Source organism: Moritella sp. (genome assembly GCF_013215705.1).
Classification (GTDB): domain Bacteria; phylum Pseudomonadota; class Gammaproteobacteria; order Enterobacterales; family Moritellaceae; genus Moritella.
The window spans coordinates 173,015-288,357 of record NZ_JABSQR010000004.1; the positions used below are offsets into that span (position 1 = coordinate 173,015).

Here is a 115,343-nt window from a genome sequence, read left to right on the forward strand (position 1 = left end):
CGGCATTACGTAGCGAACGCCTAGCTTATAAAGTGTTTTTACCTCATCTGCCAACACACTTTCTGGAATACGAGAAATACCGGGCATAGTAGTAATCGGTACTTCTTCTGTTAACGTTTCTTCAATGAAAATAGGATGAATAAGATCAGCTAATTTAAATTCGTGTTCACGAACAAGATCACGCATATTTGCAGTGCGACGCATACGACGCAAGCGTTTTAAAGGGGTAGAGATAGAGGTTGTCATATAGATTATTCTAATCTAGTTATAAATAGGTATTTACATCATAATACAAATATTAGTATTAAGATCAAATTGTTTGAGTTATACATCTTCATATTTTCGTAGTCAATTGTCTAACACAGTTCTGCCCAGTAATATGTTAGCGACATAATCTCTCAATAAATAATTTCTTAAAAACGCACAAATATTCTAGATTCAAATCTCATTTTATATTCAACTAAGTAGAGTATGTATTTGCGTTTACAAGGAAGTATTAAAATGGCAGAGCTAGCGACTAAGGATTGGCTTGAATTAAGTAAAGATGATGAGACTGGGATTGAAACAATCAGAGCCCATTTTAACGGTCATGCATACGATCCGCATTGGCATGACAGTTATTTAGTTGGTATCACTGAACAGGGTGTTCAACAGTTTAACTGCAGACGTAATACCCACACATCTTTATCTGGTGGTAGCTTTCTGCTTGAACCAGGGGAAATACACGATGGCAAAGCACCTGAATATGGTGGCTTTACTTATCGAATGCTCTACATCCCACAAGCATGGATAAAGGACAAGTTTTTAGCCCTGTTCGATAATATACCAAGTAGTTTTGAACTTAACTTTGATACCACACTATCGAATAACAAAGCACTGTCAGCCAGTATTTCATCTGCATTTTTATCGTTACACCATCAAGACCCGAAGATAGTGAAAGATGCATACTTAGATCAGATGTTAGAAAAACTAACCGCAAATTTAGATTGGAGTAAAAAACGGTCTAAATCAGTTGAGATTGATGCTATAGCGCTTAAAACACAAGATTTCTTACATGCCAACATTTATACCGATATTGGTTTAGAGGATTTGTCTCGCGCAGTTGATGCTGATAGATTTAGAATAAGCCGAGCCTTTAAAGCTGCCTTTGGCCTAGCGCCTCATGCTTATTTGATCCAATTACGTTTAGTGAAAGCACGTCAATTACTCTCTCAAGGTTATCAACCAGTAGATGTAGCCAGCGAGCTATGCTTTGCCGATCAAAGCCATCTAGGACGTTGGTTTCGTCGAGTCTATAAATTAACACCTGCAAATTATCAGCAACTCTGCACAAATCATCCAGACTATCGCTGACAATACCCAGATACTAATTACATCGTCACTTTAATGGTATCTTGTTATGACTACTTTATATTTAAACTTTTTGTTATTTGCTGTTGTTATCTCTATCACTCCAGGTCCAACAAACCTTATCGCGTTAACCCTTGGTCATCGATACGGCATTAATTCTGCTTTCGCTTTTATCATTAGTGCTGCAAGTGCTGCGTCGTTAATTCTATTATTAACAGCACAAGGTATTGCCACTGTATTTATTACCTACCCTCTACTACAACAAACAATGGCATGGATAGGCTGTACATGGTTAATCTGGTTATCTTGGAAATTGTATTGGACACCCGCTATAGCAACAGCAGATAAAAGCGATGCCTTTACAAGGCCGAGTTGGATTCAAGGTGCAGGCCTACAATTCATTAACCCTAAAACATGGTTTATGGCGATGACAGTAAGCAGCTTATTCAATTCTGCTGACTCTCATAGTTTCAATCACAATCTAACCTTAGCAATAATATTCTTCTTCGTTGCTTGCAATACGCTTGTTTGCTGGACATTACTCGGACAATTAACAAGAAAGATATTAAGCAGCCCAACACAAAGCAATATCATCAACAAAATTCTCGCGATCTTACTTTTGTTATCTGTGTTATCGGCTATGTTCACGCTGTGATAAATAACCTTTGCGCTTAAGCTTGAAAGCGTCGAGTAAACAGGGGCGCGATTCAAAATGGCTTAAAGATACACTTTCCAGAGCAGGACTACCCCACTGTTACGACCATGTATTTAGTACTTTTATAATACGTAACACCGTTGCTTTGTTGTTATAATTGGAGACTTTAAGACACTTACAAGCTGTATATCTTCAAAGGACAAAAAGGACATTTAGAAATGGAACATACTGTACTTCCTTACAACCTGCCGAAGTCCCCAAAAGAGCACTTCGGTATTTAGCTAAAATAATTAATATCCCTTATTCATTTGTAGCCAGTGGTGGACAGCAAGAAGTTGAAGCTATGACTGCAACTATTATGTACCGACATTTAAACCGAATTCAGCAAATGGAAGCGTGGAAATTAATACGAGGCCTTGATAGTCGCCCGCTAACTGGAAAGCTTGTTGATAAGGTTTTAGATACAAAAACCAACCCTCAATGGGGTATGTGGTCAATGACTAATGAAGAATGATTAGCTGATAAAAAAATTCACGAAATAATTAATACATATGCAAGTGGGTTAGGTGTAACAGCATCAGCAGCAGGTACTAAAAGTGTACTACAAGAAGTTTGGAAAAATAAAAAATTATCCAAGGGAGGTTGGGTTACTCTAATCATTTGGGGAGCAGTGATATTTAATAGCTCTGAACTTAGTAAGGTCAATACTGAGTTAGCAAACCGAACAACATTGAACACCTCTTCTTTATATTAATCATGAATAGACTCTTTGCAATCGTAATTTACCTAATAAATGTAATTGGTGGGATATGGCTATTTAATTCTGCTACTCCAGAACACAAAATATATCTTTTCTATGCTGTGTTTATATTTGCTAACGTTCAAGCTTTTTATTTAAATTTTAAAATAATCAAACTTCAGGATAAATTGGATGAAAAATCTTAAATATATTGCACTGATCTTATTAATCTTTTGTGAAAGCGCACTCGCGAATAGTAAATTAGAGTGTAAAGTAGATCAATTCCACGTACCGAACGTAGAAATTACGGTGGCTAATGCTCCGGGTATCAAGAAAACAAGCGCATCATTTATGGATGATGATAATAATTATTGGCATTTGGCTGCGTATGAATTACACAAAAAAGAAAATTTGTATCTCCTAAAGGGGATGAATAATTTAACTGACTCTAAAGCCATTATAGCAATAGCACTCAGTAATTATATAAATCGGCTTGAAGATAAAATGTTTTACACTACGCATCTTAGAGAGTCTTTTCCAGTATCTATTTCAACACTTTCTGGTAGTGGGTATATAATAGATGCCACTTTTGCTAATTCGACTGTGAATGAAACATTTGCTTTTTGGATGATCGTAAAAGACGACAAAATATTTTTTGGTGACCTTCATATTACTACCGATACGGTGGAACCTTCTATACAGGTAGCTAAAGAAAGATTAACTGATTTCATTAAAACCTGTGAGATTGTAGCGGATTATACGTGATATCAATTATGCACGTATATTTCAGTTTTTTACGATAGTGATATTTATCCGAAAGGTTAGACTAAATATGAACCTAACGCAGTCATCTCCATTTATGCGTTAGGTAAGTAACCCTCACCGTAAATGATTTTTAAAAACGCGATAAATCGAGTGTGATGGGCGCGCCTAGCCATTGCACATACTCGGTGTGATCGCGTAAATCATCGCCTGTTACTGCATGTAGCAATACCGAAATCCCTTGCCTGTGTTCAATACACCAAGCTACAAATACATCAAAATCGTCAGCGGTGAACGATGCCTGAAAACTCCACTGTGGATGCGGTCCTACTGGTTTGGTATTGAAGTTACCGACATATAAACCCAATTCTTCATTAATACTTGTTCGTAATGCTTTTGCGTGTACTAGTGATGATTCATCGAAATAAAAATGCGCATGATAGTCTGCATGAATGTTAACGGGCGTATCCATAAATACCTCATCAAATAGGGCTATAACTCTCTGTTATAAGAATGGCTTATGAAATTGTTGATAACACTGTTTATAAAACAACGGGCTCAACATAACACACAGGGCTATTGCTGAATACGACCTTTACTTTCTTCACATTCGACATGAAAAACGCAGCTAAAACCAACATCTAAAAACATTATATTACGTTAATTTACAGTGATTTACATTCAATGTCGATTTACATTCTTTACCTTTTATTTACTGGTCATCAGTGTTTACTTTAGTATATCATAACGTAATACGAACAATTATCATTTGGATTTATGTTAATATGAAACTATCAGTTGTAGCTACTTTATTTGGTTTATTATTCTCTGCTAATGCACTATCTGAAACGATCACAGTCTCTCATCAACTCGGTAAAACAACATTAGAAACGAAACCTGAGCGTGTGGTCGTGATTGGCACGGGTACATTAGACGCCCTAGACTATTTTGGTATTAAGCCCGTTGCAGTGAGTAAAGCGACAACGATGCCAGATTATTTATTGAAATATAAAGGTAAAGAGTTCGCGTCGTCAGGTAGCTTAAACGAACCTGATTTTGAAACCATTTACATGCAAAAACCTGACGTGATCATTATTGGTTCTCGCGCCGTTGAATCTTATAAAGAACTATCAAAAATTGCCCCAACAGTGATGTTCGCACCAAAATCGAATGGCTATTGGCAGAGCACCCAACAACAATGGCGTATGCTCGGTAACATCTTTGAAATACAACCAAAAGTGGAAGCGAAGATCGCCAGTGTTGATAGCGCAATCAACGATATTGCTCAGTACAATAAAGCTAACGATGTAAAAGCATTAACGGTAATGAGTGCTGGCGGCAATATAACCACGTTTGGTGCACAGTCTCGTTTCTCTGCTATTTACCGTGATTTTGGTTTCCAAGAAGCTGTGCCGAACATTAAAGAATCTCGTCATGGCGATCTGATCTCGTATGAATTTATTAGCAACGTCAATCCAGCTAATCTATTCATTATCGACAAAGACAAACTGATTAATAAAGATAAAAGTCGTACCCGTGAAGAGTTTGCCAATCCACTGGTTAAATCAACCGACGCCTATAAAGACGACAAACTAAATTACCTTGATATAAACGCGTGGTATATCGCACTTTCGGGTGTCACTGCAACCGACAAAATGATCCAAGATATGCAGCAATCACGCAAACTGTAATTGAGGCTTACCTTGAAAAAGTTATTTTTTTTACTGGTATTACTCAGCATCGCATCGGTATTTATTGGCGTGGCAGACCTGTCTTTCTCTGCCATTTTAGCGGGCGATACTGATGCTATTGAGCTGTTGTTGATCAGTCGCCTGCCCCGCTTATTAGCGATTTTACTCTCGGGTGCAGGGCTGAGTATTGCTGGGCTTATCATGCAGCAGATCAGTCAGAACCGATTTGCATCACCGTCGACATCTGGCACCATTGAATGTGCCATGCTCGGCTATGTATTAAGTTTAGTCTTTCTTGGTCATGGCGATAGTCTACTGCTTATCTTTGGCATGGCGATCGCCGGTACATTACTGTTTATTCAGTTTATCCATCGTATACAATTTAAGAACGCCATCTACGTACCTTTAATCGGTATCATTTTCGGTAATGTGGTGTCTTCTGCCGCTACCTTTATCGCTTATAAATATGATGCAGTGCAAAACCTGTCAGCATGGACGGTGGCTAACTTTGCCAGCATCCTGCAGGGTAACTATGAACTGCTTTATATCGCCCTGCCTATTTCCATTATTAGCTACTGGTATGCAACCCGTTTATCTGCGGTTGGCATGGGTAAAGACTTCGCCACTAATATTGGGCTGAATTACAAACAAGTGCTGTTCATCGGTATTTTGCTTGTGTCTGTGATGTCAGCGTCTGTGGTGATGATTGTCGGTCAACTACCTTTCTTAGGTCTGATCGTACCGAATTTAGTGGCCCAATTCTACGGTGATAATTTACGTAAAAATATTCCACTAACGGCTATTATCGGCGCTATTTTAATCTTACTTTGTGATGTCATTGGTCGCGTGATCATCTTCCCTTACGAGATCCCAATTTCGATGATCATCAGCATGCTGGGTGGCGCAGTATTTATCTTCTTTATTGTAAAGGGGAAGCAACATGTCTGATTCAATGAAGCTAGCCGGACTGGCTGTTATCACCGTCGTCTTTACTTTTTTATTCATTGGTATTGGCTTAGATGCTTCAAATTATGAATACTTTTTATCACGTCGCGTGCCGAAAGTATTCGCTATGATCATCGCCAGTATTGCCATCGCACAATCATCACTGGTGTTTCAAACCATTACTCATAATCGTATTTTAACCCCGAGTATTATGGGTTTTGATGCCTTGTATTTACTCACTCAAGTATTGGTAGTGGTTATTTTTGGTGGCTTTAGTGTATTGCTATTAAATCCTTTTGTTAACTTTGCTTTGTCTGTTGCCATTATGATCGGATTTTCGTTATTACTGTTTGGCTTTTATTTCCGCAGTAACAATGGCAAGGGTAACGTCATCACGTTATTACTGCTCGGGGTTATCTTCGGCCAGCTGTTTAGCAATGTGTCATCGTTTTTCATGATGTTAGTTGATCCCAATGATTTCTTAACCATTCAATCAAGCATGTTTGCCAGCTTTAACAATGTGAACCAAGAACTGGTTTATTTATGTATTGTGCCATTGTTTGTAGTCAGTGCTTTGCTATTCAAATTAGCCCCAGTGTTAGATGTATTTTGGCTAGATAATGACAATGCAATTAGCTTAGGGGTTGATACTCGTCGAGTCACCAAGCAAGTATTAATACTGGTCGCGATCATGATATCGCTATCCACCGCTTTAGTCGGCCCCGTAATGTTTTTTGGCTTACTAGTAGCAAATTTAACCAAAGAGTTCTTCCATACCTATCGCCATCACACGCTACTTATTGCCAGCAGTTTAATGGCAATGTCGATGTTGTTATCAGGGCAATGGATCATCGAAAACATCTTCAGTTTTTCAACCACGCTCAGTGTGGTGATCAACTTTGTTGGTGGTTTGTACTTCTTATCACTGCTTGTTCGACAAAAAATTCAATAGCGTCACTATTTAACAAATTCACTATTTTTTAAAGCCATTATTTAATAAAGTAAGTAGGATACATAAAACGTGATTTCATTAACCAATTTATCTAAATCGTTTGGCCAACACAAAGTTGTCGACCAAGTTTCAGCTTCTTTCATTAAAGGTGAAGTAACGGCGATCATAGGGCCTAATGGAGCCGGGAAAAGTACCGTATTATCCATGGCCAGTCGCTTATTAAATAAAGACAGTGGCAGCGTCATTATCGACAACCAAGACGTCGTAGATTGGGATACCAAAGCACTGGCGAAAAAATTGGCGGTATTACGCCAGTCTAATAATCTTAATATGCGTTTTACTGTACGAGAATTAGTGGCCTTTGGGCGCTATCCTTATAGTCAGGGTAAGCTAACCACCAACGACAATGACGTGATAGACAAAGCGATTGGCTATTTAGATTTAACACTAATTGAAAACAAGTATCTTGATGAGCTCAGTGGTGGTCAACGCCAATTAGCCTTTATTGCCATGGTCGTTGCGCAAGATACCGATTATGTATTTTTGGATGAACCACTAAACAATCTCGACATTAAACATTCATTACAGATCATGAAAAACATCAAAACCTTAGCGCATGAATTAGGTAAAGCCGTTGTTATTGTGATCCATGATATCAACTTCGCGTCTTGTTATTCAGACAATATCGTGGCGTTGAAACAAGGTAAGGTTGTCGCCAACGGGTCAGTGGCTGAGATCATCAACCGAGAAACATTGTCAGCAATTTACGACACTGATTTTGATATTCACGAGATCAACGGCAAGCGAATTTGCATGTACTACGGGCAGTAATAGCAACCATATTATTAAGGGGATACATATGAGTAAGAAACCAAGCAGCAGAGTATTAACCGTCATAGACAACCAGCAATTAACGCCTAATATGCAACGCATTCGCTTTCAGGCTGACGACTTGTCTGATTTTCCCGCTGATGCCGAAGGTGGCTACATTAAGCTACTGTTCACTGAGCAAGGTGATACCGATATTTCAACGCTTGGGGCAGATCAAAACCCAAAAAAGCGTACTTATACCATCCGTCATTTGCGCCAAGCGCTTAATCAATTAGACGTTGATTTTGTTCATCATGAACACTCAGCTATGGATAATTACAGTGGTGGCTTTGCCGCAGCGTGGTCAGAGTCTGCAAGTACCGGTGATACCATTTCAATTGTCGGGCCAGGGATGCTTAAACCCGTCAATATAGAGACCGATTGGTACTTCTTAGTCGCTGACATGGCGGCACTCCCTGCCTTGTCTGCGCAACTAACTAAGCTACCAACAACAGCCAGTGGTTATGCGGTTATCGAAATTAACCATGAAAATGACAAGCAAACCTTAATCAAACCCGAGGGTATTGAGCTTATTTGGGTTATCGCTGATGCAGCTAAAACAAACTTACCTCGCCAAGTGAAAGCATTAACGTGGCAGCAAGGCGAAGTATCGGTTTGGTGTGCCTGTGAGTTTTCAGCGATGCGTGCACTACGTGTTTACTTCAGAAATGATAGAAACGTCGACAAAGATAATATCTATATCAGCAGCTATTGGAAAACGGGTTGCACTGAAGATGGTCATAAAATTGCCAAACGTGATGACAATTTGGCCGAGGAAAGCGCTGCATCATAGCGTTATAACCACGATATAAGTAGTAACCACTGACGTTAATATCATTGTTAATCCCCCCTTTTCAGTCATTTTCCAGTAAACTGGCCCGGTTTTGTATCTTTCTAACACGGGCTAAATTATTTTGCATACTCTATCTCAGCTAAAATCTGGTGAATTAACAGGTATTAAGCGTTTAACATTATCAGACAACCTAACCGCTTTCCCACTGGAGATCTTATCACTGGCGAGCAGTTTAGAGATCCTCGACTTATCGAATAACCAGTTAACAACGCTACCAGCAGAGATTGCCCAGTTAACCAAGTTGAAGATCTTGTTTGCATCAAACAATCAATTTGTAACGCTACCTGAAGTACTTGGCCAATGCCCTAATTTAGAAATGGTTGGCTTTAAATCAAACCAAATTAACCAAGTACCTGAAAATTCGCTACCAGTAAAACTACGTTGGTTGATCTTAACGGATAACCGTCTTGAAGTTTTACCTGACTCATTAGGCGAACGTCCGCGCTTACAAAAATTAGCACTCGCAGGTAACTGTTTGACTGAATTACCTCAGACTATGTCTCAATGCCACAATCTTGAACTGGTACGTATTTCAGCTAACCGTTTAACAGTATACCCAGAGCAATTATTTGGCTTACCTAAACTGGCTTGGTGTGCATTCTCGGGCAACCCATTCAGCCAAACTAACGTATCAATTGATAGCGTGCCGCAATTAGCATCATCAAGCTATACATTGCAAAACGTACTGGGACAAGGCGCGTCAGGCGTGATCTCAAAAGCAGTGTGGAATGAGCAACAAACCCAATTCCCTGATGAGATTGCGGTAAAAGTATTTAAAGGTGAAGTGACCAGTGATGGTTATCCAGAAGATGAGTTACAAGCCTGCTTGAAAGTCGGTAACCACCCTAGCCTAGTGCAATCGCTTGCGCAGGTAAAAGAAGACGGTTACTTAGCGCTGATCATGAACTTGATCCCGGCACACTACGCAAACTTAGGCTTACCGCCATGCTTTAACAGCTGTACGCGTGATACCTTCCCAACAGGCTTTAGCTTGTCGATTACGCAAATTGACAAGATCGTGACACAGATGGAAGACGTATTTGCTCATTTACACGATAACCAAGTTTGCCACGGTGATCTGTACGCGCATAATACCCTGTTTGATGTGGATGCTAACATCATCTTTGGCGACTTTGGTGCGGCAACTATGTATCACATGTTAACTGACACACAGCAAGCGCAAGTGAAACAAATTGAACACCGTGCACTACTGCATTTTATTGATGATTTATTAAGTGTTTGTATTGAAGTAGATAAAGGCAGTGAAGCGTTTAAACGTCTTACACAGCTTGTCGCTACAGCTTAAATTTATCGTTCTTATAACGCGCCATTGCCGCAACGTCTTTATCAACAATCGTTTGTCCTATTGGGGCAAGCGAGATAACAGCTAACTTCAAGTGTTGCAACGCAAATGGAATACCAATAATAGTCACAAAACAGGCTATCGCAGACGCAACATGGCCTATCGCCAGCCAAACACCCGCAAAGACGAACCACAGCACATTACCGATAAAACCAAAACTGCCGGTACCGATGTCTTCTGCACGGGTTAATTCATCACGAAATATGGCTTCTTTACCAAACGGGAAGAATGAAAAACCGGCGATAACAAAACAAGAACGCCCCCAAGGAATACCAACGATACTAATAAACGCTAATAGACCGAATAGTACCCATGCAAGTCCCATGATTGCGCCACCAAACAGAAACCAGATTATATTACCAAGTGTTCTCATGTTATCGCCCTATATCGACTAAATATAAATTAACGCAGTACAATAGCTTTCGACTACAAAAACACACATAAATTCAAAATTTATCTACCCTATCAATTATCTAGTCTAGACAATTTTAGCTTTCATTATATGCTGAGGGCCTGCAGCACCACCTAGGTATAACTCGCCTGTATCTTGCAAACCTGCTTTTTGATAGCAACTTACCGCACCTGGATTCTGACAGTTTACCGTCAAATATAGTGACTGATAGTGAGGGTAGTTTTCTTTAAGGTATGGAAGCAGTGCCTTAATCGCATTACTACCTATGCCTTTGCCTTGCAGTTTCGCATCAATGACAAATGTTCTAAGCCCAACGCTCGGTTCTGAACAAAACGCGAATGTTGACGAATAAGCGATATCAATTTTAAAAAATCCAACCACGTCATCATGATACTTAATAACATGAAGGTGCGTGGTCTCAAGAAACGCTTCTGCAGAACTCGCAAATTTAAGCTGTTCTTTAGGCAAAGTAATATGATGAATCGCACTAATATGTGCCGTATTTAATTTTTCAATGGTAATCATAACTAGTCACCTGGTCTTAAATACAATAAGTAAAACAGTAAGAAAATACGGCTAACATAACGATATTTAATTACAAAATATTAATTAAATATCATTAGTTAGATTCGGATAGTGTCTTAGCTACCGATTTTTCACGCGTCAGCCACCAGCAAATTAACGAGGCGATAGTCACCATGACCACGCCCTCCCAGAACTTAGTCGTCAACTCGATATCTAATATCATTGCCGAAAAGAAAGTCGATAAAATTGGTGTAAAATACGATAACGTCGCCAAAAACACCATGTTGCCACCGATAATACCGATATTCCACAGCGCATAACCACTGCCCATCACTATACCCGCGAGTAACAAGTCAAATGTCGCTTCAGTCGTAAATACCATGGTAGGTTCATTGCTTATCAAGTATTTAATCCAAAGCACAATCGCAGTGCCAATAAAGAACCAAGTAATACCATTCATACCGTTGGCGAGTTTCTTGGTTACATTACAATATAGCGCCCAAATAAAGGCACCAATAAACGCCATTGAATAACTGGCAGGGTTGGTCGCAATATTGCTGCTTAATTGACTAATCGAAATACCATCATCACCACCCACGGTCCATGCGACACCGAAAAATGACAGGGCAATCGCAGGGTAAAGTAGCTTGTTAACAGGTTTACCACTGATAAATACCGCGAGCAAGACAGTTAACGAGGGCCACAAGTAGTTAATAACCCCCATCTCTACTGCTTGCGTACGGTCGTTTGCCATTCCTAATGCCAAGGATAAGCAAATCTCATAACTGATAAACAGTCCACCGCCAATGAGTAAATAGCGAGGCGAAAAGCTTTTAAGCTTAGGCGCGCCTAACACAATCAGCAAAAATACAGAGCTGACAGTGTAAATCATCGCAGCGCCGCCAATCGGACCTAACTGCTCAGCTACATTACGGATGAGCCCAACAATAGTGCTCCAAAGTAAAATAGCGAGACAACCTGCAAGGGTGAATTTATGGGAATTAATCAAGTGAATACCTTTAAAATAATTCAGTAGTGGATAGTACCGTCAAACAATGACGAGCATGCACTTTTTATTTGAATCTAAGCTACTTTTCTTAGTACGGGGGGTAATAAAATATCGGATGGAATTTAAGCTTAGTTTGAATAGCAGAAATATTCCTCGCATCACGAAAGATGCGAGAAATATAATTATTATTAGCTACGGCTAGTCACGTCTAATAAATGATAACCAAATTGTGTTTTCACTGGGCCTTGAACTGTATTTAAAGGCGCAGAAAATACCACTTTATCGAACTCAGGAACCATCATACCCGGGCCAAACTTGCCTAAATCACCGCCTTTAGCGCCTGAAGGACAGTTTTAATTTTTCTTCGCAACGTCAGCAAAATCAGCACCTGCTTCGATTTGTGCTTTTAATTCATTACACTTTGCTTCGTCGTCTACTAAAATGTGTCGTGCAGTTGCTTGAGCCATGTTTTTTTCCTTTGTTTTACTGGGGGTATAAATTAAAATCAGTGTAAGACAAAAAAATAAAAAAGGCGAGGAATGGTTAATATCCACCTCTACTGTTTAACTACATCAAGCTCATAATTTAACCTTGTTGCTGCATCTATCGCGTAGTGTCCTTTGTCCGTGTATTAGAATAAAAATATAAACGAAACTATCAACACGGCGTATAAATCACAATTGAATAGCGAAAAACCATGTTTTTTGAGCTGATTAAAGGCCTGACTAGCGAGCATATGACAATGACGTAATTTAGCAGAGGGAATGACAGCGTCTTTATCACTTTCTACAAACGGCCGTAATTTAAGTCGTTCAGTGAGTAACATCTAGATCATCCCTGTATTTGACGTCAAATTTAACACTCCGACCAAATGGTGTATTCATATCACCCGTTAGCCATTTTATTCCTTCACTATTTAAACCCTCTAGCATCAAATCAACACCACCTAACGTCAGAAATAGGAACGGTTCTTCTGGGCGTTGATACTTAATACTAAAGCCTAGAATATCGACATAAAAGTGCTTGCTTACATCAATATCGACACAATAACGTCCCGTTAGATATGTACTACTAATACCAGTAGAAAGATGCAACTAAAATTAACTAAGCAAACACAGGTCTAAAAAAGCTACGCTCATAACTTACGATACAATTTGTGTCTTCTGCGAATTCAAAAGCTTTTACACACTCTTGATCATCACGTGATTTAATTCGATATTCCTCGTAAGCAGCCAAACTTGGAAACGTAAATAACGCTAATGCAATATTGCTCGCACCTTCCGATGGTAAAAAGTAACCTTTGAAGCGTTAATCACATATCTCATATAACATATAACAAGTAATCATCTATACCAACGCCCTTTTAGTGATGTTTATGCTATCCGGTGTACTTAACACCATTTAAGTTTTAAAAATTAATTGTTATACACTGCCTTCCGATTCAACAACCAAAATTCGAGCTTCACCTTTTGGATGTGCAACATGTTCAGTTCCGACTGATGCATAAAATATATCGCCAGTTTCTAAAATAGATGATTGCTCAATACCATTTTCTTTAAACAGCATTTCAACCACACCATCTAGAACAACAAAAACTTCTTCTCCATCGTTTACATGCCATTTGTAAGGCTGGTCAGTCCAATGTAAACGCGTTGTAATACCATTCATATTAGCGATATCTTGTGCACCCCAAGCGCGCTCAGCTTTGAATTGTTTGCTTCTAATTATTTTCACTGCGTTTCCTATTATTAATACTTATTGCTAAGCGACTTCACGCCACTGATAAAATTTTGTTATTACCACCGCAATCACCGTGTACGTAATTACCGGTAAGTACTGCACCTTTTGATTCCAATTTACTACATATCAATTATATATTGTGTTGTAGACACCAGAAATAAAGATATGGGTTTAACGACGCAGACACCACAACAATTTTATCACCTAGGGTTTTGTGCCAATTAATCTGCTTCATTGCCGTTTGTCTTAATACCGAAGGTAAATACTCCAAAGCAAACTTTTCGCCCAGCTCGAACACCCGTTTTTCACTGCGATTCCAAAATGCGAATTTAGCTAAGAGTGGTCTAATTTTAGCAGCCGGAAACAAGCCTATTTTGTGTAAAAAATAACAGGTGATAGCAGTATCATGCCCGCAATTAAGCGATACTTGAGGGTCGCGTAGAAGATGAATTTGGTAAACGCGTCTTCGTTGGTAATCGTGCCATCAAAATCAAAAAGAGCTATGTTCACTTCGTTTCCTCTAAAGCTGAATATTTAGTTATATTTATGAACAACATTTACTTATATTGAAATATAATAGGTAAAACAACGACAACTATCACCGACCATACTGAATATACAGGCAGGTATTTTGTAATAGTAACCTCAAGCTCTAGCGGTTCAGCATTATACCAAACCTGTTTTATATATTGTTTAAGTAGCAGTGCAAGATGAATGAATATCAAAAGGTTAGCACCTGTTACCACAACTCGATTGAGGGTCACGCCGTACTCACTCCACCTGAATATGATGGCTGATAGTGCAACAATATTAACCATGAGAGTTGCACCGATTAAAGCCATATTAATAAAATCGGTAATGTTTGTTGTATTTTTTCGCTCTCTTCCTGATATTGAAAATATGGTTATCGCCAAAATGACAACTAATAGTCCATTAAAGATAATAAGAAACGCTCTGTTGCTATACGGGCTCTCGCCTTGATAAATAGCCGCTATTAAGTACACTAAAATAGTAACAAGAAACAAAGGAGAAAAGGCGTTTGACAAAATGATCGAGAATTTACTTTGTCGCTTTTGAATAGCATCAAATAAGTATGTTGCGACCAAAGGTGCACTGGCTAAACCCAGGACAACAATATAATCCATATACCACTGCTCAATCGATAAACCGATCAAACTGAACAGCCCAAGTGTAACTCCGGTTAACACCATACCGCCCAAGAGAATAAGCACAGAATATATGCCTACTTCTCCTATATATTGAATAAAAGACAGCCTAGACTGAACACCTTCCCATCGCTCAGACATAAAGCTAATAGCCAATAACGTCAATAAAAGCAGTGGTAAGTGAATAAGCGCCATTGTTATAGAGGCGGAACTAGTACTATTCGGTAAAAGTGCAGTATATACAGCGCAAACTAATAATCCACCAGCGACTATTTTTTGCATTTTTTGACTCGTCATAATACTAAGGAAATAGAAGATTACTGTTCCAATGACTGCGAATGGAATAAATCGAGGGTAATACCACTCACTATCAATATTAAAAAACGTCGGCACTTTAGCAATGAAACCAGCAATAAGACACAATATGATTAATATACTGATAGGCAATTTTGTTCTGGCATCTGTGACCGATTGACAATAATTCAGCCTTGCATGCCAAACTTTTAGGGTTTCTGACTCATTATGGCTCTCAAATTCCTGTTTAAAGTCCCCTATAAATTCACTCGGAGAACTCTGATATGACGCTTCCAACACCTCTGGATTATTTATATTGTCTAAAATAATATTTTTAGTCATCGCTTGCCTAACACCTCATATAATCGGTTAAATATAAACGGGCTATAATAATGAAGAACGGGTACAGCTATATTAGCCATATTTTATTAGCGTCGCGAACATATTGACACAATAAGTTATATCTAGCATCGATCCACATTAGGATCAGATAATTGAATTAAGAAATTAAGGTTGAGAGACTCCATTGCTGATCGAGAAACTCGGTATTTTGACGAAAACCAAGCAGTACTTGAGATTCTTTGATAAAAATAATTTGGACTACATCTTGAATCATTTTAATCCTTAAACATGGTTTTTATCTACGATTTAATACCCGTATGTATTGTGAATTTAACAAAAATATAACTAATCCAGCTCAATATTGACTTACAAAGACGATTTTTTATTTCATAACCATAGGCTAATTTGAGCGAATAACAAAGCAGAGACTTACCATTTCACGCCATCTGTTTGACAGCTAATGCCTGCAGCTCTAAAGTGTGTTCCAACCCTTCATATGGAGTAAAGATGCACTCACCTTATATCAATACTTGTTTCTTAAACGGATTTAGCACTCTCGTGCTTTCTAAAGGTGGAAACGTGTCTGCTCTTTACGAATCAGTTGGTTTAGATAAAGCTATATTTTCAGAAGATAGTTTGCTTATTCCTTATGACAAGTTTGTCTATCTTTTGGAGGCCGCAGCTGCGCAGTTAGACTTCCCCGACATCGCGATGCAATTAGCTCGACAGCAAGATATGATGATCTTGGCACCATTAGGTTCGATGCTCAGCGATTGTAATAATGTCTCGGAAGCATTAGAGGTGATCGTTAAATACCTAAAGATCTTAGTATCTGGTTATCAAGTGGATATTCAGGTACAACAAGACCACTTAACAGTAAGCTTTTACCTTGAACAGTCGCATATTCAGGAGTTAGTGCAATATCAAGATTATGCAATGGCTAGTGCGGTAAATATTCTCTATGGGTTACTCGGTAGATCTTTTCCAATTAGAGCCTGTTATTTTCTTCGCAGTGAACAAGATCAACAACGCATGTCTGAATATGCCCAATACTTTGGCTGTCCGGTCGCTTTTAATAATCGCACCCTTTCACTTACCTGTGACAATTCGGTTCTACAGCTCGACATCGGAAACCTTGTTAAACAGCTTAATACCAAAATCAATAATACCAAGCCATTACACAACGAATGCATAGTAAAACGGGTTTCAAATGTAATGAGTTTCTCGCTAACCAACGGCATATATAGATTAGAAGATATTGCTTCATCAATGCATTATAGTCAGCGTACTCTCCAACGTAAATTAGGTGAACAAAACACCTCATTCAGTGCGCTGCTTGATTCCGTCAGGTTCAATATGGCGAATCAATATTTGAAGAACTCTTACTACCGCCAAACAGATATCGCAGTGCTACTTGGTTATAATAGTTTAAGCGCATTCAGTCGCAGTTATCATCGCTGGAGTGGAATTTACCCTAATGAAGCTAGAAAACGAATGCTAAAAGAGTAATCAATAGCTCAACAACTTAAGCCTGCGAGGTAAATACTAGCCTAGATGAATTCACAACCAGCGACGAACTTTTGCTTGATAACTGATAAATTCAGGTCCAAATATTTCTTTAAGCGCTCGCTCCTCAGGTTCAATCTGAAATTGATTCATATAAAGCACAAAGCCGACAATGCCTGTACTTAACCAAGGTGATGATAAATACACTACCCAAGCGAGTAAAAACAAGGCAAAGCCAACATACATAGGGTTACGTGATATGCCATAAATACCCGAACTTACTAGCGCAGTCGCTGCTTCAGGTTTTAAAGGGTTAACTGTTGTTTTAGCGCGTCGAAAAGAAACAACACCCGCAATACAAAAAAAGATACCTAGAGCGACAGTCGCAGCTGATAAGGTAAAACGCGCCACAGTATTCATCTCAACCGTCGGTACAACAAATGAAATAGCCCACATAGCAAACGCAAATAGTCCCGCTACAAGCGGTGGTGGCACTCTATTTTTAAGTACCGTATTTTTAAGAGCTTGCATCCTAGTCTCCGAGGTTATACACGTTGTGATATATCACTATAGTCCTGCCTGAATCATCTTCTTAATGACAACAGCTTTAACGAAGTGATCCAATTTATGTATTTGGATCCACCAAGTCGCGGCTTCCATCAGCAACTCAGAGTTATCATTTTTGTTGGCGAAAAAGGCATAAAATGAAAGACCAACATTATCGCCTTTGCTGGCTATTTTCTTATTACAAACATCGATTATTTTGTTTCTTAATTCTTGTCTCATTATGTACTCATATTAAGCAGTGTTCTTCCATTTGGAGGGCGTATTACTCAGGAGTTAACTTCAAATGCATCTCGATAAGCGGATGCTCAGCAACCGACCCTGCGTCCTTAATATAACTAAAATCCAACGATTCATAGTAATGCTTAAGATTTTTGTGCGCATGAATTTCAATTCGATTTAAATTGAGTTCTTTCGCCTTGTTGACTAACGAGCTAATTAACGTTGTGGATAACCCCTGGCCTCTGAAATCAGACATAATAGACACCCTCGCTAAGGTCGCATGGGTAGGACTCACGAGTGTTAGCCTTGCGGTACCGACTAAATCGTCGCCTTGAGTAATTAAGGCATGATAAGCGCCATCATCTAAACCGTCTGAATCCAGCTGTGAAGGTATGCCTTGTTCCGTGACGAATACACAGTGTCTAATTTCCCTCGCTTTTCCAATAAGCTCAGGATCATTGCCAATAACTAACTTCATGATATTCCTTCATCAGATAATAATTTTTGTTTAATTCTAAGAGTTACGTCTCTAAGGTTTGCAATGGAAGTTTAATTTATTGCCATCTAAGGCTAATGCTTTTTGATGTAACTTATCGACCTCTTCAACCGAAGGCGAACAGTAACCCGCGTCAAAAGTGCGTTCCATTGTTTGTATTTTTCGCCAACACGAATAAGATGTCAACTACGCATCTTAAAAGAATCATACCAAGACTTACGACCAATTTTTTGAGCGGTTAAGTGCTCAGTGTTCGCTTTCCAATTTTTAATTGACTCGAGAACTGCCCAATAATACACGGTAATCCCAACATTTTCTCTTGCTGATTCAACGCCCAAAAATCCAGATTGCTGTTCTGCTAATTGTTATGCGTTTTATATTTATTAGTTTTCCACTGATGCCATCTTTACCCCGGCGAAAATTAACATACAGCCAGCTGATCGATTTATCAGTTTAGTTACAATGGGTTTTATCCCAACACTAATTGATTTGAACCCCAAATACCCGTATAGCGAATAACAAAAAAGATCGATAAAAATAGTGATTAAACACAATATGGCTAACTGAGGGATGATGGGATTAGATATATCAATAAACTGTGGCAGTAATGCTGAAAAATACAACAGTGCTTTTGGATTCGATATTTCTAAAATAAAACCTTTCAAAAATACTTTATACCCGCTGCCTTTTTCATTATTTGACTTGTTAATCCTTAAAGGGCCCGCATCACTAAAAATTGCACTGAATCCAAGATACAAAAGGTATGCAACACCTACCCATTTAATTATCGAGAATAGGCTGTGTGACGCGATGAGGAGTCCAGCGATACCTGTAGCAGACAAGACGAAGAAGACAACGTTTGCTGTCGCAATACCTAATATCACCCAAACAGAACTCTTAAATCCATTGGACGCAGACTCAGTCGTGACAGCAATTGCAGCCGGTCCCGGAGAAAGTACCACGACAAAAGTAGCGGCGAGAAAAAGCATCAATGTATCTAACGGGATCATGTGAACCTCCTGAATTAATGTATTCACAATACATTAACAACTTAAGGGGGCGAGGTAAACGACAGCGACTATTAAAGCTTGTTATCTGTAAAATATCGATTTAAAAACGATAAAATCAATCTGGCAGCTTTCGCCACCGGATTAATTTTATTTTTATAACTGAAAGCAATAAAACGTAAATCAACTCACTACAGTAAACGAACTCAGCCCTAATCCACTACCCTTGTTCACTCTAACCTGCACAGGAATACGTTCCTTCAGTGCTTCAACGTGGCTAATGACACCAATCATCTTGCCAGACGCATTCAAGTTATCGAGTGCATCCAAAGCGATATCTAATGTCTCGGCATCGAGCGTACCAAAACCTTCATCAAGAAATAACGAATCAATGCTGGTCTTATGGCTAACCAAGTCAGATAAGCCCAGCGCCAGCGCTAAACTCACTAAGAAGCTTTCACCGCCGGATAAAGTTTTGGTATCACGCACTGCATCGGCTAACCAAGTATCAACCACTTGCAAGGCCAAGGCTTCACTGCCTGATGCGAGTTTACGCTGCAACTGGTAACGGCTGTGTAAACGGTTTAATTGTTGGTTGGCTAAAGTCACCAAATGATCCAGCGTTAACCCTTGCGCAAAGCGGCGGAACTTGCTGCCATCTTTCGAACCAATCAAGCTGTGCAGGTAAGCTTTGTCATCATAATCTGCTTCACAGGTTTTAATCTGCTGATAGAAATCGGCTAAGTCGGCGCTACGGGCTGCATCATCAGCAAGACGCTGTTTCAATTCGCCTTGTCGTTGTAAGCCTTGGTTCAGCTGAGTCGTGATCTCGTCTAACTGAGCAGCGAGAGTGATGATATCCAATTCAGTTACTTTAGCTTGTTCCAATGTAAGCAAACGCTCACTGGCTTGTTCAAACAACGCCTGACAACGGGTTAAGTTTGCGGTTAGCTGTGATTTAAGCGCTAATAAACGCTGCTTTTCCTCTGTAGGCAGTAACGCCTGATTAAACTCAGTGTCAGTGGCAAAAGGACTTACCGCTAATGCGTGTTGCCATGTCGCTAAACAGTCACTTGATTCTAGCTGCTGCTGCGTCAAACCTTGCTGTAATGTCGTTAGTTCACCTTGTAATGCATGCAGCTGATTCGATAATGTATGATCTTGCGTTGAACATGCTTGATACGTTTGTTCTGCCGTCGTTAATTGCTGCTGCATCGTTTGTCGTGCATCTGCTACGCTACGCTGACCAAATAACTGCTGACGTTGTTGCTGTTTAGCAGTTAAGTTATCAGACAAATTAGACAAGGTTTCTAAAGTCTGTGCTATCGCTAATTCCAGTTTCGCCAGCTGTTCACGTAATGGCGTTAACTGACTTTCTGCCGCGACATACTGCTCATTAGCTGCCAGTAACAACTGCGATTGTTGATCCCACTTTTGCAGTGCTTGCTGACATGTCACTAACCAATTATCAAGCAGGCTCCATTCTGGTAATGTTAGACCTAATTCAGCCACGCTATTGGTTAACGTCTGTTGTAGCTCGGTTAATACCTGCCCTTGTTGCTGCGTCTCTTGTGTTAACTTCTGCTCAGCGTCTTGCGCTGCTTTTACATCACGATTTGCCAATTCAATTTGATGTTGCAGCTGTGCACTGTTCTTATCAAATTCAGTTAATGCCTGTTGCGCACTTTCTAATTGCATGTTCGCTGCTTTCAAGGCTTGAATACGTTGTGATAACTGCGCTAATTGCACACCTTGCTGCTGTACAAATGCCTGAGTATTGGCACTATCAGTGATCACAAGGTTGGCATTGAGTTGCTCATTATAGGTTTGCCATTGCGCAACAAACGAATCTAACTGCTGCTGCAATGTGCCATTACGATGATTAAAGTGCTCGAGCTTAGTATTCACTTCAACCAAGCGGTTTTTAAGCTCACCGCCATCGGTTTCAATCTGTTTTAGGTTCAGTTCTAATTGGGTTTTACGCTGCACTGTCAGTGAGTCGGCAATGTGCTGATATTCGGCTATCAACGGATGCTCGGTCGAACCACATAACTGACAGGCTTGCCCGACTTCTAACTGACTGCGTAATACTTCTAGGCTAGCAATCTTCTGTTCTTGTTCTAATAAACGCTGAACATCATTTAACTCGTTCTTTTTGGTTTTAAACAGCTCGCGCTTGGCGGTGATCTCAACATTAATACCAACAAGCTGTTGCTCTAATGTAAGCATGCTTGCTTGATTAGCCTCAAACTCTTGCGACTCTGTCAGATAACGCTGTTGTAAACCGGAGAGCTGCTCAACAATACCCTGTAAGCGTGATTGCTGGTTAAATGCCTGTTCAAGCTCGGCCAAATCATCACCAACGAGTAAATCAGAGACTTGCTGCTGCGCTTGATTTACCGCGTCTGTCATCGACTGCTCGCGTTCAGTATTAGCCGCAACGTTATTCGTTAACCGCTGTTGCGCAGTTAAACTCTGCTGTAATGACTGCTGATTCGTAACCACTTGCTGCTGTAGTGTCACGACATTAGCTTGCTGTTGATTACATTGCTGTATTTGGCTTTGCCATAGCGGTAATCGCATACTTAACTGCGCATCTTGTGCATGTTGCTGTTGATACGTTTGGCATGCGTTAACCGTCGTCTTGGCTGTTTCGGCTGTTTGCGTTAATGCGGCTAAGCTCTGCTCCGTGGTTTTCAGTTCGCTATTTTGCTGTTGCTGCTGTGACTGACATTGCAACTGCTCTTTAGTTAACTGCGCACACTCATTATCCAATGGCATGATCTGCTCATTGATTAATATCTCTTGTGCTTGGCTTTGTTGTTTACTGGCATCAAGTTGTGCTTGGCTAGATTGTAGCTTTAGTTGGTTATCCGCAACCGCAGTTTGCGCAGAAACTACAGACGTTTGCAATGCCTGTTGCTTTTGTTTTAATTCAGCCAACTTGGTATTAGCTTGGCTTAAATGGGTAAAAGGTAAACGTAATGCTTCTGCAGGTTCAGCCTGTTCTAATCTATTTAATTCGGACTGTTGAGTTGCGGTTTCTTGCTCTGCATTAGCTAAACTCGTTTGCGCTTCGGTCACGCCTACTTGTGCCTTTTCAAGCTGTTCACGCCATTGCTTTTGCTCTTGTAAGCTAGCTTGCTGCTGTGTTAAGTCGGTAACTAAGGTTTCTACCCCTGTTTGCTCACCGACTATCTCAGCACGTTGTTCGTCACTGAGTAAGTTAACCCCATCCGCTTTCGCACGGAGTTTATCTAATTCTGCTTTGGCTAGATTATGGCTTTCAAATACCGCTTGAGAGATCTGGCCATAAATTTCGGTACCAGTCAGTTCTTCAAGTAACTCGGCGCGATCATTCGCTGGCGCATTCAAAAACGCGGCAAACTCACCTTGCGATAACAGCATAGATTTACGGAAACGCGAGAAATCTAATCCGGTGATCTCAGCCACCAGCTGCTTTTTCAATTTCACTTGGCTTGCCAGAATATTACCCGATACAACTTCTGCCAGTTCTACCTTCATCTCTTGTAAATTGCCCAGCGGACTGTTTTTAGCACGGCGCTGACTCCAACTGGCGCGATAACTTTTACCCTGTACTTCAAATTCAACTTCTGCGGCACATTCTGCGGTATTACGCGTCATCACCTCATTCTGCGATTTCGATATCGCTAGACGTGGCGTCTCGTGATACAAGGCCAAACAGATCGCATCTAAGATCGTGGTTTTACCCGCACCCGTTGGTCCGGTGATGGCAAATAGACCATTACTTAAAAACGGTTCTTGATCGAAGTTAAGCTGCCACTCGCCTTTTAACGAGTTAATATTTTTAAAGGAAAGACGTTTGATCTTCATTATTTGTCCTCCTGCGTTGCATGCTCTACTTGCTCAACAATCTGTTTAAAGGCTAATTCGATACGAGATCTACGGGCAATTTCCGCATCAGTGGTAAACTCAACGCCTGCTAAACAACGCTGGAAAACATCATTCACCGACAATTCTGATAAGGTTTCTTTTACTTGGCTATGCAAATGTTGCTCTCTGTCTTTACGGGCGCGACGTACTTGTAATACTTCAACAGGCAGGTCCGTGGTCATCATTTCAATGCGGGTTTGTAAATCGGTTAAATAATCTTGCTCTTGCACTTCAATGCTTAACCAAACCGGTAGCTCACCCTCGTGACTTTTAAACTCGGCTAATTGTGCTTCAATACTTTCAAGGTTGCCTTTAAGTACCTGCATCGGCTGAAACTGGGGAATACTCAGTTCCGTCACGGCCTCTAATTTACCGTCAACAAAATTGACGAGATTAACGCTCTTTGGCTGTTTCACTTCATCAAAACTGAGTGGAATTGGCGATCCGCAATAACGGATATGTTCCGATTTAGCGACCTTCTGCGCGCGATGAATATGACCAAGGGCAATGTAATCGGCAGCCGGGAACTGATTAGCAGGGAATGCTTCTAGCGTACCAATATAGATATCGCGCACCGACTCTGTGACCGATACACCCAGCGCAGTTAAATGACCAGTGGCAATAATCGGCACTGCGAAACCAAGTTGTTCACGCTTTTGCTTCGCTAATTGATACAAATTAGCGTAATGCTCAGTAATTGCCGACCCTAAACGTTGCTGTTTCTCTGTACCTGATTGCCATGCTTCACTTTGCATCACATCACGGGGGCGAATAAACGGTACCGCGCAAAGTAATGCACCTACCTTACCTTTACGATCCTTTAACTCTAATACTTGCTGCTCTAAATCAAGAGACACACTCGAGATAACGCGGGTATTAAGCTGCGACAATAATTGCTTTGATTCATTTAACGTTGCCACAGAATCATGATTACCCGCTAGAATAATTAACTGACACTGGATTTTACTCATGGCTACAACAAAACTATTGTAAAGCTCGCGCGCATAACTTGGCGGGGTGCCAGTATCAAAAATGTCACCTGCGACAATAACCGCATCCACTTGATGTTGTTCTATCTGCTTGAGTAACCAAGCCATAAACAGGCTGTGTTCATTAGCGCGACTTTTAGTAATAAAATGCTGGCCAAGATGCCAATCTGAAGTGTGCAGTATTTTCATGAAACGTTGGTTTCCTAGCGGTAAATGTAAGCTATCGCTAGTGTAGATAAATACTGGTTTTACTTCCAGTTGTTTTATTCCTAATCACTTAAGTTACAAAAATTTAACATGACAGTGGATTTGTGCAAGAATAGCCTAATAACTAAACACTTAAAAAAGAAGTATTGTTTATGCAAATACACCATATTGAAGGCTATATTCAAACTATTCTGTTAGTCGAGTATCCTGACAAGTTATTATTACTTGATGGTGGCTGTCGATGTGACGTACCGGTGATAACAGCCTTCATTACCGAAACACTACAACGTAAGATGAGTGATTTAAAACTAATATTGGTATCGCATATGCACCCAGATCATGCTGGCGGAGCACATTTATTACGCAAGAAATTTGGCTGTAAAATTGCCTCGGTTGGGTTTGATAAGCAGTGGTATCAAGGTTTCAAAGGTCGTGTTGCACATGCCATTGATGTGATGTTGGCGTTATATGTGGCCCGCCGCAAAGGTAAAAAAATCAAAAATATTTATTATCATCCACATTTGCAGCCCGATATTATTTTACACGACGAAATCTGTGTGCCTGACTTTAGCGACTGGATGGTGCATTTTACTCCAGGACATACCGATCGTGATCTATCGTTTTTACACCAGCCCACACAACAGATGTATGTGGGTGACATGATCTTAAAACTAAAAAATAGATTCACCTCACCCTTTCCGATATACCAGCCCGACGCCTACAAACAATCACTCAACAAACTATTGCAACTTAACATCAGTAAGATATTAATGGCACACGATGGCTACTCTGAGATCACGCCTAAAGACATTCAGCAATTAATTATAAAAAGTACCAACCGACCATTAACTGTCGAAAAAGTAATTAAGCACAAATTTAAAAGCTTCATTTTCAATAAAAAATCGTAAATATTATTGTGTTAGAAGTATGACTCATTTTTCTATCAATATTTACAGCTCAGTTCTTTCGGTCGACGATATTCAGCAGGTAGTTTCGCGATTGCCTTACGTAAAGCTTTAATTCGAGTATCGTGTGATGGGTGAGTTGATAAGAACTCGGGGGGTTGCTTACCATCTGATGCGGCAGCCATATTACGCCATAACGTCACACTTTCTTCTGGATCAAAACCTGCTTTCGCCATCAATTCTAAACCGACAACGTCCGCTTCAGATTCTTGTGTGCGTCCATACGGTAACACCACGCCATATTGCAGCCCTAAACCTAGCGCTTGCATTGCCGTCTCTCTGTACTCTTGATTTTGTAATGCGTAATCCGTCATCTGCAGACCAAAGTTGCTGATCTTTGATTGTGATAAACGTTCGTTACTGTGATTGGCAGTGACGTGAACAATTTCATGCCCCATTACGGCCGCTAATTGCGAGGGGGTTTTCGCTACTTTTAATAATCCGGTATACACTCCGATATGACCACCCGGCAGGGCAAACGCATTAACTTGTGGACTATCAAAAATAACCACGTCCCAGTTCGTTGGTTGATCGACATAATGCGTCAATGTATCAGCAATACATTGTACGTAATTATTCAATTTTGGATCTGTGTTGATTTTTTCTTGCTGTTTGATTTGCTCAAATGACTGTGCGCCAAGCTGCGTCATGTCACTGCTTGAATACAACAATACTTGATTACGGCCTGTTGGCGATGCTGTACACCCGACAACTAAAGATGATAATACGACTAAAGGTAAGATTTTTTTAAACATGCGCCCTCCATATTGGCTTGTTACTTTTTTACTGGGTAAATGGATAAATTGGTAAATTGACTAATACCAATAACAACGAATCGATATTTTTCTGTCCAGCCAGTATAAAGAGCGCATTACAAATAGTAAAATTTTAACAATAGGTTAAGCGTTAAAAATTTTTAAACTGATTGGTTTTTGTATCGTAATGATAGCCAAGTGTATATAATTTATTCGCGAGCGCTTCGGTAGGCATCTCATAACATGCTGAGAGATCATGTAGATCGGGACATTCAAGTCGCAGTTTTTCATTAACAATACCGAGTAGGATCGCGGTATCCATTTGTTCAAAATTACTTAAATCCATCTTCATCACCCATCATATAAGTACTGATAAGTTAAGTGTAGAAGACCCAAGTTATTTTAACAGGTGGAAGATTCTAGGCTGATTTTTTAAACCAATTACTAATAAAAGAAAAACGGGTTTTCTTACGTTGTACGAGTTTCTCTAAAATAGCTTCATCGGTCCATTGTTCGGACATTTTACGGGCATTATCAAGTGCTTTACAACCCATTTTACCTTCAATCATTTTCAACACTTTTTTAATTTCTTTACTATCTTCGCCATTTAATTGTGCCGCATTAAGCCAAGCATAACCTAACCCATAATGCTGCTGGATACCTTCAGCGTACACATACATCATACCTAATTGGACTTGTGCTTTAACATAACGCTTCCGTGCGGCTTCCGCATACAGCTTAAATGCTTGGTTCTTATCTGTATCAGTGCCTTGCCCATTAAAGAACATGCTTGCGAGGTTACATTCGGCAGCAGATAATTCATATTTAATCACGTCTGCTGAGTATGCGTCTGGATCACTAGTAAATGAACGTACCGCAATGCTGTACCAGTAAAAAGCATCCTCAAAATGGCTTCGTGCGTAGCACATATCTGCAGCAGCAAGTTGAGAAAAAGGGTGGCCCTGCTCTGCCTCTGAGATAATTTTTAAACTGGGATCTTGCGGCTTTAATTGCGTGTTTTCACTATTATTTGACATGCTTGTGCTTACCAATAAAAAACAAAAAGCCAGCAACCGCCGACTGATAGATAAAATTCACTACTATATTTTTATACAGCAGTTGTTACATTCTACCGAAACAACATCCTCCTGCATAGATGCTATTACCACGTTGTTTTTTAACCACTGACAGGTAATTGTTTAAGCGATTTAAACAACCGATTTAACCTTGTTTGAATATTCTTATGCTACTATCGCCTTATTAAAGTAGATAAAGGACAAAAAATGTCACAGCAGACAGCAAACAAAGCCGTATTAGTATTCAGTGGTGGTCAGGATAGCACTACCTGTTTAGTGGATGCACTGCAACGTTATGACAGCGTAGACTGCATTACCTTTGATTATGGCCAGCGCCATAGCCAAGAGATCGAGGTAGCGAAAAAAACTGCGGCTTATTTTGGTATTAAAAATCATAAAATCATCAATGTTGATCTGCTTGGTGAATTAGCGATTAGTTCGCTAACACGTGACGACATCGCAGTTTCTCACGAACTAATGGATAACGGTTTACCAAATTCGTTTGTCCCTGGTCGTAATATCTTATTCATGACGCTAGCAAGTATCTATGCTTATCAAATTGGCGCGAATACGGTTATTACCGGTGTGTGTGAAACTGACTTTTCTGGCTACCCTGATTGCCGAGATGAGTTTATCAAATCAATTAACCAAGCTTGTAACCTAGGAATGGCGAAAAACTTTAAATTTGAAACGCCATTAATGTGGTTAAACAAAGCAGAAACATGGGCGCTTGCAGACTTGCATGATGAACTTGATTTCGTTACTCATCAATCACTGACTTGTTATAACGGTATTGTGGGTAAAGGTTGTGGCGATTGTCCTGCGTGTTTATTACGTAACAACGGGTTAAATGATTATCTAATCAATAAAACGCAACACATTTCGGCGCTAAAAGGCAAGCTACCACGTTTATCAAGCATTAAAGCTACATCATAATAGCGCTTATAATAAGCAAGCCAGAACTCAATTGTATGTGCAATTTAAACATATGCAATTGAGTCCCTTTCTTTATTTTCAATTTTTATAAAAACACGTTAAATATCAATGCTGAAATTGCAATCAATCCCATGATGGTAACGAAGATATTACTTAACGCGCCACGGTATTTAGCCAATGCTTCAACTTTAGATACCGCGTACATTGGCATCACAAACAAGATCATCGCAATAACCGGTCCCGAAAACATTTCCATCATATTTAAAATACTTGGATTCATTACCGAAACAGCCCAGATACTAGTAAACAGTAGAAAAATAGTCAGCTTGTTAATCGCAGCAGGCGTCATATTTACTTGTTTACGTATCAGACCATTTAAGCCTTCACGTGCACCTAAGAAGTGGCCAAAAAATGAAGATGTAATGGCAATAAAAGCAATTAACGGACCTAGAGAAGCAATTAAGGCATTGTCTTTCACATTTGCAAGATACGATAAAACAGATATATTTTGTACTTTAGCTTCTAACAACTGCTCAGGTGTTAAACTAAATACACAAGAAAATACAAAGAAAATAACGAACGAAATAAGCATGATTGACGTACGTTTCAGGATCTGTTCTGACTTCTCCCCAGCTTGTTGACCATAATGGCGCTTTTGTGCCGTGGAAAAGCTAGAGATAGCCGCGGCATGGCTAAACGCAAATACCGTGACTGGCACGGCTAACCATAACGTACGCGAGAATTCACCCATATCCGTCGCCATTGATATATCAGGCACTTGCCAATCTTGGATCATGTAAATTGACAGTCCAGCAAGAATAAGCACCAATGGATAAACGATGATCTCAAACGCTTTCAGTACGAGCTTTTCTCCTCCCATCATCACGCCTACCATACCTGCAACCAATATGCCGGATAACAACACACGTGAAGGAGATACTAAACCAAGCTGATTAACAATAAAACTATCGATCGTATTGGTTAAGCCAACACCATAAATAAGCAAAATAGGATAAATAGATAAGAAATACAGAATAGAAATAATACGACCTGCGTTGGGGCCGAAATGTTCTTCCACAACATCGGTAAAATCAGCTTCAGGTTTTTTCGATGACAGTACAAATCGAGATAAGCCTCGATGCGCCAAGAACGTCATAGGCCCAGCGAGCAGAGCCATAATGATCAGTGGCCAGAATCCACCAGCTCCGATATTGATAGGTAAAAACAATATACCAGCGCCTACGGCAGTACCAAATAAACTAAGCGTCCACTTCGTATCATGGGCGTTCCAGCGGCCAGCAGCTGAATGAGACTTAGATTGTGGTTGAGAATGAGATTGACTACTTTTAATATTTAACACGTATTAACCCTTGATATATCGAATGCAGTGTATTAAACAGATCTTCAACTAAAATGTAGATAACTTAACTACCCACGCCTTAAAAATCAGTTGAATGGACAATACATAGGCTTAATATCGATGTAAAGTATTGTTAACCATAATACAACATAGGTCACATCAAATTTACACATTTGTGGGTATAAACACACATATGGCGATGAAATAACAGCGTAATAGTGATCGATGACCAGCTCTGTCTCTAAACAAAGGAACAGAACGTTTCGCCGCCAGAAATAATTACATCTTTGGATCGATCTTTAATCTCGACATAACTACCTTCGTGCCATATCGCTAAATCACCAGAATGGAACCGACCTCAGCAAAGGTGAACGAACACTTTGGCACGCGTTTAAGCATGGATTAATCTTGGCCTATACCAAAATAATCTTTATGCAATTATTTACTATCACCGCCAACACCGCACTGTTAGTATGCTGATTAAGGTAATGTAGGTAAGTGATATAGGTAGACACGATGCGACAAGAAAAAATTGAATACTGGCATAATCCTGTATTACCCAATATTGAACTAAGCTCAGCGAATGTTGAACAGTTTGCTTTCGAACGACATATCCATCTTGATTATCACATTGGTATTGTAACGAGTGGTTGCCAGCAATATCAGCATAAGGGTAAGCAATATCTCCTTGCTCCCGGCTTTATTTCTACGTTAAATCCAGATGAAGCGCACAATGGCGAGAACATTACGCTTGGTGGTTATCAATCACATGTAATGGCATTACCCGTTGATTATGTTAACGATATTAGCCGAGAAATGAATCAGTCAGAAACCTTTTTCAATGCCCCTCTTATCAACAATCCGACGCTATCGCGTGCCTTCTTACATTTACATAAACTCTTGACCACAGAGCAAGATGGTTCTGCACAACTACACATTGAAACCACAATGATCGCGTTCATCACAGAATTGTTTATGCACCATAGCGGTATTCCGATACAGCAACACATATCAACCAAACAACTATCAACGCAGCAGCTAAGTTATATTAAAACGTTATTCCACGATGAACCGGGTCAGCCATTCCAATTAGATGATTTAGCACAACAGCTTGATTTAAGTAAGTTTCAATTTCTACGTCAATTTAAACAGTCGATGGGAATGACACCCCATGCATATTTAAAAAGAGTACGATTAGAGTATGCGAAAAAAGCGTTAATGAAAGGTGGTAACTTGTCTGATGTAGCCTACCAGGTTGGTTTTTTTGATCAAAGCCATTTTAATAAAGCGTTCAAGAATGCCTACCTTATTACCCCATCCCACTTTCAACGTCGTGTACTTTAGTTATTTAAGACACAAACTGTGTTCTAACATCCTTGATGTATTCACAAGATAGTTTCCTAAATCCTAGAGAACCAGTGTCAAACACTGGTTCTCTAGGTAAAACATTGTAAATCAATAAGATCTAGATAAGACTAAATAACAATTTTAATGTCCACCGTGCTGAAAATAGAGCTTTTCTAACGATGGTAAATTTTGTATCAAAAATTTAATATCATCATTTTTCATCGCTGCTAGTTTTTCAAGTCCCTTACTATGTAGGTTGTCAGGGATAAGACTTCTGACATCCGAACGAGCGCCTGACTTAATCAATTTGCGTAGCACAGACAGTACCTTCTCGGTGTCACGTTGACTATTAATGACGTCAAAAAGTAACTTTCCATCCACATACGTTTGTACGACAGTTGGTGTATCTACTGAAGTTCTAGGATCAGCTGAAAGAACAACCACATCGCCAAATTTTCCGACTTCCAGAGAGCCTCGTGTATTTTCTTCGCCATATTGATAAGCTGCCGTAACAGTATTGGCCATCAACGCCTCATCCCAAGTCAATTGATGTTCACGACCTAAGGGCTCTGATAATGTCTTACACTCACCTTTTACTTTCGCATGCTCGGTATCACACATTTGTCGTTTTACCGCAGTTTCCATAATATGCATAGGATCGATAGGAACAATCGGAGCATCACTGTGTAGCGTAAAAGGTAAGTTTATATCTTTAGCCCAACCTGTTGCACTGATGTTTTCAGCACGGCCATCTAAATCACCAGAATTACCAAGAAAAGTATTTTTATGGCGAAGCCCCCAATAATATACGTGCTCAGTAAAGAAGGATGGGATCATACCTAAATCTTTGAGTCGATCCATTTGTTTACGCGTTGTAACTTGCGCATGTATTGCCACCAATCTTTTAGCCTTAACCTCTTCCTTACTAATAACACCATCTGAAATAGCTGTTTCAATGGCCACCAAATATTGTTCCATAGCCGCATCACCATTAACATGCGCGTATATTTGCCAATTATTTTTCAACAAATTTTTCACCACGATATTCAATTCTTTATCTTTAATCTGTGGTTGTCCCTGCCAATTTTCACAATTTTCATCGGGGCAATCAGTGGGGTTAATAGAATAATAAGGGGCGGATAAATGTCCAGTATAGCCCTGTATCGAACCATCAAGAACTAGCTTTACTCCTCCAACTTTGAAAAAATCAGTCTCTTTCGGTAAAAAATTAGGGGAATCAAAGTCGCCTATCGCTTCTGCACTCTCTTGATCTGGTAAAATAACGAGTCGTGGTGTTTTACTGATAGCTTGAATAATCTTTAACAACCTTCCCGAATACGCAGCCTTGGGTGTCAAACCGTCCTGAGCGGTTGTCACTCCGACGGATAAATAACGCTCTCCAACACGCAGAAGTCCGAGTAAGACTTGCTCCATAGGTATATGTGATGCAACTTTAGTTAAGGCATAAGCGTGAGCGGCCTCCTTCAATACACCGTTTGGTTTAGCGGGATCACTTTCTATAACAGTATCAGGTTCACCACAGCAAATAGCCTCACCACGATCATCAAGAATTTGCTCTGAGAACTTATTTAAGATGAATCCTTTGTCGTCTACGCCATAAATACCTGCTTTTTCAAGAGCTTTAGTATTCGCGGAACCCATATGTGAAGAGGTGTGGGTCACATAAACGGCACGCTCAATCAAGTCAAGCTGTTTGGTAGTAGGATGCTGTTTCTCTTCGAGCAAGGTGTCATCATAGCCATTGCCCATAATCCAATCTCGATTTGACCAGCCATTCCACTGCGTAGACTTTTGATTTAGAGAACCGAGTAATGTGAATGGATCATCTAAGCTACTTGCATCACCAATTTTAACTACATCACCCAGCGGTGGACTTTGCAAATCGGCAAAAGGTGCGTACAGCCCATGAATCAAAAAATGACTATGCGAATCAATGAAGCCAGGAACAAGCGTTTTCCCTCCTAAATCAATTTTTTTCTTTTTTGGAAGATATCGGCAATGTCTTCCTAGGCTTTTAACATCGATCCCAACACTAACTATTTTACCTTTAATAATACACAATGCGCCTGCATTTTCATTCAGTAAATCCCCGTCCGGAGATGTCTTCATAGTAATAATATTACCATTGTAAAATAACACATCTTTATTATGAAAAAAGGTATTACCACCAATACCAGCAACGGCAATAGGTGAGATAAGCATCGTAGAAATAACTAACGACAACGTACTTCGTTTAAGTCGTACGGTACTGAATTTAATCATAAAATCCCTATGTAGTTTATTGAAACAGCCCTCCTGGCTGCTCTAAGATAAATTAATACTATGGGTATAGGAAAGGGGCAAGCAACAAGTTAAAAGCTTAATTTATTTACGCTACCACGAACAAAAATGTAAATAAATTTGCGTGATAACTCACAGTATTCAACATTAATTAACAAGCATAATGTACCCAGTTATCTTGCACGTCATTACTGGATATGTAACTGCTTAAGCACTGACTGATTTAAGTACGTTTCTATTTCTGCGATGTCTTATTTAACTGTACGAGTACCACTCTCACACTTTTCAGTGTTCACAAATTTATTCCAACATAAGAAAGTAATCAATGAGATAAATATGACCGCTGAAGACAGCACAATATAACCAAAAAAGTATGTTGACCATTCTCTCTTAATATCAATCCAACCTAGCCAATCATTAATTAACATGAGAGGTATAGATAATAAGCCAAAAATAATTTAGATGTATTAACAGGCTGTTATTATGTTGATTAATCAAGACAGGTATCTACTCTGCAATTTTTTCCTATAATCTTCGTTCTTCAACCAGCAAAATAGCGACAGAATTTACGTTTAAGGATTTATCAATGAACATCGAACTATTGTTATCACTCGCTATTATTCACGCTGTTGCCTTAGCTAGCCCAGGTCCTGATTTTGCTTTGGTTGTCAGACTTGCAAGCCAAGAATCAAGAAGTACCGCGATTGCCTCTGCCGTGGGTATCTCAATTGCTATTTTAATTCATACCATCTTAAGTTTAACGGGCGTCAGTCTGATTATTAAAAGCTCACAAACGCTATATACCATTGTGCAAATGGTTGGCGCAGGTTATTTAGCATTGATGGGATTTGGTGCAGTAAAAGGTGCTCTCCAACATTGGAAATCGAAAATATCGGTAGACAATAATCAACTTAAATTAAACCAATTCACACCTAAACAAGGCTTTATGCAGGGGTTGTGGACTAATTTACTTAACCCGAAAGCCATGGTGTTCTTCATTACCTTATTCTCAGCCATGATCACGCCTGATGTTAGCCTTGTCACTAAGCTATCTGCAACCGTCATCATGTTGGTATTATCGCTAATTTGGTTTGTATTTATCGCCTTGATTTTATCAAAGCCGATGATCCAACAACGCGTACAAAAAGCAGCGCCAGCAATCAACTTGTTTACCGGACTGCTGTTTATGGCGGTATCCAGTGCAATCATGTATAACTTGCTTGCAGGCGCTATGATACTTAGTGAAACGACTATTTAGATTGAGGCTTAGATTGATGTTTAGAGTGGGCTTGTAGATTTAGCACCATCAGCTTTGCGCCTTGACCATAACTTGGACATACCGAGATATGCTCAAGGCAGTTAAAGCCATATTGTTGCCAAAATGGCGCAGAGTCTTGTACCGCCGTTAATAATAGTCGCTGACAGCCTACATTTTGCATTGCTATGATAAAATTATTAATTAGCTGACTGGCAATACCTAAGCCACGAGCATCACCTGAAATAGCCAGATCATGTAAATATACCTCGCAGTAGCCTGTATCAACCACAACAGCCTTACCTAGTTTTGGAACTTGATTTCCCAACCATGGATGCGCCAACAAATAGCCGAGTACACTATCATCTGCATGAGTAAACACGAAACAACTCGTGGGTGAGGCAATCCACTTACTTTGTAAGACGGTTAAATCTTCATGAAGATGACTTGCGTAGGCATCTGACTGGATCTGCATAATCGCATCCCAATCCGTCTCTTTAATCATTCTAATCGACATTTACTGTTCCTAAAAAATTTTTCTAAACAAGTATTCCTCAACAAAATGTTACTAAACAAGCATCCAAAATCATCAACCTAATTTTTACCCTGTGATTAAAGTTTTCGTCATATATAGGCTGTACGGGTCTTCACGATAATTAGCGAAAGGTGCACATTCATTAAAGCCAAAATCTCGATATAATTTTTGAGCGGGTATAAACGAATCAGGTGTACCCGTTTCTAAGCTAACTGTAGTAATTCCTTGATTTTTTGCTGTAGCCAAAATATGAGTTAATAATTTCCGAGCAACTCCTTGTCGAAGATAAGAGCGATCTGTGCGCATTGATTTTATCTCAACATGACCCGCTGCGATTACTTTCATCGCACCACAGCCAGCAAGATCACCATTTATCCACGCACTCCAAAAGGTCACTTCTGGCGCTTGTAGTCCAGTTAAATCTAACGCGTGTACACTTTCAGCAGGGGTATGCTCTAGCATGTCTTCATGATGCTCTTGTAATAACAGTGCGACTTCTTTACCTTTTAAATCATCAATTCGAATTTCCATTTCTAACATCCTTTATTATTAACTAACAACAACGTAATAAATAATTTAACATCTTATTTAAATAAATCCACACTATCCAACTTATTTCCATTCCAGATTCGACTATCCAAAAACATTACGCACACTAGAACAGCGCTTTATAGCTAGGATAAAACAATGTAAATTGAACAAACTGGAATAATAACTGTTGGAGAACGTGAATGAAATTCAAAGCTTTAATGTCTATTGTCACAGTATTAATAATCGGTTTTATTATTCCCGAGCCCAAACTAATTCCCGTTAAAAACGCGACGAGTAACGATTGGAACTCGGCAACTTTTTGGTACGAGCCATGGGGTACATCAGGTGTTCATAAAGGCATCGATGTATTTGCTACGAGTGGCACACCTGTGGTTGCGGCGACAAATCAATTAATTTTATTTCGAGGCGAATTCAAAAAAGGTGGCAAAGTTATCATCGCAATCGGTCCTAGTTGGAAATTGCACTACTATGCTCACCTTGCAACAATAAATCATAATAGTGGTTTTTTCAGTAGTGCTGGCTCACAACTAGGAACAGTTGGAGATAGTGGAAATGCCAAAGGAAAGCCCCCTCATTTACACTATTCTATCCTAAGTTTAATCCCTCGTCCTTGGCTTATAGACAGCTCTTCACAAGGCTTTAAGAAAGCGTTCTATCTAGATCCGATTAAATATTTCAACGCTATCTAATTTACTACTGTCATTCATTTTATCATTAAAAAATGTCGCACCTATTAATGAATAATTATCTGATAATGAATTCATAAAACCATGATAAAAACTGGTTTTAATACAGTTAACCTGTTTTACCGATGACAAGGCTGCAATAACATCATCAACCTCAAAGTGCCTTTCCTCACAAGGAAATACCAATGTCACAGGGCAACAAGGTATTACATCCAGATGGTTACGGATCTGACTCGGATAGAAACCAATGCAATGTTTGATTAATGGATTCAAGTGTTGGTCGATGGCTTTCCATGCGGCAGATGCCCCAGCACTAAAACCAAGTAATACCACCTCATCTTCTGATAATGCAATCGCTGATGACACGGCCGAACTATACCGCTCATGACCACATTGAGTCATGAAGGTATCATAAGCGGCTTGCTCATTAATGAATGTTTGCTTATAGCCATCGTAAGGATCAATGACCGTTACCCTTGTCAGCTCGGTTGAGAGTGACGCAGAAAGTAAGTCGATATCCGTTGTCAGGCCAAAAATATCTGTGATTATAATAATGTGCATGTGTTATTTATCCATCAATAATGTACAGCTAACCAAACGGTTTCGACATCAGGGTCCGTCCACGCGACTTTATGCTTTTGGTGTGCAGGGATATTAAGGTAATCACCCGCTTTCAGCGTAATCGATGGCTTGTCATCAAAATCAATAATAGCACTGCCTGCAATAACGATCACCCATTCACTTTGCGCTTGATCATACCAACCAAAATCTGGCGATGTTTGCCCTTTTGAAATAATACGTTCTATTTTGACCGTATCACTGCTAACTAAATCGTCAAAGATTTCACTGCTGAGATCGGAAGGTATCGAATCAAAGATATTATTCATGTTTAATCATCCTTTTAAAACAGATTTAGACCAAAGGCACACTTCACCTGACGTAATACATCATTAGATTCATCTTGAGAGCGCTCTGTTCCTGCTTTCAATATCGCAATTAACAGCGATCGATCCGCGATGAATTCTTCTCTACGCTGTCGGATTGGTTTTAATAGGTCTTGTAAACACTCTTCTAGGATCTTCTTAACGGTGCCATCCCCTAAACCACCAGCTGAATATTGCGCTTTTAAATTAGCTACATAGTCTTGATCTTGATGGAATGCATCTAAATACGTGAATACCACATTTCCGTCAACTTGCCCCGGATCGCATACACGCAAATGATTCGGATCTGTATACATGGCTTTAACCGCTTTGCTGATCTCTTTTTCACTTGAACTTAGCATGATGGTATTGCCCATAGATTTAGACATTTTACTTTTACCATCGACACTCGGTAAACGTGAAACCTTACTTAATAGTGGCTTACATTCAACTAAAATGTCTTGCTGGGCAATATGGTTTAATTTTCTGACGATCTCATTGGTCTGTTCCAACATAGGTAATTGATCTTCACCCACAGGTACTAACGTGGCTTTAAATGCGGTGATATCTGCAGCCTGACTAATCGGGTATGTTAAGAACCCAGCAGGAATAGAACGACCAAATGATTTACTGTTGATCTCATTTTTAACCGTCGGATTACGCTCCAAACGAGCAATAGACACTAAGTTTGAGTAATACATTGTGAGCTCAGCCAATGCTGGAATGGCGGACTGTAAACAAATAGTGGTTTTTAATGGATCGATGCCAACCGCAAGATAGTCCGCGACAACATTTAAAATATTCGACGAGACTTTTTGTGGATTATGACCATTATCAGTGAGGCCCTGCATGTCAGCAACTAAGATAGTTTGCTCATATTGATGCTGTAACTTTACACGCTGCTGCAATGAACCGACAAAGTGGCCTAGATGCAAAGAACCCGTTGCACGATCACCCGTGAGGATCTTTTCTTTGGTCGCGTTATTTTGATTTGAATTAGCTGTTTGGTCTAAGTGTAGTGATAGGTTATTTTCCATTGTATATCTCCAAAATAGATTACCGGAGACATAGATACTTTATTCATCAGTTGCCATCCGGCGATCTGTGAACAAAAGTATTCAACACCGCTCTTATAAAAGAGAGTGCCACCAAGATGTTGTGATAAGTGCAAAAATAGGGTTTAATTTCATGTATTAAAAGTATCAGCCTATGCAAATTAGCGCAAGCGATATTTAATACTTACTTTCAACCTTAACCATTAATCTTAACTATCAATCTTAACTATCAATCTTAACTATCAATATTAACTATCAAATTGGACTTGTTTACATGGATACTATTGTCTTTCTCGACCGTTCTACAATCCCTGAACACATCACCATCCCTCAACCTAATACTGATTGTCAGTGGCAAGAGTATGCGACAACAACACCGGAGCAAGTGATTGAACGTCTGCAACATGCAAGCATTGTCATTACCAATAAAGTCATTTTAAATACGCAGATATTAAGTCAGTGCCCACAATTAAAAATGATTGCCGTAGCGGCGACTGGCACCAACAACATTGATTTAGATTATTGTCGTCAGCACAGCATCACCGTCAGTAACATCCAAGGCTATGCCACCAATTCGGTACCTGAACATGTATTAGCCATGATGTTTGCACTAAAGCGAAATCTTGTCGGTTACCATCAAGATATTCAAGCCGGTGTTTGGCAGCAGCAAAAACAATTCTGCTTCTTTAGCCATCCCATTTCCGATATAGCGGGATCTACGATAGGTATTATTGGTAAAGGTAGTCTCGGTAATGCTGTTGCAGCGTTGGCCAAAGCCGTCGGCATGACGGTACTTTTTGCTGAGCGTAAAGGTGCGAATGAGTGCCGTGAAGGCTACAGCCCATTTGAATTCGTCTTACAACAAGCGGATGTACTGACATTGCATTGCCCACTTGCAGAGCAAACGCACAATATCATCGGCAGTGACGAATTTAAGCTAATGAAAAGTACGAGTGTTTTGATTAACGCGGGACGTGGTGGTCTGGTTGATGAAATTGCCTTGGTTGATGCATTACATAACCAACAAATAGCTGGTGCAGGGGTTGATGTATTTACCCAAGAGCCTGCTAATGATAGTAATCCCTTAATCGCTAATGCACATTTACCTAATCTTATATTAACGCCGCATGTCGCTTGGGGATCGGACTCTGCTATTCAGACATTATCCAACCAGCTGATTGCCAATATAAATGCCTTTATTGCAGGTGATCCGAAAAGCCTTGTTTAATATAGTACAGCTAATATCAAAACAATACCTGACGCATTATGAAAGTATGATTTGAAGACGAATAAACCACTAGTCAATTGTAATTTAAAAGGTTAATGACTAATATTTCTATTGTATTAATGGTAATTAAGATATTAAACATCAAAGGAAATGCAATTTATGAAATCAAAATTAGAGATCTACGCTTTATCTGTATGCTTTGCCGCAATGATCTGCGTTGTCATATCTTCTGGTATTGGCGGATATGCTTTTGTTCGAGTTTTAAATCCAGAATTAACAATGAGCTCATATCAATACGATCAATACCAAACAAATGATGCCTATTGGGCTAGAGATAATTACCAATATGCAGATGACACAACACCAGTAAATAGACCATCGGAAAAAGAACTAACTACAAAACGTGTAGCGTTATTTGCAATAGCAAAAAATAGTGAAAAAAGGGAGGGAATGCAAACACTAACAGGGTCATTCATTTTTTTATTTACAGGTCTGACTACTCTCCTTATTCATTTAGTCGTTGCTAAAAAATCAAGAGTAAAAGACATATAGCCAGAAACCAAGCTAAATCATGATAACCAATAACGGCAATCTTGCGCTTTCAAGAAGTCTTCAGCAGACTCACCTTGTAATAACGCAATGGTTGCCAGCATGCCCGCTTGCACACAGTTTTGGGCATAGACAGTAATTTGAGCAGGGCCACCAGTAATGGGGTAGCCAGTCTTGGGGTTGAGAATATGACCATAACGTTGGCCATCGACTTCAATATAGCGCTGACTATCACCACTACTTGCAAGACCTCCTTGGGCTAAGCTAATCATAAATTTACTTTCACCAAGATGCTGTGGATCTTCTACCGCGACTTGCCAAGCGAGCCCATTACTGCGTGATTTATTGGCGTAAATATCACCACCAAAATTCACTAAAAAGGCACTATCCGTTTGGTTATGCTGTATTTCCCCCTCTAACAACTGCGCCACTTTATCTACTGCGTATTCTTTGCCAATGCCACCAAAATCGATTTTCATGCCTTTAGGTACACTTAATAACGGCGCATTCCAATTCGCTTTTTGCCAGCCGATATTGGGTAACAGCGCTTTAATATCAGCATCACTCGGTAGCTGAGTTTGTTGCTTAAAGTGCCAGAGTTTACCTAATACACCAGAGCTGATATCAAACAATCCGCCACTGAGTTGGAAACATAAATCAGCTAAATTAATCAACCGTGTCGTTTCTTCATCTACCGTAATGGTTTCATCAGCAGAACGATTAAGACGAGCAACAATATTGTCATCACGAAAACGACTGTATTTTAGTTCAATGCGTTTTGCTTCTGCATATGCGAGCGCGGTAAGACTATCCGCGAGTGCTTCATCAGCGTTGTCTAATAAGATCTGGCAAGGGCTAGCCATGACGGTGAACTCACCGAGCCAATAGCCCGCTTGTTGTTTTAAGGTAAAGGCTGTTTTTGAAGTTCCGCCTAGCTGTAAAGTATTACCTTTATTTAACGGATAGTCTTTATTTAATGAATAAGCTTTTTTCAAACCTGATCCCTGCTTGTATTCACATCGACATTTATCACTGTATTAAACGAGATTAGAAACGCGATTAAAAACGATAGAAGCTCTGCAACATAACGGCGCTTTTATCAGGATACAAATCAACACCTGCCATTCCAGCACCTTTTGCCAACGAGCCATCACCCGTCACCTGAGTAAGATAATATTCAAGCCGCACACTGAACTCATTACCCGCAATCGGTAAACCGTATTTCAAGCCAATAGTATAAGTGTGTAATTCACCCAAGCGATAGTCCGCGGTCATGTATTCCGGTATAGGCTGGCTTTCATCAAGATAGACCCGATAAAAATCAGCCGCTTGTTGGCTGTAATAGCGGAGGTGCGGTTCAATAAAATGCTGATTTGAAAGTTGTACTCGCCATTTACTATCAATGGTATGTGACGTTATGCCCCAGTCATCCCAAAAATAGCGATAGCTAACATCCAGCACTTGACCCGATGGCTGTATATTGTATTTAGTACGCCAAAATAGGCTTTGTTTGGTGTGCTGGTCAGGTCGATTCTCATACACATAATCATTCGCCCAACCATTACTGTCAACCACCGATAATATTTTAAAGGGGTCTGTTTGATAACCACTGACATCACTAATCGAATAGTTTAATTGCATCAATGTTTGACGATCAATGACTTGCGTTAAACCAAAGAGTAAATCAAGGGTTTGCTTGGTATCAGAATCCGTTAAACGGTTGTTGGCATCATCAACCGAAACACCGGGATCGGGGATGCCGCCTTCTGGTTCAATAGTATCGTAGGCATAAGCAAAGCCGAGAGATGCAGTGGTATTACGATTATTAAAATCACGCGCCAGCGCACTGTTGATCGACAAAGAAAGGTAATCATATTCTTTAGACACGTTTGCGCCACCAGAATATAACCAAAAACGGCTTAACTGTTGTTGGTATTGTGTACTCAGTGCAACCCGCGTATCATGAAAAGTATCATCAAGCGGAGTATCACCTGCAGCCGTAGTGTAACGGCCATTACCTGACGGACGGGTAAATGTTTGCGCTTTATTTTGTGCCACCGCGCCATTAGGTGAAGCACCGGTCAGTACATCGATAACACCTTTAAAATTAATACTGCGCTCGTCATCGATTTGCTTAGTGAGAGAAAGTGCCCCCTCATAGGCTTGCACTTGATGCTCACTTTCTGCATAAATCAACAGACCAACATCAACATCCCAGCTATCGAATTCTGACGGCTGAGCGGTCACTGGCGCAGTAAGTACACATGTCGCAGCCGCAAGTGTCATTGAAATGTTAGTAAAGGTCTTACTTTTTCTTTTTAGTTGCATCCGCAACCTCCCCCAGCAAAACTACCGCCGCCGCTAGAGCCTTCTTTACTGAAATAAGTGTGATCCTCAAAACCCATTTCCATCGGGTTTTCCACAAGCTGCATTTCAGGTTTAGCTAACAAGTCTCGTTCCCAAGGTTTTACCCCCAATGACGAACACGCTGTCAGGCTTAGGATGCTGACTAATAATAAAACCCGTCTCATAAAGCGCCTCCACAACAAATTAACTGAATCAGGTTATTCCGAGTTCTGAGACAATAACGACAAGATCTCGGCTTCATATGTATCTAACTCCGCTAATCTAAAGCCGACATGCTTATAAACAATCTCGCCCTTCTTATCAAGTATAAATGAATTAGGCAATCCCATGATTTCATATTGCTCAGCGACAATACCTTGTGGGTCAAACGCAATGGTCAATTTATTCGGGTAACGCTGTAAAAATTTGGTCGCTAAAATAGACTCTTGATCCATATTAATGGCAATAATTTCAAATCCTTGTTCGCCATATTTAGCAACCATCTTATCCATCCACGGAAATGAACGAATACAGGGCGTACACCAAGATGCCCAAAAATCCACTAACACCACCTTGCCACGATAGTCAGCAAGATTCACTCGCGCGTTATCAACACCTGGTAAGTTAAACGTAGGCGCTTGGCTCACTTTATTTTCAATAACACTCACAGAGCTTTCGGCAAACGTGAAGGTAGATAGAAGCAAACTGATAATCACAGAGATAGTGATGAGGAAAGGACGAATACGGTTAAGGATAAACGAGTTCATAAGCTAATGTCTCAACAAAAATGAAGAATACCAATCATATATACCCAAGCTACTTCAAGATGCACAATCAGTGTTAACACTGTGAGTATAAACGTGTGGGTATAATAATAATAAAATTAACAGAGGATTAGTGAAAAAAATAGAAAATATGTGAAAAGTAGATATAAAAAAACGCTAAGCGACGACTATTATCTAGTAATCAATTAGCGTTTTCTTGAATGGATGGCGGAGGAGGAGAGATTTGAACTCTCGAGGAGCTATTAACCCCTGCTGGTTTTCAAGACCAGTGCATTCGGCCACTCTGCCACCCCTCCGCAGCAATGGAGCGAATATTAGTGTAACCGATTAAACTTGTAAAGCTTTATTCTTCGATAATATATCACTGTGTATTTTACGTTTGAATATCGTTCAAAAACCAACTTGCAAGTAAAATCAATCCATTTTTTGACAAAAAACACAGTTAAAATAATTCCTTATTCAGCCGTAACGAACCTTGATCGAAATCAATACTTCAAAAGTAAACTTAACGCCTAATACACTACATATTGTGTTCTATATTGAAAGTTCATCTATATATAGTATCACCGTGTAATATTATTGTTAATTTTAAGGAGTGTTTCGTGGATTTATTTGTCATCAAGCGTGATGGTTGTCGTGTGCCATTTAACATCAAGTGCATACAGGATGCCATATTCGCCGCTGCTAAATCAGTACAGCAAGAAAGTAGCAGTTATGCAGCAGAAGTGGCGAACAACGTTCATCGAATACTCATGCAACAAGATGTTTCTAGCGAACACGCCATTGAAATCCACACCATTCAAAATACGGTTGAAGACGTATTGATGCAAGCAAGTAATAAGCTTGTTGCCCGTGCTTATATCGAATATCGCCATCAACGTGATATAGCCCGTGAAACACAAAGTATTCTTACTTATGAGATCAAAGGGCTTATTGAACAGAGTAATGAATCACTGCTCAACGAAAATGCCAATAAAGACAGCAAAGTAATTCCGACTCAACGAGATTTACTGGCTGGTATTGTCGCTAAGCATTATGCCAAGCAGCATATCTTGCCGCGCGATATTGTCCATGCCCATGAAGCGGGCGACATTCATTATCACGACCTTGATTACGCACCATTTTTCCCGATGTTTAACTGTATGCTGATCGACCTTGATGGCATGCTCACCCGCGGTTTCAAAATGGGTAATGCCGAAATTGAAACACCAAGATCAATCACCACAGCAACCGCAGTTACCGCACAGATCATTGCCCAAGTAGCCAGTCATATTTATGGCGGAACAACGATTAACCGTATTGATGAGATCTTAGCGCCTTATGTCACCGCAAGCTTTAAGAAGAACACCTTATTAGCAGAAGAATGGGACATACCGAATAAAGAAGGATTTGCTCGCTCACGCACAGAAAAAGAATGTTTCGATGCATTCCAATCGTTAGAGTATGAAGTAAATACCTTGCACACTGCTAATGGCCAAACTCCCTTTGTTACCTTTGGCTTTGGTTTAGGGACGAGTTGGGAAGCCCGTTTAATTCAGCAATCAATTCTTAAAAACCGTATTGCCGGTTTAGGTAAGAATCATAAAACGGCTGTGTTTCCAAAACTTATTTTTGCAATTAAAGATGGCTTAAACCATAAGCCCGAGGATGCAAACTACAATATCAAACAGCTTGCGCTTGAGTGTGCCAGTAAACGTATGTATCCAGACATTTTAAATTACGACCAAGTGGTTAAAGTCACCGGCTCATTTAAAACGCCGATGGGTTGCCGCAGTTTCTTAAATACCTATGAAGAGCAAGGTAAATTAGTGCATGAAGGTCGTAACAACTTGGGTGTTGTCAGTCTTAATTTACCGAGAATCGCTATTCAAGCAAAAGGCGATGAATCACGTTTCTATCAATTACTCGATGAGCGTTTGATTCTGTGTAAACGTGCGCTAGAAACGCGCATTTCACGCCTTAAAGGTGTAAAAGCACGTGTCGCACCAATCTTGTACATGGAAGGTGCTTGTGGTGTTCGCTTGCAAGCAGATGATGACGTATTAGATATTTTCAAACATGGTCGCGCATCTATTTCTTTAGGCTACATTGGCTTACACGAAGCAATCAATGCACTATTTGGTAATCAAACCCATCCTTACGACAGCAAAGAATTACAGCAAAAAGCCATTGCCATACTTTCCCACATGAAAGCGATAACGGAGCAATGGAGCATAGAAACCGATTATGCATTTAGTTTGTATGCAACACCCAGTGAAAATCTGTGTAGTCGATTTGCTAAATTGGATAAAATAGCCTTTGGTGATATCGCTGATGTCACCGATAAAGGCTATTACACCAATAGTTTCCATTTGGATGTTGAGAAGCAAGTTAATCCATACGACAAAATTGATTTTGAAATGCCCTACCCTGCAATTAGTAGCGGTGGTTTTATTTGCTACGGCGAATTTCCGAATATGCAACACAACATTGAAGCATTAGAAGACGTTTGGGATTACAGTTATTCACGGGTTCCTTATTACGGCACTAATACCCCGATTGATGAATGTTATGAGTGTGGTTACACAGGCGAGTTTGAGTGTACCAGTAAAGGTTTTACTTGTCCTAAGTGCGGTAATCACGATGTTGCAAAAGTATCAGTAACCCGTCGAGTCTGTGGTTATTTAGGCAGCCCTGATGCGCGCCCTTTCAATGAAGGCAAGCAAGAAGAAGTAAAACGCCGCGTTAAACACTTATAAACGTTTATACTATTTATAAATAATCACAACTGATCCAACCTCAGTTTAATCAATTAACTAGCTAGCCAATATTTTATTGGCTAGCATTTAAGAAGTGACAATGTACTATTCTCAATATTTCGATCTTGATGTCATCAATGGCCCAGGTAGCCGTGTAACCCTGTTTGTCAGTGGCTGCGAACACCAATGCAAGGGCTGCTATAACCAATCGACTTGGTCTCCAAGTAATGGTTCATTCTTCGACCAAGAAACAGAAGACAAGATAATCAATGATTTAAATGATCTCCGTATACCTCGTCGAGGGCTAAGTTTAAGCGGTGGAGACCCTCTCTACCCAACGAATTTAGATGGCATTTTAAAACTAGTCAAAAGAGTTAAAAAAGAGTGTGTTGGAAAGAATATTTGGTTATGGACCGGCTACACAATAGAGCAATTAACGCCACGACAAAAAGCCGTCGTTCAATACATAGATTATTTGGTTGATGGTAAGTTTGAACAACAGCTGGTTGATCCAGCATTAAAATTTCGAGGCAGTAGCAATCAACGTATTCTGGCAATTACAAAAAATGATGAGTTTGATGGGTTTGCATATGCCATATCAAAAATCAACGCTGATTAAACATAATTTGATGAATGCGATCAGCCTATGATACCGCTATCATAGGCATAATCATCATTAAAAAATTATAAATTGTAAAAAGGCCAAATTCAGAATTTAATACTTTAGGGATACTAACTGATTATGGAATAAATAGCCTAATCTTAAAGTCCTACTCGCAGTATTACTTAATTAAGTATATATGTTTAAGGACTACAAAATCGTCCCTGTTGAGGCCATTTAAAAATAAATTTATTTGACTTAAATCACATCAAATTCATCATTCATACCGTAAATAAACAGCTTCGTTTTATAATATTTAGCACAAAAGTATTAGTCTTTATTGTAATAAAGACTAATACACAATCAGCAAGACAACAGAGTACAACCATAAACCATTGATAACAATCGGTTTTAACTTCATTCATTCTAGTAAAATTTAATACCTACCCCACCTAAACACCTCGTCTACAATATTTAGAATTAACTACCAAAATTAAGCATTACTATGCTCTACAAGCTTCAATACTTGTTAATGACATGTAAATAAGTAAACTCTGATCTTGTAAACACTCAACGTAATTATGACTTACAGAAATTAAGTATTTACACTAACCGTTAATTATTTGTTAACAGAATTAACTCGCAAATAAAACCAACAACACGTCACATAAGTCTGACAAACTGTTGTAAAACAAGCCCGTTTTCCAGTTACGTTAACGGAATATCATTGACATTTATTTTGATACCAATGATATTACTACTACATAAGTGATACGCAGACACTTTAATTTAACAAACAATAAGCATACATAGTTTAGTTGAGGATAATAGAATGAAATACTTAGTTACCGGCGGTACAGGGTTTATTGGTCGATTCTTAATTGAACGTCTAGTAGAGAGAGAAGATGCGCAAGTTTATGTATTAACTCGCCAAGGCTCAGAACACAAATTCAATGCATTGAAGGATCGTGTGCATAAAAGTGTTAAAAGTCGTATCAAAATGGTTACTGGTGATATCACTAAAGCTAATTTAGGGATTGATGAGCAATGGTTAGCAGCACATACCGACCAAATTGATAATGTTTACCACCTTGCCGCAATCTACGATATGAAAGCCGATGCTGAATCACAAGAAACAGCGAATGTTGTTGGTACACGTAATGCTGTTGAAGCGTCGATAAAAATTAAAGCAAAAAGCTTCCATCATGTCAGCTCTATTGCTGCTGCTGGTCTGTTCAATGGTACTTTCTACGAAGATATGTTCGAAGAAGCTGAAAATATGGATAACGCATATCTTCGCACTAAACATATTTCTGAAAAAGTAGTCCGTGATGAATGTTCAATTCCGTTCCGTATTTATCGCCCTGGTATGGTTGTTGGTCACTCTAAAACGGGTGAAATAGATAAAGTTGACGGTCCATACTATTTCTTCAAACTATTGAAAAAAATCCGTGAGACAATTCCAACATGGATGCCAATGATTGGTGTTGAAGGCCGTCGTCTGAATATTGTTCCTGTCGACTATGTTGCAGATGCAATTGATTACATTAGTCACAAAGAAAAAGTGCACAGTAACTGCTTCCACCTTGTTGATCCAAAACCATTCAAAGTGGGTGAAGTACTTAATATCTTCGCTACAGCGGGTAACGCACCAAGAACGGCATTCCGAATTGATTCTCGCATTGCTAATTTCTTACCGGCTTCAGTTCGTCAGGCAATTACCCATTTACCAGCCGTAAAGCAGCTTACTGAAGGGGTATTAAATGATCTTGGCATTCCAAAAGACGTATTGAATTTCCTTAACTACCCAACTAGCTTCGATGACCGTGAAACAGCACGCGCACTAGAAGGTTCTAATATCAAAGTGCCTAGCTTAGATGAGTATGCACCTGCAGTATGGGATTATTGGGAGCGTAACCTGAATGATGATCTAATCAATGACATGACCCTAAAAGGTAATGTCAGTGGTAAAACAATTATCATCACAGGTGCAAGTTCTGGTATTGGTGAAGCAACGGCATTAAAACTCGCACCAACAGGCGCAAAATTAATCCTAGTAGCACGTGATGTCACAAAACTAGAAGCAACACAGGCACAAATCCAAGCACTTGGTGGCGATGCACATATCTATTCATGTGATATTTCCAACATGGAATCATGCGATGAGTTAGTTAATAATGTACTTGCAGATCATGAGTTTGTGGATATATTAATCAATAACGCCGGTCGTTCAATCCGTCGTTCTATTGATTTATCGTTTGACCGTTTCCACGATTACGAAAGAACAATGCAGTTAAACTACTTTGGCTCAATTCGTTTAATCATGGGCTTCACACCAAGTATGTTAGAGCGTAAAAAAGGGCATGTTATTAACATTTCATCCATTGGTGTACTAACAAACTCACCACGTTTCTCTGCATACGTTGCGTCTAAAGCAGCACTAGATGCGTTTACTCGCTGTGCAGCATCCGAGTTTTCTGACCGTAACGTAAACATGACGACGATTAACATGCCGTTAGTACGTACGCCAATGATTGGTCCGACAAAAGTATATGACAATGTCCCCACTCTAGCGCCATCAGAAGCCGCGGACTTAATTGTACAAGCGATTATCCGTAAGCCTAAGCGTATCGCAACGAGAATTGGCATCATGTCTGAAGTACTTTACTCTCTATTCCCTAAAGTAAGTGAAATAATCATGAACACCGGCTACCGTATGTTTAATGATTCTGCCGCTGCGAAGGGCAAAAAAGAAGATAAAGATGCGCCAACACAAGCGAGTACCGAACAGATTGCATTTGCAGCTATCATGCGCGGTGTGCATTGGTAATCTAAGCGGTCATAAATAGACTCTAATAAGATAATGTGAAGGGACCACTCTGTATACTAAAAAGTGGTCCCTTTTTTGATCGTTCTTATCATGTTAATCTATTGTTTTCTTTAACAAGGATGTATAAGAATGAAAAAATCATTGGGGTTCACACTCATCGAATTAATGATCACAATCGCGATCGTCGCCATACTCATTGGCATTGGCGTGCCCAGTTACCAAAATACTGTACAACAAAGCCGTATAGACGATGCGAAAAAATTAATTAATAGCGCGCTTAGCTATGCTAAAAACACCGCGATAGCGCATAATCGCCCTTTGTATATGACCGTTTTGGGTAATACGTTAACCCTAGCCACAAGCACCGCTGTTCCGCTAGATCAAGCAACTGTTGTGAACAAAACAACGGTCACAACAGATAGTACTTCAACCCTCTCTTTTACAGCATCTGGCACACCGAGAATAACCTTTCGAGCGAATGGTACTATCGGAGCAGGCAATACTCTTCGTTATTGCACAGGTGATTCTGGCATTGACATTGCGGTTGGTATCAATGGAGACCCTGTTTCTACAGCTGCCAGCTGTTAGTTATTTATATTGTTGAATAGCCCGTTTTATTTGATGTTCACACTGCTTAGCATTATTGCTCTAACATAAACGGCTTAGAGCTTATGCTTTAAAGGATATGGTGAGCATTACAGAAAGTACGGGTAATTAAGATTGACGCCACTATCATACGTTTTTTATAACACAGTTCTCAAATTAGGCCATTGGATCAACCAATCTTTTGAACTTACACGATCACTGAATATTCCCAAATAACGTTTAGGATTATGTGTAACCTGTAGATTAAACAGCGATTCAAAACCAAATGCGGCAATACAATCATAACTACCATCATCTAATTTTCGAATAGCTACCGCCGTTTCCTTTTCTGGCCAGTAACTCATGGCATGAATGATATTTAAATATGGCTTATCACCATTTCTTTTATGCATAATCGCTTGGTTACGCACTTCCCAATTTAACTCTGGCATTAGCAGGGAAAGCTCAGACTCAATTAGTCTATAATTTTCAGGATTGAATTCAGTTTCATCAAAGTAGATTACATCGACGTCATTCAATGGCGTTGATACTGATTTTTGATGCAAATGATCCCAAACCAAATTTCGAACAAAACCCGCAGCCAAATAACACTGAGATAAATGGAGTTGTTGAACACAATCAAGAGCCTTAACCCGTAATTCGTCCTTCTCAATTAATGTGATTATTCTATCCATATCTACCCTGCGTTATACAGCCTGAAACAAAGGAAAACAAAACTGGTGCTTTTATTTCCCTTGTGCTGCGACTTATCATATGAGTCTATCTGCTGGATGGTTAACACCATCATAAGTAGGTATCCCGTCAATCTTTAAAGGGTTGATGCCCTCTAAGCACGCAACATTAAAACCAAACAAATGTGGATTTGATCTTCTTTGATGATGAGTATATATGCCGCAATTTGAGCAAAAATAGTGCTTTGCAGTATTTGTATTAAATTGATAGAAATTTAAAATTTTTTCTCCTTTAATGAATCTAATTCCATTTAAAGGGACAGAGGCTGCTATCGCACCTCTTCTCCGGCACATGGAGCAATCACATCTCCGCACATCAATTAACCCATCAGGTAAGTCAAACTCGATCTCGACTGCACGGCAATGACAGCTAGCCCGGTGCTTTTCTTGGATCTTGACGCCATCAACTTCCTTAATATTTATTCCCATATTTCGATCCTTGAATGCACATGATTTGTATAACAGGACGTCTCGATTCGACAAATTAATTCACTGCTATAGAGCGATACGAATTATATAACGAATTGAGTGGTTACTCATTTAGTCTTGTAAACAATTGATAATAAACAGCTAGTAAACTGAGTATATTGATATTAATGTTTAGTGGCAGGTAAACTTGATTGTCTTGTGACAGCTCAAGTCTGCTTTCACTAAAACACTAATAACACAGTATAAAATAATCCATCAAACCGTTTTCATTATTCACAAACAAAGAAGTGTTATTTATAACTCTATTATTTAAGTCGACTCACCTAAGCGGAGAAGAACCAAAAATGTATGGCGAACTGTCATGAATAAAATATTAATGGGCAACTGCTCTAAATCGAAAAGGAGCAAAAATCAGTTCCAAACAAAAAAACGACGTTAGATTTACATCTAACGCCGCTTTAAATTATATAAGCTAATGCATTACGCGATTAGTTATAGAATTTTTTACCTTCTTTCGCCATTGCTTTAAGCGATTCACACGGCGCAAAACGCTCACCGTATTTATCTTGATGACGTTCTAGCTTGTCAACAAGTTCAGCAATACCGATTGAATCCATGTAATGGAATGGACCACCTAAGAACGGCGGGAAACCAATACCGAAGATGGCACCGATGTCACCATCACGCGCACTACGTAGGATACCTTCATCAAGACAACGTGCCGCTTCGTTCAGCATTAATAATACTGCACGTTCTGCAAGTGCTTTAGGCGCCATTTTGGCTTCAGGTTTTAAGTTAAGTAGCTTGTAGATTGATTCATCAACTTGCTTCTTACCTTTTTTGGCTTTCTTACCGTATAGATAGAAACCTTTCTCGTTCTTACGACCTTTACGATCATCAGCCAATAACTTATCGAACGCTGCAGGTGCTTCAAAACGGCTACCTAGCTCTTTCGTTAAGATTGGACCGATCTTAGCACCAACATCGATACCAACTTCATCAAGAAGCGTGACAGGACCAACAGGGAAACCAAAATCAACAAGGGCTTTATCAACCGCTTCGATTGGCTCTTGTTCTAGTACCAAACGTGCAGCTTCATTCATGTAAGGCGCAAGAATACGGTTTACATAGAAACCAGCACCATCTTTAACAACGATAGGTGTTTTGCCCTGCTTACGCGCAAATTCAACCGTTGTTGAGATCGTTTGATCCGACGTGCCTTCATGCGTAATGATCTCAGCCAGTGGCATTTTGTCCACAGGGCTGAAATAATGCAGACCAATTACATTTTCAGGGCGCTTCGCTTCAGAAGCAATCTGTGTAATAGGTAAAGAAGACGTGTTTGATGCGAAAATAGTATTTTCGTTACAGTTAGCTTCAATATCAGCCACCATTTGGTGCTTCAATTTAAGATCTTCAAATACCGCTTCAATAACAATGTCAGCATTTTTCACACCAGTGTACTCAGTCGTACCAGTGATCATAGCAAGTTGACTTTGCATTTCAGCTTTAGAAATAAAGCGACGTTTAACTTTCTTATTTAGAATGTCATACGTGTATTTTTGTGCGTTAAGCAGACCTTGAGGTGCAATATCTTTAATACGCACAGGTACTTTGGCTTTCGTTGCAGTAACGTTGGCGATACCGCCACCCATTAAACCACCACCGAGCACGACCGCTTTTTTCACTTTCTTCGGTGCCACGCCTTCAACGCCATCTTCTTTCTTCATCGCTGTTGTAGCGAAGAAAATGCCACGCAGTGCAGCTGATTCAGATGTCATTGCAAGTTCTGCAAAACGTTTTGCTTCAAGTTTTAAACCGGCTTCAAACCCTTTTTCTTGGCCAAGTTTAACCACTTCTAGAATTGCTTCTGGCGCTGGGTAGTTGCCGCGAGTTTTAGCAAGCGTTTGTTTTTTAGCTTGGTCAAACATGATGTTACGACCAAGTTTATTTGTTTCAAGTAGCTTGCTAGTTAGATCACGTTTTAACTTACGTTGGAACTTACCTTTTTTCGCTAGCTTAACAGCCACTTCAAGGAGTACTGTTTCAGGCACAACTTCATCAACAAGGCCCATTTTAAGCGCTTGTTTACCACGTACTTGTTTACCTGTTAACATCAAATCAAGCGACTTAGCCACACCGATAAGGCGAGGTAAACGTTGTGTGCCACCGCTGCCAGGTAATAGACCTAGCATAACTTCTGGTACACCTAATACTGTTTTAGTGCTTTCTGTACAGACTCGGATATGACAAGCAAGTGCGAGTTCTAAACCACCGCCCAAACAAGGGCCGTGAATAGCAGCAACAACAGGGATATTTAATGCTTCCAGTTCACCCATAACACGGTGACCTTCCAGTGATAACTTCTCTGCATCTGCAGCCGTTTCACACGCATCAATCATAGTAACGTCAGCACCAGCAACAAAGCTGTCTTTCTTGCCACTAATCAGTACTAGACCTTGTAGATCTGAATTTGATGAAATCTCTTTCATCAAATCAGAAATTTCATCAGCGAACTCTGCACGTAAAGTGTTCATCGTTTCGCCGGGTACGTCCATTGTTAGAACGCCAATCTTATCTTCACGGATCTCAAGTGAAAATGTTTTATCTTGCTGACTCATTACGCGCTCTCCACAATCATTGCTACACCTAGACCACCAGCAGCACATGCAGCCGTTAGCCCTAGACCACCACCACGACGTTTCAATTCATGCAATGTTTGCGTGATCATACGTGCGCCAGTCGCTGCAAATGGATGACCATATGCAAGTGAACCACCAAGTACGTTGAACTTACTTTGATCGATATTAGCAACGCGCTCTGGACGACCTAGTTTTTCCTGTGCAAACGTATCTGACTCTAAACATTTTAGGTTTGCTAATGTTTGTGCAGCAAATGCTTCGTGCATATCAAATAACGCTAAATCGTCAAATTTAATGCCCGCACGGTCTAACGCTTCAGGTATCGCATATGACGGGCCAATTAGACCGTCAACATCTGCAGGTACAGCAGAGTAAGCGTAGCTGCGAATATAACCAAGCACTTCTAGGCCAAGTTCTTTCGCACGACTTTCGCTCATAAGTAGTACCGCAGCAGCACCATCTGTTAGTGGCGTACTTGTTGCAGCAGTTACTGTACCGTGTTTACGGTCAAATGCAGGACGCAGTTTCGCGTAACCTTCAACTGATGAGTTTTTACGGATGTTGTTATCTTCAGCAATAAATGACTTCATTGGCTCTGGATAAGCCGTCATTACTTCGTCTTTTAACTTACCTTCTTCCCATGCTTTAGCAGCAAGAGTATGTGAACGATGCGCTAATTCATCCTGCGCTTGACGCGAGATGTTATAAGACTTAGCCATTTGTTCCGCAGTTTGCCCCATCGTTATACCGGTACTGTATTCTGAAACAGCTGGCGCGACAGGCAATAAATCTTTCAAGCTTAACTGACGGGCAATCTTTAATTTATCGCTAGTCGTCTTGGCTTTGCTTAAGTTAACTAACTGATGAGCAAGCTTTTTAGATACGCCGATTGGCACAACTGAAGATGAATCAGCACCACCAGCAATACCACAGTCAATCGATCCAGCCATAATAGACTCGGTAACATTTGTAATAGCTTGGAAACTTGTCGCACATGCGCGCGATACACTGTATGCATCGGTGCCGATGTCCATGCCAGTGCCTAATACGATTTCACGCGCAATGTTTGGCGCTTCAGGCATTTGAACAACTTGTCCAAATACAACTTGCTGAATAATCTTAGGATCAATGTCGTTACGAGTAAGCATCTCATTAACAACCATTTTGCCTAAATCTAATGCTGGAACCCCATGAAACGCTGTTGCTTGTTTAGCAAACGGGGTACGTAATCCAGTGACCACCGCGATACGATCGCCGTTGCGGGTGGTTAGGCTTTGTGCTTTAGCCATCACTTATCCTCATTCCGTTAAGTAAAAGAGGTCAGACCTCATAAAATTAAGTCAATATTAACCTTTTGGTCACAATATTCAAACATTAGTTTGAATATTGAGTTTTTCATCTTAGAACTGTGATCCAAAAGAAATATTGTGTGAAAAAATAATGTTAAATAGTAGTCATATCAACCTAAACAACTTTTATCGTTAGGATATTACTGACCATTCACACTATTAAGTAGTCGTTTCCCGTAAAGTATTGTAAATCGTTTTGTTTAAACTCTCTTATAAAATAAGTTTGAACTTTTACAATGAATGTATTGTCGGTAAACTAGTGTTTATATTAACTTTATACGATAGATAATTATGCCAAAATCAAATTTTAATCAATTAAGAGGCTATCTTAACAGCCAAATTCTTGGGCAAGCAAAACTTGTCGACAATTTATTAATCGCGCTACTCGCAGATGGCCATATCTTAGTAGAAGGTCCACCCGGATTGGCCAAAACACGAGCAGTCAAAGCGTTGGCCGATAGTTTAGAAGCCAACTTCCATCGAATTCAGTTTACACCCGATTTACTGCCAGCCGATTTAACCGGTACTGATATCTATCGCGCCGAAACCGGCACCTTTGAATTTCAACCCGGTCCTCTGTTCCACAATATTGTACTTGCGGACGAGATTAACCGTGCACCTGCTAAGGTACAGTCTGCGCTATTAGAAGCTATGGCCGAACAGCAGATAACCGTTGGCAACAAAACCATGTTATTACCAAAGCTGTTTATGGTAATGGCGACGCAGAACCCCATTGAGCAAGAGGGTACGTATCCATTACCGGAAGCGCAGCTAGACCGCTTCATGTTACATCTGGAAATTGATTACCCAGACAAAGACACTGAATTACAAATTTTACGGTTAACAACACAAGAAGCACAACAAAGCGCAGGCGCACCGATTGCTAAAATCAGTCTGCAAGCGATCATGCAAGCGCGAGAGCAAGTACTTAACATCCACTTAGCCCCTGCTCTCGAACATTATCTTGTCGATTTAATTATGGCAACACGAAACCCTGCAACCTTAGATCCGCAACTCGCCAGTTGGATCACTTTTGGCGCAAGTCCACGTGCGACTATCTCGCTGGCCCGTTGTGTACGCGCTCGCGCTTGGTTACACGGTCGTGATCATGTACTACCCGAAGATATTCAAACCTGCCTTTACCCTATCCTACGTCACCGCTTATTGCTGAGCTTTGAAGCAGAAGCTGACGGTATCACCGCAAACCAAATTATTGACCGCATTTTGTCATTAATTGCATTTTCGTAAACTGAGTTAGTCTATGTCAGCAATCGACGTTACGATTAAAGAGCTACAACAATACAGCTACCAAACTAATAGTATTTTAGCGAGCAAAACGTTAGCAAGAGCACGGTTAGCCGGTGGTCATCTGTCGCCAATCAAAGGCCGAGGTATGGAATTTAGCGAATGTCGTCAATATCAACCCGGTGATGACATCCGTAGTATTGATTGGCGCATTACCGCACGTACAGGTAAAACTTACAGCAAGTTATTTAGTGAAGAAAAAGAACGGCCTGTGTATGTATTACTGGATCTGTCATCAAGCATGTATTTTGGCAGTCAATATCGGCTAAAATCAGTGCAAGCCTGTCACTTGACGGCATTACTGGCGTGGGCAACAAAACATAAAAGTGATCGTGTCGGCGGTATGATCATTGGTGCATTCGGGCATAAAGAGTTAAAACCCCAGCGCCAACAACGCGGTATCATGCAATTACTCAATGAAACCGTGACCTTACATAATGCGCAACTGACTATGTCTCAAGCCGAGCGTATTAATGCGGCTGATGCAACGCATGTAAATACAGAAAATACAGTGCCAAAGGAATCGCTTGCCAGCGCCCTCACCCGTTTGCGTATACTGTGTAAAACTGGCAGCCATATTATGATCATCAGTGACTTTCTTAATCTGGATGATAAAGCGCAAAAGCAACTCGCGTTATTAAAACGCCATAATGAAATTGAAGCATGGCAGATTTACGATCCTTTAGAACTCTCGCTTCCGAACATATCAGGCAACGTACGCCTCGCGGTATCAAATGGTCAACAACAAGGGTTCATTAGTCCGAGTAACGCTGACAGTCGCCAAAAATATCAACAATATGCCGATGCTAAACAGCAAGCATTAAGACAGGTAATGAACCGATACGGTATTCGTCACCACAGGATCAGCAGTGGTGAATCGTTATTGAGTCAGATTAAAAATAAGAGTAAAGGTAAATAAAGCGCATGGATCCGTTAGCACAATTAAAAGATATTCATTTACCCGCACCAGTATCGGCCTGGCCACTATCACTGTATTGGTGGCTGGTTATCATCATAATCGTATTGATCGTCGGATTGGCTATTTATGCTGTGTTGCATTACCTAAAAAAAACCAAATTAACCCGCTTAGCCCTAGCTGAATTAACACAGCTACAGCAACAAGGCTGTGAGGTAAACGATTTACACCATCTGCTTAAACGTATCGTTTTAGCCAGTTTCCCACGTGAAACGGTTGCATCCTTACATGGCGAAGCATGGTTAAGTTTCCTCGATCAACAAGCCAGTTCTAAAAAACGAGTCTTCAATGCGTTCTCAGATAATACCGCAGCATGGACGTTGGACTTATACAGTGCTAAACCAAACATGCTCGCCGGATCCGCGCACTTTAAGACTTGCCAAGACTGGATCAAGAAAACCCCGCTTATACCTGTAGATTGCAATGTAGATTGCAATGTGAAGAACAGACTGAAGAACAGAGTGGAAAAAAGTGTGGAGAACAGTAATGTTTGAATTTAATTGGCCATGGCTGTTAGTTTTATTACCTTTACCACTGCTTATTCGCTTTTTTAGCAGCGCGGGTCAAGCACAAACGCCATTAGTGCTACCTAACTTACCTTATATTGAAACAGCAACAGGCACCGCAAGTAAAAAAGAACGTGCCATCTGGCCATTAACATTAATGTGGTTATGCCTAGTAGTGGCGACCGCACGCCCGATGTGGATCGGTGAACCACAATCCATTCCGCAACAAGGTCGTGAAATGATGCTCGCGGTTGATCTATCACGATCGATGCAGATGAAAGACATGCAAATCAATAACCGTATGGTTGATCGCTTATCATTAGTAAAAACCGTTGTTGCTGATTTTATCCAACAACGTAAAGGCGACCGTGTCGGACTTATCTTCTTTGCTGATAATGCCTATTTACAAGCACCACTCACTTTTGATTTAAAAACAGTCAGTGGCTACATGCAGCAAGCAGTGCTCGGTCTTGTTGGTGAACAAACTGCTATTGGTGAAGGTATTGGCTTAGCACTCAAACGTTTCGATGCCGCAGATAATCCTCAAAAAGTATTGATATTACTCACAGATGGTCAGAATACCGCTGGTGAAGTAAAACCGCTTGAAGCAGCTAAATTCGCCCAAGAGCAAGGCGTAAAAATCTATACTATTGGCATCGGCGCTGATGCTTATTACCAACGCACCTTCCTAGGTAAAGAGAAAGTAGACCCGTCAAGTGATCTGGATGAAGCGACCCTAAAGACAATCGCAGCACAAACCGGTGGTCAATATTTCCGCGCGCGTGACGCCAGTAGCTTGGCGGCTATTTATGCCGAACTCGATAAACTTGAGCCTGTCGAGCAAGCTCAACAACAATTTAGACCACAAACGGATCTATTCCATTGGCCATTAACAATTGCATTATTATTGTCTATTTTCGCCTGCTATCTACGTCAAGGCCAACTATTTACGTCAAGGAATAAGCACCATGACTGATTTTATGTTATTACGGCCATTATGGTTACTGGCGTTATTACCACTCGTCGCCCTCGCTTGGTATTTCCGTAACACTGACCAAACAAAAGGCTGGTATACGGTGCTTTCACCTGAGATCGCACAATTCTTATTAGCCCAGCATCAACCAGCAACAAAATCTAAGCATTTTTTTATCCCTTTAGCCGGTATTTGGGTGCTCACAACAATGGCATTATCAGGCCCGAGTTTTAGTTATACAGAGCGTCCAGTAGCCAGTATCTCGCAAGCAAAAGTGATGGTATTAGATATGTCGCTATCGATGCGGGCAACAGACCTTAAACCCAATCGCCTAGCGCAACTTCGCTTTAAAAGCACCGATATTCTTAGCGCGATTAAAGAAGGGGAAATAGGCTTGGTAGCTTATGCAGGTGATGCCTTTGTTATCTCACCATTAACCACAGACACAAGCACCCTACTGAACTTGCTACCAAACTTGTCGCCAGAAATTATGCCAGTGAGAGGATCGAAACCAACTGCAGGTATTCGTCAAGCAATCGAACTATTAACCAACGCAGGTTATCAGCAAGGGCAAATACTGCTGGTGACCGATGGTATTAACCCAACTCAAGCAGATAACATCAACGCGTTATTAGCTGGCACAGAATACAGTTTATCGATTCTTGGTATCGGCACAGCGCAAGGTGCACCGATTAAAATGCCTAATGGTCAATTACTTAAAGACAACCAAGGCACAATCGTAGTGCCTCAGCTGGATGCCCGTTTATTGAAAGACACGGCACAAGCGAATTCAGGAAAAGTCCAAGTGATAAGCCACGGTAGCCAACAGCTAACAGACTTGTTTAATCATCCGTTAAGCTTCCAGAATAACCAAAAGACAGAGTTAACCACACAGCAACGTAATGATGACGGTATTTGGCTACTGCCTTTGATTGCGTTACTAGCGGCATTTAGTTTTCGAAAACAACTATTTTTCAGCTTTTTCTTGGTGTTTTTACTGCAACCAGAATCAAGCTATGCGGCGGATACTTCGATATGGAAAAACAGTAACGAAAACGGATCATTGCTGTTTCAAGAGGCAGAATATCAACAAGCAGCGGATACCTTCTCTAATGCCAGTTGGCAAGCGAGTTCGTTGTATAAAGCAGGTGAATACCAACAAGCGATCGATCTGTGGGCGAATGATCCAAGCAGTGATGCCTATTATAATCAAGGCAATGCTTTAATGCAGCTCGGTAATATTGATGAAGCTACTAAAGCCTACGAACAAGCGCTAAAATTGGATCCTGAAAATAACGATGCAAAAGGTAACTTAGCACTTGCTAAGCAAGTAAAACAGCAACAGAAACAAAAACAACAGCAAGGTGATAAAGGCAAAGACAGTCAGAGCCAGCAAGACAGTCAGAGCCAGCAAGACAGTCAAAGCCAGCAAGACAGTCAAAGCCAACAAGACAGTCAAGATGAAGCCGACGATAATTCAAATAAAGGTAATACCCAAGGACTGTCGGCAGCACAGCAAACGCCATTAGAAAAAGAACAACAAAAACGCTTACAAAAATGGCTGCGGAATATCCCTGATAATCCCTCTTTATTATTAAGAAATAAAATGTATATAGAAAATCAGCAACGTAATGCTGAATCAAATCAGCAAAATAGTTCGGAGCAAATATGGTAAAGGCAGTACAGACACATCGCCGTGGTTATAAATTTTCACTAATAGCGAATATTTTTATCCTTACAGGCTTACTATTTACGCTCAGTTTTCAGGCGAATGCGGCGTTAAAGATAACAGCATCCGTCAATCAAAATCCCGTAGTACAAGGCAGCAGCTTTATCCTTGAAATCCGCGCCAATGAGAGTATTAGCGCCAGTGACTGGGATAGCTCAGCACTGCTGGCTAATTTCGTCGTAGGCAGAACTTCAACTAATAGCCAATCTTATAATATCAATGGAACGAAATCCCATGTAACAACTTTCACAACCGTGTTAATGGCACGAAAGATAGGTGTTTATATCATTCCCGCCTTTACGATTGATGGGGCAACAACACAACCGATTAATGTTAATGTCATCTCATCGTCTACAGCAAGTAGCCGCGGTCTAAACAACCGTAACATTGAATTGAAAGTAAATGTATCGAATGAAACCATCTATGTTGGTCAACAATTTATCTACACAACCACCTTGTATATTGCCCAAAACACCAAAATGCAATCTGGCAACCTTACCGAACCGACAGTGACAGACGGTGTAGTAAAACAAATTGGTAAAGATGAAAACGCCAGTGAAATCATTAACGGTAGACGCTTTGAAACCATCACACGTCAATATGCCATCACCATTAATACCGCAGGAAAAACCACCATTTCACCAACTCGGTTTGAAGGCCAGGTAAGTACCGCAAAACACGGCTATCGTTTTGGGTCTGTTACGCCAGTGATCATCCAAGCTGACACTTTACACTTAAATATTCAAACACAACCTACAGACTACCAAGGCGAATGGTTAGTCAGTGACTTTGTGCAACTCGTTGAAGAGTTGCAACCATTACAAAACAGCTATCAACAAGGTGAGTCAATAACACGTACTATCACACTAACCGTTGCGAACGTAGATAAATCAGCGCTACCCGATTTAGCCATCAGCTGGCCTAAAACAGCCAAAATCTATCCAGATAAACCACAATTTACCAACTTTGCACAACAAGGAACTCACTTCTCGCAACAAGTATTAAGTTTTGCCATTATTCCCAATCAAATCGGGGAATTAACATTACCAGCGTTATCAATTCCTTGGTTTAATAACAAAACCCAACAACAAGAATGGGCAACACTACCGGCTAAAATAGTGACTATCGTAGCAAGTGAAAACAATCCTCCAGTTGAAAATAATACTAACAAACAAAATGGTGAAACAAACTCAACGTCATCACTCGCATCTAATGATAGTGGACAGACAGATATGCAAACGTCATCGACATCAACAACTGAATCTTCAATATGGCGTTGGTTAACCTTTATTTTTGCTGGGTTGTGGTTATTAACCTGCGTAACTTGGTTTTTCTTACGCAGAGGTACTCAACAAATCAGTAACCAGAAAGTAGCTAATACGGCTAAACCTGACAATATCTGGCCACAATTAGAAGCTGCACTTAAAAATAATGATGCTAAGCAAAGTAGTCGACTATTACACGCTTGGTTTAAACAGCAATGGCCCGAAATCAAAGATCCGCACCTAGCCTCACTACCGATGAGTCAAGAATGTCTGCAAACTTGCCAACAACTATTGACCTGTACTTACGGTAAAAATACTGACGTTACGAATTGGCAAGGGCAGGCATTATTAGCGAAATTAGTCAAATTGAGAAACTCAAAACCAGCAATAACAACATCGCAACAACCAAGTATTAAAACTCAACTTAACCCATCATAATTACCTATAAGCACTCGAAATGGCGTCTATAAATGCCGCCATTTTCGTTTGTGAAAATAACAACACGCCCATAAAGTTCGAATTCGAACATTGAAAGCCCCCGTTAAAATGCTCGAACATTAAACAGTAGCACTCGAATATGAAAATGAAAGATTCATTTGAGCATTCATACCTTTCAACTGAAAGTCCATTTGCGTTAACTGAAAGTTAACAACTTAATCTAAAAATTACATACATTTATCTATTACCCGCACTAGATATCCACCTTAAAAAAGCGCAAAATAGGTTCAATTATCGGATTTAATTATTGCTTTATTAGGGAATTGGAATGTTAATACATAAAACACTTGGTGAGTTCATCGTTGAGAATCAATCTGATTTTCCACATGCAAAAGGTGATTTAACAGCATTATTAAGTTCAATCAAACTTGCTGCTAAAATTGTCAACCGTGAAATCAATAAAGCTGGCTTAGTTGATATTAGAGGTGCAAGTGGCATTGAAAACATCCAAGGTGAAGAACAGCAAAAACTCGATATGTATGCGAACGAAGTATTTAAAAATGCGTTGATTGCACGCGGTGAAGTTTGTGGTATTGCTTCTGAAGAAGAAGATCATTACGTATTTTTTGACAATGAAAATAGCCGTAATGCTAACTATGTAGTGTTAATGGATCCGCTAGATGGTTCATCAAACATTGATGTTAATGTGTCTGTTGGTACAATTTTCTCTATCTACCGTCGTATATCACCTGTTGGCGGTCCAGTATCAATGGAAGACTTCTTACAAGTTGGTCGTAAGCAAGTTGCAGCTGGTTATGTGGTCTATGGCTCATCAACCATGTTGGTATATACAACAGGTAACGGTGTTCATGGTTTCACTTACGACCCATCAATTGGCGTATTCTGCTTATCACATGAAGCAATGACCTTCCCTAAATCTGGTAAAATCTATTCGATCAATGAAGGTAACTACAGCAAGTTCCCACTTGGTGTGAAGAAATACATTAAATATTGCCAAGAAGAAGATGACACAACGAACCGCCCTTATACATCACGCTACATCGGTTCTTTAGTATCTGACTTCCACCGTAACCTGCTTAAAGGTGGTATCTACATTTACCCACAAACAGCACAAGCACCAACGGGTAAACTGCGCTTATTATACGAGTGCAACCCAATGGCTTTCCTTGCAGAGCAAGCAGGTGCACTAGCGACTGACGGTTACACGCCAATCCTAGATCTAAAACCAACAGAATTACATCAGCGTGTTCCTTTCTTCACAGGTTCTGTGGATATGATGGATACAGCACATCAGTTTATGGCTGAATTTAAAGAATAAAGAGAAAGAATAAGAATAAGCGTAATTTAAGCCTCTTTAACACCTATTTTTAAGCCACGTCACCCTCTATTCGAGAAGGTGACGTGGCTTTTTTGTTATAAGGGTTTGTATGTATTCCCAAGCTACTTGGCTATATTATAAACAACAACATAGTTAAACGTGACAGATGTGACACTTCATTAAAATTTGTATTAAAAAAGATTGACACCATTATTTGACGTTGATCACAAAAATAAACATTAACTTTGACTTATCAAGTATCAGAATAAGTACTCTAATAAAAATGGGAGCGATAACAATTTAATAACAACAAGTGTACGCTGAAATAAATAGATATTTATCAATACGTTAACACAAATAAACTCATCAACTATTTTTTCTATTAAACGTCAAGTCTTAATAATCAAACATTACACCTTGTGATTATTATTAATTACAAAGCACGAACAAGCAGTTATTATTTACTCATACTATCGACAACTGGTCTGACCTGGACGTTTATACGATAAACAAAAGGAACCTTGTTTTTCTATTAAGAGATCGACACCAGTAGCGAGTTAACAAAATAAAACTTATAAAAATGAGCAATTAACTATGTCAAAATTAAAAAAAACAACGCTTGCTACCGCCTTACTGCTGGTAACTGCACAATCTTCTGCTGCTGGTTTCCAAGTAAGCGAACATTCAGCATCTGGTCTTGGACGAGCTTTTGCTGGTGAAGCAGCCGTTGCTGATAACGCCTCTGTACTTGCACGTAACCCGGCTGCAATGTCACGTTTCGATAAAGCTGAAATTTCAGTTGTTGGCTCTTACATCGCAGCAAACGCGGATATTCATGGTGTTAATGACCCTATTAAAAACACTCCTTCACGCCTAGATTCAAACGACATCATTAACCATGCTTTTGTTCCAGCAATGTACTATATTCAGCCTATCAATGAACAATGGGCTGTAGGTCTGGCTATGTTTTCAGGTTACGGCATGGTTTCCGAGCATGAAGATGACTACGCGGTCGGCGCTGGTGCTGGTACAACCGACCTTCTAACGTTCAATATCAACCCAAGTGTCTCTTTTAAGGCTACAGATGAATTGAGCTTAGGTTTAGGGGTTAGCGCTGTCTATGCAAAAGCGACTCTAGAACGTAACTACGGTGACCTTCAATATGACCCACGTTATGGCTCTGGTACTTCAGCCGATACACAACTTTTCCTGCTTGAAGGCGACGCTTGGGGTTACGGCTGGAACGTTGGTGCACTGTATGAATTTAGCGAAAATAACCGCATTGGTTTAGCGTACCGTTCACAAGTGGACGTCGAGTTTGAAGGTGACTTCACTGGTTTAACTAGCGGAGGTCAAAAAATCTCAACGACTTTAGAAATTCCACTTCCAGCAACAGCTGAGATCTCAGGTTACCATAAGGTAACACCGAAAATTGCACTAACGTATAGCGCATTGTGGACACAATGGAGTAAATTTACTGAATTAGAAGCTAACAGTAACGAATGTACTGTCACAACAACACCAACGGAATGTTTCAAAAAAGAAGAACATTACGATGACAACATACGTTACGCTGTCGGTGCTGAATTTTATACTGGTAACACAACGTTACGTGCAGGTTTCGCCTTTGATGAACAAGCGGGTGAAACGACGCTGAGTATCCCAGATACAGACCGCTACTGGTACACTATGGGTGCAACTTACGAACTAGATCAAACCTTAAGTTTTGATTTCGCACTAGCTTATATCTTTACGAAAGAACTTGAATTCTCTGAATACAATTATACTTTCGCAGGTCAAGGTGATGCAATCATTGCTTCAGCTCAAGTAAACTACCGTTTCTAAGCTTATTTAGCTAAACGAACTGTTTAAAAATAGCAGTTAAATACAGTAATAAAAATAGCGCCTTACGGCGCTATTTTTATTTTCGACTAACCTTAAAATAAGGCATCATTTTAAGGGAATAAATATGAGAACAACCTGTAGTCGTGATTCGCCTATCGTCTGCCTAAGTGCTCTTCTTGGCCTAATCGCCTATTCCAGCCCTTCAACTTACGCAGCATCTTACCAATCATCTACAACCTCAGCCATCGAACTCGGTACTGCTGGCGCAGGCAGCGCTGCTGATACAAGTAACCTAGCCAATATAGCCGTGAATCCCGCAATAACAGCAGCATTTTTATACCCCGCTATGGCCATCGCTGGCATTTTAGTAAAATCTGAGAACGACATTAACGGGGAATATTACTCTGGTGGTGATCCAGATGCTTTAGATAATTCAAGTATCGGAGATAACTACGTTGTCCCCTCAGCTTATTTCGCATTTCCCATTAATAATAAATGGTCATTTGGGCTTGCTACGTTTTCTAATTATAACGTACGTAACAATTATGATAGCGAATACCCAGCCGGGATCCTCACTGGACAACGTTCCTTATTCACTTATGAAATAAACCCCAATATCGCGATTAAATTAACAAACAAGCTTTATCTTGGCATAGGAGTGAGTGCTATTTATGGTAACTATCAACTAGCGACTAATTATGGTGCTCAAAATCCAAATAATCCAAGTCAAATATATCAAGACTTTAACGGTTCAGGACTCGGTTTTCGATATGGTATTGGCGGACTATATAAAATAAATAAACACCATCAATTCGGTTTATCTTATCGAACAGCAACGGAGATTGAAACAGAAGGCGACTTCACCACGCTGGCGAAGAATAATGATCTCGAATTCCAAGATACCACGACACTGTCGATGGCAGTACCAAGTGAGCTAACGCTATCAGGCTTCCATCAGCTGGATCCGCGATTAGCAATACAGTATTCACTCGCTTGGTATGGTTGGCAGAACCTAGATTACATTTCAGTATCACATCCAGACTGCCCTGCTAATCTCGACTTTAATTTACCACAAGGGCAATGTTTAATTGAATCTGTTACTGCAGAAGATAGCTGGAAAATTGCATTTTCAGTCCGCTACAAATTAAGCGATGTGATCTTACTGCGCAGTGGGGCGTCAACAGAAAAAGCCTCTGAAAGCGCAACCTTCGCAATACCATTTGATAAGAAAACAAACTTCAGCTTTGGATTAACTTATTATGCGAGTCGCACATTAAGTTTCGATATGGGCCTTACTTATGCGAGATACGATACAACACGAATTAAAGATACTATCCGCCTTGATGACTTCGATGTAAGCGCAGAAGGCAATAGCACCATGCTTGGATTACAGTTAAATTATCAATTGATTGATTAACCAAACATAGAGTCTTAACTCTGATTAATATGCCTTAAAATACGGTTAATACTATTACCACTAAAACACATTAGATTGCATTAGTACTTAAAAACCACTTAAAACAAAGCAACTTAACGACAGTAAACACTAACTTCAAACGCTTATTCACATTTAAATAGTGTTACTAATAACATACATCTTGTCCTCACATAAACATCTCGCTAAATCCCTATAATAGGTCCAACTCAGGTAGCAGCGTGTATAAACACGTTCGAGTACAACTGTAATTAACATGGATGTATTTACATTATTTATATAAGACAGGGATTAGTCATGAAAAAAACCAATTTGTTCAAAAAAAGTGTCATATCTAAGTTGATAGTTAAATCAATAGTTAAAGCGACAGTAACCACAACCCTTCTAGCCAGTGCGCAAGCATCTGCTGCCGGATTCCAGGTTAACGTGCAATCAGCATCCGCACTCGGTAATGCCAATGCTGGTTTTGCTGCCAATACTGATAATGCCTCAGTAATCGCAACCAACCCTGCTGCAGCTGCATCGTTTGACAAATTTGCCTTTTCATTTGGCGGTGCATATGCAGAGCCAACCGTAGGAACAACAGGTGATAACGCACCACTTGCAGGTAGCTATACCGCTTTAAATCAACTTATCGATAATGACTTTGCAGTGCCGACTAAGTCTGATTATAATGTTGAAAACTCAGTACACACGTCAACTATCCCGTCTGTTTATGCTGTAATTCCAGTCGGTAGCAAACTAGCGATTGGTTTAGCAGGCTATACTAATTATGGTACCAACACTGAATTTTCTGATGATTATGCTGCAGGCTTACTTGGCGGCTCAACAAAACTAACTACCTTCAATTTAAACCCAAGTTTAGCAATTAAGGTCGGCTCTAAATTACGCCTTGGCGTCGGTGCACAAATTGTATATGGTAGCGCAGAGCTAGAGCGAAATTTAGGTGATGCAGCTGCAGGTTCTGCACTTGAGACTGTTTTAACGGCTGCATACGCATCAGCAAATCCGCAAGCAACAGCTAATGCCTATGTTTCTAATCCTGCTATTTCCGGCCCATTAGCGGGTATGGCGCGTGGTGCAACAGCATTCTCATTGGAAGGCGATGACATCGGCTTTGGTTGGAATGCAGGCCTTTTACTTGATCTAAACGAAAACCATAAAATTGGCGTGAGCTATCGCTCACAAGTCGACCTAGAGTTTGAAGGTGACTATTCAAAAAGAGCTACAAATGGAGTAACGATAAATACTGGTAACGGTACATTAGACTTATCATTACCCGCTATAGCAGAACTAGGTGGCTTTCACCGTTTTGGTAATTTAGCACTACAATACGGTGTAGTTTGGACTGAATGGAGTAGCTTCAGCGGTCTAACAGGCGTGTCCGCTGAAGACAATACAGTATTATTCGAAAAAGCTTATAACTACGAAGATAACATTCGCTATTCAGCGGGTCTATCATATTATCTAGGTAACAAAGTTATATTACGTGCGGGTTACGCATTAGATGAAAGTACTGGTGATACAACGATCAGTATTCCAGACTCAGAACGCCAGTGGTATACAGCAGGTCTGACATTCAACATCAGCAAAACACTTTCAGTTGATCTCGCCGCTGCTTACATTATTGGTAAGGAAACATCATTTACTGAAACTGATTCAATTACAGGCTTAACTTACGAATTTACTAATAAAGCGGAAGCTGTTGTTGGTTCAGCACAAGTTAACTTAGTTTTCTAAGGCGATAAATACCATTTAACATATTAAATATTGGGCTCTTACCGTATGGTGGGAGCCTATTGCTATAAAACATTCACTCATTGGAATTGAAGACATTTCACTTATAACGGTATATTAAGCTCAACAATAGACCAACGTCCACCTTCAAAGCAAAAGTGCTGAGCACAGTGATAATCCAGTTTATGCGGTGGTTTTCCTAACATGTTCCAATTCGTCGCACAGGCATAAATTGCACGGATAATACCTTTATGACTCACACAACCAATTCGCTGCTCTACCTTGGTAATATCCAAGGCTTCAACCCAATCACTTACCCGCTCAGCAACCAAGCGTGGCGACTCACCACCTGCTGGCCGTAAATCTAACCCCAACGCTTCTTGTTTAGCAAAATCAATCGGATCTTGGGAGCTTAATTGTTGTAACGTGTTACCTTCCCAGTCCCCCCAGTTCATTTCAATCAACGCAACTTCAACCTGTGAATTGACACCAAGTAACTCCGCAGTTTGTTGAGCTCTTAGTAACGGGCTATTAAACCATGGCATTGTTAGCAAATGTTCAGGTAATTGATAAGCGCTAATTTGCGTCTTGCCTACGTCATTCAATGGAATATCTGTTCGACCTTGCAAACGCTTCTCACAATTCCACTGCGTTTGCCCATGCCGAATAAAATATACATGGATCATAACATCTCCAGTTTATTTGCTATGGCATCTTGGACAATGAGATTAAGCTGCTCTGCACTCGCCTCAATGGAATGATGCAGCGTAACGTAATGCTTTGCGGCTTGCTGCATGACGGTTAACCGTGCGGGATCACTTAGTAATTCATCAATCGTTACTGACATTAACTGAGCATTATGCGCATCAACTAATACACCAGTGACGTTATGTTTCATAATTGAGCTAACACCGCCCTGATCACCGGCTACTATCGCCACGCCGGCTTGCTGTGCTTCTAAGAAGATCATGCCAAGGGCTTCATTTATCGCTGGCCAAACAAGTAATTCGAAATGCGATAACAACTGGCGTATTTGACTATTTTCAAGCGCACCGGCAAACTTTACTTGCTGGTGTGAAGCAAAAAGCGAACGGACTTCTGCTTGCATAACCCCATCACCAATAATCAATAACTGATAAGGCCGTTGTAATGACTCAACCACAGAACTTAACTGCTGATAGGAGTGATATTTATCGCCACTGCGCATCATCGCAATGGTGATAAGCCAAGGTAAATTACTATCTAAGCCATATTTGTACGCGAGACTCTGTCTATTCCTATTTAGAGCCTTTTTACTTAGGCTAGCTGTAATTACCTGAGAGTGTTCATTGTTAACTGGAAAGTTATTATCATTTACAGAGCGATCATCAATAAAGAGATTAAGAGAGACAAGTGGCGAATGGGATCCTTGCCGCTGTTTAGAATAAAAATCGGTCAGCGCAATTTTATCCTTTGGGTTAATACAAATAACGTTACTCGCCAGTTTTAATCCAGCCGCCACCTGTTGATGATACAGCGCCCAACCACCCTGAGCACGTTTCTCGGCCCATGATGCTTCCGCTACGATGTAAGGAATATTAAGCGTCTGACAAATGATGGGACCAATTAAATCAGGGGCTTTGTAATACAAATGATAACTAAACCAAACTTGCGGACTAAAACCTTGTTTTTGCCAACGTCGCATGATCCTTGTGGCTTCTTTTTTGGCAAGAGCGATGAGACGCTGCTGGCGCTGACCATCACCCTTTTTATCGAAAGTGCGCAACTGACTAGCCAGTTCAACATGATAACCGCCCTGCTCTAACGCTTGTATAAATAAACGCGCGATTTTACGATCACCCGATGGCGTTGGATGTAAGGGTGATTTAAGCGGCGCATAAAATGCGATGCCTGTTTTTATACGAGTATTAGTCAAGATTATCAAACAGCTTTTCTAATTGATCAATACCGATTTTGACATCGAAACGTCGATGAAGTTGCTTTTGGCCCTCAGTGCCGAGACGTTCGCGCTTCTCACCGTCTCGTAATAAATCTGCTAATGCCGATGCTAATTGCTCAACGTTATTTGATTCCACCAATATGCCGTTCTCACCGCTATCAATCAGCTCTGGGATACCGGAAATATCTGTCGCCAGACAACATACAGACTGGCTTTGTGCTTCCATCAATACATTCGGCAACCCATCTCTGTCACCATCAGCAACAATCTTACTCGCCAGTACAAATAAATCACTTTCACGGTAAGCTTCAAGTACAGTTAACTGTGGCTGGGCGCCTTGCCATTCAATGTGTTTATCAATACCAAGCTCTTGCGCCTGCTGGCGTAAACTTTTCAGAATGCCGCCACCGCCAATATGCGTTAACTGCCAATGTAAATCTTTTGGTAATTTAGCTAACGCATTGAGTAAATCATCGTAGCCTTTCTTCGGTACGGCTCGACCGACACTGATAATTTTAACCGGGTTATCTGCAGAACTGCCATTTATATCCGCGCGTGAGACTCGGTCTACATGTTGAAAGCGAGTAAAGTCTAAACCGTGATAAACCAAATGTACCTTGCTTGGATCTTCAGCAAGGGATTGTAAATACTCATGATTCGCAGCAGTACAAGTAGACAACCATTGTAACTCGATCAGTTTCTCGGCAAGATCCCACTTTTCTGATGTCCAAATATCTTTAGCATGCGCAGAACACGACCAAGGCAAATCATTCAATAATGAAGCATAGCGCGTCACCGATGCTGGTGTATGTAAGAAGTGCGCATACATTTGTTCAATGCCGTCAGGCATTTCGGCAGCAAGTACAATACCTTGACCAAAACGGCGAACACGCCCACGACTAGTATCACGCTTAATATCTTGAATAAATTGCTTAACCACTTTGGTTAATGAATAGCGTTTGACGACATGAAAACACGCTTTTAATACCCTTAATGGCTCAACATGTAAGTATTCAGGTAAATATAATACATCAGCTTCAATCTGCTCATGTATTGGATGCGTGCTGGTATCTGTCGGATGACGTAAGGAGACTAAGGTAATATCAAACCCGCGTAACTCTAATGCACGTATTTCTTGGGCGATAAATGTTTCAGACAGGCGTGGATAGCCTTTAAGTACTAATGCTATTTTCTTCACTACAGACCTAAACCTTTAGTATTTTGAATTAAATACGTTTACGAGATGCAATACATATGTAGATTGAGTATTACTTTAGCAACTTGCTAATTTCTTGCAGTAGCCCATTCAATAAGAAGTTTCGCACTTTGTGTCGCGCCTTGATTATCAATATTAACTGTTTCAGCAGGACTGGCTAATGCTTTATTAATCGCCGTTTTTAATGTCTTGATACTCAATTCGTCATTCTTAACGAATTGCAGTACTTTCGCTTCAGCCAAGACTTCACTTCGCGCTAACTGCTCAGTTTCGCCTTCACCTTCAAACGGTATAACCACCGCAGGAACCGCAGTCAATAACAGGTCCATAACCGTGTTATAACCCGCTCTTGAAATTGACACATAAGCATTACTCAGCGCTCTTAAAAAATCATCTGCAAGGTCAACAACTTGTAAATTAGACTGTTGCTGCGCTTTAAAATAAGCTTTATCAGCGCTGTCCATGTTTGGGCCTGTGATCAGTAACCACTTTTTATCTGCCGCAAAACCACTGTTATACAGCGCCATCACTGCAACTAAAATATCCTTACCGATACTGCCGCCGCCGACAGACACAACAATCGTATCCCGTGTTTTCTGCGACGTATCACCATTTGCCCTAGTCGGACAAACATAACCAGAATAACTGATTTTATCGGCGATCATACCGGCTACAGGAAAGCTTCTTTCTAATGGATAAAAGTTTTCATCACCATGCACTAATACATGTTGGTAATAAGTTTGCACTAAATTGACGTACTCTTGTTCTCTTACCGTTGAACGGCGCTGCAAAATATCGCGAATAGAAGAAACTAGGACCGGAGGATTCGATTGCGATTTAGCCCAGTCAAGTAAAGGTAATAGTTCAAAACGCATCTGTCTGCGGCCAAAAGGATACGTTTCGGTAACAATTAAATCAGGTTGCAAGGTCTCACAAAGGGCTAATAGAGCCTGTGTACGCTCTTTTTTATCATCATCACTAACTGGGGTGTTATCTGCTTTAACTAAACCGCTAAAGCCTGAATCCGCACTTTTCACCGCCATTAACTGATGCATAGTCGCATCACCAAAAGACATGCTCGGAACCGGCATTCCACCGAAAATAACATCGACATGCGCACCTTGTTCACATAATGCTTGCACAATAAGAGAAGAGCGACGAACGTGACCAATACCTAATAAATATTGCACATAATACATAATACGCGGTGCTGACATATATATAGTCCTTACGATAAACAATTAATTGAAAAGAAAACTAGATTAGCTTATTTTGCTACCAATTCACCAAATCGACGCGTAAGAAAATCTAAACCGTTCAGTAGTTTATCAAGTTTATGTTTACTCGGTTTATCTTGCTGTAGTAGTTTTATAATACCGTCAACCATGGTCTCTGCTAAACGTTCTGAATCCAAATCGAGCATAGATAGCAAACCTACTTCGGCGGCATTACGAGCTCGAATAAGCTGCTCTTCCCGTGGTTTAGTACGTGGTAGAATCAATGCTGGTTTATCAAACGACAGTATTTCACAAAAAGTATTGTAGCCACCCATAGCAATCACAGCCTCAGCCTCAAACATTAAATGCTCAAGGTGATTACTGAATGTGATCGCATCAACATGAGGTAGCAATTCCGCTCGATTCAGAAACTCATTGCGCTCAGTTGTTGGCATAAATGGACCAAGCACAAATAATGCAGGCATCAGTGTTGGGCTACTCTCATAAGCACGGAGAACCCAATCAATCATCTCAACGCCATCGCCACCACCACCGGGGGTAACCAAAATATAAGGTCTGTCGGGGATGTTAATGGATTCAATATCCACTTGCTTCGGTAACTGTCTTGGTAGATAACCCGTAAACAACGTTTTATCGGTCACAATTTGCTTAACATCCAATCCTTGTAATGGATTAGACACCTCAGCGGGGCCATAAACCCAAAGTTCATCATAAAGATTTTCAAGTAATGGCATCACATTTTTCTTCTGCCACTCCTTTTTTAATAACTCAGGAGAGTCCATCACATCGCGTAAACCGAGAATACATTTGGTATCAGTATCTTTGAAATAGGCTAACGTACTAATGACTTCATCTTTCAATCCGCCCGGTTCTTTATCTACAAGAAAAATATCCGGTTTGAAGACTTTAGAAGTATTGAGAATAATGGATTCACGTAATGCTAATGTATCAGCGAGATCGATAAGCAAACCGAGTGACGTATATTCACCATTATGAAGTTTGATTACACCAGGTATACGAATAAAATCAACACGCGCTTTAAAATCAAAACGGCCAATAATTGGCGAGCCGGTAATAATTAATACCGATAAGCCCTTGTACTGATCAACAAGCGCATGGGCGATAGTTCTGCAGCGGCGCAAATGTCCAAGACCGAAAGAGTCATGACTGTAGATAAGCAAACGGCTATTATTTAATTTACTGCGCACTCTAACTCTCTTTCACTAAATACAACGATGGCGGATAAGGTTATCAAAAAAGCGAAGCCTAAGATACGGCACCGCTCACTTAACAACCCATTAATTTGATTAAAAATAAACTGCAAATTAATTATAATCTGAGTCTATTTTATCGTTCTTTTTAATCTCGGCAGAAACGGTTAATGCAGCAGCCGCACCCCGTGTTTCAGCAAGTTCTTCATTCTTTTCAATCGTATTCTGTACGTCGACTTTACCGTCGCGCTCGGTTAACACATGCACAGAGCGATGGGCAAACTCAATACCATTGTCTTTTAATGATTCTTGTACCAGTCTAAATGCTTCTCGACGAATAACCCATTGCTCACCTGGTACACAGGTAAATTTCATGCGGAAAATGAGCGCAGATTCTTCGACTCTAGTCACCCCTTGTGATTTCAGCGGCAATAGGAAATGTTGTCCGTATTCTGGATGTAGTAGCATTTTCTGGCCAACTTTTTTAATCAGCTTACGTACTTTTTCAACGTCGGTTCGATAATCTAAGCGGAACTCTAATTTTTTGGTGATCCAATCACGTGATAAGTTTCGTACAGTCGCAATTTCGCTAAAAGGAATAGTCTGCACAGCACCTAGATGATGGCGTAATGTGATAGAACGAATAGAGATCCGCTCTACAGTACCGCGTAAACTCGCCGCTTCAATATATTCGCCACGACGAAAGGCATCATCGAGTAAAAAGAATATGCCAGAAATTACATCTTGCACTAATTTTTGAGCACCAAAACCAACCGCGATACCAACGATACCCGCACCAGCCAATAACGGTGCTATTTCAACCCCCACAATACTGAGTACCATGAGTAGTACACAGGAGAGCAAAAACACCGATAAAAACGAACGTACTAAAGGCAGCAAAGTTTCAGAACGAGAAGATCCGGCCCCGCCCCCCTCACCTTCTAATGTTGACGTACCATTGTTATTGTCACAAACCATGTCATAAGGTAAATGACGTTCAATAGCAGACTGAATGATTTCCCAAACTGCATAAGCGGCAATGATAACAACAATAATATCAACCAACATTTCAATAAACCCGCCAAGGCTATTGGTGATGGTTTCCCAAGCATTATAATTAAAGCTGGCATCGAGATGATGAAGAATAAAAGCAACGAATATAACTCTAAGTGCAATCATCACCCGGTTAATAAATTTATCACAACGTTTATTATAAGAGTGACTTTGTAGCCAAGTGATACGTTTTAACTGGGTCAGTGAAACAAAAATAAGCCGATCTGCGATAGGAAAAGTAAAGGTTAACCACCAGATAGGCGTAAAGTTTCGCGCTTGCTCATAGTAGCCTAAGAACTCGTACGTAGCCCAAAATACCCAAGCGATAAATAACCAAATGGTAAAAATTGTCGTCCAGGTTTGACGTAGAAAGCGCGTAAACGCCGAGCTCGTTTCTTTGGCATCGGTGAACATAGCTTCAATGGTTTTACGGTTAAACCAAATAAAGGCAATCGATAAGATATTTAAGATCATGCCTGTCGCAGGAATAATTAATGCAAATAATATAGTGTCTAGCGAGAACAGTACGAGGATACGCCAAAACGTTGTAATGATAAGGTAAATCGCCATAAAGCTAAGAATCGACCAATACAGACGATTGGCAGATTCGCAATCTAATTTAAACAATCGATTACCTTTGGCATTAGGTGAAAAAATAAGTCTAAGTAAAATCTTTAATGCGCGTATTTTTACCACAAGTCCAAGTGCGTGTAGGCTTAATAAACGGAAAGGGTCGGCTTCACTGTAATTATAGATAGCAATCAGCGCTGCGGTAACGGCAAAAATAACGATGCCCACATACTGAAAAAAGCCGCGCATTAATAAGTAATCAAGATTATCCCTAAAGCTACTGTCTTTTTCTTCCGCTACCCGTTCTGAAAAAGCATTGGTTTTGATGCTCGCAACCCGCTCAACGATAAGTCCACAAACCAGCATTAATACCAAAATAGTAAACAACGATAGGAAACGCTCAATACCTTGCCCATCAGTTAAATCATTGATCAGTTTTTCTTTATGCTCTAGCCAATGTTCTAGACTGTTTAATAGCTCATTTTTCCGACTTTGTGCATCTTTCAAAAATATAAAGCGAGCCATATCAGAGTTTTTGTACATGTATTCATTATCAGCATCATCTAAAACGCCGGTTTCACTGGTATAAACAACCTGGTTCGCTTGAATTTGTGCTACAGGGCTTAGCTGTTTGAAAAGGTCTCCGCCATGCGCATAAGCAAAGTTTGCACTACTTAGCATCAACAGCATATACATAAATATTGTCGCGGCAAAAGTGCGACTAAAAACGCTTGAGATAATACGCTGGGGCATTGTAATAACCAATTATTGATTGATAAGAATAACTATAGTATCAAAACTTTATAAACGAATGATATGAAAAATGTCACATATTATTAATGAGTAAAAATACCAGTTTGGTGAGTAATCGGATTAAAGTAAGAGAATATAAATATAAAAGTAAAAGGAAGTGCACTGCGCTTAGACGTTAACGAGGTAAATATAGGTTTAAGCATTTTACGTAGACTTCGCTTATAAAAAAACCGCCCACTATTACAGTGAGCGGCTTCATTAGTCAGTGTTGTTTATAGCAACAAATCAACAGGGTTGATTAGAAGTATACACGACCACCTAAGTATAGAGCTTCATCAGATGAACCAGATTCAGGGTTAGTTGAACCGAATTCAGCGTATGCTTTAACATCTTTAACAATCTCATAATCAGCACCAATTACTAGTTCAGTGCGTTCATCAGCTTTTGTATCGCTTGATGTAGCATCAAACATAACATATACGCTTGCTTGACCTAGAGCGTAGTTAGCACCAAGGCCGTAAGCTGAATTATCAGCGTCACCAACTTCAGATGCAGTGTATACAGCACCTAATGTTAGCGAGTCAAGTGCGTATGAAACACCTACAGCATAAGTAGAGTTATCAGTTTTAACTGAAGTACCAACTTGAGTTTTAACAACGTTAGTACCTACAATTGATAATACTTCTGTTTCTGTAGTAACAACACGGTCGTTAGCGATGTTATAAGAAGCAACTAAAGATAGACCTGCTACTTCATAAGTACCGCCGATAGCATAAGTATCTTGGTCCATTATAGAAACAACAACAGAAGCGCCGCCGAATGCTTTAGTGTATTTAAGTTGATCTTCAGAATCAGAACCAAATAACGCGTTATCTTCGTTGTAGATGTTACCGTGTTCGTACGAGAAATCATATACGAATGCGTCATCATTTAGACCCATTTGCTTACCAAGTTCAACTGTACCGTATACATCATGCGATAGACCAACGAAAGCATTGTTGATATATAGTGTATCACCTTTTGAGCCGCTATATTTGATTTCCATTTGACCAAATGCTTTAAGACCATTGTCTAATTCTTTAGCTGCTTTAATATCGAAACGTGAGCCAGCATCTTCAAATTTAACGTTATCAGAATCAGCAACAACAACGTGACCACGGAAAGAACCACCTAGAGAAATTGTAGTTGTATCATCGTTATAAACTTCAGCAGCGTTTGCAGCGCCAGCTAGTAAAATTGCAGTAGCAAGAATAGTCTTTTTCATTTTGAAATCCTTTAATTATTTATAAGTTAACTCATTCATTACTTGAATCTCTCGCTGAGATGATCCTATTTGTTAATGATTGGTTAAACCAAGAGTTAATGTATTCTAACAAATAGCGTGTTAAACCAATAATTCATCTGGATAAACCATTTGAAATAAGATTTAACAACTACGCTTAAAACTTGGTATCAATTATAGTCACAATAATTTTGTTAAAACTATAGGGAAAATCAATAAGAGGTCAAAAACAAGATCGCGGACACAAAAAAAGACATGTCAAAATAAAATACCTTGACATAAATGATAATTTCTCAATATTAAGAGGCGGCGTCACATGCTAAATGATTAAAAAACAATCTAGTACGTTACCTATATTATAGAAGTTTAATTCTAAGTTTCATTTACATAGAGTCAGAACTTAAAACGAATAAAAAGTTCAATTAAAAGTTCAATTAAAAGTTCGATTAATAGTTCAATTAACAAAATTAAACACTGTTTAGCTATATGTCACAAAATTTGGAGACTATTCAGATTCTAGTTCAATAATTTTAGATTGTAGCTCAATAATAATAAAACGCAGAAGATCGAAAATAGAATCATAACAATTTGCTGTTATTCACCGAAATAGACAGTATCTAGGGTTCTTAAAAATTCAAGGAAAAAATACCCCAGCAATGCTGAGGTATTTTATAAACACATAGTAACTTATTAAAGTGTTACATTAACGCGAAAGAAATTCATTAACTACTTTCAGTAGCAGGTTTTTTCTTCTTCACCGCTTTCTTCTTTTCTTCTTCAACCCATTTACCATCGATATAATGCGCAGTCCAACCAGTAGCTTTCTTTTCTACCTCGGTCATGACATATTGCTCTTTGGTCTTACGACTGAAGCGTACAATGGCTTTATTACCAGCAGGATCTTGCGCTGGCGCATCTGCTAAGTAATAGAACTTCGATGAGATACGGTCTCTGAAGCGCACTAACTCTTCAATCAAGGGAGCACGCGTCTCACGAGATTTAGGGAAAGTATTCGCGGCTAAGAAGATACCCGCAGCACCGTCACGCAGCACAAAGTAAGCATCCGATTTTTCACATTCCAATTCAGGAAGGAATACAGGATCTTCTTTTGGCGGCGCAACCTCACCACTTTTCAGGATCTTACGGGTGTTTTTGCATTCTTCGTTAGTACAGCCCATGTATTTGCCAAAACGGCCATTTTTAAGCTGCATATCAGACATACAACGGTCACATTCAACCACAGGGCCATCATAGCCTTTTAGCTTGAACTCACCTTTTTCGACTTCGTAGCCTGTACATTCAGGGTTATTACCACAAACGTGCAATTTACGGGTTTCGTCAATCAGGTAGCTGTCCATTGCAGTACTGCATTTAGGACAACGACGTTTTGCCATCAGCGCTTCAGTTTCAGCGTCTTCATTGAGCAAATCAATCGCTTCTTCGCCTGATACGAGGTTGATGGTTTTCTTACAGCGTTCTTTCGGTGGTAAGTTGTAACCCACACAACCAAGGAATACACCTGTCGTTGCAGTACGGATCCCCATCTCACGTTGGCATGTTGGACATTCGATATCCGTGATAACCATTTCGTTCGAGCGCATACCGCCTTCAGACACCTCAGCACCAGCCGTTAATAGCTGTTTCTTAAAGTCACCAAAGAAATCATTAAGTACATCAATCCAATTCAGCTTGCCTTCGGCAACGCCATCAAGTTGAGACTCCATGCTTGCGGTGAAATCGAAGTTCATTAACTCTTCAAAACTTTCAGTCAGACGCTCGGTAACAATCTCACCCATTTTTTCAGCAAAGAAACGGCGGTTTTCAGATTTCACATAACCACGGTCTTGAATTGTCGTGATAATCGACGCATACGTCGATGGACGACCAATTCCACGTTTCTCTAATTCTTTAACCAACGACGCTTCATTAAAACGCGCAGGCGGCTTAGTGAAGTGTTGCAGTGGATCGACAGTGATCAGATCAAGCGCCTCACCGACTTCAAGCACAGGTAAATTACTTTCATCTTCAGACTTCTTGCTCATTGGTGGTAACGCTTTAGTCCAACCAGGGAAACGCATAGTACGTCCCTTCGCGGTAAGCTGATACTCGCCAGCAGCAATCGTCAATTTGGTTGAATCGTATTGTGCAGGCATCATTTGGCAAGCAACAAACTGACGCCAAATTAATTCGTATAATTTCTTCGCATCATCATCCATGCCTTTCAAATCGCCTGACATAACATTTACGTCAGAAGGTCGGATCGCTTCATGGGCTTCTTGCGCGCCTTTTTTAGAGCCGTATAGATTCGGTTCTGCAGGTAAATAGTCTTTACCATATTTTGTTTCAATGAAACCGCGTGCACTTTCTACCGCGTCTTTACTCAAGTTGGTTGAGTCAGTACGCATGTAGGTAATGTAACCGCCTTCATATAAACGTTGTGCTAAGCCCATAGTACGCTTAACACCATAGCTATGACGCGTACTTGCCGCCTGCTGTAGTGTTGAGGTAATAAATGGGGCTTTAGGTTTACTGCTTGTCGCTCTGTCATCACGTTTTAATAACGAATAACTGGCATTTTGTAAGTCAGTAACCGCTTTGGTCGCTTGCGCCTCATTAACAGGTTTAAATGCTTCACCAGCATATTTAACCGTTTCAACACGAAGAGGTTCGCCCAATGAAGTCACTAAATCTGTATGCACATCCCAAAACTCTTCTGGAATGAAGGCTTTGATATCTTTTTCTTTGTCTACGATCAAACGCACGGCTACTGACTGAACACGTCCAGCAGATAAACCACGGGCAATCTTTTGCCAAAGCAACGGTGATACCATATAGCCAACAACACGATCTAAGAAACGACGCGCTTGTTGTGCATTCACACAGTCAATGTTCAATTCTGTCGGTTTATCAAATGCTTCTTGGATCGCTGTTTTGGTAATTTCGTTAAACGTGACACGTTGGAAACGTGAATCATCACCACCAATAATTTCCCGCAGGTGCCATGCAATAGCTTCTCCCTCGCGGTCCAAATCGGTTGCGAGATAGATAACATCTGCTTTTTCAGCAAGTTGTTGTAGTTCAGCAACGACTTTTTCTTTACCAGGTAAAATCTGATACGTTGCAGCCCAGTCATTTTCAGGGTCTATTCCCATACGTGAGTATAATGATTTTTTATCACGTTTTTCTTTAAATGCAGCTTTCGCTTCTGGCGTCATGCCTTTAGTTTGTTGCGCAAGCGTCGGTGCACCAGCTCGTTTTTTGGCTGCTCCACCACTTGTCGGTAAATCACGTACGTGACCCACACTTGATTTAACAATGTAGTCTTTACCGAGATATTTATTAATGGTCTTCGCTTTTGCAGGCGATTCCACAATTACCAGAGATCTTCCCATACAGACGGATTCTTTTAATTTATGAATAATTTGAAATTGATGAATACAATTGATCATTTATCGCTTAAGCGATAGTCAAAAAGCATCATCTTATATTTGTACTCTATTTATATATATACATTGAATATACTTATAGTAGTCAATAATTTTTTAATTATTTTCTTATGGCTACATTTCATACAAAAATATTACATAAGCATAGCAATAATTACATGAAGTAATAACCCACCAAAAATATAAAAATCAAACCAATAAACTACATACACTTAAAATATGTAGTTTATGTTTCAATGCATACTTTACAGTTATGAACCTACAATTCTATAAATGTGGGTACTTAGACTGTTGTAGAAACTTATTTAGGCTTATCGAAATAGCCATCGACGCCGCCTGGGCTAATTTTTCAGCCAATTTTTTACGTACCACATATTTAACGATGTAAATTGTTTTCAATTTATTCGCTTTTAATAAGTAATCATCACTGGTTTGTAAGGTATCTACTAACCCACGTTCGTGTGCATGTGTACCAAACCAGTGCTCACCAGTGGCGATTTTTTCGATATCCATATCAGGTCTGTGAGTACTCACAAAGTCTTTAAATAACACGTGCGTTTCTTCAAGTTCTTGTTGGAACTTCGCACGTCCAGCGTCGTCATTTTCACCAAACATCGTTAATGTACGTTTGAACTCACCAGCGGTCAGTTGTTCGACATCGATGCTGTTCTTTTTCAGCAGTCGATTAAAGTTAGGAATTTGCGCAACAACACCAATAGAACCAACGATAGCAAATGGTGCCGCAATAATATGATCGGCAATACATGCCATCATATAACCACCACTTGCCGCCACTTTATCAACCGCGATAGTTAGCTTAATATTAGCTTGTTTTAACCGTTCCAACTGCGAGCTTGCAAGTCCATAACCATGTACCACACCACCGCCACTTTCTAGGCGTACCAGTACTTCATCATGCTCGGTTGCAACGAATAAAATAGCGGTAATTTCTTCACGCAGTGACGCCACTTCTTTAGCATCAATACCGGCGGTAAAATCGATCACAAACAAACGTGGTTCAACGTCTTCTTTTGTAACCGCATCGTTATCATTGGCTTTGTCTTTATGGGCCTTTTTAAAAGCTTTTAATTCTTCTTTGTGTTTTTTCTTTTCTGCTTTGTGCTGTTCTTTTTCTAATACTTTAGCTTCATCTTCGGACACCAGATGTAACTGCAGTTCATCTTCAACGTCTTTAAATTGCTCCGATAAATTGGTGATCTCTAAACGTCCATTGCTCTTCTTTTGCTTAGACGTAAGATTGATAATACTGACCACTACAAATAATAATGCTAAAACGAATGTTATCGTTTTTGCCAAAAAAATACCGTATTCACTTAAAAATTCCAAATCCTAATCCTCGGTCGGTTATATCGATTTTGCTCTTTATATCATTTACAACATCGCATCTACAAGCTTTGCAGGTTACAATATTGCGAGATATGTCGATATGGAACCTAAAAATGGATTATCAAGCAGAAAAAACTTTATTAGAAAATAAAACAATTTTAGTAACAGGTGCTGGTGACGGTATTGGTCGTCAAGCGGCTTTAACCTATGCGGCACATGGCGCGACAGTGATATTACTCGGAAAAACAGTGGCTAAACTTGAAGCTGTTTATGACGAAATTGAAGCACTTGGCGCACCAACGCCTGCTATTATTCCGCTTGATATGAAAGGTGCTACGGTTGAAAACTATAAAGACATGGCAGACACCATCGATACGCAATTTGGTAAACTAGACGGTTTATTGAACAATGCGGGTCAATTAGGCGTGTTAGGTCCATTCCATCAAATCGATGAAAAGAGCTATGACGAAGTCATGCAGGTAAATGTTAAAGCGCAATTATTCATGACAAGTGCGTTATTACCAGTACTGAAAAAAGCAGACAAAGCATCTATCATTTTCACCTCATCAAGTGTGGGTGTTAAAGGTCGTGCTTACTGGGCTGAATATGCAATTTCAAAATTTGCGACCGAAGGCATGATGCAAACCCTTGCTGACGAATTTGAAAATACCAGTATCCGTGCGAACTGCATTAACCCGGGTGCAACGCGTACCGGTATGCGTGCAAAAGCCTTCCCTGGTGAAAACTCGAATACCCTTGTTACAGCAGAAGATATTATGCCGCTTTACCTTTATTTGATGGGTAATGATAGCGTTGCTGAAACAGGAAAAACATTTAAAGCTCAGCCTAATAGATAATCGCTTAGTTACATAAATCCCCCAATAATGCTGTTCTTTATTATTTGGGGATGATTATCCTATGCCTTCAATTCTATATCTTTAATTCTGCCCTGCTTTTCCTGCTCTATTTGGCTCTGCCAACACCCTTGCTTATAACTTTGACTCACGTCCTTCCCTATAAAAAACTTGCTATCGCAAATAATTACTGCAATAACTAATACCTATACTTCTCTATATATAGAAAGACTTTGTTAATAAGGATATTAACCAGTGAAATTGAATTGCGATATGGGTGAAAGTTTTGGCCTTTGGCAGCTTGGTATGGATGAGGCGGTCATGCCACATGTTGATATGGCGAACATCGCTTGCGGCTTCCATGCATCAGATCCTCTGATCATGCAACAAACAGTCGCACTGGCTAAACAGTATAATGTCGCCGTCGGTGCTCACCCTGGTTATCCCGATCTGGTTGGCTTTGGTCGTCGCCACATAAGCTGCACACCAGATGAAATCCAAGCCTTTATATTGTATCAAGTGGGCGCCCTCGCCGCATTCTGCAAGCAACAACATATCCCCTTAAGTTATGTCAAACCTCACGGGGCTCTTTATAACGATATGATGCAAGACGAAACCATCCTAATTGCTATTTTAAAAGGCGTGGCTGCGTTTAGTCCCGGTTTACCACTCATGCTAATGGCACAAGTAGACAACAGACGCAGTGAAACCCTTGCCGCACAATTTAATGTGCCACTACTATTCGAAGCATTTGCAGATCGTTGTTATACCGATGACGGATTATTACAATCTAGAAATCGGCAAGGGGCGGTATTTACCGAACACAGCCAAATTATTAACCAGGCAATACAGCTCGCGCAACAGGGAAGTGTGACCAGTAATAACGGCAATATTATTAAGTTAAAGGCTGATACGCTTTGTGTCCATGGTGATAACGCTCAGTCCATCGAAGCCATCGCACGGATAAAGTTAGCACTGACAGCAAACAAGGAGTGAGGTATGCAATATCAGCTCGAGATGATCGGTTATGATGCCATTCTAATTCGCTTTACCAATGCAGATAATACGCAGCTATTACCGGTGATCTACACCCTAAATCAACAACTCAAAAACGCGCCAGATTTAAGCGCCGTGATTATTGATATTATCCCCTCATATCAAACCTTACTTGTTAGCTTTAATATACTCAAGATGGAACAGTATCAGCTAGCAGATAACATTCACGCTTACGTTAGACGACTATTAAATACAGCGTCACTAAAGTCTAATCATGCTTCTCCTACTTCCGTTGATTTAATCACTATTCCTGTTTGTTACCACGAAAGTCTTGCGCCGGATCTTGAATCCTTATCACGATATGCAGCACTGAGTATCAATGACATCATCCAGATCCATTCTTCTACTATATATAGCTGTTATGCCATTGGCTTTATGCCTAACTTTGCCTATTTAGGTAATGTTGATAAACGGATACAAATACCAAGGCATGCCAAGCCAAAAAACCAAGTCGCTGCAGGTAGTGTCGGCATTGCAGATAACCAAACGGCTATTTATCCTAAGGCGAGTCCAGGGGGCTGGAAAATAATAGGTCAAAGCCCAGCTTCACTTGCTCGCTTTGCCGTTGGCTGCCGAGTTACATTTTACCCAATTTCACTCGATGAATTTAATTCTTACGACCAACAGGATGACGCATAATGACAACGACGTCCGCATTTGAGGTTATCAAACCGGGTATACATAGTTTAATTCAAGACCTAGGCCGATTCGGCTATCAACATTTAGGGATCACACCAGGAGGCCCAGCAGATCTTCACGCCTATCTCTGGGCAAATAAAATACTCAGCAATAGCAGTAATATGGCAAGTATTGAAATTCATTATGGCTTAATGAGTTTGAAAGTCTTAGCAGAGACTAGAATTGCAATTTGTGGTGCTGAGTTTAGTGTTACAATTAATGGTGAGCCCGCTTTTAATTGGCGAACGCATAACGTTAGGGCGGGTGACGTTATTCAGTATCACGGCGCTAAAACAGGAAAATGTGGATATCTCGCTGTTTTAGGTGGTTTACAGACCGAACAGATCTACCAGAGCCGCAGTACCGTAATACGTGATGAACTCAGCGAATCAACAAGGTCACCATTATACAAGAGGCAAATATTACCGATAATCCGCCAAAGTTTAAAACAGCTAACAGCAGAATATCCCACATGTGCTCGTGTTCCCCGACATTATATTCCAAATTATTCAACACCATTAATATTAGGCTTGTTGCCTTGCTACCAATGGCAACAATTAACCTTGCAGCAGCAGCAACAACTGTTAACGACTAAATATCAAGTTAGTACACAAGCCGACCGCATGGGCTATCAATTAACAGGTAAGGTGATTACCAACTTACCAACAAAACTTGCCTCAGAAGGTATTGCATTAGGCAGTGTGCAGTTACCAGCAAATGGACTGCCCATTATCTTACTTCAAGACCGGCAAACCATCGGCGGCTATCCGAAAGCAGGGGTTATTTCAGCGTTAGATTGCGGTAAATTATCACAACGCCAACAAGGTGCAAATATTACGTTCAGACTCGATAACCCGCTTATGTCATATTACAAAATGCATGCTTTTAAGCATTTTTTCAATTTTTAACAAGAGTAATTACTATCTGATCACTCTAACATTCTGAAAAACGAACACAAAACAGTCGACCAATTCAGTGACGTAGATCACGTATTTAACTTTAAATATAAATAATTGCGTTATGTTATGAAGATTTAACAAAATTTAATATCAGTCAAAAAACGCACCCTTCGAATTTACAAATGCGTATGTTTATAAAAAAAAATTCATCTTAGAGCCCAGTGTGTACTAGAATTTAGCTTAAATTAGCACAAAACAAGTGGATGTTTGTTTTTTGTTAACCCGGTGTCACAAAGTATGGTCTAAACAGATAATGATGGGTTATTTTGCTGTATCATAAGTATTGCATTATTTATTTTTGCTGATTAAATACACCCACTTGAATTTACGGATTCAATTTCATGGCCATAGAATGCCCTGAAGTAAACAAGCGACTAATGACTAATAAAAAGGAACACAACATGTCTATTACAAAAACAATTGCAAAATCACTTGCTGTAGCAAGTTTAACACTAGCAGCTGCTGCGCCAAGTATCGCAACAGCGAAAACAAGTGACTTTATTACAATCGGTACTGGTGGTGTTACAGGTGTTTACTACCCTGCCGGTGGTGCAATTTGTAAATTTGTAAACCGCAACCGTAAAGAGCACAACATTCGTTGTTCAGTAGAAAGTACTGGTGGTTCAGCTTATAACATCAACACTATGCGTTCTGGTGAACTTGATTTCGGTGTAGCACAATCTGATCAACAGTATTATGCTTACAACGGTTTAAACCAATACAAAAATCAAGGTGCTTACACAGACCTACGCGCAGTATTCTCACTACACGCTGAAGCACTAACAATTGTTGCTCGTAAAGATTCAGGCATTAAAGACTTTAAAGACCTTAAAGGTAAGCGTGTAAACGTGGGTAACCCTGGTTCAGGTCAACGCAGCACAATGGACGTTGTAATGAAAGCTTACAACTGGGATAACAGCGCGTTTTCACTTACATCAGAATTAAAAGCGAACGAACAATCTCAAGCACTTTGTGATAACAAAATCGACGCATTTGTATTCTTTGCTGGTTTCCCGAATGGTTCGATCAAAGAAGCAACAACAACGTGTGATGCAGTACTTGTAACGGTTAACGATGCAACAGTACAAAAACTCGTTGCTGATAACCCTTACTACAGCCAAGTTGTTATCCCTGGTGGCACTTACACTGGTACACCAAAAGACACAGTAACATTTGGTGCACGTGCAACCATCGTTACACCAAAATCATTATCTAATGAAATCGTGTATGAAGTAACGAAAGCTGTATTCGAAAACTTCAATACATTTAAGCGTCTACATCCATCATTTGCATCGCTAACAAAAGAAGATATGGCGAATGCAGCACTTAGTGCACCAGTTCACCCTGGCGCACTAAAATACTACAAAGAAGTTGGCCTAAGATAAGTTGACTTTTCATTAAAAAAATTAAGGGGACATTGTCCCCTTAATTTTTCAATAAAATTACATTGCCTATGTAAATCATTATTTAATTTTTACTACTCTTACTCAAGTTACTGACTATTCTTACACTACGGATTAGTGAAGCAATAAGCAGTACTCTTTCTGAAATTAAGGGTTCAGTAATTATTAATTACTCTACTAACGAATAACCGAGCCACTTCTTGTGATAAAAATATCGCAGAATGATGGAGGACAAATGTCTAAAACAGAAAATCAAACCACTAGCATGGATGCTGAACTGCAGGAAATGCTTGCACAATCAGATACTGGTGCGCGCGATCCCCAAGGTATTGCTAAAAAAATATTGTTAATTGTGCCATTTATTTGGGCGCTATTTCAATTATGGTATGCCTCTCCTCTGCCGTTCGTTTTAAATTTTGGTATTATTAACGATACTGAAGCTCGTTCTATTCATTTAGCATTTGCTATATTTTTAGCATTTACTGCTTACCCTGCAATGAAATCGTCACCGCGTGACCATGTACCGTTGACCGATTGGATTTTTGCATTCGCAGGTGCATTCAGTGCAGGTTATCTATTCCTATTTTATAATGAATTGGCTGGTCGTTCAGGCGCACCAACTACCTTTGATACTGCGGTTGCAGTAACGGGTATGTTGATGCTACTTGAAGCAACACGTCGTTCATTAGGTCCACCGCTGATGATCGTGGCACTGGTATTTTTGACTTATACCTTTGCTGGTCCTCACATGCCAGACATTATTGCCCACAAAGGGGCGAGTTTAACGAAAACAATGTCTCACCAGTGGTTAACAACCGAAGGTGTATTCGGTGTTGCGGTTGGTGTATCAACATCATTTGTATTCTTATTTGTACTATTCGGTTCGCTATTAGATAAAGCAGGGGCTGGTAACTACTTCATTAAAGTTGCATTCTCGCTACTTGGTCACATGCGTGGCGGCCCTGCAAAAGCAGCGGTGGTTGCATCAGGTTTAAGTGGCTTAGTGTCTGGCTCATCCATTGCGAACGTGGTGACAACAGGCACATTCACGATCCCACTAATGAAACGCGTTGGCTTCTCCGCAACGAAAGCGGGCGCAATAGAAGTTGCAGCATCAACAAATGGTCAGTTAACACCACCAATTATGGGTGCAGCTGCATTCTTGATGGTTGAATACGTTGGTATCCCATACATCGAAGTAATTAAAGCCGCTATTTTACCTGCGCTTATTTCTTATATTGCCCTGCTCTACATCGTGCATTTAGAAGCATGTAAAGCCGGTATGGAAGGTTTACCGCGCCGTCATAAGCCGACGATGGCAGAAAGCTTATTCTCGTTTATGACTGTTGCGATGATAATCCTCGTCTTAAGTCTTGCTGTTTACTACGGTATCGGCTGGACGAAAGATGTATTTGGCAATAATGCAACTTGGGTGCTTGGAATTATTACCATTGCTATTTATATTGGCTTAGTAAAATACTCCACTAATTTCCCTGAACTGGTCATTGATGATCCAGATAGTCCATTGCTGGTATTACCGGAACCGGGGCCAACAGCGAAAGCAGGTTTATACTTCCTCTTACCGATCGTGGTACTCGTATGGTGCTTAACCGTTGAACGTTTCTCACCTGGTCTGTCCGCGTTTTGGGCAACGATGTTTATGATTTTCATTGTGGTAACACAACGTCCATTACAAGCATACTTCAAACAAAATAAATCAGTATCAGGCGCGGTTAAAACAGGTTTTATCGAACTGTTTGACGGTATGATCACGGGTTCACGCAATATGATCGGTATCGGCGTGGCGACAGCTGCTGCAGGTATTGTTGTAGGTACTGTAACCTTAACGGGTATCGGTTTAGTGATGACCGAGTTTGTTGAGTTTATCTCCGGCGGTAACATCATGCTAATGTTAGTATTCACTGCGTTGATCAGTTTGATCTTGGGCATGGGATTACCGACAACGGCTAACTACATCGTGGTATCAACCTTAATGGCGCCTGTTATTGTTGAGATCGGTGCTCAAAATGGCTTGATCGTACCGTTAATTGCAGTGCATCTGTTTGTATTCTATTTTGGTATTCTCGCCGATGATACCCCCCCCGTAGGTCTCGCCGCATTTGCAGCGGCGGCCATTGCTAAAGCCGATCCAATTAAAACGGGTATCCAAGGTTTTACTTACGATATTCGTACGGCTATCTTACCGTTCATGTTTATCTTTAATACGCAGCTATTATTAATTGGTGTTGATTCTTGGTGGCATTTATTACTCACTATTTTCTCTGCTACCACTGCGATGTTAGTCTTCTCAGCGGCAACGCAGGGATACTGGTTCACGAAATCAAAATGGTATGAAACGATCGGATTATTATTAATCACGTTCACATTGTTCCGTCCCGGTTTCTGGTGGGATATGGTTTATCCGCCAATTGAAGAGGTAAGTCCACAACATATCGAGCAAGTACTTGCTGACTTACCAAACGGTAGTCAAGTGCGTTTACGTGTTGAAGGTGAAACGTTAGACGGTGCATTCCAAACCAAGATTGTACAACTACCTTTTGCTGACGATGCGATCACAGGTGCAGAACGATTATTGAGTACTGGTTTAGAATTACGCTTTGAGGATGACAAAACTATCGTTGATATGATTGGTTTTGGTTCTCCAGCCGAAAAATCAGGCATTGATTTTGACTGGAATATCCTAATGGTAGAACGTCCATTAGACCGTCCAGCTAAAGAGTTCCTGTTTATTCCCGCGTTACTGTTACTTGCTGGTATCGCTGCTGGTCAACGCCGTCGTATTGCTCGTAATAAGTAATCATCCTCGGTAACAATCGTATATGCAGTGTGCTTATCCACCTGCATATACCCAAACCACTTTAAATAAGTAACTCATTATGTATAAAACCATCTTACTACCCGTCGACCTTAACGAAGAAGGCTTTAGCCACGTGGCTGCCGAACATGCTTGCGCACTCGCAAAAATGTCTGGCGCAACAATTCATTTACTTAATGTGCTGCCGACCACGCAAATGCCAATGGTATCAGCACACTTCCCAACGTCGGTCTTACAAGAAATTCGAACTTCAACTCAAACAGCCCTACAACAATTTGCCAAAAAACACATTACAGATGACATTCCCGTACAATTACATCTAATGGAAGGCAAGCCGTCAAAAGAAATTATCAAAGCTGCAGATAAATACAAGGCGGATTTAATTGTAATGCCGAGTCATAAACGCGCTAAGTTGGAACTTGCATTTATTGGCTCAGTAGCAGCAAGAGTTGTTAGTTCAGCATCGATTAGTGTAATGGTTGTCAAACCACAATAAACATGCTAATGGGCAGTGTTATAAACTGCTCATTATTTTAACGCACTATATTAGGCTGTCATTAATTTCATTTAATTCATTCTATTCCTTTTACTTCCTGCCTTTTTTAGTTACTATTGCCCAATAATTCTTTGCTATTTCACTGAAAATGAAAAAGGATATTCATGTCAGTTTCTGTATTAATCTGTGATGATTCAAACCTAGCTCGTAAACAAATGGCTAAAACACTTCCCCCTTACTGGGATGTGGATGTTAGTTTTGCAGCAAACGGCGTTGAAGGTATTGATGTTATCAGAGCAGGTAAAGGTAGCATCGTATTTCTCGATCTAAATATGCCAGTGATGGATGGTTATCAAGTTTTAGAAACAATTCAAAAAGAGCAATTGAATGCACTTGTGATTGTGGTTTCTGGTGATATCCAAGCAGAAGCACTCCAACGAGTGACCGCATTAGGCGCACTTGCATTTATCAAAAAACCGGTTACAAGTCAGCAAATCGAAACCATCTTAATTAATTACGGTATTATCGAAAAAGACGAATTAGCGCAAGCAGAAACGCGATTAATGTCCCAACAAGCTGCAGAAAAAAGAAAGACAGATTTAATTCAATCTATTCCAGAAACATTACCTACGTTAGGTAACGAACTTGAATTATCGCCTGAATTTCGTGATGCATTGCAAGAAGTTGCCAATGTCGCTATGGGTCAAGCCGCCGATTTATTAGCCCGCCTGTTAGACGTGTTTGTACTGTTACCCGTACCAAATGTAAATGTCTTTGAAGCCAGTGAATTAACAATGGCATTGTCCGCAGCATCAGAACAAGCAACGATTTCAACCGTATGCCAAGGCTTTATTTGCTCCGGTATTGCTGGTGAAGCCCTGTTGTTATTCCATGATTCAAGTTTTGATGATATGGCAAAGCTAATGGGAATTTCAGAACGAGACTCTAACTTCCAAGAGAAAGAAATTCTCATGGATACAGCCAATATCCTCATTGGTGCATTTCTACAAGGCTTTAGCCAACAACTGAATGTGAGTTTTAGTCAAGGCCACCCTTCTGTTCTCGGCCAACATAGTACCGTGCAAGAAATGATTAACGCGAATAACTTTCGTAAACAAAAAACCATCGCGATTGAAATTAACTATCAAATTGAACACCATGATGTGCAATGCGATCTGTTATTACTCTTTACTGAAAAATCGCTACCAAGTTTACTTAATAGTCTTTCTTACCTCATCGATTAACTGGTTATCTTTTGATAATATACTTAACGTCAAACTGATCAAATAACAATACAGTTACAAGGAATTGTTCACATGGATAATCAACATTCAATGGATGAGCTTCATTGGATCATGGATATGGTACAAACCATTGATGCTGGTCTTGTGGTTTTAGATAAAAATTTCAATGTCCAACTTTGGAATGGCTTTATGAGCAACCACAGTGGATTGAGTCCAAGGGTGGTACAAGATTCACAACTGTTTTCACACTTTCCAGAGTTGCCAGAAACATGGCTGCGCAGTAAAATAGAATCGGTGTTTTTACTAAAAAATAACGCCTTTACCAGTTGGGAACAACGTCCGTATATTTTCCGTTTTAATAACTACCGCCCTGTCACCGGCATTTCTGAATTTATGTATCAGAATATGACGATCATACCGTTAGCCTCGCTCACAGGCGAAGTAACGCACGTTAGTTTGATTATTTATGATGTAACCGATATTGCGATTAACCGTTTGCAACTTGATAAAGCCAATGCCGAATTAGCTCGTTTAAGTCAAACAGATGCGCTTACACAGCTAAATAATCGCCATCGCTGGAATGACCTCATTGATAGTGAATTTAAACGAGTTAAACGTTATGAGCAGATATCGACATTCATGATGCTAGATATCGACAACTTCAAAAATGTGAATGATACGTATGGCCACGTCGCGGGCGACAAGGTAATAGCTGAAGTATCAAGAGTGATCCGTGAAAATGTGCGTGAAACTGATTTTTCGGCACGATACGGTGGTGAAGAGTTTGCCATTTGTTTAACTAATACAACCGCAGATAGCGCGATTATCTTAGCAGACCGTCTTCGTCAAGCCATTGAGAATACTGTAATCACAGATGATGATAACACCATAAAAGTAACAATATCGATTGGCATGGCTGAAATCACAGTGAATACCGATACCGTCGATACTTGGACTAAGAATGCCGATTGTGCATTATATAAGAGTAAAGAAAATGGCCGTAACCAATACTCGATATTTAAGCCGCGTCGTTAAGCACAGTTTAAGATAATCGATATAAACGAAAAAGGTATAGCGAAGATGCTATACCTTTTTTATATTTATCACTTTTTCATTTAAGTTAACTATTTTCAGCAGTTGGTTCTTCCTGAACACTTTCTGCCTGCTGAATAGTCTCTTCTTGCTGAGGAGCTTCAGTTTCTAACGCCATTTTTTCACGTTCCGCTTTGGAAATGTAACGTGGCTTATTAGAATGAGGGGCTAATTTAGCATTGGCTTTTTTAGCTTTTTTCTTTAATGTCGAAACAACTTTTTTCTTTCTATTCATTATTTAATCTTACTACTTGTCTTCAGGTCGGTATTTTACTTGCATGCCTGCAAGGAAGTTACGTAATATTTGATCTTTACATTCACGGTAATGTTTGTGATCAGGTTTACGGAAAAATGCACTTAGTTCGTGTTTACCTAAACGGAATTCAGCAAGTTCTAATAATTCAAGAACGTCTTCATTCTTAAGATCTAAAGCAATTTTTAACTTACGTAAAATAATGTTGTTATTGATCGCGTGTTCAGGCTCAGGTTGTGGACCGTCTTTTTTACCGCGTTTTGCATTAATTAGACCATTCAAAAAAGTGGCCATCTGCGTATCTTTACAACTCACATATGCTGGATCATCATCTTTTTTTAACCAATCGCTTATTTCGCCACGTGTAACATCAGCGTCAGCTTGTTTAAACAAGGCTATCATTTGGTCGTCACTGAAATTAAAAGTGTAGCGAATACGGCGTAAAATATCATTATTGGTCATTAATTAGTCCTAATAAGGCTAGCGTGATGTCGTTATGACTCACAATTTAAGTTATGGCGCACAGTATAGCAGATAACCTAGAATTGATAACAGGCAATACGTACAATCTCAACACCCTAAGCAAGCAAGATCCCCCCCCTAAACTAAAGTCTCTGCATTTAGAAAAATTAATTCGTGATCTAGGCGTTAACCATCCAGCAACCAGTGCCTTATTTTATTATATACATCAGGATGATAGAGTAAGTCCATATGATTCATATCACGACCAATCCACTGATGTTGTTCAGGAAAGGTAAGGTGCAGTAAATCATCATGATGACGACCTAGGGCACTATCTACATTTACTAAACCATCACCAATTAAACCATCGCCGACTGCTGTTGATTGCTTAGCTTTAACTGCCGCAACCGTATAACAATGCACACCATTAGGTAATGCTAATGATCCACGATCGTCCACTGCATAACTAAAACGATCTTTACCCTGCCAGTCTTCATCGATAATCGAACCATAACGTAAGTCAGTAATACCTGCGCTACGAATTTGCCCTAACTTAGCAAAAGGTAAACTATATGGATTGGAACCAAGTAAGACATCAATCAGGTTACCACCTTTTTCAAGTGCCGAGCCATGATGCGGTGTGCCTAAAAATACCATCTTATTTACTTGTTCTAACCAAGTATGCTGCGCCTCTTTACCATAATGAAACGCACTACGAGAGACGAGCCCCCCCATACTGTGAGCCAGAATAGACAATGACAAAGGTTGCGGTGATATCGTCACTAAATACTGTAATAGTGCGGCTAAATCACGGCCATTTTCTGAAATATGTCGACCGGTATTATAGTGCAAGTAAATCGGTTCATAACCAAGATCACGTGCTAATTCTATACCGTGATCATGTTCGTCAACTTGCCACTGCAAATCATTCATACATAACCCGTGCACCATTAACAATATCTTGCCATCAGATGTTTCGATCAACTTACGTAATGCGACATCAGATAAAGCTTTACCGTCCCGGCGTAATTGCATGATCACAGCAAGTGGGTTTTCACGTTCCAGTAAATAGTCACCTAATACACCATTAAGCATCGAAATGGCGACTTCACGTTGAAGAGATGATTCATGCTGGCCAAATGCCGAGCCAAATTGAGATAAAGAAAGATCAATTTTATCACCAACGAATGCGGTAACATTGCGAATATTACGGTATACAAAGCCAGTCACACCACGTGTTGTTGTCGGTTTGTCTTTATCATTAAGGCCTAAACTCAAAATGGTATAATGCAGTGCTTCAACAATATCGGTTAAACCAGTCACTGCATCTACCGCAAGCTGATTAACACCACGGATATCATTGGCACGATCGGAGTGAGAGCGTTTTATTTCTAGATTTTTTGATTTTCTGCGGGTGTTAAACATACAGCACCTTTTGTATTTAGCGTTAGCAACGAGTTTAAATCATGACTCTGTTGTAACGCTAAATACTTGAATGCACAATCTAGGTTTTGTTTACGTTCGCTTGTCGTTGTAATAAAAAGGTTGCGGAGGCTGACAATAAAATGCCTGGGATCACTTGCATATTAATACTTTGCCCGTTCACCAGCAGTGATAACAAGGCAACGACAGCAGGATTCATATAAATATATGCCATCACCCGTGTAGGTCCTAACGCAACAGTGGTTTTCTGATACAAATACACCGTCATTAGTGTTGCACCAATCACTAAATAGGCCATGTACAATACCGATTCACCTTGGATAAGATGCCACTCTAGCGGTAATCCTGATAACCAAAGTGCCAGCCCCATCCAAATACAGCCACCGAGTAAGGTACTAAATACCATGACAATCAGTTCATCACCACGGTATAAACGCTTCATCGAAATGGAATAGCAACACATAGAGACGCAACCCGCGATAAACAATAAGTCGCCATTGTTGAGTGAAAAATCCACTAGTCGAGACAAATCACCTGCAAAAATAACCCAGCAAGTACCCAGCGCACCAAGTAGATAGATCATTAGCTGCTTCGCTTTAATCTTATCTTTAAATACCAACACGCATAACATGGCGGTTATAAACGGCACCAAGGTATACAAGGTACCAGTATTTAATGTTGTGGTTATTTTCAATGCTTCAAACTGAAAAATAAAGAACATTGAATAGAATAAGCTGATCACCATCGAACGCGGTAAGGTTCGTAACACCTTATTACGCCATTTTTTGGTGAATAAAATAAACGGTAATAATAAACTCACCGCTCCAGCGAAACGCAGCAAAGTTAAAGAGAATGGGTTTATTAGACCGGCAAGGTTTGCAGATGCTAAAAATGATCCTCCCACTAAAGTAGTCGCAAGCACCACAAGAAGGTGAAATTTGATATTAGATTGTGCCAAGCCTAGGCCTTATTTGGGTATTAATGGTATTTTTCGGCAAGATTAGCACGCAAACAACATAATTTCACTCGGTACTTCAGAAGTGTAAATATTTTTTAGTTAAAATTAATTTTTGTTTGATAAAAAATAATTTAACCTACAGCTATGACGACGAAGCTAACCAATTTGATGTGTCCTGCCATACTGATTCAGACATAGACCGCTTGAAAAAGCCAAAATGATCAATCGATCGCATGCCGACCTGCTTAGGATCAACCACAATCATATCTGACGGTGCATTTTTAAAATGTTGTTGCAGTGCTTTGACACAACTCGGTGGTGCAAATCGGCTGTCATCCGCCATGGCATAAAAGCGCATATTACCAGTATATCGGTGATAACCATCGTGTAATTCGTTGCCTTGCTCATCAGTATAGAAGGGTTTACGCCCAAAACGACTCCAATCCCTGATTACTTGCTTCGGTAAGTATTCTGCACCCAACACCCACTTTGGTAACCCTTTATTAACACTATAAAACAAAGGTAAAACACAATAAAAGAATAGCACTGATAATGGCTGGTCTTTACGCGCCCAATTTTTCCAATGAATTTGCTGTGCGGCAATATTTAGAAACGATTCATAACGATTATTATTTGGAGTAATACCAAGTAACTGGCCACCGATAGAATGACCAACACCTGACATTTTCATTTCAGGATAATGGCTTTGTGTCCAAGTTAATACAGCGTCCATATCAAGCTGCCCCCAATGTATCATACTGGCCGGTTTCGCGTTCACACTCGCTTGTTTACTATCGCCAATACCACGATAGTCATAGGTGATTATCGTGAAGCCTTGGGCACATAAAAACTCAGCATAAGGTTGATAATACTTACGTAATACCCCTGTCGCCCCATTTATAATAACAACACGGCCATTACTCTTATCCGGTTTGAACTGACTCGCGACAAGCTGGTAGCCATCAAGCGTACTAATTTCAATTGTGTTTATCATATTCTTAATCCATGAAATCAATAAATTAACTAGTCAGTTATTTAACCATAGCCTCTCATCCTTTACATTCGCCCTAATGACAAACACGTGTTACCCACCATTGCGTTAGATTAATGCAAACGGACTATTACGTCCGCGATTAAATAAGTTACTATTTCAATCTGGTTTCACGTATCTCGGCAGTGTACAATGCGCGGCTTGTGTGATTTTATTGGAATAAATTATGTTTGTCGGTTTTGACTACGGTACTTCTAACTGTGCCGTTGGGTATGTTAACAATGCTAACCCGGAACTTGTGTCTCTTGGCCAGAACAGTTCTTATCTAGCATCAACATTATATGCTTCGCACCGTAATATGATCCCTAACTGGGTCGCGCGCCACTTGCCTGACTCAGTAGCAAAACCAAATTATCTGCAATTACGTCGAGGTCCAATTCAAGCAGGCCGAAACTTAATTAATGATGGTTATGAAGACCAACTTTTCTTTGGCCAAGAAGCCCTTGATACATACCTAGAAGATCCCGAAGACGGTTACTATATCAAGTCACCAAAATCATTCTTAGGGGCCACCAGCTTAAGTCCGATGCAACTAGCTCTGATGGAAGATGTAGTGACGGCGATGGTCTGCAATATCAAAAATAAAGCAGAAGCACAATTAGATAAACAAATAACCCAAGTTGTGATGGGTAAACCGGTGAACTTCCAAGGCCTGAAAGGCGAAGAAAGTAACCAACAAGCGTTATCACTATTAACCACAGCGGCACAACGCGCTGGCTTTAAAGATATTGAATTTCTGTATGAACCACTTGCGGCAGGTTTTGATTATGAACAAAGCCTCACCACAGAGAAAACCGTACTTGTGGTCGATATTGGTGGTGGTACAACGGATTGTTCATTACTCAAGATGGGACCTGACAATTACGGTCTTAGCGATCGTTTTCAGCATGTGTTAGGTTACTCTGGTGAACGTATTGGTGGTAATGATTTTGATATTCATTTTGCACAAAAGTCATTAATGCCGCTCTTCGGCCTAGGTTCACATTTAACCAGTGGCCTACCGATGCCAGTAAAACCGTTCTGGGATGCGGTAGCGATTAATGACATCGGCTGTCAGACTGATTTTTATAGCCAGCGCAGTCGTATTGGTTTAAAAGATTTATACAAAAACGCGGAACAAAAACAGTTAATTTCTCGTTTACTCAATGTGCAGCAACAAAAGCAAACATATCAGGTGGTCAACCTTGCTGAGCAGATGAAAAAGCAATTGTCACAAGATACCAGTACAATCGCCGATTTAGGCTTTGTCGAAAATGGTTTAACCTTGCCGTTATCCCGTCAAGCGCTAGAAGCAGCCAATGCGCCACAGTTAACCAAAATCAAAGCATTAATGGATGAAACGATCTCACAAGCTCAAACAACACCAGATGTTATCTTTGTGACAGGTGGGACGGCGAAGTCGCCAATCATCTTCCAATATATTCAACAACACTATCCTCACTGTGAAATCATTATTGGTGATCACTTTGGTAGTGTAACTAAAGGTTTAACCCGCTGGGCAGAGAAGCTTTTTTCTTAATCAATGGTACTTAATTAACGACGGTTTATTAACGACGGTTTATTAACGAAAGTTAATTCGAAATGATAAATAATAGATAACAAAAAGGGCTGTATAAGTCAGCCCTTTTAAGTATCTACATTAATGAGTTTTAGAAAGTGAAGCTTAAACTCGCTGATGCGCCAACTTGATTATCACTACCGTAAGAACCCGCAACATCCAAGTTTAACGTGCCAAATGGGCTAATACCAATACCGGCAGTTAACGAGTCTTCCATAGTATCTTGAAGATCATGCTCAAAGCCTGCACGTAATTGCGCCCAATGCCATGCGTTCACTTCAACACCAACACGTACAAACTGGGTATTATCTTCTAATTCCACATAACGAGTTTGTTCTGTTAAATCAACATCTACACCAAAAGTGAAATATTCCTCCGCGTAAGCGAGACCTAACGTCGCTTGTGGATTCATTTCATAAGTGTAAAGACCAGGCGTTGTTGACTTGATTTCTTGCGCTAATACGTCTTTTACCGCTAATGCCACGCGGTAATTGTTCTTAATCCATACCGCACCTAAATCGACGTTAAATGCAGTCACTTCAGTATCAGCGTTTTCTAATTCAAGATCAAAATCATCAACATTAGATATATCTGAATAGGTTTGTAGTATTTGATATTTAGGTGTTACACCAAATGAAAATGATTCACCATATATTGTATATTTCTTAGCTAAAGCAACGCCAAACTCAGTATAAGCAAAACCTGTAACTATAACGTTTGTATTCCTATATCGTGCTTCTACATCAATGTAGTTGTCACCGGTGTTTTCGGCAACACCCACATTAGCAATAGCCTCAACATAACCACGCCCATATATACTCACTGAAACATTATTACTTGGAATTGCAACAGCGAAAGCAACACCAGCAGTTATACTAACTGGCTTGTTACCTTCAAGATCATCTAAGTATTGATTCATTTTATTTAAGTCAGATTGTGATGAACCCATATTCAAATTTTCTGCATCATCTTGTAAATCAGTGATCGTTTCTAAGGAACTATCCGCATCCTTGGCATTAACCCCAAGAGCAGGTAATAAAATACCGATATCATCTGACTTATGGAATACGGCAAGTAATGCAGGATTATAAAGAGGGGCGACTAAATAATCTGCGGTTGCAACACCGATATTACCCATTGCATTTGAGCGACCATCAGGCGCATAACTTGCGGCTGTTGAAGCTAAAGAGGTGAATGCCAGTGCGAGGCCAAGTGAAAATCCATTTTTTGACATAGTATCAACCGTAGTCCTTATAATTTTAAATAACTCGATTGTAGTCTGATAATGAATGCGGTGACACCAGCATTAATGCTTTAGTTCAAATTCTGATGAAAAGATCATAAAATAATTAATACTGTAGTACTAGGATCACCCTTTAATACTTTTTAGTACTTGTGCTAATCGATTAACTGCCAACAATAGATCGGCATGACAGGCATTAGTAAAATTCAACCTAAATGCAGCAGCCTTCCCGACTTCTGATTGATAGAATACCGAGCTAGGGACCACAGCAACACCCACATCGAGCATAGCTTTGGCAAGGTTATCAACATTACATTCCGGCAGACGTAGCCAAATAAACATACCGCCTTCTACTGGTTCAAACTGACAATTATCTGGTAATTTTTCGGTTAATAAATCAGCTAAATATTGATAACGTTGACGATATAACTGTCGAAGTCCATCTAAATGTTTTGGAAAGTCTTCATGTTGTAATAGATCCAGCAACACAGCTTGCATTGGTTGACTTGAATGTAAATCAGCACCTTGTTTTACACGTTCGAGTGCAGAGATCCAATTCTTAGGACCGCTCACTAAACCTAAACGGATCCCTGGCGTAGCTATCTTAGAATATGAACGCAGTACAATCGCCTGTTCTGGGCAGAAGCTAGATACCAAAGGTAATTCAGTACCCGCAAAACGTAATTCACGGTAAGGGGCATCTTCAATCAGTGCCACGTTATATTGCTGACACAATTGCGCGACTTTTTTACGTACTTCAAGCGACCAACATACCCCGGTTGGATTATGGAAATCAGGTACGGCATAAAACATTTTTATTGTCTTATTGGCAAAGCATTGCTCTAATTCTTGTAAATCAGGGCCGTCTTCGCGCTGCTGAATACTTTCAATGCTAGCTTGTGCTAATCCAAATACCTGTAAAGCGCCTAGGTAGCTAGGTGCTTCCATCACCACTTTGTCACCCGCGTCTAAAAATGCACGGGCAATCAAATCAAGTCCTTGCTGCGACCCAGTACAAACCAGCGCATCTTGCTGCTCTGATAATTGGTAACACTCACGAAAATAAGCTAATAAAGGCCCATATCCTGCGGTACTACCGTATTGGAACAGTTCTGATCGCGTAGTCAATTGCTGAATGCTCTGTTCCATTAGCGCTAATGGGAAATGCTCACCATCAGGTAACCCCCCCGCTAATGAGATGACATCTGCAGAGTTAGCGACACTCAAAATTTCTCTTATGTAAGACGGTTTAATGGCTTGTAATGATTTCGCTAACTGCATAGTGTATCTCTCTGGTGGTTAATAACGATGTGACTCACATTCATACTACGGATATAAATTTGACATGGCACGTCCATTTATGCGCTTATAGATGTCCATTTATGCTTTTATAAGATCACTATGTCGACAAGCCCGTCTTTAAATCATCAAACATCACGAATAAATGATGTACTCTATTTTATCCATAGTGATATTAGTGCTGAACTGCCAGCTAGAAAGTTGGCTGAGATCGCCGCCTATTCTGAACAACATTTTCACCGCGTGTTCAAAAGTGTTGTCGGCGAATCCGTCCACCAATACATTCGCCGTAGCCGTTTAGAGTTTGCCGCTAACCAACTCATGTTTGATACCCGTAGTTCGGTCGTCACTGTCGCCACAAAATCAGGTTTTGCCTCGGTATCCTCTTTTAGCCGTGCATTTAAAGCCACCTTTGCCATGTCACCGGGAGAATGGCGCAGTAAAGACTTAGCCACCAGCACCCCGCCTTATTTACGCGATCCAGAGATTGCAGCTGCTTACTCACGAATTCAAAGCCGCATATTGCCCCGAGTCCAAATTATTGAATTACCCGAGAGGCATGTGGCTTATGTCCGCCATCAAGGTTATGGCCGATCCATTCGTCTCGCTTGGCAAACTCTAGTGGCGTGGGCCAATGTGGAAGGCAGAAGTTATCAACAACAGTTTGGCTTGCATCACTCTAACCCCGCTTTTGTCGGCTTAGAACAATGTCGCTACGTGGCATGTCTAGCAATAGATAAACCTTTGCTGCGCCGTGGCATGGTGAATAGCATGGTGATCCCTGGTGGCTTACACGCAGTATTTAAATTAACGGGAAAATATGGAGAGTTACTGCCTTATCTAAGTAAGATAATTGAGCAATGGCTACCATCATCCGGATTTAAAATGCAATCAACACCTGCTTATGTCCATTACCAGAAAAATCACTTTTTAGACGATGATGAACAGTTTGAATTGCAATTTTGCTTACCTATTTCAACCTTCTTTTAGAACTATTATGTTCAAAACAGGAACTGGAATAAAACGCCAGATAGAAAAAAGCCGGAACTTAAATGAATAAGTTCCGGCTTCTCTAATTAGATGGCGGAGGAGGAGAGATTTGAACTCTCGAGGAGCTATTAACCCCTGCTGGTTTTCAAGACCAGTGCATTCGGCCACTCTGCCACCCCTCCGCAGCAGGTTCGAATAATAGGTCAAACTCAGTTGTTTGTAAACACACGTCACAGAATAAATTATAATTTCATTTCAGTCAGTTAAATAACCAACCAATTGTATAAAAACACAACACAACATTGAATTTCACGGACTGCATATGAACTGAATAGTGCAATCATCATTATCAAATACTGGGCGTTGATTATTTTTATGAGATTAAAATTAGAAAATAATAAAAGTCGTAGAAAGCAAAAAGCCGGAACTTAAATGAATAAGTTCCGGCTTTTCTAAATAGATGGCGGAGGAGGAGAGATTTGAACTCTCGAGGAGCTATTAACCCCTGCTGGTTTTCAAGACCAGTGCATTCGGCCACTCTGCCACCCCTCCGCAGCAAAGTGCATACTAGAGGAACTTCAGTTTCATGTAAATACACGACTCTGAATAAATTGAAAATAGTTATAATTACAAATAACAATGCTCAACTTACAGACAAATAGTCTCCATTTAGCTCGATATAACTTAATTTAGCGACTCCAACAGCCTCTACTATCGTTGTTATTTACCCACGATTATTATTTATCCATCGATGTAGCACCAATTCTATGGATGGCAATATCTGCACCGTGGTATTCAGCTTCTTCATCAAGACGAATACCGACTAATTTATGTATCGTGCCATAAACCAGGAAACCACCGACAAGCGCAATAATCGCACCCGCTATCGTACCAAGGATCTGAGCCATAATGCTAACACCACCTAGACCACCAAAAGCTTCGCTACCAAATATACCTGCAGCAATACCACCCCAAGCACCACATAATCCATGCAACGGCCAAACACCCAGTACATCATCAAACTTAGGGAACTTATTCTGCACCAAGGTAAAGACAGCGACAAACAGACCGCCTGCCACACAGCCCACAACAAGCGCGCCAATCGGATGCATTATATCTGACCCAGCGCAGACCGCGACCAGACCTGCTAAAGGACCATTATGAATAAAGCCCGGATCTTTATTTCCGACCACCATAGCAACCAAGGTGCCACCGACCATCGCCATTAAGCTATTAACCGCAACTAATCCTGAGATCCCATCCAAGGTTTGTGCTGACATCACATTAAAGCCAAACCAACCCACGGTAAGCACCCAAGAACCTAAGGCTAAGAAAGGGATATTTGAAGGCGCAAACGCAATCACTCGACCATCGCGGTAACGTCCCTTACGCGAACCCAGTACCAGGATTGCAGCAAACGCGATCCAACCACCAACACTATGTACGACCACTGAACCGGCAAAATCATGAAATTCAGCGCCAAATGTTGCGCCTAACCAAGCTTGAAAATCATAATTTCCATTCCAGATCATGCCTTCAAAGAAAGGATACACAAAACCGACAATCAACACAGAAGCCATTAACATCGGATAAAATTTGGCGCGTTCTGCCACACCGCCCGAAATAATCGCCGGAATTGCCGCTGCAAAGGTAAGTAAGAAGAAGAATTTTACTAATTCATAACCATTGTTCTGAGTAAGTTCATTAGCGCTGGCAAAAAAGTCCATACCATAAGCAATTTGATAACCAACAAAAAAGTAAGCTAATGTCGACATAGCAAAATCAGTCATGATTTTAACCAATGCATTAACCTGATTTTTATGTCGAACCGTACCAACTTCCAGAAAAGCAAAACCAGCATGCATGGCCAACACCATGATTGCACCCAGCAAAATAAACATAGTGCTAGCGCTTTGCACTAACGTCTCTACTGCACTATTCACATTTTCCAAGACTTAATCCCTCTTTTAGTATCAGCGTAATCCACTACGCTGATATCTCATCCCTGCACGACACAATTAAAGATATTTAATAAACATATCAATTACATTAATCATACATAAAGTAAATATGATGTCTATAGCAGCGCTATCTACGATTCAAGATGAGCGATTGGATCAATATAGAAAAGAGAGGGATACGAAAAATAACAAGCGTCACTTAAATTAAATGACGCTTTCTCGTTAAGCATGGCACTTACAAGCTGCGATTAAATCATTTGTAATAACAAGGTAAATACAAACACAGTCACTGCAAATGCAAAACCATAACTGATCACTTGCTGCCAATCTCGACCGCGTTTAACACCTAAATCATGCAATGCATGAAATATACGATGTAAGGTATGCCATAGCGGCAGCGTAACTAGCACCAATATAATACCTGCGCCATACCAAGTAGTCGCAAAGCCATGCAGGGTTTGATAATTAAAGTTACCTTGATCTATGATCCCCAACGGAATTAATAGACCAGTAAGCACAATCATCACTGGCGTTAAAAACGCAGTTAACATGCCTCCAGCACCAAACAATCCCCAAAACACCGGTTCATGCGAGCGTACGTAGGTTTTCTTATTCATCTCAGACATAACTCGCTCCTTACAACATAATAACTAATAGACAAAAAACAGTCGCGGCAGCAAAAGCCGCATAATGACCCGAGACAATAATCTTGTCATCGAGGCGTTTTCCTTTTATCCATAAATCAACAGCTTTAGGCGCTAATGAAAACCAGGTCACGGTATGATACAGCGCGAATGCTAATGCGATCAGATGAAAAATAACCGCAACAGGGTTATGTAATGATTCAAGCCACCCATTAAAAGCGACTTCACCTTGGCTAAGTCTTAACAGACCCCAGGCGAGTATCAAACTATAAATAGTGATAAATACACTACTGCCTTCGCGGAGCATATACTTGGTATAAAAAAGTTGTTTCATCCACCAGTCGGTAGGCAGCACTCTTGTATAAGGTTTACGTTTACTCATTGCTATTCCTCACTATGTTCTGCTCACTATTTACTGCTACTATTCACCGCGACTACTCAGGTTTAAACATGCCAATTAGGTAGTCTTTACTGCTCTCAACTTTTAACAGCTGAATTGCAGCCGCAGGATCAACCCCTTTCGGACAAACCACGGAACAGTAACCAACAAATGTACAAGCCCAAACACCTTCTTCTTGGTTCACTATTTTCATCCGCTCTGCAGTGCCGGTATCACGACTGTCACGGTTATAACGCGCCAGTAATGCAAGAGCTGCAGGACCAATAAATTTAGTATCCAGCGCATATTGTGGACACGCGGAGTAGCACAGTCCGCAATTAATACACATGGAGAATTTTTTATATTTCTCCATCTGCTCAGGCGTTTGCTTGTACGTCCCTTCTGATAAACATTTCTTATCTTGCGTTCCGGTTTTCTCTGGAATGATATACGGTTTTATCTCTTCGAGCTTTTTAATAAAATCATCCATGACTACCACTAAATCACGCTCAATAGGGAAATTAGCCAGTGGTTCTAAACTGATTTTATTCGGGAAGTAATCACGTAAGAATGCTTTGCAGCCTAATTTGGGTACACCATCAACCATCAAACCACAACTGCCGCAAATGGCCATACGACAAGACCAGCGAAAGCTGATTGTGGCATCAAGATGATCCTTAATATATTGCAGCGCCTCTAAAATCGACATATCGGCTCTATAAGGCAGTTCAAATGTTTGGGTAAACGGTTTGTCATCCATCTCTGGGCGATAACGCAGAATGTCTATGTTGATACTTTGCTGAGTCATTATTTTATCCCCTGCGCTAATTTTTCACCCGCAGCACCATAAGCACGGACTGCAGGTTGACTCTTGGTGATCTTCACATCGCTATAATCAATTTTTGGCGCTTTATCAACTTGATAGTAAGCCAGTGAATGCTTTAAGAATTTCTTATCATCACGCGCTTCAAAGCCATCAATACGCTGATGTGAACCACGAGACTCCTCACGTAAAATAGCACTGTGGGCCATTGCCTCAGCAGTATCGAGTAGATAACCCAGTTCAATGGTGTAAAGGAAGTCAGTATTAAACACGCTGGATTTGTCTTCGACTTTAACGTTTTTATAACGCAACTTTAACTCTGCTAATTTATCAATGGTCTTTTGCATTGATTCCTGAGTACGGTAGATGCCAACGCCCTCTTCCATACAATCACCCATCTCTTGACGGATAACGGCAGACTTTTCAGTACCGTCGCTGTGCAACAGAGCGTCCATGCGTTTGATCACCGTTTCTGCTTGGGCTTTAAGTGGCGCAATATCTTGATGTTGATGGTTACTCGCATAATTTGCCGCTTCTTGACCAGCAAGTTGACCAAATACTGCGAGTTCCGTCAGGGAGTTAGATCCTAAACGGTTAGCGCCATGTAAACCGACCGAAGCACATTCACCAACCGCATATAACCCAGCGAGTGAGGTTGCCGTTTTCGCATCAGTCGCTATACCACCCATAGTGTAATGCACAGTAGGACGTACTGGGATAGGTTCATAAACCGGATCAACACCGACATACGCTTTGGCCAGTTCACGAATAAAAGGCAAGCGTTCATTGATTTTCTCTTCGCCTAGATGACGTAGATCGAGATAGACATAATCGCCACGTTCACCTTCAACAACTTGTCCTTTTTGTTGCTCTTGCCAGAAACATTGGCTGAGTTTGTCACGTGGGCCGAGTTCCATGTATTTATTCTTGGTTTGACCAACGGGCACTTCAGGTCCTAAACCGTAATCTTGCAGATAACGATAGCCATCTTTATTGACTAAAATACCACCTTCACCACGACAGCCTTCGGTCATCAAAATACCACTACCAGGTAAGCCTGTTGGGTGATATTGCACAAACTCCATATCGCGCAGTGCAATACCATGGCGATAAGCCAGTGACATACCATCACCGGTAACAATACCGCCATTGGTGTTGTAGCTATACACTCGCCCTGCACCACCCGTTGCCATGATCACTGATTTTGCTTGGATCAGTTTTATTTCACCTTCGGCGATATCGAGAATAACCACGCCTTGGATCTTGCCATCTTCAACGATTAGATCTAAACAGAAATGTTCGTCAAATCGGGTGATCTTCGGATGCTGAATCGATGTTTGAAACAGGGTATGCAGAATATGAAAGCCACTTTTATCCGCTGCAAACCAAGTACGCTCTATTTTCATGCCACCAAAAGCGCGCACATTAATCGACCCGTCAGCTTTACGGCTCCACGGACAACCCCAATGTTCTAATTGCGTCAATTGCTTCGCGGCATTTTCAACAAAGTACTCAACCACATCTTGTTCGCATAACCAATCGCCACCCGAAACGGTATCGTTAAAATGATTATCTAAAGAGTCATGGTCCTGCGCGACACCCGCGGCACCACCTTCAGCTGCAACGGTATGACTACGCATTGGATAGACTTTGGAAATAAGGGCGATATCAAGCTCAGGATGATTTTCAGCTATTTCTATCGCTGCACGTAAACCCGAGCCGCCGGCACCAATAATGGCAACATCTGTTTGAATAATTTTAAATTTATGCATATTCACTCACATCAAAGTTAGTTTAAAAGCAAGTAGCCACTAAGAGGTATTTTAATGCGAATGTCGTCGACAGTGTTTGATATGAATCAATAACAATATCTAAATTAATCGAGCTTAGATATTGAATTACATTTTGTGATCTGGCTGTAGTTAACAACTCGATTCTAGGTATTGTTTAGCGGTTTTATTAGTACAAGGCAAGGAGGGATATTTAACATTAAAGCACGTTACACAGACGACTAATATAGACCATGTAACGCATATTAAAAATAGGACTGATTATTTGTTTTCAGTATCCGTATTAGTGACTTGAACTGATGTCCAATGATGACCAGATAACACCAACAGACCAGCAAAAATACCTAAGTTTTTAATGAAGTTTTGCATTTCATGCCCCCCTTCTAGGCCCGTTAAGTTCCAAAAATCATGTAAGTTGACATTAATTACCAGAACCAGTCCAGCCAGCATTAGCGCAACGATAGCAGTATAACGATTAGCAATAAGCAAGATAGCTGCAACAATCTGGAATACACCTGCAGCCGCTAGCAGCACAGGTACAAACGGCATGTTATGCTTTTCCATTAACCCAATATGCATGTCCCAAGATACAAACTTCATAATGCCTGGAATTAAGAAGTACAACGCCAACATGATGCGACCAACGGTTAATAACACCTTATTCATCTTATGCTTGACCCTTTACGTTAAGTTGCACATCAATATTACCGCGAACTGCGTTTGAATAAGGGCAAACCTGATGTGCTGTTGCCACTAATTTTTCAGCATCCGCTTGAGATAATGCTAACTCAATAGCAAGGCTGACTGTTAACACAAAACCACCCGTCGCATTAGGACCAATCCCCACTTCTGCAGATACTGGCGCAGCAGTAATTTTAATTTTCATTTCGCGTGCTACATGCAGGATAGCATTCGAAAAACAAGCCGCGTAACCCGCAGCGAATAACTGTTCTGGATTTGTCGCAGCGCCCGTGCCGCCCATTTCTTTAGGATAGCTTAGTGCTAACGATAACATACCGTCATCTGTAGCTACTTGACCGTTACGACCCGCTGACGCTGTTGCTGTTGTTGTATAAAGTGTTGTCATCATAAATTCCTATAAATAAACCCAAGTTACATTGCGCGCAACTCAACTGCGTTAACTATAGTCCTGATGACACACAATTACAACTACATTGCGCGCAATTTATATTTATAGTTGAAACTCTAGAAAGTAAAAAGCCCCATCATGAGAACCATGACGGGGCTTATAACAAAAAATAAAAACGTTAGTTGATAAATTAGGTTATCGGTTATTTATTTGCCTGTGCCGTAAATTGCCCTAAAACAATACCGACATTACTGTATAACGTTAATGTATTATCAATCACTTTATAATTATCAGTTTCTGATAATGCGGTTAAAAATTGGGTTTCCAAGTTCATTTGTTGAAAACACAATTTCTTTGTTGTTAACAATTTTGTCAGGTTTACGTTACTCGCAAGTACATCATAACGGCCGCTAAAACGATTGCAGCCAGCAAAACCAACAACCTTATTATCACCTTGGGTAAACGTAAGGTGAGGCGGCTGCTGAGTCTCTTCTACAGTGATCGCTTGCGACCCTAATATCGACAGCTGCCACTGCGTATCAACCAAACTCGCTTGCCCGTCATTTTGAACTTCAGAGCGAACTTGTGACACTAAAATTTCACTTGGTTTTAGCCCTTGATTAGCAAATGCATCTACCTGCTGTGTATTGGTAAATAATAACTGACCATCAAGCTCAATCCGCGCACGTAGTGCATAACGATGTCGCGGCTTTATTTTCGCAGCATCGTAACTTAAGTCTATTTGATATGGTGGCGCACCAACCGCTGTAATTGTCTGCTTAGCAATAACTTCTGCTGCCACATCCATTTTTGAAACATCTTCTAATACCAAGCTCACTTGTGCACCCGGTGGTAACGCAATACGCTGACGGTAGAATACGCTCGCAGTAATACTCTGTTGCTGAACTGTTACAGTTTGTGCAAGGTTAGCACTCTTCTGCTCGGTAGTTACACAGCCACTCAAGCCCATTAATAAGCTTGTGATAACCGCAGTAGTTAAAAATGTTTTATGATTTAGCAGACGTTTATTTTTTTGCATGTAAATAATTACCTTAGAAGAATTGGTTAAATTAGCAAACAATCAAAATATAGCAGCAGTCTAACGGATATGTCCGGTAACACTTTGATATAAATCAAAGTTAGCGCCGCTTTACAAACTCACTGCACAAGTACGGTTTTAGGTTCTGGTACAATACCACTGCCTGTGCTAGGCGGTTGTGGGGTCGGCTTCACAACTAACTCAAATAACTGTCCTGACAACTTACTCAACTCAGGTAGGTCTAAAGTCGCTGAGTACAGTGGCTTACCATTATTTTCGATTCTCGCTCTAACAACATACTGACCATTGTTATCAAATAGTGCAGGATCGTATTGTAACGAAATATTATATGGCGGGGGCGTATGTGCTACGATGGTTTTTTGGCCTAACATAGCGTTGCTAATATCGGTTTTAGAAATATCTTCTAACGTGATCGTGATCGTTGAAGATGCAGGTAAACTCGCACGTTCTAAATAAATCACACGCACTTCTAAATGTTGCTTTTTAGGTGTTACCGCAACCGTATTCACCTGATCTTCAAACACCACGCCCCATACCGGAATATCTTTAATCTGCATTGGCGTTACTTTTAATGGGTTTTGCTCCAGCAAGGTAAAATTAGCCGTTTTACCTACAACAATAGAGCCAATTTTATCTTCCAGCCTTAACGTATGCGCCGCGTTAATGGTAATGGCTTGCATCGCTTGATACGCAGTAATACGCTCTTGCTGTGAAACCTTATTTAGACCCGATGTGACACGGTTAACCGCCGTCCACGCTAACGTTAACGGCTCCATTGGTGCCATTGAAAAATCGGAATGAAATGAAACCGGCACATTGCTCTGCATTAAACTATTAACCCGCACTAAATTTTCGGCACGCTCGCGGCCTAATCCAACCTCCGAATATTTATCCGCTAATGCCCATAAATAATACGGGTTAACCGATGCTTCGATGTCTAATGTTACCAACTGAGTCACTTGCTCTTTAGTAAAGTAGCCCATGTGATGTAAAGTAAATCGATGATCTTCACGCGCTAATTTAGCTTGATCCGCTTGGTTAAAATCTAGCACTTGTTGGATCCCTAAGTCACCATTAGCATGCACATGGATCTGATAGCCATTTTGCCAATAAAAACTCAGTTGCTGCTGGAATATATCCAACGGTGTCATCCACTCACCTTTATGACCATCAAGATAACCGTCTTGCATCTGCATTAACTGAGAATAGATCGCCCCATCAGAGAATAGCTTCACTTGCTTAGGTAAGAACTTGATGTTGCCGGTATTGTATTGAGCTTCTAGCGTTTCCATGAACGCTAATGCTTTCTGATTACTCTGCCCATTGGCATTATATAAATACGTACCATTCGGAATAAGAAAGACATCATAAGGTGGTTTTTGATCCATTTCTGATTTTAATAACTGGTATTCCAAATCAAAGTTAGTGCTAGGGAAACCCGGTTCCGCTATCGTTGTAATACCATTTTTAAGCACTAATTTAGACATGATATTTAACCCTAACTTGTAACTTTCAGGATTAATAAAATCAGCCGTAATCTTAGGTAATAATGCTAGCCAGCCACCTTCATAAAAATGACCTTTATCCCAATCAACTTGTGGGTTGTCAGCAAAATCTGCTTGTTTAAGACCAAATTTTTTGATCGCTGCATCGTTTAAAAATATTTCATGGAAAGAACGATGAATGATCGCAACAGGTTTGTCTGGTGACAATTCATTTAATATTTCACGGGTTAACTCGCCATGCCAAAGTTGGTGATAACCCCAAACAAAAAATACCTTATCTTGGTCAGCATTGGCATCAATCGATTGCTTTAAACGTTCAAGATAAGCGAAATGACCAGCAACACCTTTTTTAACTTCATTCGGTAACACCCAATCATATGGGGCAATAATTTCATTGGGCAGCATAATAGCCGCAATGGAAGGATGTACGTGCGGTTCGACAAAACCCGGTAACATGGTTTTGCCGCTAATATTAATGAGTTTAGTATTATCGCCACTGAGCTTCATCGCATCGATTTTAGCGCCAACAAAGATAATTTTTTTATCTTTGGTCGCGACCGATTCAGTATAACTAGGCTCCACACCTGCCATCGTCAAAATATCACCGCCAAAATAAATAGCATCAGCAATAACGGGTAATACTTTGATTGCTGATACTTCGGTATTTTTTAGTGGTGAATCGCTAGAGTCCGGCGTTTTTACACCAGTATTATCAACGACTTTCGTTGTCTCTACCGTGTTTGATTTATTTACTTTTAATGGCGTGGCAGCCGCCTCATCTGAGACCGTATTGGAAACAATGTTAGCTTCGATGTTAGCCATGTCGTGTGCATGGGCTTGTATACCAAACAATAGACCGCACAAAAGTGTAATTAGCATAAGCCATTGCACAAAAACAGAAAACGATTGAATAGGGCTAACGAAGCCTTGAGTTGACATTACGCCACTCCCTTATAACTCAGTGAAAGTATGAATAAAATAACATATCAGTCGCTATAAAACCATAAAATCACCATCACTGATAGTCTGCTAACCAGCCTCTTTTTCTAGTTCATATTCACATTGCGCTACAAACTTACCAATTTCAATGTATGCCTCGTCAGCCTCTTCTAAATCAAATAAATGCCAGACATGCAACATATTAGACCATGTTTGCAAGCGTACATTAGAACCTTGCGAGCGGGCTTTATTGGTATAACGGCGAGAATCATCAACCATCATTTCGGTATCACTGGCCTGGATCAAAATGGGAGGTAAACCAGATAAATTGGCGAAAATCGGTGATACTTGTGGGTCACGGGGATTCATGCGGAAAAGTATAGCGACCCAAAGAAGTAAAATAAATTGCGGGAAATGGTGAAACTTACCCAAAAACGGATGCAACAGGAAATCAGTTTTAGCATTATAACTCAAACTGCCATAACTAAAGGTACTATCAATACAAGGACATATCGCAATTGCAGCGTCAACTTGACGAATTTCTTGCTGCTTGAGCCAACCAATAAGCGCAAGAGTTAAATTGCCACCCGCAGAATCACCTGCAACATAAATTCGATGACACACTTGCGGATTATTGGGATTATTAGCCAGTAACCATTGATACGCATAACGGCAATCTTGAATGCCCTTCACTCGTTTACCATCTGGGATCATGTCATAACTCACCGCAAAGACAGTGACACCGAGTTCACGCGCCAGACGCTCTGTCACGACACGGTGACTCTTGGGACTGCCAACCGCAAAACCACCACCGTGAATATAAAGTAAACGCTTATTTACATCACTTTTTTTATTCAGCACCCATTCACCCATAATGCGATGACCTTGAAAGCTTGTTAAGACGGGAATAATCTCACAATCTAATTCCACATCACCTAAACGATCAATATTTTTACGCAATGCATAGAGATACTTACTCGGTTTAATAAAACTAATTGGTTCCTTTATACTTTCGATAAGTTCCAGTGCTTGAGGATATTTATATGAAGGTGTCGGGCGGTAAAAAGTGGCACTTAAATCAGCGCTATCATATTGGCGAAGATCTTCACCATATAGATTACGTATCAACAACAACAAAATAACTAAAACGATAATAGCAGTAATCAAAGACCACATGTTCACAACTCCCTGTCTGTATTTAAACAACAATAAAGCAATTAACCAAAACTAAAGCGATAACAGTATTATTCAAATAAAACCAGCCAGTAGAGTAAAAACATCATGAAAACGCTAGCTTTACGGCAAAACATTCATTTCAATATGAAGCTAGCTCACAACATTGGGCATCAACCAAAACATCAACAACACGCAGCGCCAATATACCCAAGCCAGTCTCAGATATAACATCTCGACGTAGTTGGGGGTATACAAGGTAGTTCAGGGAAACCACTGGATCACGACATTAGTTAATTTAAAATGACTAAATCATCGATTTGCACATTGGCAGTTGGTTGCCTATCCGTGGTCTTCAAACTCGCTTGCTGGTCGTAAAGTTTCGTTACTTCAACTTCGCTACTGCTATTAGTCTCTTTTTTACGGCTGATACCAAACTGATCAACATAACTGCCAGTATGCTTGATCATAAATTTATCACCTAATTTCAGGCCATTATTCCGACCTATATTAATGTTCACTTCATTACCATCCACAGCAATAACACGCGCTTCAACCAATTTACATTGCAAACTGGCATCTAAATCAAATAATACATCATCAATAATTAACTGCAAAGATTGGCCAAACTCAGAGCGCCAAAATTTTAACGTATCCGTATCCACTATGCGGTGCTTAGCAAACTCCCACTTAGTGACTTTACTGTAATTTCGATCAAACAACAGGCTACCGTTAAAACCATCAAAAACTTGTATATTCAAGCGAAAATTACGCTCAGGCAAATCATCCGCGAGTATTTTGGCGATACCATTAACAACAGGTTTAAATGTCGATAAGTCTGTAATTGTGCCCAAAATAATATACTGACTATCTGCTGACTTGCTGATTTGCTTAACTTCTTGTCCAGTTAAACTACCTCGCAGCGGCAAAGAACTGCCGCTAAAGCCGATGTTTTGATTGATAAATTCACGTGCATCGAAAGTTTGACTATTTTTACGCAGACTTTGGTACAACAAGCGACTGAAAGATTCGTTAATATTGTAGATACCACCATAACTGGCTTGTTCACGGTGTCTAATACCAAAACGCAGTAAAGACACTGATTTTTGATAACCCGCACTTAAGCATTTATTACGGTCTGCAACGATATCCGTTACAATTTGCACCCTGATTTTATCTAATTTAATCGATTCACTTTTTAATCGAATATCCCTCACCTCACCATCCATACGGATCTGAAAGCTATCAGATAATATCCTACCGCCGTTAAAAGATTGTAAGCTAGAAACCGATGCGCCTGCATATAATAGCGCTTGTTTCAATGCATTGCGTACCGCTAACTCTCGA

General features: G+C 40.3%; 103 protein-coding genes, 3 tRNA genes and 3 pseudogenes (2 of these 109 running past the window's edge). 43 read left to right on the plus strand and 66 right to left on the minus strand.

Annotated elements, in window-relative coordinates; all coding sequences use genetic code 11:
* A protein-coding gene (hemB, locus tag HRT96_RS01145) for a porphobilinogen synthase (RefSeq protein ID WP_366051112.1) crosses the window boundary here: on the minus strand, nt 1-246 show its 5' end (the start). Its footprint begins 747 nt before the window's first position; the window shows 246 of its 993 coding nt (coding positions 1-246); its start codon is at nt 244-246; its stop codon lies beyond the left edge, outside the window.
* Nucleotides 247-501: 255 nt separating this feature from the next.
* Between hemB and HRT96_RS01150 the strand changes: the two genes are divergently transcribed.
* The 4 genes from HRT96_RS01150 to HRT96_RS01165 all read left to right on the plus strand — a co-directional run bounded on the left by HRT96_RS01150 (nt 502) and on the right by HRT96_RS01165 (nt 3,509).
* Nucleotides 502-1,353 carry an AraC family transcriptional regulator gene (locus HRT96_RS01150; protein WP_293150995.1) on the plus strand — a complete coding sequence of 284 codons (852 nt, stop codon included), beginning with the start codon at nt 502-504 and terminating at the stop codon, nt 1,351-1,353.
* A 46-nt stretch (nt 1,354-1,399) separates the two neighbouring features.
* Nucleotides 1,400-2,005 (plus strand): LysE family translocator, encoded by a 606-nt coding sequence (locus tag HRT96_RS01155; RefSeq protein ID WP_293150998.1) that lies wholly within the window; start codon nt 1,400-1,402, stop codon nt 2,003-2,005.
* A gap of 343 nt (nt 2,006-2,348) precedes the next feature.
* Complete coding sequence (locus HRT96_RS01160; protein ID WP_293151001.1) at nt 2,349-2,519, plus strand: hypothetical protein; 171 nt, start codon at nt 2,349-2,351, stop codon at nt 2,517-2,519.
* A 417-nt stretch (nt 2,520-2,936) separates the two neighbouring features.
* Nucleotides 2,937-3,509: a hypothetical protein gene (locus HRT96_RS01165; protein ID WP_293151004.1), complete on the plus strand. Its 573-nt coding sequence runs from the start codon at nt 2,937-2,939 to the stop codon at nt 3,507-3,509.
* 130 nt (nt 3,510-3,639) lie between these two features.
* On the opposite strand, the gene HRT96_RS01170 is transcribed toward HRT96_RS01165, so the two are convergent.
* On the minus strand, nt 3,640-3,978 hold the full coding sequence (locus HRT96_RS01170; protein ID WP_293151007.1) for a DOPA 4,5-dioxygenase family protein: 339 nt from the start codon (nt 3,976-3,978) through the stop codon (nt 3,640-3,642).
* Between the two features lie 313 nt (nt 3,979-4,291).
* Here HRT96_RS01170 and HRT96_RS01175 point away from each other — a divergent pair, with 313 nt between their 5' ends.
* The 6 genes from HRT96_RS01175 (at nt 4,292) to HRT96_RS01200 (ending at nt 10,123) form a co-directional block, all read left to right on the plus strand.
* Nucleotides 4,292-5,197, plus strand: a complete 906-nt coding sequence (locus HRT96_RS01175) for a siderophore ABC transporter substrate-binding protein (RefSeq protein ID WP_293151010.1) — start codon at nt 4,292-4,294, stop codon at nt 5,195-5,197.
* A 12-nt stretch (nt 5,198-5,209) separates the two neighbouring features.
* Complete coding sequence (vctD, locus tag HRT96_RS01180; protein ID WP_293151013.1) at nt 5,210-6,145, plus strand: iron chelate uptake ABC transporter permease subunit VctD; 936 nt, start codon at nt 5,210-5,212, stop codon at nt 6,143-6,145.
* Nucleotides 6,138-7,094, plus strand: coding sequence for an iron chelate uptake ABC transporter family permease subunit (locus HRT96_RS01185; protein WP_293151016.1), 957 nt, complete (start codon nt 6,138-6,140; stop codon nt 7,092-7,094). The genes vctD and HRT96_RS01185 overlap by 8 nt, the downstream gene beginning before the upstream one ends.
* 69 nt (nt 7,095-7,163) lie before the next feature.
* Entirely contained in the window at nt 7,164-7,925 is a 762-nt protein-coding gene (locus HRT96_RS01190; protein ID WP_293151019.1) for an ATP-binding cassette domain-containing protein, read from the plus strand.
* A 28-nt stretch (nt 7,926-7,953) separates the two neighbouring features.
* Nucleotides 7,954-8,757, plus strand: coding sequence for a siderophore-interacting protein (locus HRT96_RS01195; RefSeq protein WP_293151022.1), 804 nt, complete (start codon nt 7,954-7,956; stop codon nt 8,755-8,757).
* Between the two features lie 121 nt (nt 8,758-8,878).
* Nucleotides 8,879-10,123, plus strand: a complete 1,245-nt coding sequence (locus HRT96_RS01200; protein ID WP_293151025.1) for a leucine-rich repeat-containing protein kinase family protein — start codon at nt 8,879-8,881, stop codon at nt 10,121-10,123.
* On the opposite strand, the gene HRT96_RS01205 is transcribed toward HRT96_RS01200, so the two are convergent.
* From HRT96_RS01205 to HRT96_RS01245, 9 genes and pseudogenes are all read right to left on the minus strand, one after another.
* Entirely contained in the window at nt 10,113-10,553 is a 441-nt protein-coding gene (locus tag HRT96_RS01205) for a YccF domain-containing protein (RefSeq protein WP_293151028.1), read from the minus strand. The genes HRT96_RS01200 and HRT96_RS01205 overlap by 11 nt on opposite strands.
* Nucleotides 10,554-10,658: 105 nt before the next feature.
* Nucleotides 10,659-11,117, minus strand: a complete 459-nt coding sequence (locus HRT96_RS01210) for a GNAT family N-acetyltransferase (protein WP_293151031.1) — start codon at nt 11,115-11,117, stop codon at nt 10,659-10,661.
* A gap of 94 nt (nt 11,118-11,211) precedes the next feature.
* Nucleotides 11,212-12,126 (minus strand): aromatic amino acid DMT transporter YddG, encoded by a 915-nt coding sequence (gene yddG / locus HRT96_RS01215; protein ID WP_293151034.1) that lies wholly within the window; start codon nt 12,124-12,126, stop codon nt 11,212-11,214.
* A 188-nt stretch (nt 12,127-12,314) separates the two neighbouring features.
* Nucleotides 12,315-12,593, minus strand: a pseudogene (locus HRT96_RS01220) (peptidylprolyl isomerase).
* 345 nt (nt 12,594-12,938) lie between these two features.
* Complete coding sequence (locus HRT96_RS01225) at nt 12,939-13,220, minus strand: hypothetical protein (protein ID WP_293151037.1); 282 nt, start codon at nt 13,218-13,220, stop codon at nt 12,939-12,941.
* Nucleotides 13,221-13,230: 10 nt separating this feature from the next.
* Nucleotides 13,231-13,425, minus strand: a pseudogene (locus HRT96_RS01230) (NIPSNAP family protein); the annotation flags it as partial.
* A 123-nt stretch (nt 13,426-13,548) separates the two neighbouring features.
* Complete coding sequence (locus HRT96_RS01235) at nt 13,549-13,860, minus strand: cupin (protein WP_067044713.1); 312 nt, start codon at nt 13,858-13,860, stop codon at nt 13,549-13,551.
* A gap of 375 nt (nt 13,861-14,235) precedes the next feature.
* Nucleotides 14,236-14,376, minus strand: a complete 141-nt coding sequence (locus tag HRT96_RS01240; RefSeq protein WP_293151060.1) for a hypothetical protein — start codon at nt 14,374-14,376, stop codon at nt 14,236-14,238.
* 47 nt (nt 14,377-14,423) lie between these two features.
* Entirely contained in the window at nt 14,424-15,668 is a 1,245-nt protein-coding gene (locus HRT96_RS01245) for a hypothetical protein (RefSeq protein WP_293151062.1), read from the minus strand.
* 579 nt (nt 15,669-16,247) lie between these two features.
* Here HRT96_RS01245 and HRT96_RS01250 point away from each other — a divergent pair.
* Nucleotides 16,248-17,177 (plus strand): AraC family transcriptional regulator, encoded by a 930-nt coding sequence (locus HRT96_RS01250; RefSeq protein ID WP_293151065.1) that lies wholly within the window; start codon nt 16,248-16,250, stop codon nt 17,175-17,177.
* 51 nt (nt 17,178-17,228) lie between these two features.
* On the opposite strand, the gene HRT96_RS01255 is transcribed toward HRT96_RS01250, so the two are convergent.
* From HRT96_RS01255 to sbcD, 7 genes and pseudogenes are all read right to left on the minus strand, one after another.
* The gene (locus HRT96_RS01255; RefSeq protein WP_293151068.1) at nt 17,229-17,705 is read right to left on the minus strand and encodes an isoprenylcysteine carboxylmethyltransferase family protein; all 477 of its coding nucleotides are present in this window, start codon (nt 17,703-17,705) and stop codon (nt 17,229-17,231) included.
* A 36-nt stretch (nt 17,706-17,741) separates the two neighbouring features.
* Nucleotides 17,742-17,960: a DUF6500 family protein gene (locus HRT96_RS01260; protein WP_293151071.1), complete on the minus strand. Its 219-nt coding sequence runs from the start codon at nt 17,958-17,960 to the stop codon at nt 17,742-17,744.
* Between the two features lie 43 nt (nt 17,961-18,003).
* Complete coding sequence (locus tag HRT96_RS01265; RefSeq protein ID WP_293151074.1) at nt 18,004-18,438, minus strand: GNAT family N-acetyltransferase; 435 nt, start codon at nt 18,436-18,438, stop codon at nt 18,004-18,006.
* A 200-nt stretch (nt 18,439-18,638) separates the two neighbouring features.
* Nucleotides 18,639-18,821 (minus strand): annotated as a pseudogene (locus HRT96_RS01270) (antibiotic biosynthesis monooxygenase); the annotation flags it as partial.
* A gap of 18 nt (nt 18,822-18,839) precedes the next feature.
* The gene (locus tag HRT96_RS01275; RefSeq protein WP_293151077.1) at nt 18,840-19,466 is read right to left on the minus strand and encodes a LysE family translocator; all 627 of its coding nucleotides are present in this window, start codon (nt 19,464-19,466) and stop codon (nt 18,840-18,842) included.
* Nucleotides 19,467-19,646: 180 nt separating this feature from the next.
* Nucleotides 19,647-23,318, minus strand: coding sequence for an AAA family ATPase (locus tag HRT96_RS01280; protein WP_293151080.1), 3,672 nt, complete (start codon nt 23,316-23,318; stop codon nt 19,647-19,649).
* A complete protein-coding gene (gene sbcD, locus HRT96_RS01285; RefSeq protein WP_293151083.1) occupies nt 23,318-24,556 on the minus strand; it encodes an exonuclease subunit SbcD in 1,239 nt (412 codons plus the stop codon). Before sbcD ends, HRT96_RS01280 begins: the two co-directional genes overlap by 1 nt.
* Nucleotides 24,557-24,726: 170 nt before the next feature.
* Between sbcD and HRT96_RS01290 the strand changes: the two genes are divergently transcribed.
* Nucleotides 24,727-25,482, plus strand: coding sequence for an MBL fold metallo-hydrolase (locus HRT96_RS01290; protein ID WP_293151086.1), 756 nt, complete (start codon nt 24,727-24,729; stop codon nt 25,480-25,482).
* A gap of 35 nt (nt 25,483-25,517) precedes the next feature.
* On the opposite strand, the gene HRT96_RS01295 is transcribed toward HRT96_RS01290, so the two are convergent.
* The 3 genes from HRT96_RS01295 to HRT96_RS01305 form a co-directional block, all read right to left on the minus strand.
* Entirely contained in the window at nt 25,518-26,294 is a 777-nt protein-coding gene (locus HRT96_RS01295; RefSeq protein WP_293151089.1) for a M48 family metallopeptidase, read from the minus strand.
* Between the two features lie 151 nt (nt 26,295-26,445).
* Nucleotides 26,446-26,640, minus strand: a complete 195-nt coding sequence (locus HRT96_RS01300) for a DUF4250 domain-containing protein (protein WP_006031507.1) — start codon at nt 26,638-26,640, stop codon at nt 26,446-26,448.
* A 73-nt stretch (nt 26,641-26,713) separates the two neighbouring features.
* A complete protein-coding gene (locus HRT96_RS01305) occupies nt 26,714-27,331 on the minus strand; it encodes a sel1 repeat family protein (protein ID WP_293151092.1) in 618 nt (205 codons plus the stop codon).
* Nucleotides 27,332-27,577: 246 nt separating this feature from the next.
* On the opposite strand from HRT96_RS01305, the gene queC reads away from it, so the two are divergent.
* The gene (gene queC, locus HRT96_RS01310; protein WP_293151095.1) at nt 27,578-28,306 is read left to right on the plus strand and encodes a 7-cyano-7-deazaguanine synthase QueC; all 729 of its coding nucleotides are present in this window, start codon (nt 27,578-27,580) and stop codon (nt 28,304-28,306) included.
* Between the two features lie 85 nt (nt 28,307-28,391).
* On the opposite strand, the gene HRT96_RS01315 is transcribed toward queC, so the two are convergent.
* Nucleotides 28,392-29,666 carry an HAAAP family serine/threonine permease gene (locus HRT96_RS01315; RefSeq protein ID WP_293151097.1) on the minus strand — a complete coding sequence of 425 codons (1,275 nt, stop codon included), beginning with the start codon at nt 29,664-29,666 and terminating at the stop codon, nt 28,392-28,394.
* A 516-nt stretch (nt 29,667-30,182) separates the two neighbouring features.
* On the opposite strand from HRT96_RS01315, the gene HRT96_RS01320 reads away from it, so the two are divergent.
* The gene (locus tag HRT96_RS01320; RefSeq protein WP_293151100.1) at nt 30,183-31,010 is read left to right on the plus strand and encodes an AraC family transcriptional regulator; all 828 of its coding nucleotides are present in this window, start codon (nt 30,183-30,185) and stop codon (nt 31,008-31,010) included.
* Nucleotides 31,011-31,154: 144 nt separating this feature from the next.
* Here the strand turns inward: HRT96_RS01320 and HRT96_RS01325 are convergent, their stop codons facing one another.
* Nucleotides 31,155-33,296 carry an amidohydrolase gene (locus HRT96_RS01325; protein WP_293151103.1) on the minus strand — a complete coding sequence of 714 codons (2,142 nt, stop codon included), beginning with the start codon at nt 33,294-33,296 and terminating at the stop codon, nt 31,155-31,157.
* A gap of 604 nt (nt 33,297-33,900) precedes the next feature.
* On the opposite strand from HRT96_RS01325, the gene HRT96_RS01330 reads away from it, so the two are divergent.
* Nucleotides 33,901-34,572, plus strand: coding sequence for a LysE family transporter (locus HRT96_RS01330; RefSeq protein ID WP_293151107.1), 672 nt, complete (start codon nt 33,901-33,903; stop codon nt 34,570-34,572).
* Here the strand turns inward: HRT96_RS01330 and HRT96_RS01335 are convergent.
* On the minus strand, nt 34,565-35,086 hold the full coding sequence (locus HRT96_RS01335) for a GNAT family N-acetyltransferase (protein WP_293151110.1): 522 nt from the start codon (nt 35,084-35,086) through the stop codon (nt 34,565-34,567). The two genes, HRT96_RS01330 and HRT96_RS01335, sit on opposite strands and share 8 nt — an antisense overlap.
* Before the next feature lie 84 nt (nt 35,087-35,170).
* On the minus strand, nt 35,171-35,635 hold the full coding sequence (locus HRT96_RS01340) for a GNAT family N-acetyltransferase (RefSeq protein WP_293151113.1): 465 nt from the start codon (nt 35,633-35,635) through the stop codon (nt 35,171-35,173).
* A 200-nt stretch (nt 35,636-35,835) separates the two neighbouring features.
* Here HRT96_RS01340 and HRT96_RS01345 point away from each other — a divergent pair, with 200 nt between their 5' ends.
* A complete protein-coding gene (locus HRT96_RS01345) occupies nt 35,836-36,345 on the plus strand; it encodes a M23 family metallopeptidase (protein ID WP_293151116.1) in 510 nt (169 codons plus the stop codon).
* Here HRT96_RS01345 and HRT96_RS01350 read toward each other — a convergent pair.
* From HRT96_RS01350 to trpS, 3 genes are read right to left on the minus strand one after another with little or no spacing between them, the layout of a single operon-like run.
* Complete coding sequence (locus HRT96_RS01350) at nt 36,313-36,903, minus strand: dienelactone hydrolase family protein (protein ID WP_293151119.1); 591 nt, start codon at nt 36,901-36,903, stop codon at nt 36,313-36,315. The two genes, HRT96_RS01345 and HRT96_RS01350, sit on opposite strands and share 33 nt — an antisense overlap.
* 14 nt (nt 36,904-36,917) lie before the next feature.
* Nucleotides 36,918-37,229, minus strand: a complete 312-nt coding sequence (locus HRT96_RS01355) for a cupin domain-containing protein (RefSeq protein WP_293151122.1) — start codon at nt 37,227-37,229, stop codon at nt 36,918-36,920.
* Nucleotides 37,230-37,243: 14 nt separating this feature from the next.
* On the minus strand, nt 37,244-38,302 hold the full coding sequence (gene trpS, locus HRT96_RS01360) for a tryptophan--tRNA ligase (RefSeq protein WP_293151125.1): 1,059 nt from the start codon (nt 38,300-38,302) through the stop codon (nt 37,244-37,246).
* A gap of 292 nt (nt 38,303-38,594) precedes the next feature.
* Between trpS and HRT96_RS01365 the strand changes: the two genes are divergently transcribed.
* Both HRT96_RS01365 and HRT96_RS01370 read left to right on the plus strand, forming a co-directional pair.
* Nucleotides 38,595-39,548, plus strand: coding sequence for a D-2-hydroxyacid dehydrogenase (locus tag HRT96_RS01365; RefSeq protein WP_293151128.1), 954 nt, complete (start codon nt 38,595-38,597; stop codon nt 39,546-39,548).
* A 159-nt stretch (nt 39,549-39,707) separates the two neighbouring features.
* Nucleotides 39,708-40,100, plus strand: a complete 393-nt coding sequence (locus tag HRT96_RS01370; RefSeq protein ID WP_293151131.1) for a hypothetical protein — start codon at nt 39,708-39,710, stop codon at nt 40,098-40,100.
* Between the two features lie 17 nt (nt 40,101-40,117).
* Here HRT96_RS01370 and HRT96_RS01375 read toward each other — a convergent pair whose 3' ends face one another.
* The 5 genes from HRT96_RS01375 to HRT96_RS01395 form a co-directional block, all read right to left on the minus strand.
* Nucleotides 40,118-41,092, minus strand: a complete 975-nt coding sequence (locus HRT96_RS01375) for an FAD:protein FMN transferase (protein WP_293151134.1) — start codon at nt 41,090-41,092, stop codon at nt 40,118-40,120.
* Between the two features lie 64 nt (nt 41,093-41,156).
* Complete coding sequence (locus tag HRT96_RS01380) at nt 41,157-42,425, minus strand: DUF3570 domain-containing protein (protein ID WP_293151137.1); 1,269 nt, start codon at nt 42,423-42,425, stop codon at nt 41,157-41,159.
* Entirely contained in the window at nt 42,416-42,628 is a 213-nt protein-coding gene (locus tag HRT96_RS01385) for a DUF4266 domain-containing protein (RefSeq protein ID WP_006034018.1), read from the minus strand. Before HRT96_RS01385 ends, HRT96_RS01380 begins: the two co-directional genes overlap by 10 nt.
* A gap of 33 nt (nt 42,629-42,661) precedes the next feature.
* Nucleotides 42,662-43,210, minus strand: a complete 549-nt coding sequence (locus HRT96_RS01390; RefSeq protein ID WP_293151142.1) for a TlpA disulfide reductase family protein — start codon at nt 43,208-43,210, stop codon at nt 42,662-42,664.
* A 223-nt stretch (nt 43,211-43,433) separates the two neighbouring features.
* Nucleotides 43,434-43,524, minus strand: a tRNA-Ser gene (locus HRT96_RS01395).
* Nucleotides 43,525-43,830: 306 nt separating this feature from the next.
* Here HRT96_RS01395 and nrdD point away from each other — a divergent pair.
* The 4 genes from nrdD (at nt 43,831) to HRT96_RS01415 (ending at nt 49,985) form a co-directional block, all read left to right on the plus strand.
* The gene (nrdD, locus tag HRT96_RS01400; protein ID WP_293151145.1) at nt 43,831-45,966 is read left to right on the plus strand and encodes an anaerobic ribonucleoside-triphosphate reductase; all 2,136 of its coding nucleotides are present in this window, start codon (nt 43,831-43,833) and stop codon (nt 45,964-45,966) included.
* 100 nt (nt 45,967-46,066) lie between these two features.
* Complete coding sequence (gene nrdG, locus HRT96_RS01405) at nt 46,067-46,585, plus strand: anaerobic ribonucleoside-triphosphate reductase-activating protein (protein WP_293151148.1); 519 nt, start codon at nt 46,067-46,069, stop codon at nt 46,583-46,585.
* An 814-nt stretch (nt 46,586-47,399) separates the two neighbouring features.
* Nucleotides 47,400-49,397 (plus strand): SDR family oxidoreductase, encoded by a 1,998-nt coding sequence (locus HRT96_RS01410; RefSeq protein ID WP_293151151.1) that lies wholly within the window; start codon nt 47,400-47,402, stop codon nt 49,395-49,397.
* 129 nt (nt 49,398-49,526) lie between these two features.
* Entirely contained in the window at nt 49,527-49,985 is a 459-nt protein-coding gene (locus tag HRT96_RS01415) for a GspH/FimT family pseudopilin (RefSeq protein WP_293151154.1), read from the plus strand.
* Between the two features lie 155 nt (nt 49,986-50,140).
* On the opposite strand, the gene HRT96_RS01420 is transcribed toward HRT96_RS01415, so the two are convergent.
* From HRT96_RS01420 to fadI, 4 genes are all read right to left on the minus strand, one after another.
* Nucleotides 50,141-50,677, minus strand: a complete 537-nt coding sequence (locus HRT96_RS01420; protein WP_293151157.1) for a nucleotidyltransferase family protein — start codon at nt 50,675-50,677, stop codon at nt 50,141-50,143.
* A gap of 75 nt (nt 50,678-50,752) precedes the next feature.
* On the minus strand, nt 50,753-51,163 hold the full coding sequence (locus HRT96_RS01425; RefSeq protein WP_293128567.1) for a GFA family protein: 411 nt from the start codon (nt 51,161-51,163) through the stop codon (nt 50,753-50,755).
* 488 nt (nt 51,164-51,651) lie between these two features.
* On the minus strand, nt 51,652-53,784 hold the full coding sequence (gene fadJ, locus HRT96_RS01430) for a fatty acid oxidation complex subunit alpha FadJ (RefSeq protein WP_293151160.1): 2,133 nt from the start codon (nt 53,782-53,784) through the stop codon (nt 51,652-51,654).
* A complete protein-coding gene (gene fadI, locus HRT96_RS01435; protein WP_293151163.1) occupies nt 53,784-55,094 on the minus strand; it encodes an acetyl-CoA C-acyltransferase FadI in 1,311 nt (436 codons plus the stop codon). Before fadI ends, fadJ begins: the two co-directional genes overlap by 1 nt.
* A 351-nt stretch (nt 55,095-55,445) precedes the next feature.
* On the opposite strand from fadI, the gene HRT96_RS01440 reads away from it, so the two are divergent.
* From HRT96_RS01440 to HRT96_RS01485, 10 genes are all read left to right on the plus strand, one after another.
* Nucleotides 55,446-56,402, plus strand: coding sequence for a MoxR family ATPase (locus HRT96_RS01440; protein WP_293151166.1), 957 nt, complete (start codon nt 55,446-55,448; stop codon nt 56,400-56,402).
* Between the two features lie 13 nt (nt 56,403-56,415).
* Entirely contained in the window at nt 56,416-57,378 is a 963-nt protein-coding gene (locus HRT96_RS01445; RefSeq protein WP_293151169.1) for a DUF58 domain-containing protein, read from the plus strand.
* A gap of 5 nt (nt 57,379-57,383) precedes the next feature.
* Nucleotides 57,384-57,929, plus strand: a complete 546-nt coding sequence (locus HRT96_RS01450; RefSeq protein ID WP_293151172.1) for a DUF4381 domain-containing protein — start codon at nt 57,384-57,386, stop codon at nt 57,927-57,929.
* Nucleotides 57,922-58,917 carry a VWA domain-containing protein gene (locus HRT96_RS01455; protein WP_293151175.1) on the plus strand — a complete coding sequence of 332 codons (996 nt, stop codon included), beginning with the start codon at nt 57,922-57,924 and terminating at the stop codon, nt 58,915-58,917. The genes HRT96_RS01450 and HRT96_RS01455 overlap by 8 nt, the downstream gene beginning before the upstream one ends.
* Nucleotides 58,910-60,589 (plus strand): VWA domain-containing protein, encoded by a 1,680-nt coding sequence (locus HRT96_RS01460; RefSeq protein WP_293151177.1) that lies wholly within the window; start codon nt 58,910-58,912, stop codon nt 60,587-60,589. Before HRT96_RS01455 ends, HRT96_RS01460 begins: the two co-directional genes overlap by 8 nt.
* A complete protein-coding gene (locus HRT96_RS01465) occupies nt 60,583-62,346 on the plus strand; it encodes a BatD family protein (protein ID WP_293151180.1) in 1,764 nt (587 codons plus the stop codon). The genes HRT96_RS01460 and HRT96_RS01465 overlap by 7 nt, the downstream gene beginning before the upstream one ends.
* 328 nt (nt 62,347-62,674) lie before the next feature.
* Nucleotides 62,675-63,685, plus strand: a complete 1,011-nt coding sequence (gene fbp / locus HRT96_RS01470; RefSeq protein ID WP_293143582.1) for a class 1 fructose-bisphosphatase — start codon at nt 62,675-62,677, stop codon at nt 63,683-63,685.
* Between the two features lie 594 nt (nt 63,686-64,279).
* A complete protein-coding gene (locus HRT96_RS01475) occupies nt 64,280-65,530 on the plus strand; it encodes an outer membrane protein transport protein (protein ID WP_293151183.1) in 1,251 nt (416 codons plus the stop codon).
* Nucleotides 65,531-65,654: 124 nt separating this feature from the next.
* Entirely contained in the window at nt 65,655-66,947 is a 1,293-nt protein-coding gene (locus HRT96_RS01480) for an outer membrane protein transport protein (RefSeq protein ID WP_293151186.1), read from the plus strand.
* Between the two features lie 315 nt (nt 66,948-67,262).
* Complete coding sequence (locus HRT96_RS01485; protein WP_293151189.1) at nt 67,263-68,705, plus strand: outer membrane protein transport protein; 1,443 nt, start codon at nt 67,263-67,265, stop codon at nt 68,703-68,705.
* A gap of 101 nt (nt 68,706-68,806) precedes the next feature.
* Here the strand turns inward: HRT96_RS01485 and HRT96_RS01490 are convergent, their stop codons facing one another.
* From HRT96_RS01490 to sohB, 9 genes are all read right to left on the minus strand, one after another.
* On the minus strand, nt 68,807-69,388 hold the full coding sequence (locus HRT96_RS01490; RefSeq protein ID WP_293151192.1) for a histidine phosphatase family protein: 582 nt from the start codon (nt 69,386-69,388) through the stop codon (nt 68,807-68,809).
* A complete protein-coding gene (locus tag HRT96_RS01495; RefSeq protein ID WP_293151195.1) occupies nt 69,385-70,617 on the minus strand; it encodes a glycosyltransferase family 4 protein in 1,233 nt (410 codons plus the stop codon). The genes HRT96_RS01490 and HRT96_RS01495 overlap by 4 nt, the downstream gene beginning before the upstream one ends.
* A complete protein-coding gene (locus HRT96_RS01500; RefSeq protein ID WP_293151198.1) occupies nt 70,610-71,839 on the minus strand; it encodes a glycosyltransferase family 4 protein in 1,230 nt (409 codons plus the stop codon). The genes HRT96_RS01495 and HRT96_RS01500 overlap by 8 nt, the downstream gene beginning before the upstream one ends.
* Before the next feature lie 86 nt (nt 71,840-71,925).
* Complete coding sequence (locus HRT96_RS01505) at nt 71,926-73,074, minus strand: glycosyltransferase (protein WP_293151201.1); 1,149 nt, start codon at nt 73,072-73,074, stop codon at nt 71,926-71,928.
* 50 nt (nt 73,075-73,124) lie between these two features.
* Nucleotides 73,125-74,303 (minus strand): glycosyltransferase, encoded by a 1,179-nt coding sequence (locus tag HRT96_RS01510; RefSeq protein WP_293151204.1) that lies wholly within the window; start codon nt 74,301-74,303, stop codon nt 73,125-73,127.
* Nucleotides 74,304-74,420: 117 nt separating this feature from the next.
* Nucleotides 74,421-76,682 carry a mechanosensitive ion channel domain-containing protein gene (locus tag HRT96_RS01515; protein ID WP_293151207.1) on the minus strand — a complete coding sequence of 754 codons (2,262 nt, stop codon included), beginning with the start codon at nt 76,680-76,682 and terminating at the stop codon, nt 74,421-74,423.
* Between the two features lie 298 nt (nt 76,683-76,980).
* Nucleotides 76,981-77,946 (minus strand): porin, encoded by a 966-nt coding sequence (locus tag HRT96_RS01520; RefSeq protein ID WP_293151210.1) that lies wholly within the window; start codon nt 77,944-77,946, stop codon nt 76,981-76,983.
* Between the two features lie 740 nt (nt 77,947-78,686).
* The gene (gene topA / locus HRT96_RS01525) at nt 78,687-81,356 is read right to left on the minus strand and encodes a type I DNA topoisomerase (RefSeq protein ID WP_293151213.1); all 2,670 of its coding nucleotides are present in this window, start codon (nt 81,354-81,356) and stop codon (nt 78,687-78,689) included.
* Nucleotides 81,357-81,677: 321 nt separating this feature from the next.
* Nucleotides 81,678-82,757, minus strand: coding sequence for a protease SohB (sohB, locus tag HRT96_RS01530; protein ID WP_293151216.1), 1,080 nt, complete (start codon nt 82,755-82,757; stop codon nt 81,678-81,680).
* A gap of 113 nt (nt 82,758-82,870) precedes the next feature.
* Between sohB and HRT96_RS01535 the strand changes: the two genes are divergently transcribed.
* From HRT96_RS01535 to HRT96_RS01575, 9 genes are all read left to right on the plus strand, one after another.
* The gene (locus HRT96_RS01535; protein WP_293151219.1) at nt 82,871-83,614 is read left to right on the plus strand and encodes a YciK family oxidoreductase; all 744 of its coding nucleotides are present in this window, start codon (nt 82,871-82,873) and stop codon (nt 83,612-83,614) included.
* A gap of 252 nt (nt 83,615-83,866) precedes the next feature.
* Nucleotides 83,867-84,607 carry a 5-oxoprolinase subunit PxpA gene (locus HRT96_RS01540; protein WP_293151223.1) on the plus strand — a complete coding sequence of 247 codons (741 nt, stop codon included), beginning with the start codon at nt 83,867-83,869 and terminating at the stop codon, nt 84,605-84,607.
* Nucleotides 84,608-84,610: 3 nt separating this feature from the next.
* Nucleotides 84,611-85,306 carry an allophanate hydrolase subunit 1 gene (locus HRT96_RS01545; protein WP_293151226.1) on the plus strand — a complete coding sequence of 232 codons (696 nt, stop codon included), beginning with the start codon at nt 84,611-84,613 and terminating at the stop codon, nt 85,304-85,306.
* Nucleotides 85,306-86,253: a regulator of kinase autophosphorylation inhibitor gene (locus tag HRT96_RS01550; protein ID WP_293151229.1), complete on the plus strand. Its 948-nt coding sequence runs from the start codon at nt 85,306-85,308 to the stop codon at nt 86,251-86,253. The genes HRT96_RS01545 and HRT96_RS01550 overlap by 1 nt, the downstream gene beginning before the upstream one ends.
* A gap of 452 nt (nt 86,254-86,705) precedes the next feature.
* Complete coding sequence (locus HRT96_RS01555; RefSeq protein WP_293151232.1) at nt 86,706-87,689, plus strand: TAXI family TRAP transporter solute-binding subunit; 984 nt, start codon at nt 86,706-86,708, stop codon at nt 87,687-87,689.
* A 253-nt stretch (nt 87,690-87,942) separates the two neighbouring features.
* Complete coding sequence (locus HRT96_RS01560) at nt 87,943-90,525, plus strand: TRAP transporter permease (protein ID WP_293151235.1); 2,583 nt, start codon at nt 87,943-87,945, stop codon at nt 90,523-90,525.
* Between the two features lie 79 nt (nt 90,526-90,604).
* Nucleotides 90,605-91,039, plus strand: coding sequence for a universal stress protein (locus HRT96_RS01565; protein WP_112714149.1), 435 nt, complete (start codon nt 90,605-90,607; stop codon nt 91,037-91,039).
* Nucleotides 91,040-91,203: 164 nt separating this feature from the next.
* Nucleotides 91,204-92,283 (plus strand): response regulator, encoded by a 1,080-nt coding sequence (locus HRT96_RS01570; protein ID WP_293151241.1) that lies wholly within the window; start codon nt 91,204-91,206, stop codon nt 92,281-92,283.
* Between the two features lie 72 nt (nt 92,284-92,355).
* Nucleotides 92,356-93,318, plus strand: a complete 963-nt coding sequence (locus tag HRT96_RS01575; RefSeq protein ID WP_293151244.1) for a GGDEF domain-containing protein — start codon at nt 92,356-92,358, stop codon at nt 93,316-93,318.
* An 85-nt stretch (nt 93,319-93,403) separates the two neighbouring features.
* On the opposite strand, the gene HRT96_RS01580 is transcribed toward HRT96_RS01575, so the two are convergent.
* The 5 genes from HRT96_RS01580 to HRT96_RS01600 all read right to left on the minus strand — a co-directional run bounded on the left by HRT96_RS01580 (nt 93,404) and on the right by HRT96_RS01600 (nt 97,485).
* Entirely contained in the window at nt 93,404-93,610 is a 207-nt protein-coding gene (locus HRT96_RS01580) for a DUF2986 domain-containing protein (RefSeq protein WP_006032273.1), read from the minus strand.
* Nucleotides 93,611-93,622: 12 nt separating this feature from the next.
* Nucleotides 93,623-94,090 carry a DUF1456 family protein gene (locus HRT96_RS01585; protein WP_293151252.1) on the minus strand — a complete coding sequence of 156 codons (468 nt, stop codon included), beginning with the start codon at nt 94,088-94,090 and terminating at the stop codon, nt 93,623-93,625.
* Between the two features lie 186 nt (nt 94,091-94,276).
* Entirely contained in the window at nt 94,277-95,515 is a 1,239-nt protein-coding gene (locus HRT96_RS01590; protein ID WP_293151255.1) for a hypothetical protein, read from the minus strand.
* 79 nt (nt 95,516-95,594) lie between these two features.
* On the minus strand, nt 95,595-96,491 hold the full coding sequence (locus tag HRT96_RS01595) for a DMT family transporter (protein WP_293151258.1): 897 nt from the start codon (nt 96,489-96,491) through the stop codon (nt 95,595-95,597).
* Between the two features lie 142 nt (nt 96,492-96,633).
* Entirely contained in the window at nt 96,634-97,485 is an 852-nt protein-coding gene (locus HRT96_RS01600; RefSeq protein ID WP_293151261.1) for an alpha/beta fold hydrolase, read from the minus strand.
* Between the two features lie 223 nt (nt 97,486-97,708).
* Between HRT96_RS01600 and yegD the strand changes: the two genes are divergently transcribed.
* Complete coding sequence (gene yegD, locus HRT96_RS01605; protein WP_293151264.1) at nt 97,709-99,061, plus strand: molecular chaperone; 1,353 nt, start codon at nt 97,709-97,711, stop codon at nt 99,059-99,061.
* A 130-nt stretch (nt 99,062-99,191) separates the two neighbouring features.
* Here yegD and traF read toward each other — a convergent pair whose 3' ends face one another.
* Nucleotides 99,192-100,334: a conjugal transfer protein TraF gene (traF, locus tag HRT96_RS01610; RefSeq protein ID WP_293151267.1), complete on the minus strand. Its 1,143-nt coding sequence runs from the start codon at nt 100,332-100,334 to the stop codon at nt 99,192-99,194.
* 135 nt (nt 100,335-100,469) lie between these two features.
* Nucleotides 100,470-101,624 (minus strand): PLP-dependent aminotransferase family protein, encoded by a 1,155-nt coding sequence (locus tag HRT96_RS01615; RefSeq protein ID WP_293151270.1) that lies wholly within the window; start codon nt 101,622-101,624, stop codon nt 100,470-100,472.
* 120 nt (nt 101,625-101,744) lie between these two features.
* Here HRT96_RS01615 and HRT96_RS01620 point away from each other — a divergent pair, with 120 nt between their 5' ends.
* Nucleotides 101,745-102,632, plus strand: coding sequence for a GyrI-like domain-containing protein (locus HRT96_RS01620; protein WP_293151273.1), 888 nt, complete (start codon nt 101,745-101,747; stop codon nt 102,630-102,632).
* 91 nt (nt 102,633-102,723) lie between these two features.
* On the opposite strand, the gene HRT96_RS01625 is transcribed toward HRT96_RS01620, so the two are convergent.
* The 13 genes from HRT96_RS01625 to HRT96_RS01685 all read right to left on the minus strand — a co-directional run.
* Nucleotides 102,724-102,814, minus strand: a tRNA-Ser gene (locus tag HRT96_RS01625).
* Between the two features lie 279 nt (nt 102,815-103,093).
* A tRNA-Ser gene (locus tag HRT96_RS01630) sits at nt 103,094-103,184 on the minus strand.
* 185 nt (nt 103,185-103,369) lie between these two features.
* Entirely contained in the window at nt 103,370-104,584 is a 1,215-nt protein-coding gene (locus HRT96_RS01635; RefSeq protein WP_293151275.1) for an ammonium transporter, read from the minus strand.
* 257 nt (nt 104,585-104,841) lie between these two features.
* A complete protein-coding gene (gene frdD, locus HRT96_RS01640) occupies nt 104,842-105,219 on the minus strand; it encodes a fumarate reductase subunit FrdD (RefSeq protein ID WP_293151277.1) in 378 nt (125 codons plus the stop codon).
* A gap of 10 nt (nt 105,220-105,229) precedes the next feature.
* Entirely contained in the window at nt 105,230-105,619 is a 390-nt protein-coding gene (locus tag HRT96_RS01645; protein WP_293151280.1) for a fumarate reductase subunit C, read from the minus strand.
* Nucleotides 105,620-105,671: 52 nt separating this feature from the next.
* Nucleotides 105,672-106,424, minus strand: coding sequence for a succinate dehydrogenase/fumarate reductase iron-sulfur subunit (locus HRT96_RS01650; RefSeq protein ID WP_293151283.1), 753 nt, complete (start codon nt 106,422-106,424; stop codon nt 105,672-105,674).
* On the minus strand, nt 106,424-108,211 hold the full coding sequence (gene frdA, locus HRT96_RS01655; protein WP_293151286.1) for a fumarate reductase (quinol) flavoprotein subunit: 1,788 nt from the start codon (nt 108,209-108,211) through the stop codon (nt 106,424-106,426). The genes HRT96_RS01650 and frdA overlap by 1 nt, the downstream gene beginning before the upstream one ends.
* 279 nt (nt 108,212-108,490) lie before the next feature.
* The gene (locus HRT96_RS01660) at nt 108,491-108,895 is read right to left on the minus strand and encodes a DoxX family protein (RefSeq protein ID WP_293151289.1); all 405 of its coding nucleotides are present in this window, start codon (nt 108,893-108,895) and stop codon (nt 108,491-108,493) included.
* A gap of 1 nt (nt 108,896) precedes the next feature.
* The gene (locus tag HRT96_RS01665) at nt 108,897-109,316 is read right to left on the minus strand and encodes an organic hydroperoxide resistance protein (RefSeq protein ID WP_293151384.1); all 420 of its coding nucleotides are present in this window, start codon (nt 109,314-109,316) and stop codon (nt 108,897-108,899) included.
* 205 nt (nt 109,317-109,521) lie between these two features.
* Entirely contained in the window at nt 109,522-110,358 is an 837-nt protein-coding gene (locus tag HRT96_RS01670; RefSeq protein WP_293151292.1) for a YbaY family lipoprotein, read from the minus strand.
* Nucleotides 110,359-110,477: 119 nt separating this feature from the next.
* Nucleotides 110,478-112,823, minus strand: coding sequence for an amidohydrolase family protein (locus HRT96_RS01675; RefSeq protein WP_293151295.1), 2,346 nt, complete (start codon nt 112,821-112,823; stop codon nt 110,478-110,480).
* A gap of 90 nt (nt 112,824-112,913) precedes the next feature.
* Nucleotides 112,914-113,999 carry an alpha/beta hydrolase gene (locus HRT96_RS01680; protein ID WP_293151298.1) on the minus strand — a complete coding sequence of 362 codons (1,086 nt, stop codon included), beginning with the start codon at nt 113,997-113,999 and terminating at the stop codon, nt 112,914-112,916.
* A gap of 290 nt (nt 114,000-114,289) precedes the next feature.
* Nucleotides 114,290-115,343: the 3' portion of a flagella assembly protein FlgT gene (locus HRT96_RS01685; protein ID WP_293151301.1), read on the minus strand. It continues 110 nt past the right edge of the window; only the last 1,054 of its 1,164 coding nucleotides appear in the window; its start codon lies beyond the right edge, outside the window; it ends in the stop codon at nt 114,290-114,292.

Coding starts and splice junctions, on each gene's coding strand:
- HRT96_RS01165 (WP_293151004.1), top strand. CDS start 2,937: ATGAAAAATCTTAAATATATTGCACTGATCTTATTAATCTTTTGTGAA.
- HRT96_RS01675 (WP_293151295.1), bottom strand. CDS start 112,823: ATGTCAACTCAAGGCTTCGTTAGCCCTATTCAATCGTTTTCTGTTTTT.
- yegD (WP_293151264.1), top strand. CDS start 97,709: ATGTTTGTCGGTTTTGACTACGGTACTTCTAACTGTGCCGTTGGGTAT.
- HRT96_RS01175 (WP_293151010.1), top strand. CDS start 4,292: ATGAAACTATCAGTTGTAGCTACTTTATTTGGTTTATTATTCTCTGCT.
- fbp (WP_293143582.1), top strand. CDS start 62,675: ATGTTAATACATAAAACACTTGGTGAGTTCATCGTTGAGAATCAATCT.
- HRT96_RS01335 (WP_293151110.1), bottom strand. CDS start 35,086: ATGTCGATTAGAATGATTAAAGAGACGGATTGGGATGCGATTATGCAG.
- HRT96_RS01385 (WP_006034018.1), bottom strand. CDS start 42,628: ATGAGACGGGTTTTATTATTAGTCAGCATCCTAAGCCTGACAGCGTGT.
- fadJ (WP_293151160.1), bottom strand. CDS start 53,784: ATGAGTCAGCAAGATAAAACATTTTCACTTGAGATCCGTGAAGATAAG.
- HRT96_RS01505 (WP_293151201.1), bottom strand. CDS start 73,074: ATGTCAGCACCGCGTATTATGTATTATGTGCAATATTTATTAGGTATT.
- sbcD (WP_293151083.1), bottom strand. CDS start 24,556: ATGAAAATACTGCACACTTCAGATTGGCATCTTGGCCAGCATTTTATT.
- HRT96_RS01365 (WP_293151128.1), top strand. CDS start 38,595: ATGGATACTATTGTCTTTCTCGACCGTTCTACAATCCCTGAACACATC.
- HRT96_RS01450 (WP_293151172.1), top strand. CDS start 57,384: ATGGATCCGTTAGCACAATTAAAAGATATTCATTTACCCGCACCAGTA.
- HRT96_RS01440 (WP_293151166.1), top strand. CDS start 55,446: ATGCCAAAATCAAATTTTAATCAATTAAGAGGCTATCTTAACAGCCAA.
- HRT96_RS01205 (WP_293151028.1), bottom strand. CDS start 10,553: ATGAGAACACTTGGTAATATAATCTGGTTTCTGTTTGGTGGCGCAATC.
- HRT96_RS01370 (WP_293151131.1), top strand. CDS start 39,708: ATGAAATCAAAATTAGAGATCTACGCTTTATCTGTATGCTTTGCCGCA.
- HRT96_RS01615 (WP_293151270.1), bottom strand. CDS start 101,624: ATGCAGTTAGCGAAATCATTACAAGCCATTAAACCGTCTTACATAAGA.
- HRT96_RS01260 (WP_293151071.1), bottom strand. CDS start 17,960: ATGAGACAAGAATTAAGAAACAAAATAATCGATGTTTGTAATAAGAAA.
- HRT96_RS01445 (WP_293151169.1), top strand. CDS start 56,416: ATGTCAGCAATCGACGTTACGATTAAAGAGCTACAACAATACAGCTAC.
- HRT96_RS01580 (WP_006032273.1), bottom strand. CDS start 93,610: ATGAATAGAAAGAAAAAAGTTGTTTCGACATTAAAGAAAAAAGCTAAA.
- HRT96_RS01550 (WP_293151229.1), top strand. CDS start 85,306: ATGACAACGACGTCCGCATTTGAGGTTATCAAACCGGGTATACATAGT.
- HRT96_RS01275 (WP_293151077.1), bottom strand. CDS start 19,466: ATGATCCCGTTAGATACATTGATGCTTTTTCTCGCCGCTACTTTTGTC.
- HRT96_RS01545 (WP_293151226.1), top strand. CDS start 84,611: ATGCAATATCAGCTCGAGATGATCGGTTATGATGCCATTCTAATTCGC.
- HRT96_RS01325 (WP_293151103.1), bottom strand. CDS start 33,296: ATGATTAAATTCAGTACCGTACGACTTAAACGAAGTACGTTGTCGTTA.
- HRT96_RS01475 (WP_293151183.1), top strand. CDS start 64,280: ATGTCAAAATTAAAAAAAACAACGCTTGCTACCGCCTTACTGCTGGTA.
- HRT96_RS01195 (WP_293151022.1), top strand. CDS start 7,954: ATGAGTAAGAAACCAAGCAGCAGAGTATTAACCGTCATAGACAACCAG.
- HRT96_RS01340 (WP_293151113.1), bottom strand. CDS start 35,635: ATGGAAATTCGAATTGATGATTTAAAAGGTAAAGAAGTCGCACTGTTA.
- HRT96_RS01650 (WP_293151283.1), bottom strand. CDS start 106,424: ATGACTCAGCAAAGTATCAACATAGACATTCTGCGTTATCGCCCAGAG.
- HRT96_RS01585 (WP_293151252.1), bottom strand. CDS start 94,090: ATGACCAATAATGATATTTTACGCCGTATTCGCTACACTTTTAATTTC.
- HRT96_RS01590 (WP_293151255.1), bottom strand. CDS start 95,515: ATGTTTAACACCCGCAGAAAATCAAAAAATCTAGAAATAAAACGCTCT.
- HRT96_RS01555 (WP_293151232.1), top strand. CDS start 86,706: ATGTCTATTACAAAAACAATTGCAAAATCACTTGCTGTAGCAAGTTTA.
- HRT96_RS01425 (WP_293128567.1), bottom strand. CDS start 51,163: ATGGGAATAAATATTAAGGAAGTTGATGGCGTCAAGATCCAAGAAAAG.
- HRT96_RS01300 (WP_006031507.1), bottom strand. CDS start 26,640: ATGGATTTAAGTAATTTTGAACAAATGGATACCGCGATCCTACTCGGT.
- HRT96_RS01155 (WP_293150998.1), top strand. CDS start 1,400: ATGACTACTTTATATTTAAACTTTTTGTTATTTGCTGTTGTTATCTCT.
- HRT96_RS01600 (WP_293151261.1), bottom strand. CDS start 97,485: ATGATAAACACAATTGAAATTAGTACGCTTGATGGCTACCAGCTTGTC.
- frdA (WP_293151286.1), bottom strand. CDS start 108,211: ATGCATAAATTTAAAATTATTCAAACAGATGTTGCCATTATTGGTGCC.
- HRT96_RS01660 (WP_293151289.1), bottom strand. CDS start 108,895: ATGAATAAGGTGTTATTAACCGTTGGTCGCATCATGTTGGCGTTGTAC.
- HRT96_RS01390 (WP_293151142.1), bottom strand. CDS start 43,210: ATGAACTCGTTTATCCTTAACCGTATTCGTCCTTTCCTCATCACTATC.
- HRT96_RS01480 (WP_293151186.1), top strand. CDS start 65,655: ATGAGAACAACCTGTAGTCGTGATTCGCCTATCGTCTGCCTAAGTGCT.
- HRT96_RS01560 (WP_293151235.1), top strand. CDS start 87,943: ATGTCTAAAACAGAAAATCAAACCACTAGCATGGATGCTGAACTGCAG.
- fadI (WP_293151163.1), bottom strand. CDS start 55,094: ATGGCTAAAGCACAAAGCCTAACCACCCGCAACGGCGATCGTATCGCG.
- HRT96_RS01645 (WP_293151280.1), bottom strand. CDS start 105,619: ATGAGTAAACGTAAACCTTATACAAGAGTGCTGCCTACCGACTGGTGG.
- HRT96_RS01570 (WP_293151241.1), top strand. CDS start 91,204: ATGTCAGTTTCTGTATTAATCTGTGATGATTCAAACCTAGCTCGTAAA.
- HRT96_RS01245 (WP_293151062.1), bottom strand. CDS start 15,668: ATGACTAAAAATATTATTTTAGACAATATAAATAATCCAGAGGTGTTG.
- HRT96_RS01515 (WP_293151207.1), bottom strand. CDS start 76,682: ATGCCCCAGCGTATTATCTCAAGCGTTTTTAGTCGCACTTTTGCCGCG.
- HRT96_RS01295 (WP_293151089.1), bottom strand. CDS start 26,294: ATGTTTAAAAAAATCTTACCTTTAGTCGTATTATCATCTTTAGTTGTC.
- HRT96_RS01620 (WP_293151273.1), top strand. CDS start 101,745: ATGTCGACAAGCCCGTCTTTAAATCATCAAACATCACGAATAAATGAT.
- HRT96_RS01290 (WP_293151086.1), top strand. CDS start 24,727: ATGCAAATACACCATATTGAAGGCTATATTCAAACTATTCTGTTAGTC.
- HRT96_RS01170 (WP_293151007.1), bottom strand. CDS start 3,978: ATGGATACGCCCGTTAACATTCATGCAGACTATCATGCGCATTTTTAT.
- HRT96_RS01255 (WP_293151068.1), bottom strand. CDS start 17,705: ATGCAAGCTCTTAAAAATACGGTACTTAAAAATAGAGTGCCACCACCG.
- HRT96_RS01420 (WP_293151157.1), bottom strand. CDS start 50,677: ATGGATAGAATAATCACATTAATTGAGAAGGACGAATTACGGGTTAAG.
- HRT96_RS01575 (WP_293151244.1), top strand. CDS start 92,356: ATGGATAATCAACATTCAATGGATGAGCTTCATTGGATCATGGATATG.
- frdD (WP_293151277.1), bottom strand. CDS start 105,219: ATGTCTGAGATGAATAAGAAAACCTACGTACGCTCGCATGAACCGGTG.
- HRT96_RS01460 (WP_293151177.1), top strand. CDS start 58,910: ATGACTGATTTTATGTTATTACGGCCATTATGGTTACTGGCGTTATTA.
- HRT96_RS01665 (WP_293151384.1), bottom strand. CDS start 109,316: ATGACAACACTTTATACAACAACAGCAACAGCGTCAGCGGGTCGTAAC.
- HRT96_RS01455 (WP_293151175.1), top strand. CDS start 57,922: ATGTTTGAATTTAATTGGCCATGGCTGTTAGTTTTATTACCTTTACCA.
- HRT96_RS01520 (WP_293151210.1), bottom strand. CDS start 77,946: ATGAAAAAGACTATTCTTGCTACTGCAATTTTACTAGCTGGCGCTGCA.
- HRT96_RS01305 (WP_293151092.1), bottom strand. CDS start 27,331: ATGTCAAATAATAGTGAAAACACGCAATTAAAGCCGCAAGATCCCAGT.
- traF (WP_293151267.1), bottom strand. CDS start 100,334: ATGTCAAAAAATGGATTTTCACTTGGCCTCGCACTGGCATTCACCTCT.
- HRT96_RS01350 (WP_293151119.1), bottom strand. CDS start 36,903: ATGCACATTATTATAATCACAGATATTTTTGGCCTGACAACGGATATC.
- HRT96_RS01535 (WP_293151219.1), top strand. CDS start 82,871: ATGGATTATCAAGCAGAAAAAACTTTATTAGAAAATAAAACAATTTTA.
- topA (WP_293151213.1), bottom strand. CDS start 81,356: ATGGGAAGATCTCTGGTAATTGTGGAATCGCCTGCAAAAGCGAAGACC.
- trpS (WP_293151125.1), bottom strand. CDS start 38,302: ATGGAAAATAACCTATCACTACACTTAGACCAAACAGCTAATTCAAAT.
- HRT96_RS01565 (WP_112714149.1), top strand. CDS start 90,605: ATGTATAAAACCATCTTACTACCCGTCGACCTTAACGAAGAAGGCTTT.
- HRT96_RS01150 (WP_293150995.1), top strand. CDS start 502: ATGGCAGAGCTAGCGACTAAGGATTGGCTTGAATTAAGTAAAGATGAT.
- HRT96_RS01320 (WP_293151100.1), top strand. CDS start 30,183: ATGCGACAAGAAAAAATTGAATACTGGCATAATCCTGTATTACCCAAT.
- HRT96_RS01265 (WP_293151074.1), bottom strand. CDS start 18,438: ATGAAGTTAGTTATTGGCAATGATCCTGAGCTTATTGGAAAAGCGAGG.
- queC (WP_293151095.1), top strand. CDS start 27,578: ATGTCACAGCAGACAGCAAACAAAGCCGTATTAGTATTCAGTGGTGGT.
- HRT96_RS01185 (WP_293151016.1), top strand. CDS start 6,138: ATGTCTGATTCAATGAAGCTAGCCGGACTGGCTGTTATCACCGTCGTC.
- HRT96_RS01345 (WP_293151116.1), top strand. CDS start 35,836: ATGAAATTCAAAGCTTTAATGTCTATTGTCACAGTATTAATAATCGGT.
- HRT96_RS01670 (WP_293151292.1), bottom strand. CDS start 110,358: ATGCAAAAAAATAAACGTCTGCTAAATCATAAAACATTTTTAACTACT.
- nrdG (WP_293151148.1), top strand. CDS start 46,067: ATGTACTATTCTCAATATTTCGATCTTGATGTCATCAATGGCCCAGGT.
- HRT96_RS01280 (WP_293151080.1), bottom strand. CDS start 23,318: ATGAAGATCAAACGTCTTTCCTTTAAAAATATTAACTCGTTAAAAGGC.
- HRT96_RS01465 (WP_293151180.1), top strand. CDS start 60,583: ATGGTAAAGGCAGTACAGACACATCGCCGTGGTTATAAATTTTCACTA.
- HRT96_RS01680 (WP_293151298.1), bottom strand. CDS start 113,999: ATGTGGTCTTTGATTACTGCTATTATCGTTTTAGTTATTTTGTTGTTG.
- HRT96_RS01485 (WP_293151189.1), top strand. CDS start 67,263: ATGAAAAAAACCAATTTGTTCAAAAAAAGTGTCATATCTAAGTTGATA.
- HRT96_RS01380 (WP_293151137.1), bottom strand. CDS start 42,425: ATGCAACTAAAAAGAAAAAGTAAGACCTTTACTAACATTTCAATGACA.
- HRT96_RS01415 (WP_293151154.1), top strand. CDS start 49,527: ATGAAAAAATCATTGGGGTTCACACTCATCGAATTAATGATCACAATC.
- HRT96_RS01410 (WP_293151151.1), top strand. CDS start 47,400: ATGAAATACTTAGTTACCGGCGGTACAGGGTTTATTGGTCGATTCTTA.
- HRT96_RS01490 (WP_293151192.1), bottom strand. CDS start 69,388: ATGATCCATGTATATTTTATTCGGCATGGGCAAACGCAGTGGAATTGT.
- HRT96_RS01160 (WP_293151001.1), top strand. CDS start 2,349: ATGACTGCAACTATTATGTACCGACATTTAAACCGAATTCAGCAAATG.
- HRT96_RS01330 (WP_293151107.1), top strand. CDS start 33,901: ATGAACATCGAACTATTGTTATCACTCGCTATTATTCACGCTGTTGCC.
- HRT96_RS01355 (WP_293151122.1), bottom strand. CDS start 37,229: ATGAATAATATCTTTGATTCGATACCTTCCGATCTCAGCAGTGAAATC.
- HRT96_RS01210 (WP_293151031.1), bottom strand. CDS start 11,117: ATGATTACCATTGAAAAATTAAATACGGCACATATTAGTGCGATTCAT.